78 protein-coding genes (1 of these 78 cut by a window edge) are annotated in these 82,919 nt (G+C 65.0%); 29 read left to right on the plus strand and 49 right to left on the minus strand.

The window, feature by feature from the left end:
* The 14 genes from lpdA to eno form a co-directional block, all read right to left on the minus strand.
* Positions 1-1,267, minus strand: partial view of a dihydrolipoyl dehydrogenase gene (gene lpdA, locus XI03_RS16650; protein ID WP_271592706.1) — the 5' portion only. It extends 155 nt beyond the left edge of the window; the window shows 1,267 of its 1,422 coding nt (coding positions 1-1,267); it begins with the start codon at positions 1,265-1,267; the stop codon falls past the left edge of the window.
* 17 nt (positions 1,268-1,284) lie between these two features.
* Positions 1,285-1,518: a hypothetical protein gene (locus XI03_RS16655; RefSeq protein WP_018320294.1), complete on the minus strand. Its 234-nt coding sequence runs from the start codon at positions 1,516-1,518 to the stop codon at positions 1,285-1,287.
* Between the two features lie 22 nt (positions 1,519-1,540).
* Positions 1,541-2,896 carry a pyruvate dehydrogenase complex dihydrolipoamide acetyltransferase gene (locus XI03_RS16660; RefSeq protein ID WP_271592707.1) on the minus strand — a complete coding sequence of 452 codons (1,356 nt, stop codon included), beginning with the start codon at positions 2,894-2,896 and terminating at the stop codon, positions 1,541-1,543.
* 62 nt (positions 2,897-2,958) lie between these two features.
* Positions 2,959-3,411, minus strand: a complete 453-nt coding sequence (locus tag XI03_RS16665) for a nucleoside deaminase (RefSeq protein ID WP_028141599.1) — start codon at positions 3,409-3,411, stop codon at positions 2,959-2,961.
* Positions 3,412-3,413: 2 nt separating this feature from the next.
* Positions 3,414-3,716: a DUF5076 domain-containing protein gene (locus XI03_RS16670; RefSeq protein WP_018320291.1), complete on the minus strand. Its 303-nt coding sequence runs from the start codon at positions 3,714-3,716 to the stop codon at positions 3,414-3,416.
* Between the two features lie 3 nt (positions 3,717-3,719).
* Positions 3,720-5,105 carry a pyruvate dehydrogenase complex E1 component subunit beta gene (locus XI03_RS16675; RefSeq protein WP_271592708.1) on the minus strand — a complete coding sequence of 462 codons (1,386 nt, stop codon included), beginning with the start codon at positions 5,103-5,105 and terminating at the stop codon, positions 3,720-3,722.
* Between the two features lie 29 nt (positions 5,106-5,134).
* Positions 5,135-6,157, minus strand: coding sequence for a pyruvate dehydrogenase (acetyl-transferring) E1 component subunit alpha (gene pdhA / locus XI03_RS16680; protein WP_028141597.1), 1,023 nt, complete (start codon positions 6,155-6,157; stop codon positions 5,135-5,137).
* 268 nt (positions 6,158-6,425) lie between these two features.
* Entirely contained in the window at positions 6,426-7,943 is a 1,518-nt protein-coding gene (gene adh, locus XI03_RS16685; RefSeq protein WP_028141596.1) for an aldehyde dehydrogenase, read from the minus strand.
* Positions 7,944-8,287: 344 nt separating this feature from the next.
* Positions 8,288-9,247: a helix-turn-helix domain-containing protein gene (locus XI03_RS16690; protein ID WP_271592709.1), complete on the minus strand. Its 960-nt coding sequence runs from the start codon at positions 9,245-9,247 to the stop codon at positions 8,288-8,290.
* A gap of 216 nt (positions 9,248-9,463) precedes the next feature.
* Complete coding sequence (locus XI03_RS16695; RefSeq protein ID WP_028141594.1) at positions 9,464-9,781, minus strand: FtsB family cell division protein; 318 nt, start codon at positions 9,779-9,781, stop codon at positions 9,464-9,466.
* Positions 9,782-10,018: 237 nt separating this feature from the next.
* The gene (locus tag XI03_RS16700; protein WP_271592710.1) at positions 10,019-10,570 is read right to left on the minus strand and encodes an NADPH-dependent FMN reductase; all 552 of its coding nucleotides are present in this window, start codon (positions 10,568-10,570) and stop codon (positions 10,019-10,021) included.
* 296 nt (positions 10,571-10,866) lie between these two features.
* A complete protein-coding gene (locus XI03_RS16705) occupies positions 10,867-11,865 on the minus strand; it encodes an MBL fold metallo-hydrolase (RefSeq protein ID WP_095424095.1) in 999 nt (332 codons plus the stop codon).
* 112 nt (positions 11,866-11,977) lie between these two features.
* The gene (locus XI03_RS16710; RefSeq protein ID WP_028141591.1) at positions 11,978-13,111 is read right to left on the minus strand and encodes a zinc-binding dehydrogenase; all 1,134 of its coding nucleotides are present in this window, start codon (positions 13,109-13,111) and stop codon (positions 11,978-11,980) included.
* 44 nt (positions 13,112-13,155) lie between these two features.
* The gene (gene eno, locus XI03_RS16715; protein ID WP_038949813.1) at positions 13,156-14,439 is read right to left on the minus strand and encodes a phosphopyruvate hydratase; all 1,284 of its coding nucleotides are present in this window, start codon (positions 14,437-14,439) and stop codon (positions 13,156-13,158) included.
* A gap of 176 nt (positions 14,440-14,615) precedes the next feature.
* Here eno and XI03_RS16720 point away from each other — a divergent pair, with 176 nt between their 5' ends.
* The gene (locus tag XI03_RS16720; RefSeq protein WP_271592711.1) at positions 14,616-15,593 is read left to right on the plus strand and encodes a Vgb family protein; all 978 of its coding nucleotides are present in this window, start codon (positions 14,616-14,618) and stop codon (positions 15,591-15,593) included.
* A 154-nt stretch (positions 15,594-15,747) separates the two neighbouring features.
* Positions 15,748-16,200, plus strand: a complete 453-nt coding sequence (gene queF / locus XI03_RS16725) for a preQ(1) synthase (protein ID WP_038949812.1) — start codon at positions 15,748-15,750, stop codon at positions 16,198-16,200.
* Positions 16,201-16,268: 68 nt separating this feature from the next.
* Here the strand turns inward: queF and XI03_RS16730 are convergent, their stop codons facing one another.
* From XI03_RS16730 to XI03_RS16745, 4 genes are all read right to left on the minus strand, one after another.
* Positions 16,269-16,760: a GNAT family N-acetyltransferase gene (locus XI03_RS16730; protein ID WP_271592712.1), complete on the minus strand. Its 492-nt coding sequence runs from the start codon at positions 16,758-16,760 to the stop codon at positions 16,269-16,271.
* 112 nt (positions 16,761-16,872) lie between these two features.
* Positions 16,873-18,081 carry an MFS transporter gene (locus tag XI03_RS16735; RefSeq protein WP_038949810.1) on the minus strand — a complete coding sequence of 403 codons (1,209 nt, stop codon included), beginning with the start codon at positions 18,079-18,081 and terminating at the stop codon, positions 16,873-16,875.
* Positions 18,081-18,929, minus strand: coding sequence for a 3-deoxy-8-phosphooctulonate synthase (gene kdsA, locus XI03_RS16740; protein ID WP_038971480.1), 849 nt, complete (start codon positions 18,927-18,929; stop codon positions 18,081-18,083). Before kdsA ends, XI03_RS16735 begins: the two co-directional genes overlap by 1 nt.
* 126 nt (positions 18,930-19,055) lie before the next feature.
* Positions 19,056-19,382, minus strand: coding sequence for an NIPSNAP family protein (locus XI03_RS16745; RefSeq protein WP_028141584.1), 327 nt, complete (start codon positions 19,380-19,382; stop codon positions 19,056-19,058).
* Positions 19,383-19,579: 197 nt separating this feature from the next.
* Here XI03_RS16745 and XI03_RS16750 point away from each other — a divergent pair, with 197 nt between their 5' ends.
* The 3 genes from XI03_RS16750 to XI03_RS16760 all read left to right on the plus strand — a co-directional run bounded on the left by XI03_RS16750 (position 19,580) and on the right by XI03_RS16760 (position 22,396).
* Positions 19,580-20,254 carry a response regulator gene (locus XI03_RS16750; RefSeq protein WP_271592713.1) on the plus strand — a complete coding sequence of 225 codons (675 nt, stop codon included), beginning with the start codon at positions 19,580-19,582 and terminating at the stop codon, positions 20,252-20,254.
* Positions 20,251-21,627: a sensor histidine kinase gene (locus XI03_RS16755; protein WP_271592714.1), complete on the plus strand. Its 1,377-nt coding sequence runs from the start codon at positions 20,251-20,253 to the stop codon at positions 21,625-21,627. Before XI03_RS16750 ends, XI03_RS16755 begins: the two co-directional genes overlap by 4 nt.
* 106 nt (positions 21,628-21,733) lie before the next feature.
* Positions 21,734-22,396: a class I SAM-dependent methyltransferase gene (locus XI03_RS16760; protein WP_271592715.1), complete on the plus strand. Its 663-nt coding sequence runs from the start codon at positions 21,734-21,736 to the stop codon at positions 22,394-22,396.
* 4 nt (positions 22,397-22,400) lie between these two features.
* On the opposite strand, the gene XI03_RS16765 is transcribed toward XI03_RS16760, so the two are convergent.
* The 3 genes from XI03_RS16765 to tpiA all read right to left on the minus strand — a co-directional run bounded on the left by XI03_RS16765 (position 22,401) and on the right by tpiA (position 25,481).
* A complete protein-coding gene (locus tag XI03_RS16765) occupies positions 22,401-24,032 on the minus strand; it encodes a CTP synthase (protein WP_028141581.1) in 1,632 nt (543 codons plus the stop codon).
* Positions 24,033-24,198: 166 nt separating this feature from the next.
* Complete coding sequence (gene secG / locus XI03_RS16770; RefSeq protein WP_018320274.1) at positions 24,199-24,585, minus strand: preprotein translocase subunit SecG; 387 nt, start codon at positions 24,583-24,585, stop codon at positions 24,199-24,201.
* 140 nt (positions 24,586-24,725) lie between these two features.
* Positions 24,726-25,481, minus strand: coding sequence for a triose-phosphate isomerase (gene tpiA, locus XI03_RS16775; RefSeq protein WP_028141580.1), 756 nt, complete (start codon positions 25,479-25,481; stop codon positions 24,726-24,728).
* Between the two features lie 223 nt (positions 25,482-25,704).
* Here tpiA and XI03_RS16780 point away from each other — a divergent pair, with 223 nt between their 5' ends.
* From XI03_RS16780 to moaC, 4 genes are read left to right on the plus strand one after another with little or no spacing between them, the layout of a single operon-like run.
* Positions 25,705-27,606 (plus strand): SurA N-terminal domain-containing protein, encoded by a 1,902-nt coding sequence (locus XI03_RS16780; RefSeq protein WP_212428626.1) that lies wholly within the window; start codon positions 25,705-25,707, stop codon positions 27,604-27,606.
* Between the two features lie 14 nt (positions 27,607-27,620).
* On the plus strand, positions 27,621-28,634 hold the full coding sequence (trpD, locus tag XI03_RS16785; RefSeq protein WP_038949803.1) for an anthranilate phosphoribosyltransferase: 1,014 nt from the start codon (positions 27,621-27,623) through the stop codon (positions 28,632-28,634).
* Between the two features lie 7 nt (positions 28,635-28,641).
* Entirely contained in the window at positions 28,642-29,463 is an 822-nt protein-coding gene (gene trpC, locus XI03_RS16790; RefSeq protein WP_271592716.1) for an indole-3-glycerol phosphate synthase TrpC, read from the plus strand.
* Position 29,464: 1 nt separating this feature from the next.
* Positions 29,465-29,965 carry a cyclic pyranopterin monophosphate synthase MoaC gene (gene moaC / locus XI03_RS16795; RefSeq protein ID WP_028141576.1) on the plus strand — a complete coding sequence of 167 codons (501 nt, stop codon included), beginning with the start codon at positions 29,465-29,467 and terminating at the stop codon, positions 29,963-29,965.
* 14 nt (positions 29,966-29,979) lie between these two features.
* Here moaC and XI03_RS16800 read toward each other — a convergent pair whose 3' ends face one another.
* The gene (locus XI03_RS16800; protein WP_271592717.1) at positions 29,980-30,573 is read right to left on the minus strand and encodes a CGNR zinc finger domain-containing protein; all 594 of its coding nucleotides are present in this window, start codon (positions 30,571-30,573) and stop codon (positions 29,980-29,982) included.
* Positions 30,574-30,711: 138 nt separating this feature from the next.
* On the opposite strand from XI03_RS16800, the gene XI03_RS16805 reads away from it, so the two are divergent.
* Both XI03_RS16805 and XI03_RS16810 read left to right on the plus strand, forming a co-directional pair.
* Entirely contained in the window at positions 30,712-32,127 is a 1,416-nt protein-coding gene (locus XI03_RS16805; RefSeq protein WP_271592718.1) for an amidase, read from the plus strand.
* On the plus strand, positions 32,124-33,380 hold the full coding sequence (locus XI03_RS16810; RefSeq protein ID WP_038949799.1) for an MFS transporter: 1,257 nt from the start codon (positions 32,124-32,126) through the stop codon (positions 33,378-33,380). The genes XI03_RS16805 and XI03_RS16810 overlap by 4 nt, the downstream gene beginning before the upstream one ends.
* Here XI03_RS16810 and XI03_RS16815 read toward each other — a convergent pair.
* Positions 33,361-33,525 (minus strand): Flp family type IVb pilin, encoded by a 165-nt coding sequence (locus tag XI03_RS16815; RefSeq protein WP_038949798.1) that lies wholly within the window; start codon positions 33,523-33,525, stop codon positions 33,361-33,363. The two genes, XI03_RS16810 and XI03_RS16815, sit on opposite strands and share 20 nt — an antisense overlap.
* A 310-nt stretch (positions 33,526-33,835) precedes the next feature.
* Here XI03_RS16815 and XI03_RS16820 point away from each other — a divergent pair, with 310 nt between their 5' ends.
* A complete protein-coding gene (locus XI03_RS16820; protein ID WP_271592719.1) occupies positions 33,836-36,568 on the plus strand; it encodes a bifunctional diguanylate cyclase/phosphodiesterase in 2,733 nt (910 codons plus the stop codon).
* Here XI03_RS16820 and XI03_RS16825 read toward each other — a convergent pair.
* The 7 genes from XI03_RS16825 to XI03_RS16855 all read right to left on the minus strand — a co-directional run bounded on the left by XI03_RS16825 (position 36,565) and on the right by XI03_RS16855 (position 43,692).
* On the minus strand, positions 36,565-37,176 hold the full coding sequence (locus XI03_RS16825; protein WP_271592720.1) for an RNA polymerase sigma factor: 612 nt from the start codon (positions 37,174-37,176) through the stop codon (positions 36,565-36,567). The genes XI03_RS16820 and XI03_RS16825 overlap by 4 nt on opposite strands.
* Before the next feature lie 356 nt (positions 37,177-37,532).
* The gene (locus XI03_RS16830) at positions 37,533-38,006 is read right to left on the minus strand and encodes a hypothetical protein (RefSeq protein ID WP_271592721.1); all 474 of its coding nucleotides are present in this window, start codon (positions 38,004-38,006) and stop codon (positions 37,533-37,535) included.
* A gap of 166 nt (positions 38,007-38,172) precedes the next feature.
* Positions 38,173-38,937 carry a class III cytochrome C family protein gene (locus XI03_RS16835; RefSeq protein WP_333935922.1) on the minus strand — a complete coding sequence of 255 codons (765 nt, stop codon included), beginning with the start codon at positions 38,935-38,937 and terminating at the stop codon, positions 38,173-38,175.
* Positions 38,938-38,948: 11 nt separating this feature from the next.
* Positions 38,949-39,656, minus strand: coding sequence for an iron reductase (locus XI03_RS16840; protein WP_271592722.1), 708 nt, complete (start codon positions 39,654-39,656; stop codon positions 38,949-38,951).
* A gap of 1 nt (position 39,657) precedes the next feature.
* Entirely contained in the window at positions 39,658-41,607 is a 1,950-nt protein-coding gene (locus XI03_RS16845; protein ID WP_271592723.1) for an FAD-binding oxidoreductase, read from the minus strand.
* Between the two features lie 21 nt (positions 41,608-41,628).
* Complete coding sequence (locus XI03_RS16850) at positions 41,629-42,309, minus strand: Spy/CpxP family protein refolding chaperone (protein ID WP_271592724.1); 681 nt, start codon at positions 42,307-42,309, stop codon at positions 41,629-41,631.
* Positions 42,310-42,462: 153 nt separating this feature from the next.
* Positions 42,463-43,692, minus strand: a complete 1,230-nt coding sequence (locus tag XI03_RS16855) for an OpgC domain-containing protein (protein ID WP_271592725.1) — start codon at positions 43,690-43,692, stop codon at positions 42,463-42,465.
* Positions 43,693-44,160: 468 nt separating this feature from the next.
* On the opposite strand from XI03_RS16855, the gene XI03_RS16860 reads away from it, so the two are divergent.
* Positions 44,161-44,415 carry a hypothetical protein gene (locus XI03_RS16860; RefSeq protein WP_271592726.1) on the plus strand — a complete coding sequence of 85 codons (255 nt, stop codon included), beginning with the start codon at positions 44,161-44,163 and terminating at the stop codon, positions 44,413-44,415.
* Positions 44,416-44,516: 101 nt separating this feature from the next.
* Here XI03_RS16860 and XI03_RS16865 read toward each other — a convergent pair whose 3' ends face one another.
* Positions 44,517-45,854, minus strand: a complete 1,338-nt coding sequence (locus XI03_RS16865; protein ID WP_271592727.1) for a S41 family peptidase — start codon at positions 45,852-45,854, stop codon at positions 44,517-44,519.
* Between the two features lie 354 nt (positions 45,855-46,208).
* Here XI03_RS16865 and XI03_RS16870 point away from each other — a divergent pair, with 354 nt between their 5' ends.
* The 7 genes from XI03_RS16870 to XI03_RS16900 all read left to right on the plus strand — a co-directional run bounded on the left by XI03_RS16870 (position 46,209) and on the right by XI03_RS16900 (position 52,841).
* Positions 46,209-47,342: an alpha-hydroxy acid oxidase gene (locus XI03_RS16870; protein ID WP_271592728.1), complete on the plus strand. Its 1,134-nt coding sequence runs from the start codon at positions 46,209-46,211 to the stop codon at positions 47,340-47,342.
* 14 nt (positions 47,343-47,356) lie between these two features.
* Positions 47,357-47,980 (plus strand): HAD-IA family hydrolase, encoded by a 624-nt coding sequence (locus XI03_RS16875; RefSeq protein WP_028141560.1) that lies wholly within the window; start codon positions 47,357-47,359, stop codon positions 47,978-47,980.
* A gap of 169 nt (positions 47,981-48,149) precedes the next feature.
* Entirely contained in the window at positions 48,150-48,356 is a 207-nt protein-coding gene (locus XI03_RS16880; protein ID WP_091965798.1) for a hypothetical protein, read from the plus strand.
* Positions 48,357-48,584: 228 nt separating this feature from the next.
* Entirely contained in the window at positions 48,585-49,796 is a 1,212-nt protein-coding gene (locus tag XI03_RS16885) for a molybdopterin molybdotransferase MoeA (RefSeq protein WP_271592729.1), read from the plus strand.
* A 176-nt stretch (positions 49,797-49,972) separates the two neighbouring features.
* Positions 49,973-50,674, plus strand: a complete 702-nt coding sequence (lexA, locus tag XI03_RS16890; RefSeq protein WP_026202323.1) for a transcriptional repressor LexA — start codon at positions 49,973-49,975, stop codon at positions 50,672-50,674.
* A 574-nt stretch (positions 50,675-51,248) separates the two neighbouring features.
* On the plus strand, positions 51,249-51,683 hold the full coding sequence (locus tag XI03_RS16895) for a hypothetical protein (RefSeq protein ID WP_028141557.1): 435 nt from the start codon (positions 51,249-51,251) through the stop codon (positions 51,681-51,683).
* Positions 51,684-51,899: 216 nt separating this feature from the next.
* On the plus strand, positions 51,900-52,841 hold the full coding sequence (locus XI03_RS16900) for a GAF domain-containing protein (protein WP_212476773.1): 942 nt from the start codon (positions 51,900-51,902) through the stop codon (positions 52,839-52,841).
* Between the two features lie 9 nt (positions 52,842-52,850).
* On the opposite strand, the gene XI03_RS16905 is transcribed toward XI03_RS16900, so the two are convergent.
* From XI03_RS16905 to XI03_RS16920, 4 genes are all read right to left on the minus strand, one after another.
* Complete coding sequence (locus XI03_RS16905) at positions 52,851-55,127, minus strand: ComEC/Rec2 family competence protein (protein WP_271592730.1); 2,277 nt, start codon at positions 55,125-55,127, stop codon at positions 52,851-52,853.
* Between the two features lie 96 nt (positions 55,128-55,223).
* Complete coding sequence (locus XI03_RS16910) at positions 55,224-55,457, minus strand: DUF2171 domain-containing protein (RefSeq protein ID WP_271592731.1); 234 nt, start codon at positions 55,455-55,457, stop codon at positions 55,224-55,226.
* A gap of 201 nt (positions 55,458-55,658) precedes the next feature.
* The gene (locus XI03_RS16915) at positions 55,659-56,045 is read right to left on the minus strand and encodes an SgcJ/EcaC family oxidoreductase (protein WP_271592732.1); all 387 of its coding nucleotides are present in this window, start codon (positions 56,043-56,045) and stop codon (positions 55,659-55,661) included.
* A 7-nt stretch (positions 56,046-56,052) separates the two neighbouring features.
* Positions 56,053-57,729 carry a glutamine--tRNA ligase/YqeY domain fusion protein gene (locus XI03_RS16920; protein ID WP_271592733.1) on the minus strand — a complete coding sequence of 559 codons (1,677 nt, stop codon included), beginning with the start codon at positions 57,727-57,729 and terminating at the stop codon, positions 56,053-56,055.
* 166 nt (positions 57,730-57,895) lie between these two features.
* Here XI03_RS16920 and gltX point away from each other — a divergent pair, with 166 nt between their 5' ends.
* The 8 genes from gltX to XI03_RS16960 all read left to right on the plus strand — a co-directional run bounded on the left by gltX (position 57,896) and on the right by XI03_RS16960 (position 67,246).
* Complete coding sequence (gene gltX, locus XI03_RS16925; protein ID WP_271592734.1) at positions 57,896-59,335, plus strand: glutamate--tRNA ligase; 1,440 nt, start codon at positions 57,896-57,898, stop codon at positions 59,333-59,335.
* 146 nt (positions 59,336-59,481) lie between these two features.
* Positions 59,482-60,786: a citrate synthase gene (gltA, locus tag XI03_RS16930; RefSeq protein ID WP_028141533.1), complete on the plus strand. Its 1,305-nt coding sequence runs from the start codon at positions 59,482-59,484 to the stop codon at positions 60,784-60,786.
* 283 nt (positions 60,787-61,069) lie between these two features.
* A complete protein-coding gene (locus tag XI03_RS16935) occupies positions 61,070-62,248 on the plus strand; it encodes an ROK family transcriptional regulator (RefSeq protein ID WP_271592735.1) in 1,179 nt (392 codons plus the stop codon).
* Between the two features lie 57 nt (positions 62,249-62,305).
* The gene (locus XI03_RS16940; RefSeq protein WP_212476776.1) at positions 62,306-63,592 is read left to right on the plus strand and encodes an ABC transporter substrate-binding protein; all 1,287 of its coding nucleotides are present in this window, start codon (positions 62,306-62,308) and stop codon (positions 63,590-63,592) included.
* Positions 63,589-64,512: a carbohydrate ABC transporter permease gene (locus XI03_RS16945; protein WP_028141530.1), complete on the plus strand. Its 924-nt coding sequence runs from the start codon at positions 63,589-63,591 to the stop codon at positions 64,510-64,512. The genes XI03_RS16940 and XI03_RS16945 overlap by 4 nt, the downstream gene beginning before the upstream one ends.
* Positions 64,505-65,362 (plus strand): carbohydrate ABC transporter permease, encoded by an 858-nt coding sequence (locus XI03_RS16950; protein WP_028141529.1) that lies wholly within the window; start codon positions 64,505-64,507, stop codon positions 65,360-65,362. The genes XI03_RS16945 and XI03_RS16950 overlap by 8 nt, the downstream gene beginning before the upstream one ends.
* 10 nt (positions 65,363-65,372) lie before the next feature.
* On the plus strand, positions 65,373-66,482 hold the full coding sequence (locus XI03_RS16955; protein ID WP_271592736.1) for an ABC transporter ATP-binding protein: 1,110 nt from the start codon (positions 65,373-65,375) through the stop codon (positions 66,480-66,482).
* Positions 66,479-67,246, plus strand: coding sequence for an SDR family NAD(P)-dependent oxidoreductase (locus tag XI03_RS16960; RefSeq protein WP_028141527.1), 768 nt, complete (start codon positions 66,479-66,481; stop codon positions 67,244-67,246). Before XI03_RS16955 ends, XI03_RS16960 begins: the two co-directional genes overlap by 4 nt.
* Positions 67,247-67,383: 137 nt before the next feature.
* Here XI03_RS16960 and lpxB read toward each other — a convergent pair whose 3' ends face one another.
* Genes lpxB through lpxA form a run of 3 tightly spaced genes read right to left on the minus strand, consistent with a single transcriptional unit; the run spans position 67,384 to position 70,227 of the window.
* The gene (gene lpxB, locus XI03_RS16965) at positions 67,384-68,562 is read right to left on the minus strand and encodes a lipid-A-disaccharide synthase (RefSeq protein WP_271592737.1); all 1,179 of its coding nucleotides are present in this window, start codon (positions 68,560-68,562) and stop codon (positions 67,384-67,386) included.
* Complete coding sequence (locus XI03_RS16970; protein ID WP_271592743.1) at positions 68,559-69,416, minus strand: LpxI family protein; 858 nt, start codon at positions 69,414-69,416, stop codon at positions 68,559-68,561. Before XI03_RS16970 ends, lpxB begins: the two co-directional genes overlap by 4 nt.
* Positions 69,417-69,435: 19 nt before the next feature.
* The gene (gene lpxA / locus XI03_RS16975) at positions 69,436-70,227 is read right to left on the minus strand and encodes an acyl-ACP--UDP-N-acetylglucosamine O-acyltransferase (protein ID WP_271592738.1); all 792 of its coding nucleotides are present in this window, start codon (positions 70,225-70,227) and stop codon (positions 69,436-69,438) included.
* 175 nt (positions 70,228-70,402) lie between these two features.
* On the opposite strand from lpxA, the gene XI03_RS16980 reads away from it, so the two are divergent.
* On the plus strand, positions 70,403-70,726 hold the full coding sequence (locus tag XI03_RS16980; protein ID WP_271592739.1) for a KTSC domain-containing protein: 324 nt from the start codon (positions 70,403-70,405) through the stop codon (positions 70,724-70,726).
* Positions 70,727-70,751: 25 nt separating this feature from the next.
* On the opposite strand, the gene fabZ is transcribed toward XI03_RS16980, so the two are convergent.
* The 11 genes from fabZ to XI03_RS17035 form a co-directional block, all read right to left on the minus strand.
* Positions 70,752-71,213 (minus strand): 3-hydroxyacyl-ACP dehydratase FabZ, encoded by a 462-nt coding sequence (fabZ, locus tag XI03_RS16985; RefSeq protein WP_035702330.1) that lies wholly within the window; start codon positions 71,211-71,213, stop codon positions 70,752-70,754.
* Positions 71,210-72,277 (minus strand): UDP-3-O-(3-hydroxymyristoyl)glucosamine N-acyltransferase, encoded by a 1,068-nt coding sequence (gene lpxD, locus XI03_RS16990; RefSeq protein ID WP_271592740.1) that lies wholly within the window; start codon positions 72,275-72,277, stop codon positions 71,210-71,212. Before lpxD ends, fabZ begins: the two co-directional genes overlap by 4 nt.
* 125 nt (positions 72,278-72,402) lie before the next feature.
* Complete coding sequence (gene bamA, locus XI03_RS16995; RefSeq protein ID WP_028141520.1) at positions 72,403-74,931, minus strand: outer membrane protein assembly factor BamA; 2,529 nt, start codon at positions 74,929-74,931, stop codon at positions 72,403-72,405.
* 177 nt (positions 74,932-75,108) lie between these two features.
* On the minus strand, positions 75,109-76,260 hold the full coding sequence (rseP, locus tag XI03_RS17000) for an RIP metalloprotease RseP (RefSeq protein WP_038949774.1): 1,152 nt from the start codon (positions 76,258-76,260) through the stop codon (positions 75,109-75,111).
* A 44-nt stretch (positions 76,261-76,304) separates the two neighbouring features.
* Positions 76,305-77,528 (minus strand): 1-deoxy-D-xylulose-5-phosphate reductoisomerase, encoded by a 1,224-nt coding sequence (gene dxr / locus XI03_RS17005; RefSeq protein ID WP_271592741.1) that lies wholly within the window; start codon positions 77,526-77,528, stop codon positions 76,305-76,307.
* A 4-nt stretch (positions 77,529-77,532) separates the two neighbouring features.
* The gene (locus XI03_RS17010; RefSeq protein ID WP_038949772.1) at positions 77,533-78,375 is read right to left on the minus strand and encodes a phosphatidate cytidylyltransferase; all 843 of its coding nucleotides are present in this window, start codon (positions 78,373-78,375) and stop codon (positions 77,533-77,535) included.
* Positions 78,372-79,130, minus strand: a complete 759-nt coding sequence (locus XI03_RS17015; RefSeq protein WP_095424070.1) for an isoprenyl transferase — start codon at positions 79,128-79,130, stop codon at positions 78,372-78,374. The genes XI03_RS17010 and XI03_RS17015 overlap by 4 nt, the downstream gene beginning before the upstream one ends.
* 11 nt (positions 79,131-79,141) lie before the next feature.
* The gene (frr, locus tag XI03_RS17020) at positions 79,142-79,705 is read right to left on the minus strand and encodes a ribosome recycling factor (protein WP_028141515.1); all 564 of its coding nucleotides are present in this window, start codon (positions 79,703-79,705) and stop codon (positions 79,142-79,144) included.
* Between the two features lie 70 nt (positions 79,706-79,775).
* The gene (gene pyrH, locus XI03_RS17025; protein WP_028141514.1) at positions 79,776-80,492 is read right to left on the minus strand and encodes a UMP kinase; all 717 of its coding nucleotides are present in this window, start codon (positions 80,490-80,492) and stop codon (positions 79,776-79,778) included.
* 61 nt (positions 80,493-80,553) lie between these two features.
* Complete coding sequence (gene tsf, locus XI03_RS17030) at positions 80,554-81,477, minus strand: translation elongation factor Ts (protein WP_028141513.1); 924 nt, start codon at positions 81,475-81,477, stop codon at positions 80,554-80,556.
* A 132-nt stretch (positions 81,478-81,609) separates the two neighbouring features.
* Positions 81,610-82,605, minus strand: coding sequence for a 30S ribosomal protein S2 (locus XI03_RS17035; RefSeq protein ID WP_028141512.1), 996 nt, complete (start codon positions 82,603-82,605; stop codon positions 81,610-81,612).
* Positions 82,606-82,919: the final 314 nt, after the last annotated feature.

An 82,919-nucleotide genomic window follows, 5' to 3' on the forward strand; every position in this document is an offset into this window, starting at 1 on the left:
CGCCGACCATGTGGGCGCCGAGCAGCTGGCCGGTCTTCTTGTCGAAGATCACCTTGACGAGGCCCTGGTCCTCGCCGAGCGCGATCGCCTTGCCGTTGCCGACGAAGGGGAAACGGCCCACGCGGATCTCGCGGCCGTTCTCCTTCGCCTTGGCTTCGGTGAGGCCAACGGAGGCGACCTGCGGCTGGCAATAGGTGCAGCCCGGGATCATGTTCTTGTCCATGGGATGCGGATGCAGTCCCTTGATCGCCTCGACGCAGATCACGCCCTCATGCTCGGCCTTGTGTGCGAGCATCGGGGGCCCCGCGACGTCGCCGATGGCATAGATGCCGGGGACGTTGGTCTTGCCGTAGCCGTCGATCACGATGCAGCCGCGGTCGGTCTTCACGCCGAGCTTTTCCAGGCCGAGATTCTCGATATTGCCGACAACGCCGACTGCGGAGATCACGCGCTCGAACTCTGATGTGACGGGCTTGCCCTTGCCGTCGTCGATGGTGGCGACGACGCTGTCGGACTTCTTCTCCAGCTTCGTGACCTTGGTCGAGGACATGATCTTGATGCCCTGCTTCTCCAGGCGCTTGCGGGCGAGCCCCGCGATCTCGGCGTCCTCGACGGGCAGGATCTGCGGCAGCACCTCGACGACGGTGACTTCGGAACCCATGGTGTGGAAGAACGAGGCGAACTCGATGCCGATCGCGCCGGAGCCGACGACCAGCAGCGACTTCGGCATCCGCTCCGGCACCATCGCCTCGAAATAGGTCCAGACCAGCTTCTTGTCGGGCTCGAGCCCCGGCAGCACGCGCGGCCGCGCGCCGGTCGCGACGATGATGTGCTTGGCCTGATAGGTCCCCTCGCCCAGCGCACCCTTCGGGCCCTCGACGTCGGACTTCTTCACCGTGACCTTGCCGGGCGCGTCGATCGAGGCCGCGCCCCAGATCACGCTGACCTTGTTCTTCTTCATCAGGAAGCCGACGCCGTCGTTGAGCCGCTTGGAGACGCCGCGCGAGCGCTGCACCACCGCCTTCGGATCGAACGAGACCTTCTCCGCCGACAGGCCGTAATCCCCGGCATGCTGCATGTAGTGATAGATCTCGGCCGAGCGCAGCAGCGCCTTGGTCGGGATGCACCCCCAGTTCAGGCAGATGCCGCCGAGATAAGACTTCTCGACGATCGCGACCTTGAAGCCGAGCTGAGCGGCGCGGATCGCGGTGACATAGCCGCCGGGACCGGAGCCGATGATGATGATGTCGAAGGATGTGTCGGCCATGGCGGCTCCCGTTCAACTCAAGAGGCGCCGCGGGCGCGGCGCTTGACCAGAAAAGACCTCACCAGCCATTCGAGCATCAGCGCCAGGACCATGACGGCCAGAGCGATGAGCACGATGGGCTGGGCGATGTTCCGTGCCAGTTGCTCACCGGCAAAGAACGCAGAGTGCAGAAAATCGAGCCCGATCGGGTTGAGCGCGACGACGGCTCCGAGCAGCAGCGATATCCACGGCCAGCGGGTACGGACATGCAAAATTGCGCCCTCTGCCGCCGCGTCAGACCATCATCATGACGGGGTTTTCGATCAGCTGCTTGAAGGCGCCGATCAGCTCGGCGCCGAGCGCACCGTCGATGGCGCGGTGATCGCAGGACAAGGTCACGCTCATCATGTGCGCGATCTCGATCTTGCCGCCGCGTACCACAGGGCGTTCCTCGCTGGTGCCGACCGCGAGGATGGTCGCATGCGGCGGGTTGATCACGGCGGTGAAGTGGCTGATGCCGTACATGCCGAGGTTGGAAACTGCGGTGGTGCCGCCTTGGTATTCCTCGGGCTTGAGCTTGCGCGAGCGGGCGCGCGCGGCGAAATCCTTCATCTCGTTGGAGATGGTCGAAAGCGTCTTGGTCTCGGCCTTGCGGATGATCGGGGTGATCAGGCCACCCGGCATTGCGACCGCAACGCCGACGTCGGAATGATGGTGCTTGACCATGCCGCTTTCGGTCCAGCTGACGTTGCAGTTCGGGATCTTCTGCAGCGCCACTGCCATCGCCTTGATGACGAAGTCGTTGACCGAGATCTTGTAGAGCGGCTTCTTCTCCTTGTCCTTCGGCGCGGCAGCGTTGATTTCCTCGCGGGCAGCGAGGAGCTTGCCGATGTCGCAGTCGATGGTCAGGTAGAAGTGCGGGACGTTCTGGATCGATGCAGTCAGGCGCTGCGCAATGGTACGGCGCATGCCGTCATGCGGAATGATGTCGTAGGAGCCGGGCTCGAACAGCGACAGGATTTGCTTGTCCGACATGGTGGGCGCGATCGAGGGCGCACCTGATGGTGCCGCGGCGGGCGCCTTGAGGCCTTTGCCCGACTTGGCCTGCTCGACGTCGCGGGCGACCACGCGGCCGTGCGGGCCGGTGCCTGTTACCATCGACACGTCGATGCCGGCGTCCTTGGCGAGACGCCGCGCCAGCGGCGAGGAGAACACGCGACCACCTTGGCCGTTGCTCTGCGCGGCCGGAGTAGCGGCCTGCGGCGCAGGTGCAGCAGCCGGCGACGGCGCGGCTTTGGGCGCGGCAGGCGCAGCTGCGGGAGCCGGCGCCGCAGCAGGAGCCTCGGTCGCCTTCGGAGGTGCGGCCGAAGCGCTGGGCTTGGCGGCACCCGCCGCCTTCACGTCCTCGCCTTCGCCGGCGAGCACCGCGATCACGTCGTTGACCGGGACGTCCTGCGTGCCCTCGGGCACCAGGATCCTGGCGATCGTGCCCTCGTCGATGGCCTCGACCTCCATGGTCGCCTTGTCGGTCTCGATCTCGGCGATGACGTCGCCGGATTTGACCTTGTCGCCTTCCTTCTTCAGCCACTTGGCGAGGTTGCCCTTCTCCATCGTCGGCGAGAGAGCGGGCATCAGGATGTTGATTGGCATGCTGACCTCAAGAAGAACTTTGCAAAAATTCGCCTCCGACAGCGGAGACGAACAGACCAGGTTTAGTTGCCGATGTCGCCCTGCCACAGGCGCTCATTGGCAGGGATGGAACGCCAATTCTTCATCATGGTGATCGAGCGGTCGTCGGCAAGATCGATCCAGGGGATGCCGAACTTGTCGAGGATGTCCTTGGATCCCTCGAAGGTGACGGATTCCCCGATCACCACGAGCTTGACCTTGAACAGCCCCAGCGCGCCGGCGCACATCGAGCATGGCGACAGCGTGGTGTACATGACGGTGTCGTGGAACGAGATCGCGCCGGCCTCGCGCAGGCAGCTCATCTCGCCGTGCAGGATCGGATTGTTCTCCTGCACGCGGTTGTTGTGGCCGCGGGCGATGATTTTGTTGTCGCGCGTCAGCACGGCGCCGATCGGCAGGCCGCCCTGCGCGATCGAGGCCTCCGCCTCGCGGATCGCCTCCAGCATGAAATCGAAATGATGAGCTTCGATCGCCACGGTCAGTGTCCCTTGCCGCGCGGCGTCGTGGTGCCGGTGTCGGTGGGACGCTCGATCTCGGCCTGGAACATCTCCAGGATCCGGTTCAGCGCGTCCTCTTCGGTATATTCGCTCTCGCGCGCATAGGCGCGCGCGGCGTGGCGGGCGAGATCGACGAGCAGCAGGCCCCACATGTCGGGCTCCTCGAAGGCGCGCTGGAACGCCATCGACAGCCCGCCGTCCAGCACGAACACGCGCAGGATCTCGACCGCGTCGTCGCGGGTCATGACGTCGGGCGGAAGTGGCTGCTCCTTCGGGCCCGCCATGGTCTACCTGTAGCAGACGGCTTTGGCGGCCTCGACGACTTCTGCCGCCGACGGCAGCGCGAGCTTCTCCAGGTTCGCGGCATAGGGCATCGGCACGTCCTTGCCGGAGACGCGCGTCACAGGCGCGTCCAGATAGTCGAAGGCGTTCTCCATGATGCGCGCGGCGATCTCGGCGCCGACGCCGCTCTGGGCCCAACCCTCTTCCACCGTGACGGCACGGCCAGTCTTCTTCACCGAGTTGATGATGGTCTCGGTGTCCATCGGACGCAGCGTGCGCAGGTCGATCACCTCGGCCTCGATGCCCTCTTTGGCAAGTTCATCGGCCGCCTTCAGCGCATAGGTCATGCCGTTCGACCAGGAGATGATCGAGACATGGCTGCCTGAGCGCACGATGCGGGCCTTGCCGATCGGGATCACGAAATCGTCGAGCTTCGGCACCTCTCCGGTGTGGCCGTAGAGCACCTCGTTCTCGAGGAAGATCACCGGATTGGGATCGCGAATCGCAGCCTTCAGAAGCCCCTTGTAATCGGCGGCCGAGAACGGCGCGACGACCTTCAGGCCCGGGACGTTCGAGTACCAGGCCGAATAATCCTGGCTGTGCTGGGCGGCGACGCGCGCAGCGGCGCCGTTGGGCCCGCGGAACACGATCGAGCAGCCCATCTGGCCGCCGGACATATAGAGCGTCTTGGCCGCGGAGTTGATGATCTGGTCGATCGCCTGCATGGCGAAGTTGAAGGTCATGAACTCGACGATGGGCTTGAGGCCCGTCATCGCGGCGCCGACGCCGACGCCGGCGAAGCCGTGCTCGGTGATCGGAGTGTCGATGACGCGCTTGGCGCCGAACTCCTGGAGCAGGCCCTGGGTGACCTTGTAGGCGCCCTGATATTCGGCGACCTCTTCGCCCATCACGAAGACGTCGGCGTCGCGGCGCATCTCTTCGGCCATGGCATCGCGCAAGGCTTCGCGGATGGTCTGCGTGATCATCTCGGTGCCGGCAGGCACCTCCGGATCCGGCTCGGCGACAGCCTGCGGGGCCGGCGCAACCTTGGGCGCGGGCACCTCGGCCTTTGCGGAGGCAGGCGGAGCGGACTCGGCAGCCTTCTGCGCGGCTGGTGCAGGCGCTTTGGCAAGATCGGCCGCGCTTTCGCCGTCGGCGAGGATGGTCGCGATCGGCGTATTCACCGCGACGTCGGCGGTCCCCTCGGGGATCAGGATCTTGCCGAGCGTCCCCTCGTCGGTCGCTTCGACCTCCATGGTCGCCTTATCGGTCTCGATCTCGGCGATGACATCGCCGGACTTGATCGTCTCGCCCTCTTTCTTCAGCCATTTGGCGAGGTTGCCCTTCTCCATCGTGGGCGACAACGCGGGCATCAGCACTTGAATTGGCATATCGACTCCAAAAGAAAGCTTGCGCGCGTTCAGCGGTAAACATCGGTCCAGAGCTCGGCGGCATCCGGCTCGGGATCATGCTGGGCGAAATCGGCTGACGCGTTGACGATGTCGCGCACCTCGGCGTCGATCGCCTTGAGATCGGCCTCGCTGACCTTGGCAGCCAAGAGGCGGTTACGCACCTGCTCGATCGGGTCCTGGTCGTGGCGGACCTTCTCGACCTCCTCGCGCGTGCGATATTTTGCAGGGTCGGACATCGAGTGGCCGCGATAGCGGTAGGTCTGCATCTCCAGGATGAAGGGACCCTTGCCGGCGCGGCACCAGGCGGCGGCTTCGTCGCCGGCGGCCTTGACGGCGCGGACGTCCATGCCGTCGACCTGCTTGCCGGGGATGTTGAAGGACGCACCGCGCTTGGAGAAATCCTGCTGCGCCGAGGCGCGCGAGACCGAGGTGCCCATGGCATAGCGGTTGTTCTCGATGACGTAGATCACCGGCAGCTTCCAGAGCTCCGCCATGTTGAAGCTCTCATAGACCTGGCCCTGGTTGGCCGCACCGTCGCCGAAATAGGTGACGCTGACATTGTCGTTGCCGCGGTAGTTATTGGCGAATGCCAGACCCGTGCCGAGCGATACCTGGGCGCCGACGATGCCGTGGCCGCCGTAAAAGTGCTTCTCCTTGCTGAACATGTGCATGGAGCCGCCCTTGCCCTTGGAATAGCCGCCGCGGCGGCCCGTGAGCTCGGCCATGACGCCGTTGGCATCCATCCCGGTGGCAAGCATGTGGCCGTGATCGCGGTAGCCGGTGATGACCTGATCGCCCTGCTTCAGGGCCATCTGCATGCCGACCACCACGGCCTCCTGGCCGATATAGAGGTGACAGAAGCCGCCGATCGCGCCCATGCCATAGAGCTGGCCGGCCTTTTCCTCGAACCGCCGGATCAGGAGCATGTCGCGGAGCGCCTTGAGCTCCTGCTCCCTCGTGAATTCCGGGGGCGAACCGCCGTCGGTCTTGTCCTGTGGAGTGCTTGCGGCGGCTTTCTTGGGTGCGGCCATGGGAATTCCGGGTCAGAGAAAACTTTCGTCCTCTCTAACCCAACTCAAACGCCCTTGGAAAGCACCGCAGCGGCATGGCACGACTTTCATTATGCCGCAGTGCAACGTGGCCGAAATATTGGAAAATCTTTGGCGCTGATCGGGCAACAAATCTATGCGCGCCATGTGCGCCTGCGGATTCGTGACCGGATCAAGAATTATGGACCATGCCGATCCGGGCCTTCGGAGCGGACGGCGCCAGGATGGCGCCGCCCTCTCCGCACCTCGATCAGAAGAAGCCGAGCTTCTTCGGGCTGTAGCTGACCAGGAGATTCTTGGTCTGCTGATAATGATCGAGCATCATCTTGTGGGTCTCGCGACCGACGCCCGACTGCTTGTAGCCGCCGAAGGCGGCATGGGCGGGATAGGCGTGGTAGCAGTTGGTCCAGACCCGGCCGGCCTGGATCGCCCGGCCGAAGCGGTAGCAGCGGTTGGCATCGCGGCTCCAGACGCCGGCCCCGAGGCCGTAGAGCGTGTCGTTGGCGATCTCGAGCGCCTCGTCGTCGTTCTTGAAGGTCGTGACCGAGACCACGGGGCCGAAGATCTCCTCCTGGAAGATTCGCATCTTGTTGTGGCCCTCGAACACGGTCGGCTTGACATAGAAGCCGCCGGCGAGATCGCCGCCGAGCTCGGCACGTCCGCCGCCGGCGAGCACCTTGGCCCCCTCCTGCTTGCCGATGTCGATGTAGGACAGGATTTTTGCGAGCTGCTCGCCGGATGCCTGGGCGCCGATCATGGTGGCGGCATCGCGCGGGTCGCCCTGCTTGATCGCCGCGACGCGCTTCAGCGCCCGCTCCATGAAGCGGTCATAGATGTCCGCATGGACCAGCGCGCGGCTCGGACAGGTGCAGACCTCGCCCTGATTCAGCGCGAACATGACGAAGCCTTCGATCGCCTTGTCGAAGTAATCGTCGTCCTCGGCGGTGACGTCGTTGAAGAAGATGTTCGGCGACTTGCCACCGAGCTCCAGCGTGACCGGAATGAGGTTCTGGCTGGCATATTGCATGATCAGCCGGCCCGTCGAGGTCTCGCCGGTGAACGCGATCTTGGCGATGCGCGGGCTCGAGGCCAGCGGCTTGCCGGCTTCCAGACCAAAGCCGTTGACGATGTTGAGGACGCCGGGCGGCAGCAGGTCGCCGATGATCTCGGCCCAGACCATGATCGAGGCCGGGGTCTGCTCGGCAGGCTTCAGCACGACGCAATTTCCGGCGGCGAGCGCGGGGGCGAGCTTCCAGCAGGCCATCAGCAGCGGGAAGTTCCAGGGGATGATCTGGCCGACCACGCCGAGCGGCTCGTGGAAATGATAGGCGATGGTGTCGTGGTCGATCTCGCCGATCGAGCCTTCCTGGGCGCGCACGACGCCGGCGAAGTAGCGGAAGTGATCGATGGCGAGCGGGATGTCGGCGGCGCGGGTCTCACGGATCGGCTTGCCGTTGTCCCAGGTCTCGGCAATGGCGAGACGCTCGAGATTTTCTTCCATGCGGTCGGCGATCCGGTTCAGGACCGCGGCGCGCTCGGCGACGCTGGTACGGCCCCAGGCGCCCTTGGCAGCATGCGCCGCGTCGAGGGCCGCCTCGACGTCCTGCGCGTCCGAGCGCGCGATCTTGCAGACGATCTGGCCGTTCACCGGCGAGGCATTGTCGAAATATTTGCCGGAGATCGGCGCGACGAACTTGCCGCCGATGAAGTTGTCATAGCGTTCGGCAAAGGGAACTTTGGTCACATTGAGGAATTCCACCTTGTTCATTGATCACTCCCGATGTTTGCTGTTTGCGCAATTCGTCGCGTGGTCGCGACTTGCGCCGACGATGTCGCGGGAGATGTTTTCTGTCAGCCCCGATGGGAGCGATGGCGGGGCCGACCTGTCGCAGTTCTGCGACACACACTCGTGTCCCGGCTCATTCTCGTGTCCCGGACGCGCTGCAACGCTCTTCGCGTTGCTGCGCAGAGCCGGGACCCAGGCGAACGGGAGAATGCTGAGACATGGGCCCCGGCTCTGCAGCGCACCACGTCGCAAGGGCGACGCGCTGCGCTGCGTCCGAGGCACGAGACCGGAATTTCGAGCGCACGGTTTCAGGGAAATAGCGCGGCCTAGTGGTTCAGCTCGAACCGCTTGAGCTTCCTGTGCAGCGTGGCGCGGCTGACGCCGAGGGCCTTGGCGGCCGCCGAGACATTGCCGCCGGCGCGGAGCAGCGCCCGCTGCACCACCGCGCGCTGGCCGCCGGCAAGATGATCGCGTGCGGGTTCGCCGCCGAGCAGATCGGCTGCGGGCACCGGCTGCAACGCCCGGCCGGGAGCAATTCCCAGCGCCGCCCGGGCGGAGCGGGTCGCGCCGATCACGAGATCGTCCGCATCGACCGCAATGAGGCCGCCGCATTGGCCGTCCGCAGCTTGCGTCAGCACGATGCGGGCATGGGCGAAGGCCCTGCGGAACAGATCGGCCTCGATACGTTTGGCCGCCTCGCCCGTCGCAAGCGCGATCAGACTGGAAAACGCGTCGGTGCGGTCGGCGCGGCAGGAGGAGACGTCGAGCACGCCCGCAAGCGCCGCCTCATGGTCGTAGATCGGAACGGCGGTGCAGCTCAGAAGCGTGTTGCGGGTGAAGAAATGTTGGTCGCGGTCGATCGTCAGCGGACGCTGCTCGACGAGGCAGGTGCCGATGCCGTTGGTGCCCTCGTGCTCCTCGCTCCAGAGCGCACCGGTCCACAGCCCCCAGGATTGAAACGTGGCATCGTCCGCCGCCGTGCCGCGACGATCGACCGGCACGCCCTCGCCGTCGGCGAGCAGCACGCAGCAACCGCTCGCGCCGACCGCCTGATAGAGCCGGTCCATCGCGCCTTGCGCCGCGGCCAGCAGCGGCGCGATGCGCTCGCGCGCCTCGTGCAGCTCGGCTTCGGTCAGCCGCATCGGCGAGGTGCGGCCGCCGGGATCGAGATGATGCAATCTGGACGAACGGCGCCACGAGGCCACGAGCGCGGATCGTGCCGCCTGGCCTGACGCGATGGCGGCCTCGACGCGAGCCGCGTGATGCCGGGGCATTGACCCATTCATCACTGTTTCCTCCGGATGACAGACTAGATCGTGCCGGCGCCACCCGTTTGATCTGCGTCAACTTCGGCGAGCGCCACAGAAGCCATGACCCCGCCGCGGCACTGCCGTCAAGGCGGTCGCCCGGTTCCGGACTTACGACCTTCGCAGGAGGAAAGGCACGGTGGTCGGATTTCGGCGGCGGCTTTCGCTGTCGGTTTCGAAAGCTTGCGGAAAACGCTACTTCGCCGGGATCATCCGAACGAGATCACGCGGATTGACGTAATCGAGCTGGAAGCGCGCCCGCTCGTCCAGCATGTCGGGGTCGATCCGCTCGGACCGCAGCAGCGACACCCGCTGCTCGCTCCTGGCGCGCTCACGCTTGAGCTGGGCCAGTTCGCTGGTCAGCGCGATGATCTCCTGGTCGAGCTCCTGGCGGGCGTTGAGGCCGTATTTGCCGGTATAGGCGTTGACGCCGAAATAGCCGACGATGGCGGCCGCCATCGCGTAGAGGGCAAGACCGGTCAGGATCGATTTCAGGCGCGCGCGGGAGACCATCTTGGGAAGATGAGACAGGTTGGTTAAGGGAGTGCTAATCAGCCCCTGCCCGTCGTCATGCCCGGGCTTGTCCCGCCTGCGCGGCCGAAGCCGCTTCGGCGCGGCGAAGGCCCGGGCATCCACGTTCTTCGTCGCTCGGGGCCAAGACGTGGATGGCCGGGACATCCAGCGCGAAGAGACGCTTCGCGCTTTTGCCCGGCCATGACGGAGAGTTGGGCAAGCTTCGGCGGAAAAGCCTCAGCCGTGGTGCTTGGCGACGTGCGCGGCGAAGGCGTCGATATAGGCCTGGAGCACGGGCTTCAGCGAGTCCTTGGTGAGGTTGCCTTCGGCGTCGAAGGCGTCGCCGACCGCATTCAGATAGAACTCCGGCTGCTGCATGATCGGGCCCGCAATGCCCGGCAGGATGTTCTGAAGCGTCTTTGCGGCGCTGACGCCGCCGAGCGGACCCGGCGAGTTCGAGACGATGCCGACCGGCTTGCCGTTGAACGAGCTCTTGCCGTAGGGCCGCGAGGCGACGTCGATGGCGTTCTTCAGGACGCCGGGGATCGCGCGGTTGTATTCCGGCGTGACGAAAATGACGCCGTCCGACTTCTGAAGCTTGTCGCGGAAGGCCAGCCAGTCCGCGGGCGGCGCGCCCTCGAGGTCCTGGTTGAAGAACGAGATGCCCGCCGGCGTGACGACCTCGAGCTTGAGCGTATCCGGCGCAAGCTTGGCCAGCGCATTGGCGATCTTCAGCGAAAAGCTGTCCTTGCGCAGGCTGCCGGCGATCGTGACGATGTTGTAGGCCATGGATTGTCCTTGAGGGCTTGAGCTGGAGTGCCGCGACGGCACTTAAGCGATCTCGTGTGGTGGATGCAAGTGCATGAACCCGCCCGATTTGGAAACGCTGTGTTTCGCGAAAGCAGACGTTTGGGCCGTCGCCGGGATGGAGCGCCGGCGTAACCCAGGGCCCTACCCCAAGCTACGCCGGTCCCGGATGATGCTGCGCTCCATCAGGGCTACAATTCAGTGCTCGTGGATGCGATCCAAAACAATCGGGCCGCCAAGTGGCGGCCCGAACGTACGCGCAAAGCTGCAGGTCCCGATCAGATCGTCGGATTCCACGCCGACGGGATCAGGCGATATTTGGCGCCGTCCTTCTCGACATGGCCGACCGCCGGGAACGTGAAGTGGAAGCCGATGACGGTCGCCTTCTCCGCCGCCGCCATGTCGTAGAATTTGTGGCGGGTCTCCTGCGCCAGCGCGGCATCGTTGTCGAACATCACGTGCCAGTCGGGATTGCGCAGGAAGAATTCCGGGATGTTGGTGACGTCGGACTGGATCAGCACCTTGGCATCGCCGGACGCGACAGCGAACGAGGTGTGGCCCGGCGTGTGGCCCGGGGTTGCGATCGAGGTGATACCCGGCGCGACCTCCTTGCCCCACTCGTATTTGGTCACCTTGGATTCGAGGCCGGCGAAGGTCTTCTTCACGTTGGCGAAGTAATTCTTCATCATCGGATTGGACTCGGCCTTGGCGGCGTTGCCCTCGCTGGTCCAGAACTCCCAGTCCTTGCCCGGCACCATGATCTCCGCATTGGGGAATGCGAGCGCGCCGTCGGCGAGACGAATGCCATTGGTGTGATCGGGGTGCAGATGTGAGAGCAGCACCACGTCAATGTTCTTCGCCTCGACGCCGGCAGCCTGGAGATTTTGCAGGGTGCGGCCGACGGCGCCCTTGCTGGCTTCGAAATTCGCAATGCCGTTGCCGGTGTCGATCAAGACGAGCTTGGAGCCGGTGTTGATGAGCTGCGGGTTGAACGGCACCGTGACCATGCCCTTCGGCATGTAGGCCGCCTCGCCGGCGGCCAGCGCCTCGTCCTTCTGCAGGTTCGCGACGAACTTGTCCGGCATCGGGAAGGTGCGCGCACCGTCATTGATCGACGTGCACTCGAAAGCGCCGACCTTGTAGCGATAGAAGCCCGGCGCCTGCGTCCCGGCCTGCGGCACCGCGGCATTGACGGCGGCCGGTCGGAGGCCGGTTACTGCAGCCGCGCCGACGGCAGCGGCGCCAGCGAGCAAATGACGACGATTGAGATCGGTCATGGAGTCCCCTTCTGAGCCTTGCGGTTTTCCGCATTCAATGGCGGCGGAATAATCCCCCGCTTCGCTCAGAAGGCAAGACCTTCCTTCGATGACCTGCCGTCGCAGATCACGATTATTTATTTGGGTTGATGAGGAATTTTTCGCCAGTGGCACGTTTGGCGTACACGGCGATGTTGGCGGGATCAAGCACCTCGGTCAGCGACACCACCTTGGTGTAGTGGCTGGCGAAGGTGGTCTTGAGCTCGGACGCGACGCGCTGGCGCAACCGTCCGATCTCGGCCGGGCCGATGTTCTGGAGGAACGGCGTCAGCAGCCAGCCACCGACGCCCCAGGTCAGTCCGAACGACCGGCTCAATTCGGTCGGACGGTTGTCCAGGCTGCCGTAAATGTAGATCTGCTTGTACACGTTGGAGCCGTAGCGGCTGTATTCCTTCGCCGTCTTGTTGGCGGCAACTTCCATGGCGGTCAGAATCTGGCTGGCCAGCTTGCCGCCGCCGATGGCATCGAAGGCGATCGTGGCGCCGGTCTCGACCAGCGCATTGGTGAGATCGTCTGTGAAGCTCGGCGCGCTGGAATCCACGACGTGCTTGGCGCCGATCTTGTGCAGGATATCGGCCTGCTCCTTGCTCCGGACGATGTTGACGAGGCCGATGCCGTCCTTGATGCAGATCTTGTTGAGCATCTGGCCGAGATTGGACGCAGCCGCCGTGTGCACGAGCGCCTTGTGGCCCTCCCGCCGCATCGTCTCGGTCATGCCGAGCGCGGTCAGCGGATTGACGAACCAGGACGCGCCGTCGGCGGCCGTGGTGCCCGCCGGCAGCTCCATGACGTCGCGGACCTTCAGCACGCGGTACTGCGTGTACATCGCGCCGCCGATCATCGACACCGTCTTGCCGATCAGCGCCTTCGCAGCGTCCGACGATCCGGCCGCGATCACCGTGCCGGCGCCCTCGTTGCCGACCGGCAGCGACTGATCGAGCCGGGCTCCCATCATCCGCATCGCAGCCTCCGGCATTGTCGCGGTGATGACCGGCATCTCCTTCGTGCCGGACGCCTTGGCGGCGGACATGTCGGCCGGCCCGATCAGGAGGCCGAGATCGGACGGGTTGATCGGCGTGGCCTCGACGCGAACCACGACCTCATCGTCGGCCGGCTCCGGCGTCGGGACATTCACGAGCGACAATTCCAGCTCGCCGCTCTTCTTCAGCAGCGAACGCAGTTGCAGTCCGGTCTTGCCGTCGCTCATGTCGATCCTCCCCTGTCCGTCTTTTCTCGAGTCGAAGCGCTGGCTTATGCCAGCGCCTTCAGTGCCGCCTTGCCGCCGTACAGCGCCTGCTTGCCGAGCTGCTGCTCGATGCGCAGGAGCTGATTGTATTTGGCGGTGCGGTCGGAACGTGCAAGGGAGCCGGTCTTGATCTGACCGCAATTGGTGGCGACCGCGAGGTCGGCGATGGTGGAATCCTCGGTTTCGCCGGAGCGGTGCGACATCACCGAGGTGTAGCCGGCCTTGTGGGCCATCTCGACGGCGGCGAGTGTCTCGGTCAGGGTGCCGATCTGGTTGACCTTGATCAGGATCGAGTTGGCGCGGCCGGTCTTGATGCCGTCGGCGAGGCGCTTGACGTTGGTGACGAAGAGGTCGTCGCCGACGAGCTGGCACTTCTTGCCGATGAGATCGGTGAGCTCCTTCCAGCCGTCCATGTCGTCTTCCGACATGCCGTCCTCGATGGTCACGATGGGATAACGGCCGACAAGGTCCGCAAGGTACTTGGCCTGCTCCGAGATCGAGCGGGTCTTGCCCTCGCCTTCATAGACGTACTTGCCCCCCTTGAAGAACTCGGTCGAGGCGCAGTCGAGCCCGAGCACGATGTCGCTGCCCGCCTTGAATCCGGCCTTACCGATCGCGTTCATCACGAATTCCAGCGCGGCGTCGGCCGACGGCAGGTTCGGGGCGAAGCCGCCCTCGTCGCCGACATTGGTGTTGTGGCCGGCCTTCTTCAGCTCCGACTTCAGGGTGTGGAAGACTTCAGCGCCATAGCGCAGGCCTTCAGCGAAGGAGGACGCGCCGACCGGCAGGATCATGAACTCCTGGAAGTCGATCGGGTTGTCGGCGTGCACGCCGCCATTGATGATGTTCATCATCGGCACCGGCAACAAGCGCGCCGACGTGCCGCCGACATACCGATAGAGCGGCATGTCGAGCGAATTCGCGGCCGCCTTGGCGCAGGCGAGCGAGACGCCAAGGATGGCGTTGGCCCCGAGCCGGCTCTTGTTCGGCGTGCCGTCGAGGTCGATCATGATCTGGTCGATCTGGGCCTGCTGCTCGGCATCGAGACCACTGAGGGCCTCGAAGATCTCGCCGTTGACGGCACCAACCGCCTTGGAGACGCCCTTGCCGAGATAGCGAGCCTTGTCGCCGTCGCGCAGCTCCACCGCCTCATGGGCACCGGTGGAGGCGCCCGACGGCACCGCGGCCCGGCCGAGCGCGCCATCCTCCAGAACGACATCGACCTCGACGGTGGGATTGCCCCGGCTATCGAGGATTTCGCGGCCGATGATGTCAATGATGGCGGTCATGATGTGCACTTCCGTTCGTTGGAGCTGATCGGTTCGCCGCGGGTCTTACACGGGCCGCAAGCAAATGTGAACGCTTGAGGGGGGCACTTCGACTGACGCGTGAAGTCGCCAGGATTAAGGTCGCGGGCATCGGGTCTGTGCGTGCATCCTCAATCCCAAGCAGTCGGGGTAACGCCATGAATCGCCGCCAGTTTCTTGCTTCCAGCACCGCCCTGTTCGTGGCTCGCCCAAGTTTTGCCCAAGAGGGCCCGTTCCGGACAAAATACTTCCCGATCAGTGCCGGTATCGGCCTGCACGATCTCACGCCCGCCCCTGACGGTTCGGTCTGGTTCACGGCGCAGGGCAAGGGCTTGCTCGGCAGGCTCGATCCCCGGGATGGCAGTTTCAAGACCGTCGGCCTCGGTCAGGGCGCCGCTCCGCATGGCGTGACCATCGGCCCCGATGGCGCGCCCTGGATCACCGAGGGCGGCCAGAACGCGATCGCACGGGTCGATCCCGGCGATCTCAAGGTCACGCTGTTCCGCCTGCCGGAAAAGTTCGCCTCGGCCAATCTCAACACCGGCGTGTTCGACAAGGAAGGCACTTACTGGTTCACCGGCCAGTCCGGCTATTACGGCCGGCTCGCGCCGAAGTCCGGCGACATGAATGTGTTCAGGGCGCCCAAGGGCGTCGGCCCCTATGGCATCACCGTGACGCCCAAGGGCGAGGTCTGGTACGCCTCGCTTGCCGGCAGCTATATCGCCAGGATCGATCTGGCGACCGGCCATGCCAGCGTTGTCGAGCCGCCAACGCCAAGCCAGGGATCGCGGCGCGTCTGGTCGGATTCGAAGAGCCGGATCTGGGTCAGCGAGTGGAACAGCGGCCATGTCTCGGTCCACGATCCCGCCGATGGGTCGTGGAAGAGCTGGAAGCTGCCGGGCGAACGTCCCCGCGCCTACGCCGTCTTCGTCGACGACAAGGACAAGGTCTGGCTGACCGACTTCTCCGCCAACGCGATTGTCCGCTTCGATCCCGCCACCGAGCGGTTCAACGTGTTCGCGAGCGACAAGGCCAACGCCAATGTGCGCCAGCTCGACGGCCGACCGGGCGAACTCTGGGGCTGCGAGTCCGGCAACGATCGCATCGTGCTGATCCAGACAATTGCCGCCGGTTGACGGCAGCGGCATTTGCGTCCATCCCGGCATCCTCTGGAGCGCGATCTTGTCGCGCTCCGATTTCTGTTGAGCATGATCTTTCGGAAAACCGGTGCCCACTTTGCGCTAACGCGGCCCTTCGGGTCCGGATCATGCTCCAAAGGATGTGACGACGATGGCGAAGAAATCCCTCCAGCTCGGCCGCGCGGTCGAATGGCCGCACACACCGGAAGATGCCCAGCTCGACCGCGTGCCCAATCCGCAAAAGGGCACCGACTATCTGGTGCGCTTCACCGTGCCGGAATTCACCTCGCTCTGCCCGGTCACGGGCCAGCCGGATTTCGCGCATCTGATGATCGACTACGCGCCGGGTGCGTGGCTGCTGGAATCGAAATCGCTCAAACTCTACATCGCGAGCTTCCGCAATCACGGCGCGTTCCACGAGGACTGCACCGTCATGATCGGCAAGCGCATTGCGAGCGAGATCAAGCCGAAATGGCTGCGGATCGGCGGCTACTGGTATCCGCGCGGTGGCATCCCGATCGACGTGTTCTGGCAGACCGGCCGCGTGCCCAAGGGCCTGTGGGTGCCCGAGCAAGGCGTTGCGCCCTATCGCGGGCGGGGTTAGCGGCCAACCGGTCGCATTTTCCGCGGCTTTGGAACGCGACAAAGTTGGCGCTGGCAACCATACTCGTCCTACAAATTGGCGGCGAGATAGCGCACGGTCTTCGCGCCGTTTTCGATGGTTGCCCTTCCAACCTCGACAAAGCCCAGGGCTGCATGGAATCTGTCGGAGACAGGGTTGGGCGGATCGAGGTTCACCTCGCAAACGACGCGGATATGGCCGAACTCCCCCGCGCGCTCCAGCAGATGGGCGTAGAGCAAGCGTCCGATACCGTGGCGCCGGTACGCCTCGGCAACGATAACCCGGTCGACATAGAGAAATCTGTCGAACCGACCGCGAAACCAAAGAAAGTGTCCGCCGTCGTAGTCGTCGGATTGTTCGAACGCCAGCAGAAGCGCTGCGCCGGGTTGAACGAACAGCGCCAGTCGTGCCGATCCGATCAATCGGTCGAACCGCTCCGGCGTGAGCAACGAAGTCTCGCGCGCGCTCGCATTGTTCAGGTGGAGCAGCGCGTCCCTTTTCGGCTCGCGGTGAAGGTCTTCGATCTCAAATTGCGTTGACATGGCGCAGGACACACAGGTGATGATCTGGACAATAGACCAGGCGCCTCTCGCCCGACAGCCCTCGCGGCAGGGGCGACAGATGGCTGCCGGGTTAGTCCCCACACCACAGCTCTCAAACGCGCGCATCCGCCGGCGCACGCTGCTTGAGCAGCCGAGCGCAGACGAAGCCCAGCACGACCATGATCGCGGCGCTCGCGAACAGGGTCGGCATCTTGCCGGCATGCTGGAGCCCGAAGCCATAGGCGAGCGGCCCGACCGTCTGTCCCATGAAGAAGAAGAACGAATGCAGCGACAGCGCGGTGGCGCGCGCCTCGACCGAGAGCTCACTGGCGAACACCTGGAGACAGCCATGGGCGATGTAGAAGCCCCAGCCCATGACGATGAGATTGAGCGCCTGGACCTCCCAGCGCGGCCCGAAGGCCACGGCGACGAGTTGTGAGGCGACCAGCGTCATGCCCGCGATCATCATGCCCTTCATGCCCAGCCAGGGCAGCAGGCGCGACACCGTCAGCGTGTAGAACAAACCGCCGACCGCAAAGCCCGCGATGACGATGCCGGCGATCGACAGCGACGTCTGCCCGAGCTCGAACAGGAACGAGGCGATATAGGGAAACAGGCCGAGCACGCAGCAGCCTTCGACGAACACCGCCGAATAGCAGACATAGGCATTGGGGTTGGTGAAGATGGTGCGATAGCCGGCCTTCAGCGCCGACAGGCTGGTCTTCGGCGGATGCTTGACCTTGGCGCCGTGAAAGCCGGCGGCGACCGCGATCGACGCCACGATCACGAGCCCGCCGAGCACCGCAAGCACGCCGCGCCAGCCGAGAAAATCGCCGATCAGGCCGGAAGCCGAGGCGCCGAGCAGATTGCCGGTCATGGCGCCGGCAAGCGTGCGGCTGATCGCGACCTGGCGTTTCTCGGGCCCGACGAGATCGCTGGTCAGGCTCAGCGCCACCGGAAACACGCCGCCGGAACCGATGCCGGCGAGGATGCGGGTCGCAAACAGAACCGAGAACGAGGACGAGAGCGCGCCGAGGATGTTGGCAAGGCCGAGCAGCGCGAGGCAGCCGATCATCAGCCGCGTCTTGCCGAACAGATCGGCGGCAGCGCCGACAATGGGTTGGATGATCGAGAAGGTGAAGGCGAACACCGCGGCAAAGCCTGCGGCGGTGGCAATGCTGACGCCAAAATCCTCGGCGACGTGCGGCAACACCGGGTCGAGTGCGCGCGCCGAAAGCGCCGCGGCGAAGCTAGCTCCTGATATGACGTAGAGCGCTGTCGGCAGGCCGTGATCGTGCGACCGCGCCTCGCCTTGCTGCATCAGCGCAGGTTCTTTGCCAGCGCGTCGAACGCCTTCAGCCTGGCGATCAGCCCCTCGAACTCGCGCAGCGGCACCATGTTGGGCCCATCGGACGGCGCGCGATCGGGATCGGGATGGGTCTCGATGAAGACACCGGCGACGCCGACCGCCACGGCGGCGCGTGCGAGCACCGGCACGAATTCGCGCTCGCCGCCCGACGAGGTCCCCTTCCCGCCCGGCTGCTGCACCGAATGAGTGGCGTCGAAGATGACAGGCGCGCCGGTGGTCCGCGCCATGATCGGCAGCGCACGCATGTCGGAGACCAGCGTGTTGTAGCCGAAAGACGCCCCGCGCTCGGTGACGAGCACGTTGGGATTATCAGCGCTGGTAATCTTCGTGACGACATTGGCCATGTCCCAGGGCGCCAGGAACTGCCCCTTCTTGACGTTGACGACCTTGCCGGTTGCGGCGGCAGCCAGCAGCAGATCGGTCTGCCGGCAGAGGAAGGCGGGGATCTGCAGGATGTCCACGGCCTGCGCCACCTCGGCGCATTGCGCGGCATCGTGCACGTCGGTCAGGACAGGCAGGCCGAGCGAGGAGCGGATTTCGGCGAAGATCGGCAGCGACTGCGCGAGGCCCAGCCCGCGCGCCGCCGACGCGCTGGTGCGGTTGGCCTTGTCGAACGAGGTCTTGTAGACGAGGCCGATGTTCAGCCGTGCCGCGATCTCCTTGAGCGCGGAGGCGACCTCCAGCGCATGCTGGCGGCTTTCGAGCTGGCAGGGTCCTGCAATGATCGAGATCGGCAGATCATTGCCGAACTTGACCGTGCCAATGGTGACGACCGGCGCCGCTGAATGCGAAGAGCTCAAGACAAATCCCTCGTTTCGGCGCGACCATAGCCGCCATGAGGGTCGGATCAACCCTATTCGGCCAGGGCCGGTCGAATATCAGGGTTGCGCCGGGGTCCCCGGCGCCGCCCTTGCATCGGCAGGTTCCTACTTCACCGCCGAGAAGGCAGTCGGCGTCAGGAGCTGGCTGACGATATTGCCGACGATCTGGCCGTCCGCTTCGCTCTCGGCGCGTGCTTTCATCCAATCCGGATCGGTCATGAACGCGCCCCACTTCTTCTCGCGCTCGGCGAGTGAGTCCCAGGCCAGGAAATAGGTCAGCTCCTGATTGGAGTCACCGATCAGCGTCGTGAAGAATCCGGCCTGCTTGATGCCGTGCTTCTCCCAGATCTTCAGCGTCGCGGTCTCGAATCGCTTGAGCAGCGCCGGCAGTCGGCCCGGCACGCAACGATAGATGCGCATTTCGTAGATCATTCTTGTTCCTCCCTGACCAAGTCGGGCGGTTATAACGACTGGCCCTGACGGTGTCTTGAGCCCCGCCCGACCGCCCCTGTCGCGTTCCGCGCATGGCTGGGGCCCGCTCAAGGCCACTCTGTCGCGGCCGGTTCCCGCAATGCTGCCGCAATGGTACGGCCGCTAGAATGGCACGGGTGAGGTTGAGGTGCCGGATCATGCGGATTTTGCTCGTCGAGGACGAGGCCGAAATGGCCGACGCGCTGGCGTCGGCGCTGAAGCGCTACGACATGGTGGTGGACCATGCCCCTACGCTCGCCGAGGCGGAGGAGGCCATTTCTGCCGACGTCCACGCCGCCGTCCTGCTCGATCGCCAGCTTCCCGATGGCGACGGTCTCGCCTTGATCCCGAAGCTGAGGGCCCGCGCCGACGGGGTGCCGATCATCGTGTTGACGGCGCGCGGCGAGGTCGCCGACCGCGTCGCCGGGCTCGATCGCGGCGCCGACGACTATCTGGCCAAACCGTTTGCCGTCGAGGAGCTGCTGGCGCGGCTGCGCGCGGTGCTGCGGCGGCCGGCCGGCCTCTCCCCTGATGTGATCCGCGCCGGCCGCCTCGCCTTCGACCTCAGTCACCGCGAGGCCAGCATCGACGGTGTGCCGCTCGAGCTGCCGCGCCGGGAGCTGCTGGTGCTCGAGGCCCTGGTCCGCCGCATGGGCCGGACCGTGCTGCGCTCGGCGCTCGAAGAGGCGGTCTACAATTTCGACGACGAGATCCAGTCGAACGCGCTCGACACGCACGTGTCGCGGCTCCGGCGAAAGCTCGCGGAAGCCGATGCGGGCATCGAGATCCACGCAATCCGTGGCGTCGGCTATCTTCTCAAGAAGCTGATATGAGCAAGCACGACGATCCCTATTGCCTGCGCTCGCGGCTGAGCTGGCGCCTGCTCTCGCTTCAGGCCGCGATCCTGGTCGCGCTGGTTGCGGTCGTCCTCGCCGGGCTCTGTGCCTCCGGCTTCGTGCTGGCCGAGCGCGACGAGGATCGCGTCATCGACGTCGTCCAGCACGCGCTCACACGCGAGGCGCAAGGCGGATTGGCCTTGCAGCCGACCGCAGAGCTGAAGCAGTTGCGCAGTGAAACACCTGACCTCTGGTTTCTGGTGCGCGACCGGCAAGGCCACTCGCTCAGCGAAGGCACCGTGCCGGCCGAATTCGCTGCGATCGGCAACGGCCTCGACCAGATCAGCCAGGCGCGGCTCGGCTGGCAGATGTTCGAGGACAATCCGCACAAGCCGGCGGCACGGCTGAAGCGGGTCGACACCGATGCGGGCAACGTGCAGGTCATCACGGCGACACAAGGACGTCTGACCGGCGCCAGGGCGCTGTACATGACATCCCTTGCGTTCCTCGGCATCGCCCTGCCCGGCCTGCTGCTGATGGGAACGGCGACGTTCATCGCCACGCCGATGATCGTGCGGCGCGCGTTCAGGGGGCTCGATAGCGCAGCGGACGAGGCGCGGCGCATCGACATCCATCAGCGCGGCGCGCGGCTGCCGGTGGAGCGCATCCCGCTGGAGGTCATGCCGCTCGTGAGCGCGATCAACGACGCGCTGGCGCGGCTCGACCAGGGTTATGCCCGCCACAAACGCTTCGTCGCCGACGCCGCGCACGAGCTTCGTACGCCGATCGCGATCCTGAACACCCGGCTGGAGTCACTGGCCCCTGGGCCGGACAAGACCCGTCTGCTGGAGGATTCCGCGCGGCTGGCGACGCTCGCCGAACAATTGCTCGATATCCAGCGGATCGACCGCTGCGGCCATCCCTTCACGCGCGTCAATCTCGTCACCGTTGCGCAAAGCGTCGCCGCCGATCTCGCGCCGCTGGCGATTGCCGCCGGCTACGAGCTGGCCCTCGACGCGCCGGCGACACCGATCGAGACCATCGGCGATGCGGCGGCGCTGGAGCGCGCGCTGACCAATCTCGTGCAGAATGCAATCCAGCACGGCCCGCGCCGCGGCACGATCGGGATTCGCGTCAGCAGGCCTGCGAGCATCGAGGTCGCGGACGAAGGCGCCGGCATTCCCGCCGGTCAGCGCGAGCAGATCTTCGAGCCGTTCTACCGGCTGACGCCGCTCGATCGCGGTGCCGGCCTCGGCCTCAACATGGTGCGCGAGATCGTGCAGCTGCATGGCGGCCACGTTTCGGTCGCGGACGGACCGGAGGGCGGCGCCTGTTTCCGGATGACGCTGCTGGAAATGCGGCAGAGCTGATTCAATTCGCATTCGCACAGGTCAGCGCAATGCTGTCGCAATGCGCTCCCGCGACACTGCATGCGTCGCACCTCATTGAGGTGCAAAGCAAGATTCCGGAGTGCGCATGCCCAACGATTTTCTTTCCTTCTTCCTGTCCTGGATGTCGTCCCCGCGTCGGGTTGGCGCGGTCGCACCGTCGGGTGCGGCGCTCGCCGATCTCATCACGCGCGAGATCAGCGCAACGACGGGTCCGATCCTCGAGCTCGGTCCCGGCACCGGCGCGTTCACCTACAAGCTGCTCAAGCGCGGCGTCCGTCCGCAGGACCTCACGCTGATCGAATACGGCTCCGACTTCATGAAGCTCCTGCAGATGCGCTTTCCCGGGGCGCGCGTGCTGTGGATGGACGCAGGCCGGCTTGCGACCGAGCGCCTCTATGATGGCGCTCCCGTCGGCGCCGTCGTGAGCGGCCTGCCGCTGCTCAACATGTCAACGCGCAAGGTCGTCTCGATCATCGGTGGCGCTTTCAGCTATGTCCGCCCTGGCGGCGCCTTCTACCAGTTCACCTACGGCATGAGCTGCCCGGTGCCGCGGCCCGTGCTCGATCGGCTCGGCCTGCGCGCCAAGCTCGTCGATCGCGCCTTGCTGAACGTGCCACCTGCCGCCGTCTACAGGCTGACGCGGCGGCCGCAGATGAAGATCGTCGCGGGATCGGTTGCGCCTGAATCATCCGCACGGGCCGCGCCGGAGCCGATGCAGCGCACGCGCGACTACTCCGCCGCGCGCTGAGCCGTCAGACCAGCCGGCTCTGCACCATCGCCGCCTGAATGAACGAGGCGAACAGCGGATGCGGCTCGAACGGCCGCGACTTCAGCTCGGGGTGGAACTGGACGCCGATGAACCAGGGATGGTCCTCGTACTCGACGATCTCAGGCAGCACGCCGTCGGGCGACAGGCCTGAGAATTTCAAACCGTGCTGCTCGAGGCGGGCCTTGTAGGCGGTGTTGACCTCGTAGCGATGGCGGTGGCGCTCGGAAATCTCGGTCGCGCCGCCATAGACCTGCGAGACGCGGCTGCCGCGGTTGAGCGCAGCGGGATAAGCGCCGAGTCGCATGGTGCCGCCGAGATCGCCGGCCTGCGAGCGCTTCTCGAGCTCGTTGCCGCGCAGCCACTCCGTCATCAGGCCGACCAGCGGCTCCTTGGTCGGGCCGAACTCGGTGGAATTGGCGTCCTCGATGCCGACGAGATTTCGTGCGGCCTCGATCACCGCCATCTGCATGCCGAAGCAGATGCCGAAATACGGCACGTCGCGTTCGCGCGCGAACTGCGCCGCGCGGATCTTGCCTTCCGCACCGCGCTGACCGAAGCCGCCGGGCACCAGGATGCCGTTGACGTGCTCGAGGAACGGCGCGGGATCTTCCTTCTCGAAGATCTCGCTCTCGATCCAGTCGAGGTTGACCTTGACCTTGTTGGCGATGCCGCCATGCGAGAGCGCCTCGATCAGCGACTTATACGCATCCTTCATGCCGGTATATTTGCCGACGATGGCGATGGTCACGTCGCCCTCGGGATTGCGGATGCGTTCGTTGATCTGGTGCCAGCTCTTGAGCACCGGCGGGATGCGCGCTTCGATACCGAAGGCGGCAAGCACTTCGTCGTCGAGGCCTGCCGCGTGATAGGCTTCGGGCACGGCGTAGATGCTGTCGGCGTCGCGCGCCTCGATCACGGCGCTTTCGCGCACGTTACAAAACAGACCCAGCTTGCGCCGCTCTTCCTTCGGAATCTCGCGGTCGGTGCGGCAGAGCAGGATGTCCGGCTGAATGCCGATCGAGCGCAGCTCCTTCACGGAGTGCTGCGTCGGCTTGGTCTTCAACTCACCGGCGCTCGGAATGTAAGGCAGGAGCGTGAGGTGAATGTAGATGGCGTGATCGCGCGGCAATTCGTTCTTGAGCTGGCGGATCGCCTCGAAGAACGGCAGGCCCTCGATGTCGCCGACGGTGCCGCCGATCTCGACCAGCACGAAGTCGTAATCGTCGTTGCCGGAGAGGACGAATTCCTTGATGGCGTTGGTGACGTGCGGAACCACCTGGATGGTCGCGCCGAGATAATCGCCGCGGCGCTCCTTGGAGATGATGTCCTGGTAGATGCGTCCCGTGGTGATGTTGTCCTGCTTGGTCGCAGGTCGGCCGGTGAAGCGCTCGTAGTGACCGAGATCGAGATCGGTCTCCGCGCCGTCATCGGTCACGAACACTTCGCCGTGCTGATACGGCGACATCGTTCCGGGATCGAGGTTGAGATAGGGGTCGAGCTTGCGGAGGCGGACCTTGTAGCCCCGGGCTTGCAACAGCGCACCGAGTGCCGCTGAAGCCAGACCCTTGCCGAGCGAAGAAACCACGCCGCCGGTGATGAAGATGTACCGCGCCATGGGACTTAACCTCTAATCCCTCGAATTCGATTCGCCAAAGCGATTCGTATTCCGCCCCAAAGATTCTGCGGGCCTGTGGGTGAGCCAAAACTAAGAGTGGTGACAGTGCCTTGATGGGGATTGTTGATGCAGGACGGTAGCCACCGCCCTGCATGGCCCCCCTGCTTTATTGCGAACGAGGCACCTGCGGGCCGCTCGGAGCTGGCGCCTGCTGCTGCTCGTCGGCCTTCTTCAGCGAATCCAGGATGCCGCCCGAGGTCGGCGGCGCGATCGGCGATCCGCCGGCCGGCTGGCCCTGCGACGCCGGCGTGCCGATGATCGACGACGGCGCGCGGCTGTAGCCCGCATGCCAGGACAGGAACATGCTGGTGAGGAAGAAGCCAGCGGCGAGGATCGCTGTGGTCCGCGTCAAGAGGTTCGCGGTGCCGCGGCTCGACATGAAGCCTGCGCCGCCGCCCATGCCGAGGCCGCCGCCTTCCGACTTCTGGAGCAGGACGGCGCCGATCATGACGGCGACGATCATGAGGTGGATGACGATGACAACGGTCTGCATAGTGTCCTTCCGTCACAAGCGGGCGGCGCCTGACGGCGGCCGATCGCGCTTCGCGGGTTTCCTGAAGTTGCGCGGTGTTACACGATCAGAGGGGGCATTGCCACCCCCGATCAGGTCCGGATCAGCCGCTTTGAGGTTAGCTAGGGGCAGCCCTTGGCGATCGCAAGGAAATCAGCCGCCTTCAGGCTGGCGCCGCCGACCAGGGCGCCGTTGACGTTCTTGACCGCCATCAGCTCGGCCGCATTCGAGGGCTTGACCGAGCCGCCATAGAGGATGCGCATCTTCGCCCCGTCGGTTTTGAACCGGGAGGTCAGGACCTCCCGGATAAACCCATGAATCTGCTCGACATCCTTGGCTGTGGGGGTGAGCCCGGTGCCGATCGCCCAGACCGGCTCATAGGCCACGATGAGATTCGCGGCCGTCGAGCCCTCAGGCAGCGAGCCGGCGAGCTGCCCGCGCAGGATGTCCAGGGTCTGGCCGGCGTCGCGCTGGGCCTGAGTCTCGCCGATGCAGACAATCGCCGTCGCACCGGCGCGCCAGACGGCCTCGGCCTTCTGCCGGATCAGGGCATCGCCCTCGCCGTGGTCGGCGCGGCGCTCGGAATGGCCAACGATGATGGCCGTTGCCCCGGCATCAGCCAGCATTTCGGCGGCGATATCGCCGGTATGGGCACCGGAGGCCTTGGGGTGGCAATCCTGGGCGCCGACCCCGACTTTCTTGCCGCGCGCCTTGTCGGCGAAGGTGGCAATCAGGGTCGCAGGCGGGCAGACCAGCAGATCGGCCTTGCCGCTCACCCCGGCCGCACCGTCGAGCATGGCGTCGAACTCGGCAGCCTGGGCCTTCAGGCCGTTCATTTTCCAATTGCCGGCGATCAGGGGGCGGATGGCGTCGGTCATGTCAATTTCCAGCAAAATGAGGTTTGTGCATGCGCTAGCAGAGGACCTGCTGCAGTTCCAGAGACCAGAGGCTTTTAACCGCAGCCGCAAACGGTCGCCGGACCCGAGGTTGCGGGGGGAAAGCCACCACTTTATGATGATTGATCAATTTGGTGACGCGCTTTTGCTGAATCTGCATTAAGACGCGCTCCCGTTCCCCTCCTGCTCAAACAAGTTGGACCAAATGCTTCGAGGAATGCGCAAGGCCTCATCAAACTGGCTCGGCAAGACCATTATGGCCGTGGTGATGGGCGTGTTGATCGTCAGTTTCGGCATTTGGGGCATCGCCGACATCTTCAAGGGCTTCGGGCAGTCCACGGTGGCCAAGATCGGCAGCACCGAGATTTCGTTGAACGAGTTCCGCCAGATCTACACGGACCGCCTGCAACAGATCAGCCGCCAGTTCGGCCGTCCGCTGACGCCCGACCAGGCGCGTGCCTTCGGCCTCGACCGCCAGGTGCTGCAGCAGACGATCGCCGAAGCCGCCCTCGACGAAGAGGCGCGCCGGCTCGGGCTCGGCCAGTCCGACGACCAGATCCGCCAGGTCATCATGAACGACCCCAACTTCAAGGGCGTCGGCGGCAGCTTCGATGCGAACCGGTTCCAGGCCGTGATCCGCAATTTCGGCTATACCGAGCAGCGCTACGTCGCCGAGCAGCGCAAGGTGTCGCTGCGCCGGCAGATCACCGGCACGATCGGCGCCGGCCTCGAGCCGCCGAAGGCCATGATCGACGTGCTGACGCGCTTCCAGAACGAGCAGCGCGCCATCGAATTCGTCAGGCTCGACGCCGCCCAGGCCGGCCAGATCGACGCGCCCTCGCCCGAGACGCTCGCCGCCTATTTCGAGGATCATAAGGTCCAGTTCCGCGCGCCCGAATACCGCAAGATCTCCTTCGTCGTGGTCTCGCCGGAAGACATCGGGAAGTGGAGCGAGGTCTCCGACGAGGACGCCAAGAAGGTGTTCGAGCAGCGCAAGGACCGGCTCGGCACGCCGGAGAAGCGCCAAATCCAGCAGATCGTGTTTCCCAACGTGACCGACGCGCAGGCCGCACGCGAGCGCCTCGTCGGCGGAATGTCGTTCGAGGATCTCGGCAAGGAGCGCGGGCTGAGCGCCTCCGACGTCGACCTCGGCCTCGTGACCAAGTCTTCGCTCGCTGCCGCCGTCGGCGATGCCGCCTTCGCGCTTCCCGCCGGCGAGATCAGCCAGCCGATCCAGGGCGGGCTTGGCGTCGCAATCGTCAGGGTCGACAAGATCGAGCCGGGCAAAGAGGCGGACTACGCCAGCCTTGCCGGCGACATCAAGCGCGAGATCGCCACCGAGCGCGCGCGCGTCAAGGTCGCCGATCTCCGCGACAAGATGGAAGACGAGCGCGGCGGCGGCGCCAGCGTGATCGACGCGGCGCAGAAGCTCGGCCTCACCGCCGTGACCATCGACGCGGTCGACCGCTCCGGCCGCGCCCCCAATGGCCAGCCGGTCGCCAACATTCCGCAGGGCCTCGACGTGGTGTCGCAAGCCTTCAACACCGATGTGGGCGTCGACAACGACTCGATTTCGTTCAAGGGCGGCTATGTCTGGTACGACGTGCTCGCCATCACGCCGTCGCGCGACCGTAATCTGGACGAGGTCCGCGACCAGGTCGAGGCGCGCTGGCGCCAGGACCAGATCGCCACCAAGCTCAAGGCCAAGGCGACCGAGATGGTGCAGAAGCTCGAAGCAGGCGGCAAGCTTGCCGATGTAGCCGCAGCGATCGGCGCCAAGGTCGAGACAGCAACCGGCTTCAAGCGCGACGATACGCCCGCCAGCGTGCCCGCAGCCGTCGTGGCGGCTGCCTTCCGCACCGCCAAGGACGGCGTCGGACAGACGCCGGTGACGGGGGGCACCGAGGTGATCGTGTTCCGCGTCACCGACATCGTCGAACCCGCGGTTGACGCCGCCTCCGACGCGGTCAAGAAGCTGAAGGAAAGCCTCGACCGTGCCCAGACCGAGGAGCAGGTCGCTTCCTACGTCAACAAGCTTGAAACCGACATCGGGACCACCATTAATCAGGCCGCCTTCGCGCAGGTGACCGGCGCGAACCAGCAGTAAGTTGAAAGCACGCGATGGACGACCTGAAATCGATCATTGGAAAAGTGGCGACCGGCGCCAGCCTGTCGCGCGAGGAAGCGGCTTCCGCCTTCGACGCCATGATGTCGGGCGAGGCCACGCCCTCGCAGATGGGGGGCCTGTTGATGGCGCTGCGGGTGCGCGGCGAAACCGTGGACGAGATCACCGGCGCCGTTACGGCGATGCGTTCCAAGATGCTGAGCGTGACGGCACCGCCTGAAGCCGTCGACATCGTCGGCACCGGCGGCGACGGCTCCGGCTCGGTCAATGTCTCGACCTGCGCCTCCTTCATCGTCTCGGGCGCCGGCGTGCCGGTGGCCAAGCACGGCAACCGCGCGCTGTCGTCGCGCTCGGGCGCCGCCGACGTGCTGGCCTCGCTCGGGGTGAAAATCGACCTCAGGCCCGATCAGGTCGGCCACTGCGTGCGCGAATGCGGCATCGGCTTCATGTTCGCTCCCGCCCATCACCCGGCCATGAAGAACGTCGGCCCGACCCGGGTCGAGCTTGCGACACGCACGATCTTCAATCTGCTCGGCCCCCTGTCCAACCCGGCCGGCGTGAAGCGGCAGATGGTCGGCGTGTTCTCGCGGCAATGGGTGCAGCCGCTGGCGCAGGTGCTGAAGAACCTCGGCTCCGAATCCGCCTGGGTGGTGCACGGCTCCGATGGTCTCGACGAGATCACCCTCACCGGCCCGACCTTCGTCTCCGCGCTCAACAATGGCGAAATCCGCAATTTCGAGGTGACGCCGGAGGACGCGGGCCTGCCGCGCTGCGAGGCAGGCGCGCTCAAAGGCGGTGATGCCGACGCCAATGCAATCGCCCTGCAGAGCGTGCTCGACGGCAAGCCGAGCGCCTACCGCGACGTCGCGCTGATGAACGCCGCCGCCGCGCTGGTCGTGGCCGGCCGCGCCAAGGACCTCAAGGAGGGCGTCGCGATCGGCATGAAATCGATCGACAGTGGTGCCGCCAACGCGAAGCTGAAGCACCTGATCGCGATCTCGAACGGCTGAGCCTGACATGTCGGACATCCTGACCAAGATCGAAGCCTACAAGCGCGAAGAGATCGCCGCCGCCAAGCGCGCGCAGCCGCTGTCGGCGGTCGAGGTGAAGGCCAAGGCGCAAGCCGCACCGCGCGGCTTCGTGCGCGCGATCAAGGCCAAGCACGCCAATGGCGACTACGCGCTGATCGCGGAGGTGAAAAAGGCCTCGCCGTCGAAGGGGCTGATCCGCGCCGATTTCGATCCGCCCCAGCTCGCCAAGGCCTATGAGGCCGGCGGCGCGGCCTGCCTGTCGGTGCTGACCGACACGCCCTCGTTCCAGGGCCATCTCGACTTCATGGTGGCGGCGCGTGCAGCGACGGCACTGCCGGTGCTGCGCAAGGATTTCATGTTCGACACCTATCAGGTGACTGAGGCGCGCGCGCACGGCGCCGATTGCATCCTGATCATCATGGCCGCGCTCGATGATGCCACGGCAAAAGACCTCGAGGATGCCGCGCTCGCCTACGGCATGGATGTGCTGATCGAGATCCACGACCGCGCCGAGCTCGACCGCGCGCTCAAGCTCCGCTCGCCCATGATCGGGGTCAACAACCGCAATCTTCGCACCTTCGAGACCACGCTCGCGACCAGCGAAGCACTGGCGCCGCTGATCCCCGGGGATCGGCTGATGGTCGGCGAAAGCGGCATCTTCACGCCCGCCGATCTCGCCCGGCTCGAGCGCGTCGGCATGTCGACCTTCCTGGTCGGCGAGAGCCTGATGCGGCAGGCCGACGTCACCGCCGCGACGCGCACGCTGCTCGCGCGCGAGACGACGGCGCGCGCGGCGGGCACGCGCTGATATGGCGCGCAATCCGGCCAAGAAGGCCGTCCCGGCCCTCACCCATATCGGCGCCTCCGGCGAGGCGCGCATGGTCGACGTGTCGGACAAGCCGGCGACCGAGCGGCTTGCGGTCGCGGAAGGCCGGGTCGTCATGACCAAGGCGACGCTCGATCTGATCGTGTCCGGCAATGCCAAGAAGGGCGACGTGCTCGGCACCGCCCGCATCGCCGGCATCATGGCCGCCAAGCGAACCTCGGAGCTGATTCCGCTCTGCCATCCGCTGGCGCTGTCGAAGGTGACGCTCGACATCGAGCCCGACGCAAAACTGCCGGGCTGCCTCGTCCGCGCCAGCGTCAAGGTAACGGGTCCGACCGGCGTCGAGATGGAGGCCCTCACGGCCGTCTCGGTCGCCTGCCTCACCATCTACGACATGATCAAGGCGGTGGAGCGCGGCGTGCGCATCGAGGGCATCCATCTGGTCGAGAAGCTCGGCGGCAAGTCCGGCCACTACCGCGCCTGACTGCGCAATCCGCTCTATTTCGCCTCGCGCTGCCGCTCGCGATAAGCGCGCGTCTTCATCCGGTTGCCGCATAGCGTCGACATGCACCACCGCCGCGTCGATGGTTTCGACCGGTCGAAAAACACCCGGCGGCATTCCTCCGACGCGCACATCTTCAGCCGGTCCAGCGTTCCCACGAGGGTTGCGTCATGAAGCTCGATCGCGATGGCCGACAGGCCGGCGAGCGCATCCTCGCGCGCTGCTGACAGCGTCGCGCCACGGCCTGCGTGCGCCTCCACCCGCAACGGAAACGGCGCCAGAGCGTCATTGAGCCTGCCGAGAACGCTCTTGTTCCGGAGCCGCTCGCTCGGCTCACACTGCAGATAGGCACGCAAGGCCTCGCGCATCCTCAGCGCAGTCTCGAACATTGCGGGCGTGACATGGCCGCCCTTGGCGCCAAGGCCGCGTTCCCGCATCCAGTCCGCCAGGTCCTTCGGGCCGCCAAGCGCATCGCTCTCCGGGTGCTCCACGCCGAAATGCGTGAAGTGGCGGACATCGAGCGTGTTGGCGAAATCGTAGAGGTTCGCCAACGCGTCCGGAACCTGGAATTTGCGCGACTCTTTCGACATCGGAACTCCAAAGATTTTGAACACCAGTAAAACAGATTTACCGGTTGACAGCAAGCAACACCTGTATCTTATCTATACTGGTGTCGAACGATCCTTCGGGGTCGAGCGCCTCCAATCATCGGAATGGAGAATCGAGCCGTGGCCGACGCCCTGCACTATCTCGAACTCACCGCGCTCGCGGCACGCCTCAAGGCGCGCGAAATCTCGGCGCTGGAGGTGACGCGCGCGCAACTTGACCGGATCGATTCCATCGACTGCGATCTCGACAGCTACGTTCACGTATTGGCGGAAACGGCCATGGCCGAGGCGGAAACCGCGGACGCCGACATCGCGCAGGGCCGGTATCGGGGGCCCCTGCATGGCGTGCCGATTGCGCTCAAGGACCTGTTCTGGACCGAGGGCGTTCCGACGGCGGCAGGCACCACGCTTCATCGCGACTTTCGTCCCAGTGAAGACGCAACCGTCGTGCGCCGGCTCAAGAGCGCGGGCGCCGTGATCCTCGGCAAGGCGCAACTCACCGAGGGTGCCTATGCCGATCACCATCCGCTGGTGAAACCGCCGAAGAATCCGTGGAATGCAAGCTACTGGCCGGGCATCTCGTCCAGCGGCTCGGCGGTCGCAACGGCTGCCGGACTTTGCTTCGGCTCGCTCGGCTCCGACACCGGCGGTTCGATCCGCTGGCCCTGCGCCGCCAACGGCCTGACCGGAGTGAAACCGAGCTGGGGCCGCGTCAGCCGCCACGGCACCTTCGAGCTTGCCGCGACGCTCGACCATGTCGGACCGATCGGCCGTAGCGCCGCCGACGCCGGCGCACTGCTCGGCGTCATCGCCGGACACGATCCGAACGACCCGACGTCGCTGGTCGATCCGGTCCCCGACTATCTGGCCGCCGCCGCACAGGACGTGCGGGGCTTGCGGATCGGCGTCGATCCCGCCTGGAACAGCGACGACGTGGACGTTGCGACCCAGCGCATGCTGGCGGATACCATCGATGCTTTCCGCGCGCTTGGCGCCGACACCGTCAATGTCCGATTTCCCGACGTCACGCAGGCGATCGCCGACTGGACGCCGAACTGTGCGGTGGAAGCTGCGGTCGCTCACGAGGCGACCTATCCCGCCCGCAAGGATGAGTATGGTCCGATCCTCGCCTCCGTGCTCGAGACCGGCCGCGCTCTCTCTGCTCTCGACTATCAGAGGATCCTGCTGCGACGGCTGGCGCTACGCGGCCGGGTGACTGCGCTGTTCGAGACCATCGACCTGCTGCTGATCCCGGTGCACCCGTTCCCGCCAGTGACGCTTGCCATGATCCAGACGCTCGGCGAACAGCCGGATCTGATCGCGAAGCTGCAGCGCTACACCTGCCCGTTCGACATGACCGGTCATCCCACCATCACGCTGCCAGGTGGTGCGTCCGCGGACGGACTGCCGATCGCGTTCCAACTCGTCGCCGCCCATCTGGGCGAGGCCACGCTCGTGCGCGCCGGCGCGGCCTTCCAGCGGGTCACGTCCTGGCATCGCCGCCATCCTTCCCTCACCTCGCGGAGGCAGCATTGACCACTCGATCCACGCTCGCTCAGCGAAACATTTTCCATGGCTGGTTCGTCGTCGCGGCGGCATTTGCCGTCATGTTCGTCGGCTTCGGCTCCGCCTACACGTTCAGCGCATTCCTCGAGCCGCTCCAGCGCGATTTCGGCGCCTCGCGCGGTTCGATCTCGCTGGTGTTCTCGATCGCGGGCTTTCTGTACTTCGCGCTCGGCCTCGTCAGCGGTCCACTCGCCGACCGGTTTGGCTCGCGTCCGCTGGCCGTCGCCGGCATGATCCTGGTCGCGGTCGGACTTGCCGCCGCGAGCGCTGCCCGGTCCGTCGTCGAGGTCTATCTCGCCTACGGGCTCGGCGTCGGTCTCGGCGTCGGCTGCGCCTATGTCCCAGCCATCGGCGCGGTGCAACGCTGGTTCGTCAGACGCCGCGGCTTTGCCTCCGGGCTCGCGGTGAGCGGCATCGGGCTCGGCACGCTGGCGATGCCGCCGCTCGCCTCATTGCTGATCGCCTCGGTGGGCTGGCGCGGCGCTTATCTGGTGCTGGGCGCGATTGCGCTGGTGCTGGGCGGCGGGATGTCCTTGCTCATCGAGAACGATCCGAAGCACCGCGGGCTCGGACCCGACGGTGATCCGCCTCGCGATGCCGCGGGCGCCAACAACGCCGGCGGCGCATCCGTGCGCGAGGCCATCCGGTCGACGCGGTTTGTCGCTCTCTACCTATCGTGCCTGGTCTGCTCGTTCGGAGCCTTCGTCCCGTTCGTCCACCTCGCGCCCTATGCCCGCGACCACGGGGTCGCGGCATCCTCCGCTGTGCTGCTGCTCGGCGTGATCGGGGCCGGCAGCACCGCAGGCCGCTTCTTTCTCGGCGCACTCGCCGACCGGATGGGCCGCGACCGCGCGCTGATCATGGTCCTGACCGGAATGGCGCTCGCGATGGCGATCTGGGCCATTGCCGCTGATGTCTGGACCCTCGCCGCTTTTGCCTTCATCTACGGCGTGTTCTACGGCGGCTGGGTCGCGGTGCTGCCCTCTGTGGTCATGGACTATTTTGGCGGACGCAATGTCGGCGGAATCATCGGCATTCTCTATACCAGCGTGGCGTTCGGCACGCTGATTGGCCCGAGTGCGGCCGGCTTCGCCTACGACGTCAACCACAGCTACACGATGCCGATCCTGATCAGTGCCGCCGCGAACATCGTCGCGGCGCTGATCGTGGTGGCGATACTGGCGCGCAGCGGCACCCGCGCGATCAGCGCAGCGACGCGCTGATCGCGGTGAATTTGCTGTTGAGCTTGGCGCCCATGCCGTTCACGACGGTGATGATGGCCAGCGCGATGCCGGCCGCGATCAGGCCGTACTCGATCGCGGTTGCCCCACGCTCGTCGGCAAGGAAGTTCTTCAGGGTGCTTTTCATCGTTGCGTCCTCTCTGTGTCGTCAGCGGGCATCTCGCAAATCACGTGCCAATGCCGAGGCGAGGATCCTCAACACGTTAGATGGTTAGGCCTTGGTTGATTGTGGGATAGCCGGCAGGAACTGACCGGCACCTTCGAACGCCTTCGGCAATTCCTGCCCGCTGTATCGCGGACCTCGGTTGCATTTGCGCGCGGCCGTTCACACAGCGTTAACCGCGCTTCCTAACTTCGCCTCCACACCGTTCCCGTAAACCAACGGGTGTCTTCGGGGCCAAGAATTGATCCTGACGTGTGCACGGCAATGATCCAGCATGATGACGAGATTCGGCAGTCGCCTCTTTGACCACGCCTTCGTGCGCAGCGGACCGATCCGCTGGCTGGTGGTGGGCGGCGCCCTGCTGATCGCGGCCATCGCCATTGGCTCGGTCCTGATGGCGCAGAATTTCCGCGAGCGGGCGCTGCGCAACTCCAGCCGCGAGCTGGAAAACACCGTGCTGCTGCTCGCCCATCATTTCGATCAGCAATTGCAGGATTTCGCGGTCATCCAGAAGGACTTCGTCGATCACGTCCGCACGACCGGAATCAGGACCGTGGAGGACTATCGCAAGCGCCTCGCCGGCGAGGACGTCCACCGGATGTTGCGCTCGAAGATCGAGGCGCTGCCCTACATCGGCGGCGTCAACATCATCGATGCCGAAGGCAATCTGATCAATTCATCGACGGCATGGCCGGCTCCGAAAGTGAACGTTGCCGACCGCGCCTATTTTCGCACCTTCAAATACGATCCCTATTCGCCGGATGTCCTGATCGAGCCGTTGCACAGTCGCATCTCCGGCGCCTGGACCGTCCTGATCGTGCGCAGGATCGTCGGGCCGAACGGCGAGTTCCTGGGTGTCGTCGGGCGCGGGATCGAGCCCGCCAATTTCGAGAAGTTCTTCGCCTCCGTCGTGCTCGGCGAAGGCGCGACGATCTCGATGCTGCATCGGGACGGCACGCTGCTCGCCCGCTATCCCCATTCCAGCGAATTGATGGGGCGGAATTTCAAGAACGGGACGTCCGCACAGCAGAGAGTCTTCGGCCTCGATCACTTCGCCGGACGATTCATGAGCCCCGTCGACGGCGAAGACAGGCTGATCTCCTCGCGCGCCCTGCCCCACTTCCCGATCCTGATGATGGCCACCACGACGCGCGCCTCCGCATTGACGGACTGGCGCGAGCAGATCGGCATCCTGATCTCGGTGGCCGCCTCTTCCGCACTCGCCATCGCAGGCGTGCTGATCGCGGTCGTGCGCAAGCTTCTGGAGCAGCACCGCCTCTCGCGGGAACGGCTGACGCTGGAAAAGCAGCGGCTCGATCGTGCCGTCAACAACATGACGCAGGGCCTCTTGCTGTTCGACGCCGAGCAGCGGCTGGTGGTCTGCAATCAGCGCTATCTCGAAATGTACGGATTGTCGGCCGAGATCGTGAAGCCCGGCTCGAGCTTCCACGACATCATCGCCCATCGCAAGGCGACCGGCTCGTTCACGGGCGACATCGACGACTATGTCGTGCGCGTGCTGAAGGGCGTCCATACGCGCAATTCCATGGTGGTCGACACCTCCGACGGCCGCTCGATCCACATCCTCAACGAGCCGCTCACGGACGGCGGCTGGGTGGCGACCCATGAGGACATCACCGAGCGCCGCCGGATCGAGGAGCGCATCACCCACCTCGCCCATTACGACGCGCTGACCGACCTGCCGAACCGCACCATGTTCCACGAGCATCTGCGCGAAGAGCTGGCCGCAGTCGGCAGCGACGAACAGATCGCGGTGCATTACATCGACATCGACGAGTTCAAGGGCGTCAACGATGCGCTCGGCCATCTCGTCGGCGACGAGCTGTTGAAATCGATTGCCGCAAGCCTGCGCCGTTGTGCCGGCCCGGCGGATTTCGTGGCGCGACTCGGCGGCGACGAGTTCGCCATCGTCCAGAGCGCGGTGACGTCGCTCGACCAGGTCAACGAGCTCGTCGCGCGGGTCTTCGCGGCCATCCGCGCGCCGTTCGACTGCATGGGCCATCATCTCACCACCGACGCCAGCATCGGCATTGCGCTTGCGCCGGAACACGGCACGGCGCTCGACCAGGTCCTCAAGAACGCGGACATGGCGATGTACGCCGCCAAGTCGGCCGGACGCCGCAACTATCGATTCTTCGAGCCGGAGATGGACGCCAAGATCCGCGAGCGCCGGCAGCTCGAGAGCGACCTGCGCCACGCCATCGCCCAAGGGCGGCGCGATGGCGGCCTCGAGGTCTATTACCAGCCCTGCCTCAGCCTGAAGGATGATCGCATCACGGGCTGCGAGGCATTGGTGCGCTGGCGTCATCCCGCGCGCGGCATGGTCTCGCCGGCGGAGTTCATCCCGATCGCCGAAGATACCGGCCTGATCAACGAGATCGGCGAATGGGTGCTGGCGACCGCCTGCCGGGACGCTGCGAACTGGCCCGACGACATCCGCCTCGCCGTCAACGTCTCGCCGGTGCAGTTCAAGAGCGGCACGCTGGCGCTGAAGATCATGGCGGCGCTGGCTGCTTCCAACCTGCCGGCGAGCCGGCTCGAGCTCGAGATTACAGAGGCGGTGCTGATCCGCGACGACGACACGGCGCTGGCGATCCTGCACCAGCTCCGCGCCATCGGCGTGCGCATCGCGCTCGACGATTTCGGCACCGGCTACTCGTCGCTGAGCTATTTGCACCGCTTCCCGTTCGACAAGATCAAGATCGACCGCTGCTTCGTCGACGACATCGGCGGCCCCGACGGCTCGGCCAGCATCGTCCAGGCCGTCGTCAACCTGGCGGCCGCGCGCCGCATGACCACCACGGCCGAGGGCGTCGAGACCGAGGAGCAACAGCGTCTGCTCCGCGCGCTCGGCTGTTCCGAGATGCAGGGCTATCTGTTCAGCGCCGCGAAGCCCGCCGACAAGGTGCTGGAGCTGTTCGCGCTGCATCGCAGCCGGCTCGCCCAGCGCGGCGGCGCGAAAGCCCGCCGCCGCGAGGCGAGCTAGGTCGGACCTCGGTTGTCGGCACAGCGGCATTCCCAGAAGCTTTCCTCGAGACATACAACGCATGTCTGCTCGAGACGCTCCTTCAGGGCGTGTCGCGCGCGATGAAGGCGAACGGTCAGGTTGTTGACGGTCACGCCCAGATCGGCTGCGACGAGCTCCCGCGACTCACCACCGAGGTCCAACCTTCTGATCACTTCGGCATGCTCCGGCTTCAGCAGGGATAGATGGGTATGAAGGCACTCGCAGACCGCGGCGTTCGCCGCGGCCTCCGGATCGGCTGCGAGACGTTCGTTCAGCTCATGCGGGAACGGTATCTCCCGCGTTCTGCTCTTTGACATCTGACGGTGAAAGTCGGCGATGGTGGTCGCCAGGACCCTGCTCAACCAGCCTCGGACCGAATCCGCGTCGCGAATGTCGCCGGACCGCTCCAGCGCGCGCAGCATGAACGCCTGGAGCACCTCCTCCGCTTCCGCCTTCCCGCCAAAGCGTCGCTGCAGATAGCTGCGGAGGCGATCGTAACTGCCGACGAGGGCGGCACGAACGACGCCGTCCTGCGCATCCGGGGAACCGGCTGTCCGCACTGGAAGACTCTCGTTCGGCGATTTCATGACGCATCGTCCTTGCGTGACATTCGGCAGATTGCTTCGTTGGAGCGGGAACGCGTCAAATCGGTCACGGCGGCGATCCGCGGATGCGGCAGCCCCCGAACAAGAGTCGCGAAGATCACCGCTCGAACGTCGCTCACGCGGTCACCTCGCCTTCCGCAAGCCGATGATCGCGACGTCGGCGTTCTTCCGCTCAACACGCAGCGCACGCGATCAACGACCGAGACCGGTCCTGTCGCATCGCGGTGTGCGAAGTCTGGGTACGCATCGCCGTCATCCGCCGGGGCATGGCGCCCCTCGCAGACGTGCCGATCCGCGCTCAAACCTGGAGCGACGCAGTTCGATCTTCGGGAGCTATCTCAGGCGATGGGGGGCCGGTAGTGACGGCGGAACGCACCCGCGTCGCCGATCACATCAGGCTGCGCTTCACAGCGCGCATGGGGCACGACGAACTCCGCAATCGCGGGAGCTTGAGGCGACACGGCGCTGAAGCACAGCACCGAGCCGCAGCAGGTGGCATGCCGGTCGCCAGGCCGGCCCTGATCGTCGTCGCAATCCCCGGCCATCGCAACGTCATGCGAATGCACAGTGGCACCTTCATCGTGCGCGTGCTCATGCGCGGGCTGATCGGCCGGATGCTCGCATTGAATCGATGCATCCAGAGCGGTCGAGATCGCAAGCGACGGTGTCATCGAGGCAAGCAGATATGCGATGGCGACAAGCCATCCCCACCACCTTCGCCTTGGCTTTCTCAAGCCAATCATCTGTGCACCTAATGCCTCGACCCGGAACATATAGCTCTGGTTGCAGGGACGGCCAACAGAAAACGACACGCGCGGCATCGTCAATGCAAGAGCGACGATGAGCGTCGTGCTCTGCGCAGGATTTCAAGGTTCGGCGCCTCTATCCGGCCGCGCGATTCATCGCGAAATGAGCCTCATATTTTTTTGCCGAATTCTGTAATGTGTAGCACCCATCTCCGTCGCACGCTCGAACCGGTCAATGATGCTTCATCCAGCCGACGCCCTTGATGTCATTGAACGAGTCGGTCCTGTGGCACAGAAAGCATTGATTGACCGATGCGTGCTCCTGCCCCGTGATCATCCGGTCCATCATGACGAAGTGGCCCATATAGTGGCTCGGCGGCGCCTGATGGCATTGGGCGCAGTCCCTCGACGTTGGCGAGGGGTGCAGGAAGCCTGCGATTTTCCAGGACGCGAGCCCATGGCATTCCGCGCAGTCCCGTCCAAACAATTCGCGGTGCGGCTCCCGGTTGCTGTGGCAGCCGGCGCAATCGAGCTCCGCCCTTTCCCGCCGGTCGGACTTTGGCAGGCCGAGAAATGTCTTCAGGTCCGCCGTCAATTGATCGGAAGCGGCCCGGCCGGACAATGCCCCGCCGGGTGGAGGCCTTGCGATTTGCAACAGCGAGGCGTGATCCATCCTGATCGGCCGCCGCTCGCCGATGTGCTCAAGATGGCAGCCGGAACATTGACCGCCCGCCGCGGCGTGAAACGCCGTCGATTGCTTGGCGAGATCCCCGGCGGAAGGCGCATGACAGGAAATACAGGCCACCGGATCGACGCCTCTGACCGGCGTGTGGCAGCTCTCGCATTTGTCGGACAGAAATGCATGCTTCTCGGAAAGCGGCCCTGGCGTCACAAGCCTCGTCCACCCCGGAACGACCTCGGAGCTGCCCCGATAGAGAGCGATCAACACAACCGCCGCGCTCGCGACGACCAGTGTCGCGACCACGGCATAGAGCACGCCCCTGATCGTCACGCGAGCCACCGCAGCCCGTAGTAGACCTCGGCCGCCACATGCACCACGAGCAACGCATACATGACGATCGCCGCCATGACATGCAGCCCGATCCACTGCAGGAAGATTCTCTTGATTGCTTCGCTCGATCCGATCGCCGATTCGAGGTCGGAAATGCCATCGACGAGCTGCAGCACGGGCACATTCTGCAACGCCGATGCAGGCACGGCGGCCCCGTCACGCACCCCCCGATCGGGCAACGACATAGCCGACGCCATGTGCTCATAGGCCGACCTCAAGGTCGCCAGATGCGACTGCTGCTGACGGAGTTCCATCGCGGTCTGCGGCAGGTAGTAGCGCCCGACAAATCCGGTGGCGACTACGACCAGCATGCTGGCCACCAGCGCGATCCCGAGCGGACTTTGAAATTTGTGGCCCGTGTGCAGAAGCGCGAAAAATGCCGCGACGATTCCTGCATAGGCGTGAAATGCCAGGAGCGTCGGCATCGACACGCATCGCGTGACCAGGGCCTTCAAACCCACGCTGTATTTCGTCATCGGATAGACGAGAAGAAGAATGATCAGCACGGCCGCACCGGCGCCGAGGACAAAGCCGGCGAGGCTTCCTGCGAACCTGATATCGGAGTGCAGCAGGAACGCCGGCACCAGCAACAACAGGGCCGCCAGAGTGACGTCGGCGATCAGGCGCCCTCTCCGATCCATCATGTCAGGCCTCGACGACCAGATCGCCGACCGATCTCGCCTGGCAGGCCAGGATCAGACCGTTCCCCTTGTCGTCCGCGGTCAGGGCGTCCTGGACTTCCATCGTGACGTTTCCTTGCAACAGATGTGTCTTGCAGACGCCGCAGACCCCGACCCGACAGGAATAATCGATCGAAACGCCCGCACCTTCGGCCACCTCCAGGACGCTTTTGTCCGGAGGCAGCGCCACAACCCTGTCGGATGTCGCAAAGCGAATGGTCGCCGTTGCAGGACCGACTGTTGCAGCCCCTTGATTGCTCGCCTCAGTCGCCGGCATTTGCGCTTCGGCCGCGACTTTGCCGGGAGGTGGAACGGCGCCGCGGGCCGGCCCAAAGGCCTCCGTCTTGATCTGCTCGCGCGGCACGCCGAGCCCGATCAAGGTTTTCCTGAGCGCGTCCATCATGCCGGGCGGACCGCACAAATTAACGCGTCGTCTGGTGAGATCGGGCACAGCCTGCGTCAGGAACTCGGCCGTGATTTGCCCCTCGCTTCCCATCCACGACGTGCCCGCGGCCCGCACCATCGTGGCCGCGACGTGCAGATTGTTCATCCTGCGCTGGAGATATTCCAGCTCGTCCCGGAAGATGAATTGCTCGGTCGTCTGCGCGCCATAGACAAGGTAGATCTGGCCGGGCCACGCGATGTCCGAGAGATACCGGATCGCCGCCATCAGCGGCGTGATGCCGACCCCGCCGCCGATCAGGACGACGCTGCCGGCTTCCGTGCCGGTGAACGTGAAGGCGCCGGAGGGGCCCGCAACCTCGATGAGATCTCCCGCCTTCAGCTGGTCATGCATGTAGTCCGACAGAAGCCCGCCGTCTTCGCGCTTGATCGTGGTCTCGACATAGGCGGTCTGGGCCGCGGACGACGCGATCGTGTAGGAGCGCCTGACGATCTGTCCGTCGATCTCGATGGCGTAGGTCAGGAACTGTCCTGGCAGGAACGCAAACGGAATCGCGCCGCCGTCCGGTGCCTGCAGACGGAAGGTCTTCACGTTCGGCGTCTCCTGATAGATCGCGCAGATCTTCAGTCTGCCCTTCCAGGAGCGGCCCGGTTCGACTCGTGCAGTGTCGCGATTTGTCTGTTGCGCAGGTGTCACCACGGCCTTCTCGTCCGGCGAGCTGACGGCCGTCGCGGATGGGACGGCCACGGCAACAGCCGGAACGGCCGCAGCGCGCGTCAGCCGATCGACCAGCGCGTTCGCCCGGCGCATGCGCGCGACATAGACGGCAATCAGCGTGAGCGAGAACAGCACCAGCAGCGCCATGGTCGTGACGTGAAACCAGGAGATTCCGTGCGTGCCGTCATCCGCAGCCATGGCACCGCGTTGGGGCAGCAGGTTCATCTGCGACTTGAACCACGCCTGCGCGATCTGCTGCGGCGGCTTGCCCTCGTGCAACGAACGCAGCGCGACCACGCCGCTCTGAACCGCGTTCAGGGACTCGCGAAGCCGCCGCGACGCCTGATCCGCCGCGACGCTATCGCCCCCGGCGATAGCGTGCCGCAGATCCATTTCGGCAGTCGCCAGCCGATCGGCCTCCGCGCTGATCCGCTCGCGCGCCTGAACCTCAAGCCTGCCCCGCTGCTCGGCGGACAGCGCCGGCATGTCCATCAATGCCGGATAGAACTCCTTGCGCGGCCGGCCCATCATGCCGTCCATTCCACCCATCATCCCCGGCGTGGCGCCGCCGGGCGGCACATCGGCCGCACCGCCTGCGGAGCCGGACGCCGCGGGATGATGTGCGGCGTGGTCGTCCTCTGCCTGCGCCAGCTCCCAACGCTGAGCGACCTGCCCCGTCGGATGCGCGCGGCCGAGGCCGAAGTCTGATTCGGGCGCGGCATTCGCCACAAGCTGGCTCGTCAGGACGACGAGCGCAGACAGGCCGACTCGACAACGAAGGGGCAGACCGAACATATCTCGCGCTCACCTCGACGATCAGAACGACGCAATCAAGGGCAGCAGGATCGTGTCGGCCGTCTGCTTCTGGCTCTCGTTCAATGACGCGTAGAGCCGCGTGAAGGCCTGGCGGGCCGACTTGATGGCCTCCAGACGCTCGGACAAATGCCGTTCGTAGTGCTCCAGACGATCGGCGCTTCCCGACCTGTCATCCATCGCGAGCATCTTGCGCGCTTCCAGCAGGTGCTGCCGGCTCGAACGCAAGGCGTCGGCGACACCGTTCCAGTCGGCGGCCTGCTTATCGCTGATCTGCAGCTCGGCCTTCAGGAAGGCGATCCGCCCCTCGATCCGCTCTGTCACATCCACGGGGCCGCTCATCGCACCGCTGCTGCCGGACGAACCCATCTGGCCGCGCATCATTTTCTCCATCATTTGCATCATCTGCATCATGCCGGAATTGTCCTGGCCTTGCGGCGGCATCTTCATCTTGTTGTCGTCGTTCATCCGACCGCCGCTCATGTTCTGCGTCTGCCCCGCTGGCTGGCCCATGTTCATCTTGTCGCTGGAATCCGACGGGGCCGGCATCTTCGACATCTTGTCGTCATCCATCATCGCGGACTGCGTATGGCCAGCGGCGATCGCGGACGACAGCCCAACCGGCCCCAGGGCAAGGACGGCAAAGGCGGCTGCGCTCAAGGCGAATTTTCTCGAAAGGTCCATGGTCTTTCTCCAGGGGTTTGATTCGGATGGTTCTCTGCTCATCGAGATCTGCGATGAGGACAGCGTGGGGCGGGTCAGGCCATATAGACGCGAAGCGCCGGCAACTCTTACGCACGGAGGTGTCAAAGGCCGCTGCGACCAACTCGGAGGTCGTCATTCGCCAGCCTCCCCGCGCTGCTCGGACGATTGGCTTCTGTCCACGCCCTTCGACCACGTCCGGTAGTAAGCGACGATCGTCATGATCCACAGGCCGGCGGCACCGACCAGCAGCTGGGCCCACAACCCCTCGGATCCGGACTCGAGCACGAAATGCGCGACGAACGACAGAAAGAGGCCGACACAGAACACGGACAGCGACTGCTGACCGCATCTGATCAAGGGTTGGAGCACCGGTGACCTCAGACCGGGCCAGTCGATCGGAATGAGCGAGACGACGATGAACACCAGGCTCGCCAGATGGATGACGCGATAAGGCCCCAGATTGGTCTTGTCGTTTGGAATGAAGACGGCGGCGAGCCCCTCGGGAATGTAGTCCCGCAGTCCCGGAATTCGTTCCGCCAGCGTCATCGCGAGCGCAAGGATCAGGAAGCCGCTACTGAGGACGAGCAGCGTGCGGGACGACAGCAGCCAGCGGCTTGCCGCCGCCCCTCCCAACGCCAGCCAGGCTCCGAATACGAAAAGCAGTTGCCAGGCGAACGGATTGAAATACCAGACTCCTGCCGGATAGGACGGCAGATTCAATTCGTAATGTCGGGCGGCCAGATAAAGACCGAGCGAGCCGATCATCACTGCATTGCGCCATCGCAGCATGAACCAGAGCACGACGGGAAACGCGGCCATCAGCACGATGTAGAGCGGCAGAACGTCGAGATTGAGCGGCTTGAACTTGAGTATCAGGCCCTGCGAGAGCGTCTCGACGGGAAAATTCATGAGCGGCGCGACGTTGAACTGATCCATCAGATGAAGATCGTCAAAGCTGTGCGCGATGTAGTGCACGGCCGTGAGATAGACCAGGAACAACAGCAGGTGAGCGACATAGAGCTGCCACACCCGCCGCAGCAGCCGGGTTGCGCCGATGACGAAGCCACGCTCCATCATCATCGAGCCGAATACGAACGTCGCGGTGTAGCCGGAGATCAGCACGAACAGATCGGCGCCATCGCTGAAGCCGTAGTTTCGCGTCGTGAACCAGGCGAGCGCAGAATCTGGAATGTGCCCGAGAAAGATCAACCAGTTCGCCAGGCCGCGAAACAGATCCAGTCGCACATCGCGCCGTTGCTTGACCAGCACCGACCTGATCGTGATCGTTTCCCACAACCGGCGACGCAAGAGAAACGCAACTTGCAAGGGCCGACCGGGGGCGTGAATGGTCTCGTCAGTCAACGGTGCGTTCTCCATCTCTATCTCTGCGGTCAACTTTTGTCGGATCGCAACCGTGTCGCCGCTCATTCGCGCGGCACGCTAGGTTGCGTCATCGACGCAGGTTTGACGGACATCAAACCCGATCGGCGCACCAGCCAAATCTTTTTGTGATTCAATCGCGTAATGAATCGAGGCGCCCGTCGTCCTCCACCGGAAGAGTCATCGGCCACGACATCTCTCGGCATGCTCGAGGGCTTTGCGCGCGACCTGCGATTTCTCGCAGCGGCGAGAATTTTTCTCTGTAAGAAGATCGACGTTTCTCGTCGCCTGCGGCAACACGGCGATCCGCGCAACGACGCTCGCGAGTGCGCGCGTCGACATTTGATCTTGCTCAACCTACACAATCAAGCTCCGGGTTTGGTTGCTGCTCGATCGAGCCACCGGGACTTGATTGACACCAACTCGACGAGATCAACAGGAGAAACCAGAATGAGTCACCGCAAGCTGATCGTCGCCGCCGCGATCATGTCGTTCGTTGCGTTGCCCGCCATGGCACAGAAGAGCACGGCCGATGAGAAGAACGGCCATCACTACTCGGGCGGACCGAAGACCGAGGTCCCTCACCATATGGGCAAGAAAGAGAGCGACGGCGGGACGACCAGCGGATCTGGCGGCAGCCACCATTACGGCGGCGGACCCAAGACCGAAGTCCCGCATCACACGGGTCCGAAGAAGCAGCAATGACGATCGCGCAGTGATTCCGCCGCTCGCGAACGCCCAAAACGAATTCGCCCGGGAGCGGACATCCACTCCCGGGCGATATCGATCTCTGAAAGTCGAAGACCTTAGTTCGGCACCGCCGCCTTCGACGCGGGCTTGGCGGCCACCGCGTTGGCGGTGACGCCGTGCAGGAAGTCGTACGCGGCATGCAGGGCCTTGTCGTCCTCCTCCTTCGGCGGAACATAGGACTGCGATCCGGTCTGCTCGCCGCCCTCGCCGGCTGAGAGATGCCCGCGCATCTGGGACTCCGCCATGGTGTCCATGCGGCCCTTCAGCTCCGGCGGCACGTCCTGCAGGATCTCGATGTCGGGGGCGATGCCCTGGGCCTGGATCGAGCGGCCGGACGGCGTGTAGTAGCGCGCGGTGGTCAGCGCCAGCGCGCCATTGCCGGCACCGAGCGGAATGACCGTCTGCACCGAACCCTTGCCGAACGAGCGCGTGCCGATGATGGTCGCACGCTTGTGATCGTGCAGTGCGCCGGCCACGATCTCGGAAGCCGAGGCCGAGCCGCCATTGACCAGGACCACCAGCGGCTTGCCCTTGGTGAGGTCGCCGCCATGCGCGGTGAAGCGCTGGGTCTCTTCCGGACTGCGGCCGCGGGTCGAAACGACCTCGCCGCGCTGGAGGAAGGCGCTCGACACCGACACGGCCTGGTCGAGCAGACCGCCCGGATTGTTGCGCAGGTCCATCACATAGCCGGTGAGCTTCTCCTGCGGCACCTGCTTGGCGATCGCGGCGATCGCCTTCTTCAGGCCGTCGGTGGTCTGCTCGTTGAACGAGGTGACGCGGATATAACCGATGTCGCCGTTCTCGACGTGGAAGCGCACCGGGCGCACATGGATGATCTCGCGCGTGATCGCGACGTCGAGCGGCGCGTCAGCGCCCTTGCGCACGATGGTGAGCTTGGTCTTGGTATCGACCGGGCCCTTCATCTTGTTGACGGCCTGCTCGAGCGTCATGCCCTGCACGGCCTCGCCGTCGATCTTGCTGATGAGGTCGCCGGACATCAGGCCGGCCTTCGAGGCGGGCGTATCGTCGATCGGGGAAACGACCTTGACGAGGTCGTCTTCCATCGTGACCTCGATGCCGAGGCCGCCGAACTCGCCGGAAGTGGTCTCCTGCATCTCGGTCCAGGCCTTCGCGTTCATGTAGCGCGAATGCGGATCGAGCGAGGTCACCATGCCCGTGATCGCGCCTTCGATCATCTTGGCGTTGTCGGGCTTCTCGACATAGCTCGCCTTGACGCGCTCGAAGACCGTACCGAACAGGTTGAGCTGGGAATAGGCATCGTCCGCGCTCGCTGCCGCCCGTGCCGCCCATACACCACCGTGCGGGCTGGCGACCAGAAGGGTGAGACACGCTCCGGTGAGCGCGCCCAGAGGGAACAGCAGGGTTTTCCGCATGGATGGGCTTGCCTTTTTGCTTGGCGGTTCGCTTGAGCTTGCTTGGGCTCGTCTCTCGAGACCTGGGAAGCACACTTGGGAGGCGCCATGCAATTGGCGATCCAGTCCACTTCTCACAATACCATTCTGGTTTCTTCAAGGCCGGGATGCACCGCCGACCGGTACACCGCAAAAATCGCTTCGTTCGGGCCTAAACTTTTGGCAACGTTGCAGGACTGGCCCGCCCCCAAAGGGACCTAAAGGGGGAATCGGTGCGCCCGTCCACGCCGCGCAGCCATGCCATTTTAGGATGGTTTTGGAACGCTGGACGGGTTAGGCGATGACACAAGGCTTCAAATTCTCGGGAGGATAACAATGAACGAAGCACCCCGGATCCGGCCGGAACGGAACGTCGAGCTCGGCGCCAGCAACGAGCCGTTCCAAAACCTGCACGAATTCATTCGGAAAGCGCGGGCCAACCTCAACCAGAACGCCTGGGACTACATCGTCGGAGCCGCCGAGACCGAAACAACGATGCGCCGCAACCGCATGGCGCTGGACGAGATCGCCTTCCGGCCGCGGGTGCTGCGCGACGTCCGAAAGGTCGACGGCTCGATTCAGCAGTTCGGCCGCAAAATGCGCCTGCCGGTGGTGCTCGCCCCCGTCGGCGCGCTCGAGATCTTCGACCCGGATGGCGCGGCGAGCGTCGCGCGGGCTGCCGGCACCTTCGGCGCGGCGCACATGCTGAGCTCGGTGTCCGAGCCAGGCCTGGAGCAGACCGCCGAAGCCGCGCCGGATGCGCTGCGGCTCTATCAGCTCTATGTCCGCGGCGACGATGCCTTTGTCGCGGATGTCGTCAGCCGGGCCGAGAAGAACGCCTATGCCGGCTTCTGCCTGACCGTCGACACCGCCCATTACAGCCGTCGTGAGCGTGACATCGCCAAGCGCTACGTTCGCGAGAGCCGCCTGCGTGCCACCGGCGGCGATTTCCAGAAGGGCCTGGAGTGGCGGACCGTGAAGATGATCAAGGACAAGTTCAGGATTCCGCTGATCCTGAAGGGCATCGCCACCGCCGAGGACGCCCAGATCGCGGTCGATCACGGCGTCGAATGGATCTACGTCTCCAACCATGGCGGCCGCCAGCTCGACCATGGCCGCGGCGCCATGCATGTGCTGCCCGAGATCGTCGAGGCCGTGAAGGGCCGCGCCAAGATCATGGTCGATGGCGGCATCTGTCGCGGCACCGACATCGTCAAGGCGATCGCGGCGGGCGCGGACATGGTCGGGATCGGCCGGCTGCAATGCTGGGCGCTGGCGGCGGCTGGCGAGGCCGGCGTCGCGCGGATGCTGGAGCTGCTGGAGGACGAGGTGCTGCGCTGCCTCGGCCTTTTGGGCGCCACGTCATTTGCCGAGGTCGACAAATCCTGCCTGCATCCGGCGACCGCCACCAACGCACCGAGCGTGTTCAGCGCATTCCCGCTGTTCGACCACGATCCGTATCGATACTGAGTGAAAAGGACGCAATGACATCGCTCTCTCCCGGCAGCGCGGATGCGCTGCTGTTCGATCTCGGGCGCGTGGTGCTCGACATCGACTTCTCCAAGGCGATCGCCTGCTGGGCGGGACATGCCGGCTGCCAGCCCGAGGCCATCGTCGCGCGCTATGTGCGTGACGAGGCTTACCGGCTGCACGAGGTCGGCAAGATCAGCGACGAGGACTATTTCGCTTCGCTGCGTGCTTCGCTCGGCATCGGCATTTCGGACGCCCAGTTCCTGGAAGGCTGGAACGCGATCTTCGCCGGCGAGATGCCTGATATCGCCGAGCTGCTGCCGCGCGCGGCGAAACAGATGCCGCTCTATGCCTTCTCCAACACCAACCGGCCGCATGTTGACTATTTCTCGAAGGAATATGGCGAACTGCTCGGCCATTTCCGCGCGCTGTATCTGTCGTCCAGCATCGGCCTGCGCAAACCCGACGCGGAAGCCTTCGACCATGTCGTCGCCGCGATCGGCGTGCCCGCAGCACGTATCGTGTTCTTCGACGACCTCGCCGAGAACATCGAAGGCGCGCGGTCGCGCGGGCTGACGGCGGTGCATGTGACGTCGCCGCGCGACGTCGAGAACGCCTTGAAGGCATTGGGCATCTGACGATCTCCGCTCATCGGGAGGCGCCAACGTCGGGCAGCCCTCCCGGAGCCAATTTTGCCCAAAATGAGGAACCAGAGCGCTTTGTGCATTTTTGTACGGAGTTCCGGGAACGGAATGGCCCCTTCCGGACTCTTGAGTCCGTTGGGACTTCTACACCGGACTTATGGACGTGCTGGGCAAAACCTATCTCACCAAGCAAGCCTCTCTCCTGCTTGAATTCGCAAGAACCACCTCGGATTCTGACCTTTCCGCCAAGCTGATCAGCAAGGCCGCCGACCTGAAATCCCAGGCCGATCCGCTACCCGACAAGGATCAAGGGCCGAAGGCTCCCGACGTCGCGCTGGACGACGGGCCGGACCGGCCGAGCGGGAGTTGAGCGATGCCGGCCGTGGCACTCATCATTCTCGTCCTCGCCATGGCCACCCTCCTGCCGATCGGCCTCATTCTCTGGATCATGCCACGCCAAGCCTGAGCCTGCCTTCGATCCAGGGCCGGAAAGCGGCAAGATAAATCGTGCCCGCTCCGCATTTTTGCCTCTGCCCCCGCGCTCGGCTAGAAGACTGTCGGAACATTTCGTCCGAACGTGCCGAGCAGGAGTTTCGCCGTGGCCTTGATGCCGGTTTCCGACGCCCTTGCTGCGGTGCTGGCGGGTGCAGAGCCGCTGCCTGCAGAGATGGTTTCACTCGACGAAGCCTACCATCGCGTGCTCGCGCAGGACGTCGCTGCGCGGCGCACCCAACCGCCCCAGGCGATGTCGGCGATGGACGGCTACGCCGTGCGCGCGGCCGATGCGGCAACGATCGATTCCAGGCTGACGATGATCGGTGAGGTCGCAGCGGGCCGTCCGTTCACGGAAAGGGTCGGCGCCGGCGAAGCCGTGCGGATCTTCACCGGCGGCGTCGTTCCCGACGGCGCCGACGCAGTCGTGATCCAGGAGGACACGATCGCCGAGGGCAAGCACGTAACGATCAAGGAAGCCGCGATCGTGGGTCGGCACATCCGCCCCGCCGGCGTTGATTTCCGCGAGGGTGACGTCCTCCTGCGCAAGGGAACCCGTCTGACAGAGCGCGATCTCGCCCTCGCCGCTGGAATGAATCACCCGCAACTCGCCGTCTGCCGTCGTCCGAAGGTCGCGATCCTCGCCACCGGCGATGAACTGGTGATGCCGGGCGCGACGCCCGGGCACGGCCAGATCGTCTATTCCAACGGCTATGCCCTGCACGCGCTCGCCCGCAGCGAGGGCGCCGAGACCATCGACCTCGGTGTTGCCGCCGATACGCTGGAGGCCACCACCGCCGGCATCCGCCGCGCGCGCGAAAGCGGCGCCGACGTCCTGGTCACGACCGGGGGCGCATCGGTCGGCGACCACGATCTGGTCCAGCAGGCGCTGAAGGACGAAGGCATCGCGTTGGCGTTCTGGAAGATCGCGATGCGGCCCGGCAAGCCGATGATGCACGGACGCTTAGGGACGATGGGCGTCATTGGCCTGCCCGGCAATCCCGTGTCGTCCTACGTGTGCGCCTTCCTGTTCATGGTGCCGCTGATTCGCGCGCTGGCAGGCCGTTCGGTGATTCATCACCATCGCGAGCGCGCCGTGCTGGGCCGCGATCTCGGCGCCAATGACCAGCGCCAGGATTATCTGCGCGCGCGCCTGGAGCTGCGCGACGACGGCACGCTCGTCGCCCTTCCCGTCAGCCATCAAGACTCCTCTCTGCTTGCGAATCTTGCTGCAGCACAGGTACTTCTCGTGCGCGCACCGCTTGCGCCAAAGGCCGAGGCCGGCAGCCCCTGCGAAGTGCTGCGGCTCCCCGTCTGAACTGCGCGGCCACACGCATTCCGCGAGTTTCGCTCTGTTCACGGTAAATTAAGCAGTTGCGGAACATGTATCGAACATATAGTGTCCGTTCATGATTTGTTTCGAGGATGTAGCGGCTTATCGCTGAACTCATCGTCTCGGAATCGAACGACATCAACCGGGGGACTTTGGTCGAGATGTTAACGCGCAAACAATACGAGCTTCTGCGGTTCATCAGCGAACGCTTGAAGGAAAGCGGCGTGCCGCCGTCCTTCGACGAGATGAAGGATGCGCTCGACCTGCGCTCGAAGTCAGGCATCCACCGCCTGATCACCGCACTCGAGGAGCGCGGCTTCATCCGCCGCCTGCCCAACCGCGCCCGGGCCATCGAAGTGATCAAACTGCCGGAGCTCCAGGCTGCCGCCGGCAACCGACGCGGCTTCACGCCAAGCGTCATCGAGGGCAATCTCGGCAAGCTACGCGCGAGCTCCAGCCCGTCCGCGGACGAGGGCGAGCGGCCCGTTGCGGTGCCCGTGATGGGTCGCATCGCGGCCGGCACCCCGATCGAGGCGTTGCAGACCCGCAGCCACACCATCAGCGTGCCTCCGGACATGCTCGGCTCCGGCGAGCATTACGCGCTCGAAGTGCGCGGCGATTCCATGGTCGAGGCCGGCATCCTCGACGGCGACATGGCGCTGATCCAGCGCAACGAGAGCGCCGATACCGGCGACATCGTGGTGGCGCTGATCGACGACGAAGAAGCCACGCTCAAGCGCTTCCGCCGCCGCGGCGCCTCGATCGCGCTGGAGCCCGCCAATGCCGCTTACGAGGTGCGCATCCTGCCGCCGAACCGCGTGAAGATTCAGGGCAAGCTGATCGGGCTTTACCGCAAGTACTGATACCGGAAGTCTTCAGCGCCTCGCGCGCGCCTTCGGTCGGCATCGCCGATCAGAGATTGGAGCGGATTGATGGTCCGCTCCGGCTGGATAGTCTTTCTGGTTCTGCACAGATTGTCCGGCCCCTCCCCCTTTCGCGACATCCTCGGCAGGCCGCGCGAAGCAACATCGCTTCGCGGGCCTTGCGAGTTCGAGGGGGACAGCCCAACTGCGCCAGATCGTTTGAGCGCAGCCGCAGCAACGCTGGTCGCATCATGTCGCATCATCATGTCGGCTAGGACACGGCCGTGATCCAGAAAATCCGCAACGACCGCAATGCAGCGCGCACGCAGCCGAGCTGACGATACTCGGGCTGGCTGGTTTCGCCGGTCGTTGACGCGCGCCTGCCAAATGCACGGAAGCCGACTTTGTTCCTATCGAATTCGGAAAAGATGGAAAAGATAATGTGATCGGGGCTCGCGGATCCCAGCCGCAGATTTGCCTACAACCAAGCAGACCGTCACGTGCTTCCACTCTGGTAGGGGCCTGCGCCTCCGAAAGGGGTGCGGGTCGCTATCTCTGCATAGAGGAGCACCCGATGTGTGACTACAGCCTGCATGCCGTCGCGACGCGCCCCGCAGAAGTCGGCGAGACGATCGTCACGACAACATTCCGCGGCACCTCGACGCGCGGCTTCGCCTCCGAAGCCGATCTCTCCGTCGCGGTCTGCCTGCTGCCGGGAACGGAGCTCGCCTTCGCCGATAACGTCCGTTACGACAACCGCTGGATCTGGACGCGCACCGTCAACTCCCGCGTCGGCAAGTTCGGCAAGATCGATCCGCATATTCCCGATCGCCATCATGATGCGATCGAATTCCCGGACGGCAAATCCGTGCTGGTGACGCAGCTCGTCGAGGGCCAGCGCGCAACCGTGCTGCAACTGCCGGTGACTCAACCGATCGGCGAGCGCGAGCACAAGCCGCAGATCATCGCCGACAGTCGCCCGACGGTCACGCGACTGCCGATCGGCTGACGCCCTCCGGCCCGGCGGGTCCGGGGCCAGGATTGAAATGCCGTCGCCGGCCGATGCCGGCGAGCCCGGTGGGTTTGTGTTTCACGAAATTCGATCGGCGAGCGCCGCCGCACCTCGTCGCCGCACGAAGTTTGGGCCGTCCTGCCTGAATTTTGAACCTCCGCTCCGCAGCCAAATGACCGATGCTGTCGTGGTTTGAGGCGGCGGACACGCTCGATGAAAACCTTTATTCGCGTTGTTGAACTCTGGGTGCCTGACCGGACGCGCATGCGGCTGGAATTCGGCGGCGGCCTTTACGATGAAGGGCTGTCCGCGTTCAAGGCCGTCAGCGAAGAGCTGCACTTCGGATATGACGAGGGGCTTCCGGGCAAGGCCTGGGCCTGCGGCCATCCCGTCATCCTCACGAAATTCGCCAACTCCTATTTCAAGCGGACCGATCAGGCCGTCGCCGCCGGCCTCACCTGCGGCGTGGCGGTGCCGGTGTTTGCAGGCGAATTTCTGCAAGCCGTGATGGTGCTGTTCTGCGGCGACGACGAGGCGCATGTCGGCGCGATCGAACTCTGGCACAACGATCCTGATCTCTCCCACGAGATGGGCCTCGTCGACGGCTATTACGGCGCGGCGGACATGTTCGAATTCAACTCGCGCCACACTAAATTTCCTCGCGGCTTCGGACTTCCCGGACGCACCTGGAAGGCGGGCCTGCCGCTGATCATCAAGGACCTGCACGACGCCAAGAGCTTCCTGCGCTGGGAGGACGCAGCCAAGGTCGGGATCAATCTGGGTGTCGGCGTGCCCTACCGAACCGGCACCGACCAAACCTGGGTCCTGACTTTCCTCTCCGCGCAGGCAACGCCGATTGCGCGACGCTTCGAGATCTGGGTCCCGAACGAGGCCCGTTCGGCGCTGGTCTTTCGCGCCGGCGATTGCAGCGCGCAGACCGACCTTGCCGCCCGCTATGCCGCCAATTCCATTGCCAGGGGCGAAGGCAGCATCGGCGGCGCCTGGGCCGCCGGCATGCCCGCGCTCAACGACGATCTCACTCATGACGGCTCGATCGCGGGCTCTGAGGCCTGCGCAGCCGGGCTGAGCCGAATGGTGGCCCTGCCGGTCATCGGCAAGGCAAAGCTCGAAGCCGTGCTGGCCTGGTATCTGTAATCGATGGCGTCAATCGTCGGCCTGCAAGTCGGTCTCCGATGGCGTTGCGTCGCGGCTGCGGGGAGCCGCCTTCTGCGCAAGGCTGCCGTCGAAGTCACCTTCGCCCGCACCGGCCGGTAACCACGGGCGGTTCGTGCCTCTTGCCCTCACCGCCTGAACCGAAAAGCCGTCGCCACGCTGGGTCAATGCCAGCGCGCCCTGGCGAGCGAGCCGCTGCCGATCCACCACCATCGCCGCACAATCGCGCGGCGCGGGCCTCGACGTCACCACCAGTGCAGCCCGGTTGCAATCGTCCGCCAACGCGTCGATGCGCGAGGCCAGCGCGACCAGCCGTCCGTCTGCGAGCGGCGTTACGCAGCCCGACTCGTCGCACGATATGCCGCTCGCCAGCGCGCTACTGCCGGCATCGCGCGGATCGGCGTCGGCAGCCAACCACTCCCTCAGCACGAAATTGTCCTTGCCTGCCCTGATCAGATGCAAACGCCCGTCGCCGCCCCGCACCGCGACGCTCGCGCCGTCCCCGGCAATCAGGATATCGGGCTGGCGCACCGACAGCCCCCAGCCGATGGAAACCAGCAGCACGACGGCACCGCCCCAGCGCAACGGCGTACGCAGCAGGCCCATCACGATGACTCCCAGGCTCGCTGCGATCAGCGGCGCGATGCCGAACGCCGGGATGCGACCGACCGCGCCCGGCAATGCCGCCACCCAGCGCGAGACCGCGACCATCCAGTCGATGCCGATCCCCATCAGCCACCAGAACACGCCGTCGAGCCCGAACGGCGCTGCGAGCAATCCCAGCAGCCCCGCCGGCATCACCAGCGCCGAGACCACCGGCATCGCACCGAGATTGGCGAGCACGCCGTAGGGCGTGACGCGGTGGAAGTGGAAGGCGGCGTAGGGCGTGGTCGCAAGCCCGGCGATCAGCGAGGCCAGGAACAGCATCGCGATCTCGCGGCCGCCCCACATCGCGACGCGCGCGGTCGCCGAATGATCGGGTGAGGCAAACAGGTTCGGCATGCCGATCTGTACCAGCGCGACGAGACCCAGCGTCGCGGCAAAGGACATCTGGAAACTCGGATGCACAAGCGCTTCCGGCGCGACCGCGAGCACGATCAGCGCCGCCACCGCGAGCGTACGGAAGGTGATGGCGCGGCGATCGACCATCACTGCGATCAGCACCACCGCCGTCATGAAGAACGATCTTTGCGTGGCGACCTCCGCGCCAGACAACAGCAGATAGAACGCAGCCGCCACCAGCGCTGCGGCCGCCGACCATTTCTTGATGGCAAAGCCGGCCGCCAGTCCCGGGATCAAGGCCAGCAGTGCGCGCACCGCGAAGAAGACGACGCCGGCGACGACCGCCATGTGATAGCCGGAGATCGAGAGCACATGGCCGAGCCCCGAGATGAACATCGCGTCATTGACGGGCGTGGAAATCGCATCGCGCCGCCCGGTGAGCAGCGCTGTCGCGATCGCGCGGTTGTCACCTTCGAGCGTGGCACGGATGCGGGCATCGATCGCATCGCGCAGGCCCTGCATGAAGGCGGCATAACGCAGCCGCAGGCCGCCGGCATCGGGCGGGACTGAAGCCGTGATCGCGCCCATCACGAAGCCGGAGGCGCCGATGCCCTGAAAGAACATGTCGCGCGAAAAATCGTAGCTGCCGGGGCGCACCGGCGAGAGCGGCGGCATCAGCCGCGCCTTGAGCTGCACGAAGCTGCCGACCTCGGGCGCAGTGCCCTTGCGCACCGACAGGCGGACGCGTTCCAGCTTGACCTCGCTGCGCTGCGCCTCCATGGCCGTGACGCGCAGCACGAAACGATCGGTTCGCTCGCGGATATCGCGGGCCTCGACGAAACCCGACAGCGACACTGAATAGAGCGGCTTGGCCAGCACGGGGTGGGCGATGCGCGCCGTCTTCCAGGTTGCCACGGCAAAGCCGGAAGCGACCGCCGCAATCATGATCGCAGGCGCAAACAGCCGGCTCCGCCGCAACAGCACCGCGCCAAACGTGAGCGCGATAGCCGTCGCGGCAACGACCCACAGCACCGGCTCATGATCGGCGGCAAAATAGAGTGCGATGCCACCGCCAAAGGCGACAGGCACCCACGGCAACAGTCGCCCGGCGCCGGCCTCCGCGCGGGCCCATTCACGCAGCGTCTCGACGATTGCCGGCCAGGCGCCAAAGCCCGCGGGGGCAAAGCCGCCAGCCGGTGCAGCACGGCCGACCGGCCACGTCCCGGCAACTCCCTGGGAGCGTATTGGCCGGCCCGGCTCCGCCATATCCCTGCACCCTACGCGACGCGATTGCCGCCAAGGCTACCGGAACGTGCGGCCGCGCGAATAGCGGTACAAATCGAGAACGAAGGGAGCCTCCCCCTACTTTTCCTCTTCCATCGTCACGGCGACATCCGCCTTGGCCGACAGCCGCACCTTGTTCCCCTCGACACCGGCGACGAGCCCCTTGTCGATGAAATGATGATGACCCTTGTGGCTGCCCTCGCCACTGTCCTTCTTGGTCAGCTTGATGCGGTTGCCCTCGACCTTGTCGACGGTGCCGACATGGACGCCGTCGGCGCCGATCACTTCCATGTGCTCTGCGATAGTTTGCATGGTGGGTTCCTTGTTGGAGCCACCTCAACGCGCGGAGAGAGCTTCGGTTCGTATTCTGCTGTCATTCCGGGGCGCGCCACTTGGCGCGAGCTATGATGCGCAATTGCGCATCGGAGAATCCATAACCACAAGCTGGGGTTATGGATTCCGGGCCTGGCCCTTCGGGCCATCCCGGAATGACAAACTGATGAAGAGTGCCAATCAGATCAGCGGCGCCTTCGCCGAAGCGTGGTGATTGACGATCTTCCAGTCGCCGTCCTCGCGGACGATGACCCAGCTCATCTTGACGACGAGATCAGGGCGCTCGCCGGCGAGGTCGAACGAGATGGTCGCGGCCATGTTGATCAGATCGGGGCCGGCCTGCGCTGCGTTCACGTCGGAGAATACGGCGCTCGGCTTGCGCCAGCGCGGCAGGCCGTTGAAGTAATCGGCAACACCGTCCCTGCCCCGATAGAGTCTCGGGTTCGAACCGAAGAAGAACGCGTTTTTCGCATAGAGCGACGAGAGCGCGGCGGCGTCGAGCGTCGCGAAGCCGGCGCACCATTTCGCGATGATGGCGGAAACGATGGCGTCGGCTTCGTTGCTCATATGCGCATCACCCCTTTGCGACTTCCTTCGCGAAGGTGTCGCGCAGGCCGATGGTGCGGGAGAACACCGGCTTGCCCGGCGTCGAGTCCTTGTCGCGGACGAAATAGCCCTGCCGCTCGAACTGCATCGGCTCGGTCGAATTGCTCGCTGCGACCGATGCCTCGATCCGCGCGTCGCTGAGGATCTCCAGCGAGTTCGGATTGAGATCGGCCGCGAAGTTTTGGGCGTCCGGGCTCGGATTGGCGAACAGCTGGTTGTAGATGCGGATCTCCGCGGGCACCGACGCCGCCGCCGGCAGCCAATGCATCGTCGCCTTGACCTTGCGGCCGTCGGGCGCGTTGCCGCCCTTGGTCGCGGGATCATAGGTGCAGCGCAGCTCCACCACCTCGCCCTTGTCGTTCTTGATCACGCCGGTGCACTTGACGAAATAGGCGTAGCGCAGTCGCACCTCGTTGCCCGGCGACAGGCGGAAGAACTTCTTCGGCGGGTTCTCCATGAAGTCGTCCTGCTCGATATAGAGTTCGCGGCCGAACGTGATCTTGCGCGTGCCGGCGGACGGGTCATCCGGATGGTTGATCGCCTCGAGCTCCTCGGTCTGCCCTTCCGGATAGTTCTCGATCACCACCTTGAGCGGGCGCAGCACGCCCATGCGTCGCTGCGACGTGCGGTTCAGCTCCTCGCGGATGCAGAACTCGAGCATGCCGACGTCGACCACGCTGTTGGCCTTGGCAACGCCGATGCGCTTGACGAATTCACGCAGCGCGGCCGGCGGCACGCCGCGGCGGCGCATCCCCGCCATGGTCGGCATCCGCGGATCGTCCCAGCCCGCGACATGGCCGTCGCGGACGAGCTGGGTCAGCACGCGCTTGGACAGCAGCGTATAGGTCAGGTTGAGCCGCGCGAATTCATACTGGTGCGGCTGCGACGGCACCGGCAGTTTTTCGATGAACCAGTCGTAGAGCGGCCGGTGGTCCTCGAACTCCAGCGTGCAGATCGAATGCGTGATGCCCTCGATCGCGTCCGACTGGCCGTGGGCATAATCGTAGCTCGGATAGATGTGCCACTTGGTGCCGGTGCGCGGATGATGCGCATGCAGGATGCGGTACAGCACGGGGTCGCGCAGATTGATATTGCCGGCTGCCATATCGATCTTGGCCCGCAGCACCCGCGTGCCGTTCGGGAATTCACCGGCCTTCATGCGGCGGAACAGGCCGAGGTTTTCGTCCACACTGCGGTCGCGGAACGGCGAATTCTTGCCGGGCTCGGTCAGCGTGCCGCGCGAGAGGCGGATCTCCTCCTGGGTCTGGTCGTCGACATAAGCGAGGCCGTCGCGGATCAGCTGCTCCGCCCATTCGTACAGGCGGTCAAAATAGTCGGAGGCAAAGAACAGGTTCTTGCCCCAGTCGAAGCCGAGCCAGCGTACGTCGGCCTGGATGGAATCGATATATTCCTGCTCTTCCTTGACCGGGTTGGTGTCGTCGAAACGCAGATGGCAGCGGCCCGGAAACTCCTGGGCGATGCCGAAATTCAGCGCGATCGACTTGGCATGGCCGATATGCAGATAGCCGTTCGGCTCCGGCGGGAACCGGGTCACGATCTCCCTGTATTTGCCCTGGTCGAGGTCGGCCTGGATGATGTCACGAATGAAATCGCGCCCAACCTCAGCTGCCACCGGTTCTGTCATTACGAAAATCCTGTCGGGAAATCAGCGGTTCTTCTGCCAAATTCGGGAGGCTGAGCCAAGAGCTTAAGCAGGCCTCAAGCGGGGCCTGGCAGGTCCGCCGACGGGCTTTGTTTATGTCCCGTTCCTGCTATACACCACCGCCTCCAAAGCATAGGCCCTGCCAAGAATGACCAATTCCGTCGTCACGCGCTTCGCTCCCTCGCCGACCGGCTTCCTCCATATCGGGGGCGCCCGCACCGCGCTGTTCAACTGGCTGTATGCGAAGAAGCACGGCGGCAAGATGCTGCTCCGGATCGAGGACACCGACCGGGAGCGCTCCACGGAGGCGGCGATCGGCGCCATTCTCGACGGTCTGAAATGGCTGGAGCTCGGCTGGGACGGCGAGGTCATCTACCAGTTCAGCCGTGCCGCACGCCACCGCGAGGTCGCCGAGCAGCTGCTCGCCGACGGCAAGGCCTATCGCTGCTACGCGACCGCCGAGGAACTCGCCGCCATGCGCGAGAAGGCGCGCGCGGAAGGGCGCACCCGCCTCTATGACGGGATGTGGCGCGATCGCGATCCCGCGACAGCCCCGTCCAACGTCAAGCCGACGATCCGCCTGCGCGCGCCGCAGACCGGCGAGACCGTGATCGAGGACCAGGTCCAGGGCCGCGTGGTCTGGCAGAACGAGAACCTCGACGACCTCGTGCTCTTGCGCGGCGATGGCAACCCGACCTACATGCTCGCCGTGGTGGTCGACGACCACGACATGGGCGTCACCCATGTGATCCGCGGCGACGATCATCTGATCAACGCCGCGCGCCAGAAGCAGATCTACGATGCGATGGGATGGGCTCTGCCGAGCATGTCCCACATTCCGCTGATCCACGGCCCGGACGGCTCGAAGCTCTCCAAGCGTCACGGCGCGCTCGGCGTCGATGCCTACCGCGCCATGGGATATTTGCCGGCCGCGCTACGCAATTACCTCGTCCGGCTCGGCTGGAGCCATGGCGACCAGGAGATCTTCTCGACCGAGGAGATGATCGCGGCGTTCGACCTCGCCAGCGTCGGCCGCGCCGCTGCCCGCTTCGATTTCGCCAAGCTGGAAAATCTCAACGGCCACTACATCCGCCACGCCGACGATCAATCACTCGTGAAGATGTTCGAGGACGTGCTCGACCATCTCGTGCCCGCACGCGACGAGATTAAGGCCAAATTAAACGACACTACGCGCGCCCAGCTTCTCAAGGCCATGCCGGCCCTGAAGGAGCGCGCCAAGACGCTGATCGAGCTGATCGACAGCGCTTATTTCATCTTCGCCGACCGGCCGCTGGAGCTCGATCCCAAGGCACAAGCGCTGCTGACGCAAGAGAACCGCAAGCTGATCGGCCAGCTTCATTCCGCGCTGGAGAAAGTCGAGACATGGAGCGGCGCCACCACCGAAGCCGCGCTACGCGCTTTTGCCGAGGAAAATAGTCTCAAGCTCGGCGCGGTCGCCCAACCCTTGCGGGCCGCGCTGACCGGGCGGACGACGTCGCCTGGTATATTTGAGGTTTTGGACGTCCTGGGACGCCAGGAAAGCCTCGGCCGGCTTGAGGATCAGTCCAAGGACCAGACTAAGACGTAAGTCGAGCATGCGTGCGGTGATCTTGCAGCGCACACAGCAATAATATACCCATCTCCCCCGTACCTTCTGGAACATCCGGCCTGCCCCATCATCTCGCAAGGGGGCCTCCGGCTCCGGCCCGCTTCACATTTCATCGGGGACCTACGATGGACGCAAAACCGAGCAATAAGACCGCTACGCTGACGGTCGGAAACAAGAACTACGATCTCCCGATCCACAGCGGCAGCGTCGGGCCTGATGTCGTCGATATCGGCAAGCTCTACGGCCAGTCCGGCCTGTTCACCTACGATCCCGGCTTCACCTCCACCGCGAGCTGCCAGTCGAAGATCACCTATATCGACGGCGACGCGGGCGTGCTGGAATACCGCGGCTACCCGATCGAGCAGCTCGCCGAGAACGGCGACTTCCTCGAGACCTGCTATCTCCTGCTGTTCGGGGATCTGCCGACCGCCGCGCAGAAGAAGGATTTCGACGACCGCGTGACCCATCACACGATGGTGCACGAGCAGATGGCCCGCTTCTTCCAGGGCTTCCGCCGCGACGCGCATCCGATGGCGATCATGGTGGCTGCGGTCGGCGCGCTCGCCGCGTTTTATCACGACTCCACCGACATCAACGATCCGAAGCAGCGCATGATCGCTTCCATGCGCATGATCGCCAAGATCCCGACGCTGGCGGCGATGGCCTACAAGTACACGGTCGGCCAGCCCTTCGTGTACCCGAAGAACTCGCTCAAGTTCGCCGAGAACTTCCTGCACATGTGCTTCGCCGTGCCGTGCGAGGACTACAAGATCAACCCGGTGCTCGCTGACGCGCTGGACAAGATCTTCATCCTGCATGCCGACCACGAGCAGAACGCCTCGACCTCGACGGTGCGCATCGCCGGCTCCTCCGGCGCCAACCCGTTCGCCTGCATCGCCGCCGGCATCGCCTGCCTGTGGGGTCCGGCGCATGGCGGCGCAAACGAAGCAGCCCTCGCGATGCTCGCCGAGATCGGCTCCGTGGACAAGATTCCCGAATTCATCGCCAAGGTGAAGGACAAGAACTCCGAAGTCCGCCTGATGGGCTTTGGTCATCGCGTCTACAAGAACTACGATCCGCGCGCCAAGATCATGCAGAAGATGTGTCACGCCGTGCTCAAGGAGACCGGCCATGGCGACGATCCGATGCTGAAGGTGGCGCTCGAGCTCGAGAAGATCGCGCTCAGCGACCAGTACTTCATCGACCGCAAGCTCTACCCGAACGTCGACTTCTATTCGGGCATCACGCTGAAGGCGATGGGCTTCCCGGTCTCGATGTTCACCGTGCTGTTCGCGGTCGCCCGCACCGTCGGCTGGATCAGCCAGTGGAGCGAGATGATCGAGGACCCGCAGCAGAAGATCGGCCGTCCGCGCCAGCTCTACACCGGCGTCACCCGCCGCGACTACGTCACGATCAAGGATCGCAAGTAAGCTCCAAGCCGATACGGCTTTCGAAGCGGCGCCATCGCAAGATGGCGCCGTTTTTGTTTATGGAGGTGCCGTAGGGTGCGCAAGCGCAGCGTGCCCACCACCTCTCCGCAACAGATACGACGTCGTGGGCACGCTTCGCTTTGCCCACCCTACGAGACCAATCGGGCCGTGACACGCTTGCTGCCGCGCACAACAACAAAGTCCACGCCTGCGGCCGCAAACGCCTTGACAGTCAGAGCGCTCCGCGCGCAAATTCTTACACTAAGTAAGAATGACGACAGGGATGGAAATGCCGGAGCAGCCGAGAAGTCGGCGGCAGACGCGCGCTGCCATTTTGACTCACCTGCTTCAGTCGGGTGGCTCGTTTCGCCCGCCGCTGGCCAAGGCCGTGCGCCTGTCCGAAGCGAGCCTGTCGCGCATCCTGCTTGACCTGAAGACCGAGGGCCTGATCGAGGAAGTGCGGCGCCCTGCCCCCTACGTCGGCGGCCCGACCGGACTCGTGTCGCTCGACGGCTCGGTTGCCCTCGCAGCCTTCGAGCTGACCGCTCAGCACCTCAGCCTCGGCGTCGGCGGCCTGTCGGGCGAGCTGCACTACACCGAGCGCGTGCCGCTGCCGAAGGCGCCGACCGTCGAGACCGTCGACCGGGCGTTTCGCGAAGCGATGACATTGCTGCGCGACTGGACGCGCCGCCGCCGCGTCGTCCTCTCTCAGGTCGGCGTCTCCATTCCGGGCCTCGGCCGGCTCAGCGCCGCGGGCAACCCCATCATTCCCTGTGACGTCGGGCGCATCAGCGACATGTTCGGCGAGATGTTCGCCGACGTGCCCGTCGAATTTACCAATTCGGTCGTGGCGCACGCCACATTCCATCGCTGTCGCACCGAAAACTATCCATTCAATGACACACACCTGTTCGTCTTTGTCAGCCATGGCGTTGCGGGCGCCTGGATGGATGATCCCGTCGAGACCGACGCGCTCCAGCCAATCGAGCTCGGTCACATGGTGTTTGGCGAAGGCGGGCCGCGCTGTCGCTGCGGCCACCTCGGCTGTGTCGAGGCCTATACTTCGCTTCCGGCGCTGGCCGAGCTTCTCGGCGTACCCGAGCCGGAGTTGCTCCAGCTCGGCAGCGATTGGGTCAGCGCGATCCCGATCTCCTCGCGCGTGCGTCAGGAGCTGCGGCATCGCCTGTATCGCCTTGGGCTCGCGATCGGCAACACGCTGAACGTCAAGCCCTGTCACGGCGTCGCCATCTCCGGCTGGCCTTCGCTCCTTGCGGAAGGCGATCGGAAAGCGCTGGTCGACGGCGTCGATGCCTGCCTGCTCGGCGGCCGCAAGCATGCGCAGGTGTCGCTGGCTTTCGTGCCGCCGTCGAACGGCAATGATCCCAGGGCCGCGCTGGCCTTCGCCGCGTTCTGCCTCGCCTGCCGCGGCGGCATGCCGGCCGCGTCGACGGAGGCCGCCTGAGACGGCCTGAAGCTGCGCGGCTCGCGCGCAAGAGAGTTCACACCGGGAGGAACTGCCATGCCGATCACGACAACAAGGCGCCGTCTGCTCGCTGGATCCGCTGCCGCGCTCGCACTGCCGGCCTTTGCCCGCGCGCAAGGCGCGGTCAAGCCGCGCCTGACCGCAATCTCGCAATGGTCCGCGGGCAGCGATGGGGCAGCCATCACCGCGCTCGGCAAGAAGTTCGAGGAGAAGGGCGGCGTCTGGCAGCACTCGCCCGTCCCCGGGTTCACCACCGAGATGATGAACAAGCTGCGCGCCCAGATCATGGCCGGCGATCCGCCGGCCTGCTCGCAGCTCAAGGGTCCCGAGATCGCAGCCTGGTCGAAGATTGCCCCGACCGTCGATCTCGACGCCGTCGTCGCTGCCGCCGGCTATGAGAGGGTGGTCGCGCCGGACCTTGCGAAATTGCACAAGCCGGGCGGCAAATGGATCGCACTGCCGTTGCAGATCTACAGCACCAACATGCTGTTTCTCTCCAAACGCGCGATGGACAAGGCCAAGGCCGACAAGATCCCCGTCACCTGGGCAGACTTCAACGAGCTCGCCGACAAGATGAAAGCGGGCGGCGTCCCCTATCCCATCGCCAACGGCGGCACCCGCCCCGACGACGGGCAAAAATTCGAAGCCGCTCTGGCCGGCATCAGTCCCCTCGCATACCGCGCCGCCATGATGAATCTCGAGAAGAAGGCCCTGGAGGGCTCCGAGATCAAGGCTGCGTTCGCACAGGTGCGCAAGATCGCCGACTGGATGGACCCCAACGTCGGCGCCCAGCACTTCTCGACCAATTTGAAGCGCTTCATCGACGGCGACATGGGCATGATGATCATGGGCGGCTGGGCGCAGGGCGTGTTGCGCAATGCCGGTTTCAAGTTCGAGGACTTCATGATCGCGCCAGGTCCGAGCGACAATAGCAAGCCGGTGTTCCTGTTGAACGCCGATGCCTTCATCTTCTGGCAGCGCAAGGAGCCTGACCTGCAGGCCGGCCAGACGCTGATGGCCCAGCTCGTCATGGATCCGGCGATCCAGACCATGTATTCGCAGATCACGGGATCGATCCCCGTGCGTACCGACGTCGATCTGTCCGGCGAAGGCTGGTCGGACGGTCAGCGGCGGACCGCGGCAGCTCTGAAGGACGCAATCGCCAGCAACCAGGCGGTCCTGAGCCTCGCGCACAACATGGCGCAGGAAAACGGCATGACCGCCGCGATGATCGACGTGATCACGGAGTACGTAAAGAACAAGACGATCAAGCCGGAGCAGGCAGCCACTCGTCTGGCCGAGGCCGTCGAGGGCGCACGTTGAGCAATGCCGCCGCGATAAGACCGGGCCGGCCGGCGCTTCCGGAATGGGTGCGCCGGCTGCCGGAATATCTGATGATCTGGGTGCCGCTGCTGCTGTCCGCCGCGCACCTCGTGTCGTTCTCGCTGTGGACGATCTGGATCTCGTTCACGCCATCCACGCTGGTCCCTGTTACGGGATGGGTGGGCTTGCGCAACTACTCGGCGGTGGCGGCATCGCGGAATTGGCAGATCGCCTTCGACAATCTGCTGTTGTTCGGCAGCGCTTTCGTGCTGCTGAGTTTGGTGACCGGCCTCGCCCTTGCGATCCTGCTCGACCAGCGCATTCGCGGCGAGAACCTGCTGCGATCCGTCTTCCTCTATCCGCTTGCGGTGTCGTTCGTGGTCACCGGCACGGTCTGGAGTTGGCTGCTCAATCCCGGCCTCGGAATCCAGAAGCTCGTCCACGACCTCGGCTGGACCTCCTTCAAGTTCGACTGGCTGATCGATCGCGACATGGCGATCTGGACCATCGTGATCGCCGCGATCTGGCAATCCTCGGGCTTCGCCATGGCGCTGTTCCTTGCCGGCCTTCGCTCCGTCGACACCGACATCATCAAGGCCGCGCAGATCGACGGCGCCGGGCCATTTCGAATCTACCGGCGCATCATTCTGCCGTCGCTCTGGCCGATCACCATCACCGTCGTCGTGATCCAGTTGCAGTTCGCGATTTCGACGTTCGACCTCGTGCGCGCGCTCACCAACGGCGGACCGGGAATCGCGACCCAGCTGCCAGCACTGGTCGTCTACGACCTGATGTTCCAGCGCAGCCTGCTCGGCCGGGGAGCGGCGGCGGCGGTGCTCATGCTGCTCATTCTTCTCGCGGTGCTGCTGCCGTATGCGGCGTGGCGATATGTCCAGCGACGGCGGGCCGCCCATGCGTGAGCGGACTTTCGCACCAAGCCGGATCTTGATCTACCTCATCGTCCTGCTGATCGCTGCAGCATGGCTCGCGCCATTGGCTGTTGTGGTGCTGAATTCGCTCCGCAGCAACGAGGAGATCGCGCAGGGCTCGATGATCGGCTGGCCGCAGCACTGGGCCTGGAGCAACTACCTGGCTGCCTGGAGCGGCTTCTGCGTTGCCGAGACCTGCGCCGGCATCCGGCCGTACATGCTGAACTCCGCCCTCGTCACGATTCCTGCGACGATCTTCTCGACCCTGCTCGGTGCCATTGCCGGCTACGCCGTGTCGCTCTGGCGTTTTCGCGGCGACACCTGGATCTACGGCATCGTGACCCTCGGCCTGTTCCTGCCCCAGCAGATGCGCCTGCTTCCCTGGACCATCGTGCTGCGCGACATCGGTCTCATCAACACGCTGGCGGGCCTCGTGCTGATTCACACGATCCAGGGGCTCTCCTTCACCACGCTGTTCTGCCGCAACTATTATGTCGCCATCCCCCATGAATTGATCAGGGCCGCGCGCATCGACGGCGCCGGGTTCTTCCGTATCTTCTGGCGCATCATCCTGCCGCTCTCGCCGCCGATCCTGATCGTCACCGTGATCTGGCAGTTCACGCATATCTGGAACGAGTTCCTCTATGGCGTGACATTCACGAGCGGCCAGCAGCAACCCGTCACCGCCGCTCTCATCGCGCTGTCCGCTGCAGTCGCAGACATCCCGCAGCACGGCGTGCAGAGCGCCGCGGTGATCATCGCGGCGCTACCGACGCTGTTGATCTATCTCCTCGGCGGCAAATACTTCGTCCGCGGCCTGACTGCCGGGGCCGTGAAATGATGGAGTTGTCATGGCAGCACTGAGCATTCGAACCCTGTCGAAGCGCTACGCCAATCTGGAGGTGCTGAAGGGCGTCGATCTCGACATCGAAAGCGGCGAGTTCACGGTGCTGGTCGGGCCATCCGGCTGCGGCAAGTCCACGCTGCTCAACATCGTCGCCGGGCTCGATCATCCGAGCGCCGGGACCGTCGAGATCGGCGGACGCGTGGTCAATGACGTCCCGCCCAAGGATCGCGACATCGCCATGGTGTTCCAGTCCTATGCGCTCTACCCGTCGATGACGGTACGCCAGAACATCACCTTCGGCATGGAATGCCGTCACGTACCCAAAGCGGAGCAAGACGCTGCGGTTGCCAATGTCGCGAAACTGCTCCAGATCGAGGCACTGCTCGGCCGCAAGCCATCGCAGCTCTCCGGCGGCCAACGCCAGCGCGTGGCGATGGGCCGTGCGCTGGTGCGCGATCCCCTGCTCTTCCTGTTCGACGAGCCGCTGTCCAATCTCGACGCAAAACTGCGCGTCGAGATGCGGATGGAGATCAAGCGGCTGCACCAGCGCATCGGCGCAACCATCATCTATGTCACCCACGACCAGATCGAGGCGATGACGATGGCGACGCGGATCGCCGTGATGCATCGCGGCGTGGTGCAGCAGTTTGCCGATCCCGATACCGTGTACCGCTATCCCGCCAATCTGTTCGTCGCACGCTTCATGGGCTCCCCGCCGATGAACACCATGCCGGCGCGGCTCGAGGCCGACGCCGGCGGCCCCGTGGTCGTGATCGGCGCGGGGCGGCCGGACGAAGTTCGCCTCCGCCTGCAGGGATACGATTCGGCGGCACCCTATCTTGGCCGCGAGGTGGTGTTCGGGATCAGGCCGGAATGCATCGCGGAGGGCAACCGCGTGTTCTCCGGCGGTGCACCCATCGTCGTCCACGCGCCGGTGGAGATGGTCGAGCCCACCGGCGCCGAAACCATCGTGCTGCTGCGGCTCGGCGGCGAGTCCGCGCTGGCGCGCATCACGCCGGACATCCGCCCCCCGCCGGGGACGGCAGCCCCCTTCGCGCTCGACACGCGCCGCATTTGCCTGTTCGACCCCGAGACGGAGCGACTGATCGCATGACAAAGACGAGCTATGCCGGACTTGCGGACCGCGTCGTACTGATCACCGGCGGCGCCAGCGGCATCGGGGCCGCCTTCGTGCGCGCCTTCGCGGCCCAGGGAGCGCGCGTCGCGTTCCTCGATGTGGATGAAGAAGCCGGCGGGGCGCTGGTCGCGGAGGTGAGCGCTGCGTCCGAAGCCGCGCCCTTGTTCGTGCCATGCGACCTCCTGGACATCGAGGCCTTGCGGGCCGCAATGGCGCAGGTGCAGCGATCGCTCGGCGATGCCGCGGTCCTCGTCAACAATGCCGCCAATGATCAACGCCAGGTGCTGGCCGAGGTGACGCCGGCAGAGTTCGATTGGATGATCGGCCTCAATCTCAAGCACGTCTTCTTTGCGGCGCAAGCGGTGGTGCCGCAGATGCAGGCGCGCGGCGGCGGCTCGATCATCAACATGTCGTCGATCGCCTGGATGCGCGGTGCACCGGCGCTGCCGGTCTACGCCGGGGCAAAGGCGGCGATCGTCGGTTTCACCAACTCGCTGGCCCGGCTGGTCGGCCCCGACCGCATCCGCGTCAACGCGATTGCGCCAGGCATGGTCATCACCGAACGTCAACGCCGGCTGTGGTATCCGGACGAGCAGGTCATCACCGAAATGCGCTCCCGTCAGGCCGTTCCGGATGCAGTGACGCCCGAGGACATCGCCAACATGGCGCTATTCCTCGCCTCCGACGAAAGCCAGCGCATCACCAGCCAGTGTTTTCGGGTGGATGCAGGACTTGCGTAGAACTTGATCCGGCCACAATGGCGCAACGTTCACGGTCTCGTAGGGTGGGCAAAGCGAAGCGTGCCCACGAATTCTTCTCATCGCGACGAATCGTGGGCACGGCGCGACGCGCCTTTGCCCACCCTACGAGACCTCCGTTACCGCCGTCCCTTGCGCATCGTCTCGAGCACGATGTCGGCGGCGAGCACGCTTGGCGATTTGTTGCCGGTCGACATGACCTGGTCGAGCCGGGCAAAGGCCTCGACCTGCTGCTTGCGCAGCGGCGAATCCGTCAGCACCTCGGCGAGTGCCGGCGCCAGTTTCTCCGGCGTGCACTCCTCCTGCAGGTACTCCGGAATGACATCCTTGCCGATCACGAGATTGGCAAGGATCACCGAGGAGACGCGGATCGCGCGGCGCAGGATGAAGGCCTCGATCGCACCGACGCGATAGGCCGTCACCATTGGAATACCCGACAGTGCGAGCTCCAGCGTCACCGTACCGGATTTGGCCAGCGCCGCACGCGCGATGCGGAACACGGCGCGCTTCTCGTTCTCGCCGGTCACGACCCTTGGCTTGACCGGCCAGCTCGCGATACCCTCGCGGATGGTGGCCTCGAGATGCGGCATGGTCGGCAGTATCAGTTCGAAGGCGTGGCCTTCCGCCTGCAAGCGGCCGAGCACTCCGCCGAAGACATCGAGATGGTGCCTGACCTCGCTACGGCGGCTGCCGGGCAGCACCAAAAGCACCGGCGGCTCGCCGTCGCGACGTGCCTGCTCCTCCGCGTTCGGCCGCAGCGAGGGCAATTGCTCGACTAAGGGATGGCCGACATAGCTGCATGGCGGTCCGCCGAGCTTGCGGTATTCCTCCGGCTCGAACGGCAGCAGACCGAGCACATGGTCGACATAACCGAGCATGGTCCGCGCCCGCCCCGGCCGCCACGCCCAGAGCTGCGGCGAGACGTAATCGACGACCGGGATCGCAGGATTCTTCGCGCGCACGCGGCGGGCGACGCGATGGGTGAAATCGGGGCTGTCGATGATGACGAGCGCGTCCGGCGCGGCGTCGGCCACGGCGTCGGCCGTCTCGCGGATCAGCCGCAGAATTTTCGGCAATTGCTGCACCACCGCGGCAAATCCGACGATTGACAGCTCCTCGATCGGAAACAGCGATTCCAGCCCTTCGCGCGCCATGGTACGTCCGCCGACGCCGACGAACTGCACGCCGTCGCCGAGACGCTGGCGCAGGACCTTCATCAAGGCACTGCCGAGCCGGTCGCCGGATTCCTCCGTGGCGATCAGGAAGATCTTGCGCTTGGGATCGCGCGACTGCATCACGCCGGCAGACCGATGACGAAGAGGTATTTGGCGTCCGCGAGAGCGATCATCGCCTGCGGCTCTGCGGCGATGGTGTTGCCGGCGATGACGGCGAGGCCCGCAAGGCCGGCCGCCGCGACGCCCTCGATGGTGCGCGGGCCGATCGTCGGCAGGTCGAAACGCAGATCCTGGCCGCTCTTCGGCGCCTTCACGATCACGCCGCGGCCGGCGGCCGCGCGAATGCGCCCCTCCTCGCGCAGCCGCGCGACGCGCGCGAGCAGCGCATCGGTGCCCTCGATGTCCTCGACCGCGACCACATGGCCGTCGATCACCACCGCAGCCTGGCCGATGTCGAACGGACCGAGCGCAGTCAGCACCGCACGGCCGCGCGCGATGTCGGTCTTGCTGGTATCGCTGGGCCAGGCGCGACTGATGCAGCCCTCGGGCATCAGGAGATCGGGGGCGAGGTCCTTGATGCCGACCATGCGAAAGCCGTCCTGCTCGAGGATGCGGCCGACGCCGGACAAGAGATGATCGTCGCCGCCGCGAAAGGCGCGGATGACATTGCCGAGCAGCCGCATCGTCTTGACGTCGAACCGGATCTCGGAGAGCGAGGGCCGCACCAAGGTGCCGATGAAGATCAGGTCGCGGCAGCCCTCCTCGCGGAACAGTCGCATCGCGCGGCCGAGCTGGCCGACCGAGATCCAGCGATGGCGGAATTTCTGCACCCGCGCGGGATCGCAGGCCCCGCGCAGCGGAAACAGCACCGGCGTGATGCCGCGCGCGGCAAGCGAGTCGGCGACTGCGAACGGCATCGCGCCGCCGCCGGCGACGATGCCGACCGGCGATGAGATGTCCGACGCCGCCGATGTCATGTCCGCGGCCATCCCAAAATCACTTCGCAATGGCAGGAAGACAGAGCGGGCGCTTGCCCTTGCCGATGAAGTCGAGGATTTCGGCGATCGCCGGATCTTCGCCCGCAAGCGGCCTGGACGCCTCTAACCGCTCGGCGAATGTGCCGGGCCCATGGAAGAGCTTTTGGTAGAATCCGCGCACCGTCGCAAGCCGCTGCCTGGTGAACTTGCGCCGCTTCATGCCGATCAGGTTGAGGCTCTCGAGCACCGCATACTGGCCGTTAACGAGCCCATACGGGATGACATCGTCGCGTACGCCGCAGACCCCGCCGACCATCACGTAGGGGCCGATGCGCGTGAACTGGTGCACTGCGGAGAGGCCGCCGATATAGACGGCGTCGCCGATCTCGCAGTGGCCGCCGAGCGTCGCCGAGGTCGCAAAGATCACGTTGTTGCCGACCATGCAGTCATGGCCTACATGGCTGTTGTTCATGAAGTAGCCGCCGTTGCCGACGCGCGTCAGACCGCCGCCCTTGATGGTGCCGACATTCATCGTCGCGCCTTCGCGGATGACGCAGCCAGAGCCGATCTCGAGCTTCGTCGGCTCGCCCTTGTAGCTGAGATCCTGGGGCGCGCCGCCGAGCACCACGAACGGCGAGATCACGCCGCCGTCCCCGATCGACGTATGGCCGATGACGGTAACATGCCCAATCAGCTTGCAGTTCGCGCCGATCACGACATTCGGGCCGATGATGCAATAGGGCCCGATCTCGGTGCCCTCGCCGATCACGGCGCCGTCCGCGACCCGTGCGGTGGGATCAATCTTGCTCATCAAGCAATCTTACTCTTCAAGAAGGTCTGGTTATGCGTTGAAGTCGCTCAGATTTCCGGTGGTTAGCGCGACTATGCCCGATCTGTCCAGTGACGTATCATCTCTGCCGGTTTCAAGTGCCGGATGAGGCGGTCGTCCCGGCTCCTCAACAACTTCATGCGGAGCTTCAGCTTTCATGGTCAGGGCCCTGGCACTTCTGCTCGCACAGCTCGCGGCCGCACCGATCGTGTCCGAGACGGTCGAGACCGGCGAACGCCGCCGCATCGACCTCGCGACATTCGAATGCCGCGACATCAGCCGCAGCACTGTGCTTCAGCGGGTCTGCTACGACCGCGCGCATCACGACCTCGTCGTCGCGACTGGCGGCGGCTATGCGCGCTATTGCGGCGTCGCGGCCGAGACCGCCGACCGTCTCCTGAGCGCGCCATCCATGGGTCAGTTCTTCAACCAAAACATTAAGCGCGAGGCTCCTGGCGGCCGCTACGATTGCGGCGCGTGAGCCCGTCGCGAGGGCCGCGTGCCGCTCAGTCCGTCAGCATGGCGCCGACGTCGGCCTCCGCGACCACCTGCCCGTTGACCTTGGCATCGCCGTGAAACCACCACATGGCCTTGCGGCGGCCGAGCGAGCGCATGTGATACTCGATGGTATCGCCCGGCAGCACGGGCTTGCGGAATTTGCACTTGTCGATGGTGAGGAAATAGACCGCCCGCGGCTTCTCGGTGCCTTCGACCGACTTGATGCCGATCACGCCCGCGGTCTGCGCCATCGCCTCGATCATCATGACGCCGGGATAGACCGGTCGCTCCGGGAAATGCCCCTGGAAGGCCGGCTCGTTGAAGGTGACGTTCTTGATGCCGATGCCGCTGTAGTCGGCCCGGATGTTGATCACGCGGTCGATCAGCAGCATCGGGAAACGGTGCGGCAGCGTCTGGAGGATGGCATTGATGTCCACCAGCTCGAACTTAACAGGTGATTCCTCCGTCATTCCCGTCCCTCATCCTTCGGATCAGCCCTGCTGTCGCGTACCAAGCGCTCCACCGCGATGATCTCCTTGAACCATTGTTTGGTCGGCTTGGCGAAAAAACCACCCCAGCGTCCGCCCGGCGGGATGTCGTCCTTGACGCCGCTCATCGCGGTCACCTGGGCCCCGTCCCCGATCTTGAGGTGGTTGTTGATGCCAACCTTCGCTCCGAGTGCCACGTTGTCGCCAATGGACAGGCTGCCGGCGAGCCCGATCTGGGCGGCCAGCAGGCAATGCCGGCCGATCGTGACATTGTGACCGATCTGGACCTGATTGTCGATTTTCGTGCCTTCGCCGATCACGGTGTCGCGCAAGCTGCCGCGGTCGATCGTGGTCCCGGCGCCGACCTCGACATCGTTCTGGATCAGCACCCGCCCGGTCTGAGGCACCTTCAGATGGCCCTCGGGGCCGAAAAAAATGAAGCCGTAGCCGTCCTGGCCGATCGAGCAGCCGGGATGGATCAGCACATTGTTGCCGATCAGGGCGCACTGGATCGCGGTGCGCGCGCCGACATTGCAGTCCCGGCCGATCTTGACGCCGGGCCCGATCACCGCCCCGACGCCGACCACCGTGCCGCTCCCGATCTCCACATCCGGGCCGATCACGGCCAGGGGATCGACGATCACGCCGTCCTCGAGCCGGGCCGAGGGATCGATGATCGCCGACGGCGCGATGCCGTCATTGCCGACCCAGGATTGGGGCCTCAGCGCTTCGCCGTGCCATTCCCGCGCGATCCTGACAAAGGCCCGGAACGGCTGCGCCACCCGCAGCACGGCCACGTGCGCGGGCACCTGGGGCTCGAAGCGCGTGCTCACCAGGCAAGCGCCGGCCTTGGTCGCCTTGATCTCGTCGGCGTATTTGAGGTTGTCGAAGAACGCCAGATGCATCGGGCCCGCTTCGTCAAGCGAAGCAAGGCCCGTGATGATGTGGCCGCCCCTGGCGGGATCGACCAGCTGCGCCTTGGTCAGCGTGGCAATGTCAGCCAACGTTGAGGCAGGCGGCTTTGTGAAGAAGGTCGGCTGCGCCATTCCACCCCGTCGCGGTCCGGCTTCGGCATGAAGCGGTCGAGCCGCATCATGCTCCATCTCTTGGATCGGCACGATCCCTTTCGGAAACCGGTTCCAGTGATCCGGATCGTGCCGTGCTGATCGAATTAGAACGTGGTGCCGCCGCCGAACCGGAACTCCTGCGTGCGATCGTACTTGCCCTTGCTGAGCGGCACGGCGTAGTCGAAGCGCAGCGGACCGAACGGCGACTGCCAGATCAGGCCGACACCAACCGACGAGCGGACGACCTTGCTGTCGTCGTAGACGAGGCCGGTACAGGTGCCCGCAGACGACGGATTGATGCTCGAGGGGATGCAGCCCGGTACATTGACTTCGTTGGTCGTCGTCCAGCCGGTCGGTCCCTTATAGTCGTAGAGGCCGCCGGCATCGGCATAGACCGCGCCCTTCAGACCCACTTCCTTCGGCAGGAACCAGAACGGCATCTGCAGTTCGAGCGAAGCGCCCCAGTACTTGGTGCCGCCGAGGGCGTCCTGCGTACCGAAGGGGTTCAAATCGCGCGGGCCGATGCCGTTCGGGGCAAAGCCGCGGACGAGGTTCGAACCCATCTGGAAGTGATCGAGCATGCGCAGATCGCTGCCCATCTTGTTCAGCATGCCGCTCTGCACGCGGACGAGGCCGACGATGTCAGACACCAGCGGAGTATAGTACTTCGCATCGATGACGGACTTCAGGTAGGAGACGTCGCCGCCGACGCCGGCGAAATCCTGACGGAAGTCGACGAGCAGACCGTCGGTGGGGTTCTTGTTGTTGTCCAGCGTGTTGTAGGTCAGCGTATAGCCAAGCGCCGAGGTCAGGGTCTTGCCGTTGGCGAGCTCCCTGCGCACCGGCAGCGAAGCTTCGCCGTCGCTGTAGCAGCCGAGACCGTTGGTCGAGCTGAGATCCGGAACGCCGCCATTGGCATTGACGAAGGCCGGGCTCGGATTGAAGGCCGACGTACCCAGATTGTTGTTACAGTTCGCCAGGTAGTACGGCAGCGTGATTTCCTGCTGGTAGATCGAGTAGCGCAGCTGCAGCGCCAGATCTTCACGCAAGGAGAAGCCGAGGCGCGGCGAGAAGCCGAGCGTCTTGGTGCCGTAGGAGATGTAGCTGTTGGACAGCTGCTGGCGCTGATAGAGGTCGAGGCCAAGCGCGACGCGGTAGTCGAGCAGATACGGCTCGACGAACGACAGCGAGTAACCGCGTGCATATTGGCCGTAGGTCACCGACGCCTTGGCGAACAGACCGCGGCCAAGCAGGTTGCGCTCGGAGATCGAGACTTCGGCCAGCGCGCCGTCGGTGGTGGAGTAACCGCCCGAGATCGAGAAGTCGCCGGTCGATTTCTCTTCCATGTCGACGATCAGGACCACGCGATCGCTCGACGAGCCCGGCTCCGTCGTGATCTTCACGCTCTTGAAGTAGTCGAGGTTCTTCAGGCGCCGCTCGGCACGGTCGACCAGGGCGCGGTTGTAGGCGTCGCCCTCGGAGATGTCGAACTCGCGGCGGATCACGTAATCGCGGGTACGCGTGTTGCCGCGCAGGTTGATGCGCTCGATATAGGTGCGCGGACCTTCGTCGATGTTGAACACGACGGAGACGGTGTGCGCCTCGAAATTGCGGTCGCCGCCGGGCCGGACCACGGCGAAGGCGTAGCCGCGGCGCGAGGCCTCGATCTGCATCTCCTCGACCGACTTCTCGACCGATTCGACGTTGTAGAGCGAGCCGACATTGACGCGCGAATAGGCGCGCATCGACGAGGGATCGAAGTTCGGAATGCTGGAGCGGAAGTCGAGCGCGCCGACGCGGTACTGCGATCCTTCCTCGATCTTGAAGGTGACGTTGAAGCCCTTCTTCTCCGGATCGTATTCGGTGAGCGCGGCCACCACCTGGACGTCGGCGAAACCGTTCTTGAGATAGAAGCGGCGGATCAGGTCGCGGTCGGCTTCGACGCGGTCGGGATCATAGATGTCACCGCTGGCCAGGAAGCTCAGCAGGTTCGATTCGCGGGTCTTGATGACGTCCCTGAGGCGATAGGACGAGAATGCGACATTGCCGACGAACTCGATCGACTTGACGCCGGTCTTGGCGCCCTCCTCGATCGTAAAGATGAGGTCGACGCGGTTGTTCGGCTGCTCGATGACCTCGGGCGTGACGCGCACGTCGTAGCGGCCGGACCGGCGATAGATTTCAGCGATTCGCAGCGTGTCGGACTGCACCATGGCGCGGGAGAAGGTGCCGCGCGCCTTGGACTGGACTTCAGTGGTGAGCTGCTCGTCCTTGATCTTCTTGTTGCCCTCGAAGGCGATCCGGCCGATCACCGGGTTTTCCACCACGGAGACGACGATCTGGCCGCCGCCGCCGCGGTTGATTCTCACGTCCTGGAACAGGCCGGTCTCGATCAAGGCCTTGAGGCCGTCGTCGATGGCGCCTTGATCCAGGCGCCCGCCCGGACCCGGCTTGAAATAGGAGCGGATCGTCTCCACCTCGACCCGGCGATTTCCTTCGACGGAAATCGACTGCACGGTCTGAGCGAGCGCAGACGAAGACACAAAAACAGCCCCGACCGGGGCAATCACCGGCGCGCCGAACATGATCAGGGTTGCGAGCAAGCCCCCCCGGAGTCGCAGTCCAAACTTCATCGCGCAACGCGCCCTTATCATTCCGAGCCAGACCCAACCCCAACGCCGGTCTGGAAGATTCCCCAAGTTCAGGCCGCTTGTAGCCAATTTCACCGACGCCGCAAACGGCCGAAAGCGCCGTAATTTCAATTTCATTCCAAGACGTTGCTCATCAGCAACGCCACAAAAAAGCCTCCATCAAGATGCCGCCATCCGCAGGATGTCGTTATAGGTCGCAAACACCATCAACATCAGCACTAAACCGAGCCCGATTCGGAACCCCATCTCCTGAGTCCGCTCGGACAGGGGTCGGCCGCGGACGACCTCCGCCGCATAGAACATCAGGTGGCCGCCATCGAGCAGCGGGATCGGGAACAGGTTCAGCAGGCCGATCGACACCGACAGCACCGCGCACAAATTGATCACGAACTGGAACCCGGCGCTGGCCGCCTGCCCCGACATCTTCGCGATGCCCAGAACCCCGCTGACCTCGTTCGGATTGCCGTTTCCGACGAACAGAGAGCCCAGGAACTTGAAGGTGCTGGTGATGATGAACCAGACCTGCTCAACCCCGATCTTGAGCGCCTCGCCGATGCCCACCGGGGCGGTCGAGGCCTCGCCGGCCTGAGATTTATGCTCCACACCGAGCACACCGAGACGGTGGCTGTTGCCGAACGGATCCTTGCGCTCGAGCAGCGCCGGCGTTGCGGTCAGCGAGACGATGGCGCCGTCCCGCTTCACCTGGAAGGCAAGCGCCGAACCCGCATTCATCGCAACGATTCGCTGCATGTCGGCAAAGCTCTCGATCGGCTTGCCGTCGATCTGGACGACGACGTCCCCGATCTTGAAGCCGGCCGCAGCCGCGGCGCCATCGGCGACGACGCCATCGACCCGCGCGATCGTGCTCGGCTTGCCGTAATACAGCGCCATGCCCGCGAAGATCAGCGCGCCCAGGATGAAATTGGCGATCGGTCCGGCCGCGACGATGGCGGCGCGCGGGCCGACCTTCTTGTGGTGGAAGCTGCCGGCGCGCTCCTCGGTCGTCATGGCCGCGAGCGTCTGGGCCGAGGGGGTCGAGGCCTCGCTCTCGTCGCCGAAGAACTTGACGTAGCCGCCGAGCGGGATGGCCGAGATTTTCCAGCGGGTGCCGTGGCGGTCATTGAAACCGACCAGCTCAGGTCCGAAACCGAGCGAGAAGGTCAACACGCGAACGCCCGCCCAGCGCGCGACCAGGAAATGGCCGAGTTCGTGGAAGAACACGACGATCGTCAGGACGAACAGGAAGGGAACCGCGTAGCCGAGGAGCCCATGGCTCAACGTATTGAAACTATGGACAAAAAAGTCGATCATCGAATTCCCTCATCCAGCGCCGCAAGGCCCTGGCCCCGAACCATCTAGGATGCCTTTAAGGCAATTTGAGGCAATAGGGCGGCAGCTCTATTTCGAGCAACATGGTCAACAGAGATTGCATCATCGGCCGACGTCAGGGGCGCCTGGTTCCCGCTGCGGATCCAGTCATCCAATGTTGCCTCCACCAGCCGGGCGATCGCGCCGAACCGGATCTTGCCGGCAATGAAGGCGGCGACCGCGACCTCATTGGCCGCGTTGTAGACGGTGGTCGCCCCCTTCCCGGTCCGGAGCGAATCGAAAGCCAGCCGTAATCCGGGGAAGCGCTCGAAGTCCGGTGCCTCGAAGGTCAGCTGGCCAATCTTGGCGAGGTCCAGCTTGGCCGCCGGCCCCTTGATCCGGTCGGGCCAGCCGAGGCAATGCGCAATCGGCGTGCGCATATCGGGCGCGCCGAGCTGGGCCATCACCGAACGGTCGGAGAACTCGACCATGCCGTGGATGATCGACTGCGGATGCACCAGGACGTCGATCTCGTCGGGCGCGAGCGCGAACAGATAGGACGCCTCGATCACCTCGAGCCCCTTGTTCATCATCGACGCCGAATCGATCGTGATCTTCTGGCCCATGCTCCAGTTCGGGTGCTTCAGAGCCTGCTCGAGCGTGGCCTGCTCGATGTCGGCCGGCTTCCAGGTGCGGAACGGGCCACCCGACGCCGTGATGATGACGCGGACCAATTCATCGCGATTCCCGGACGCCAAGGCCTGAAATAGCGCATTGTGCTCGGAATCGGCCGGCAGGATGCAGGCGCCGGCCTTGGCCGCACGCTGCATGAAAAAATCGCCGGCGCAGACCAGACATTCCTTGTTGGCCAACGCCACATGCGCGCCGCGATCGACCGCCGCCAGCGCCGGTTTCAATCCGGCAGCGCCGCTCACGGCCGCCATCACCCAATCGGCCGGACGCGCGCCGGCCTCGATCACCGCGCTCTCGCCGGCGCCGCATTCGGTGCTGGTCCCGGCGAGCGCGGCCTTGAGCTCGGCGAGCTTGGAGGTGTCGGCGATCGCGACGAAGCGCGCGGAAAATTCCTTCGCGAGCTTTGCCAGCGCTTCGACATTGCCGTTCGCCGTCAGCGCCTCGACGCGATAGCGCTCGGGCGAAGCGCGCAGCAGATCCATCGTGCTGTCGCCGATCGAGCCGGTAGCGCCGAGAACTGTGACGCTGCGGACGCTGGACGCCGCAGCCTTGTTATTACGCAATGGGACCGCGCTCATATCCTCACCAAACCATAAGACCGCTTCCGGCGCTATGCACACCATGGCGGAGAAAGCCGATAATCCATGCCGCCAGGATGGCGGCGACAAAACCGTCCAGGCGGTCCATAAGCCCGCCATGGCCGGGAATTAAGTGACTGGAATCCTTGACACCGAAGCGCCGCTTGACCGCGGATTCGAACAGATCGCCCAATGCCGACACCACCGAAAGGATGGCGCTGACCAGCAGCAATGGCCCCATCTTTCCGAACCCGCAAGCCGCAAAGCCCACCGCAACCAGAAGGCTTGCGACGAAGCCGCCCAGCGCCCCGGACCAGGTCTTTTTCGGGCTCACGCGCGGCCAGAGCTTCGGCCCGCCGATGCTGCGACCGGCAAAATAGCCGCCGATGTCGGTCGCCCACACCACCAGCAGCACGAACATCAGCGCGGAGAAGCCGTTGACGAGATCCTTTCGCACCAGGATCGAGGCCAGCAGCGCTGCCGCTGCATAAGCAAAGCCCGTCGCAGCCCAGATGAACTTGCCGCGCGCGATCAGCGTCACGATCGCGCCGCCGACGAGGCCGACGATGACGGAGGTCTTGAGCCCGCCAAAAGCGACCGCAGCCCCCATCATCGCGATGACGATCGTCCCTGCCCCGGTCAGCGCCGCCGAGCCCGCGCCCACCACCGTCAGCCATTCCGCGAACAGCCCGATCGACACCAGGGTGACGAGCAGCGCCCACAACCAGCCGCCGGCATAAGCGACCGCGATGGTCAGCGGCGCCAGCACCAGCGCTGCGAGGACCCGCATCACCAGATTGCTCGGGGCAGGCTTGGCGCCCGCCGGTGCGGCGTCTTGTTCGCTCACGAGGCGGTTTTCGCGACCAGGCCGCCGAAACGGCGCTCGCGCCTGGCGAATTCGGCGATCGCGCTTTCCAGCGCCGCCTTGTCGAAATCGGGCCAGTGGATCGGCACGAACACGAGCTCGCTATAGGCCGCCTGCCACATCAGGAAATTGGACAGGCGCTGCTCGCCGCTGGTGCGGATGATGAGATCGGGATCGGGAATGTCGGGCGCATCGAGATGCGCTCCCAGCGTCTCGGCGTCGATCGTATCGGGATTGCGCTTGCCCTCGGCGACCTCGCGCGCGAGCTTCTGCGCCGCCTTCGCGATCTCCTGCCGCGAGCCGTAATTGAAGGCGACGACGAGCGTGAGGCGCGTGTTGTCACGCGTCAGCTCCTCGGCCTCGTTGAGCAGCGCGCAGATGTCGCTCTCGAGCCCATCGCGTTCGCCGATGATGCGGACCTTGACGCCGTCGCGATGCAGGCTGGCAAGATCATTGCGGATGAAGCGGCGGAGCAGGCCGAAGAGATCGCCGATCTCGCTCGCCGGCCGCGACCAGTTCTCCGACGAGAACGAGAAGATGGTGAGGTAGCGGATGCCGAGCTCGTGCGAGGCACGCACGACGCGGCGCAGAGCCTCGACGCCGCGGCGATGCCCCTCCGCACGCGGCAAACCGCGCGCGGCCGCCCAGCGCCCATTGCCATCCATGATGATAGCGACGTGCGCGGGCGCCTCGGACCGGTCGGGTCCTTCCGTTGCGGGCGCGGCGGCGTTGGACATTGAAGGTGGCCTTAAACGGTGAGGATTTCTTTTTCCTTGGCGGCCAGCAACTGGTCGATTTCCGTGATCGTACCGTCGGTCGCCTTCTGCACCTCGTCGGCGTGGCGCTTCTGGTCGTCCTCGGACATCTCGTGGTTCTTCTCGAGCTTCTTGAGAACGTCGAGGCCATCGCGGCGGACGTGGCGCGCGGCAACCTTGGCGGCCTCCGCATATTTATGCGCGACCTTCACCAGTTCCTTGCGCCGTTCCTCGTTCAGCTCGGGGATGCGCAGGCGCAGCACCTGGCCTTCGGTCGCGGGCGACAGGCCGAGGTTGGAATCGACGATCGCCTTCTCCACCGCCTTGACCATCGACTTGTCCCAGACCTGCACCGAGATCAGGCGTGGCTCCGGCACGCTGACGGTGGCGAGCTGGTTGAGCGGCATGTGGCTGCCATAGGCGTCGACCTGCACCGGATCGAGCATCGAGGCGGAAGCGCGCCCCGTCCGCAGGCCGCCGAGCTCGTGCTTGAGGGACTGGACGGCGCCCTGCATGCGGCGCTTCACTTCGTTGAGGTCGAAAGTACCCGTGGACATCACGTTTCTCCTTCAAGATCCCGGCGACCGCTCCCGCGACCTTCCCTGAAGGCGCGCGACAGATGAGCGGTCAGCCGGCGACAATGGTTCCGTGGCCGACGCCACGTAGAATCGCGCCGATCGAACCCGGCTCCGCGATCGAGAATACGATGATAGGCAGAGACGTCTCGCGGGCAAGCGCGAAGGCGGTCGCATCCATCACCTTGTAGCCGCCCTCGATCGCCTGCGAATGGGTCAGCCGGTCAAACCGCGTGGCTGCCGGATCCTTCTTCGGATCGGCCGAGTAGACGCCGTCGACATTGGTGGCCTTCAGAACCGCCTGGGCGCCGATCTCGGCGGCGCGCAGCACCGCGGTCGTATCGGTGGTGAAGAACGGATTGCCGGTCCCGCCGCCAAGCAGCACGATCCGGCCCTCGGCGAGATATTTGTGCGCCGCAGTGCGGGTGAACAGCTCGGAAATCTCGGGCATGACGAAGGCCGACAGCGTGCGCGCCGGCGTGCCCTTGCGCTCGATCGCCGCTTCCAGCGCGAGGCAGTTCATCATGGTGGCGAGCATGCCCATGGTGTCGCCGGTCGGGCGCGACACACCGCGGGCGGAGACCTCGACGCCGCGCACGATATTGCCACCGCCGATCACGACCGCGACCTCGGTGCCGAGCTTGCGGGCCGCAATCAGGTCGTCCGCAACCCGGTCGACGGTCGGCTGATCGATGCCAAAGCCTTGCTGTCCCGCGAGATATTCGCCGGACAGCTTGATCACGACGCGACGATAGACCGGATCAGACATGAGCACTTTCCTTGTCCGGGCGCCGCTTCCGGCGGCACGCCGGAAGGAGGTGTTCCGGCGCTTACTTCTTGCCGCTGGCCGCAGCGACCTCGGCCGCGAAGTCGCTTTCCTGCTTCTCGATTCCCTCACCAAGAGCATAGCGCACAAAGCCGGCGATCTTCAGGGCCCCGCCGACCTTGCCCTCGGCTTCCTTCAACGCCTGCGCCACCGACTTGCCGGTGTCGTGGATGAAGGCCTGTTCGAGCAGGCAGACTTCCTTGTAGTAGGTCTTGAGGCCGGACTCGACGATCTTCTCGATCACGTTCTCGGGCTTGCCCTGCTGGCGATATTTGTCGGCGAGCACGTCCTTCTCGCGCTTGACGACCGCCGGATCGAGGCCGGACGGATCGAGCGCCAGCGGGTTCGCGGCGGCAATGTGCATCGCGATCTGGCGGCCGAGCGTTGCGAGCTCGTCGGCCTTGCCGGGCGATTCCAGCGCTACGATCACGCCCATCTTGCCGGCGCCCTCGACGACCGCGCCGTGGACGTAGTTCGACACCACGCCCTGGCTCACTTCGAGCGAAGCTGCGCGGCGCAGCGTCATGTTCTCGCCGATGGTGGCGATCGCGTCATTGATGGCGGCTTCGACCGTGACGTCGCCGACCTTGGCGGCCTTGATCTTCTCGACATCGGAGCCGGCGTCGAATGCGACCTGGGCGACCATCTTGACCAGGCCCTGGAACTGGCCGTTACGCGCGACGAAGTCGGTTTCGGAGTTGACCTCGACCACGACACCCTTGGTGCCCTTGGTCAGGGCGCCGATCAGGCCCTCGGCCGCGACGCGGCCCGACTTCTTGGCAGCCTTGGACAGGCCCTTCTTGCGCAGCCAATCCTGCGCCGCTTCCATGTTACCGTCGTTTTCGGTCAGCGCGGCCTTGCAGTCCATCATGCCCGCGCCGGTCGACTCGCGCAGGTCCTTGACCATCGCAGCTGTGATCGTTGCCATCGTTGAAAATCCTTTGTGCCTGCTGGTTCGCCGCGGCGTGGCATCGAAGCGCCCCGCCGCGGTCCATCTCAGGGATTCGCGTCAACTGAAATGGTGGCCGGATCTTGTCCGGCCAACCCATCGCTCTCTTGACTATTCCGCTTCCGCGGTCAGCGCCTTGGCCTTGGCCACCCAGGCGTCCGCACGGCTCGGCAGACCGACTTCTTCGCCGATCGTGTGCGCGGTGTCGTGATCGAGCTCGGCGAGCTGCCAGAAGTGGAAGATGCCGAGGTCGTTGAACTTCTTCTCGATCGCACCCGACACGCCCGGGAGCTTCTTGAGGTCGTCGGCGGTGCCGCGCGGACCTGCGAGGCCCTGGAAGCCGCTCGACGAAGCCGCCGGCAGCTCTTCAGCGAGCGGACGGGCCGAGGCGCCGACGTCGATGCCCGAATCGCCCTGAGCGCGGGAGATGCCGTCGATGGCAGCGCGCGCGATCAGGTCGCAATAAAGCGCGATCGCACGGCCGGCGTCGTCATTGCCCGGCACCACATAGGTGATGCCCTTCGGGTCCGAATTGGTGTCGACGATCGCGGCGACCGGGATGTTGAGCCGCTGGGCTTCCTGGATCGCGATGTCTTCCTTGTTGGTGTCGATCACGAAGATCAGGTCGGGCAGACCGCCCATGTCCTTGATGCCGCCGAGCGAGCGGTCGAGCTTGTCGCGCTCGCGCTGAAGCGTCAGACGCTCCTTCTTGGTGTAGGAGCTGGCATCGCCGCCCGACAGCACGTCGTCGAGGTGACGCAGGCGCTTGATCGAGGCCGAGATCGTCTTCCAGTTGGTCAGCGTGCCGCCGAGCCAGCGCGAATTGACGAAATACTGCGCGCAGCGCTTGGCAGCGTCCGCGACGCCGTCCTGCGCCTGGCGCTTGGTGCCGACGAACAGGATGCGGCCGCCCTTGGCGACGGTGTCGCTGACCGCCTGCAAGGCCGTGTGCAGCATCGGCACGGTCTGCGCGAGGTCGACGATGTGAATGTTGTTGCGAGCGCCGAAAATGAACGGAGCCATTTTCGGATTCCAGCGGTGAGACTGGTGACCAAAGTGCACGCCAGCTTCAAGCAGCTGACGCATGGTGAAATCGGGTAGCGCCATCGTTCTAGTTCTCCGGTTGGTTCCTCCGGAAGCGTGTGAGCAAAACGGAGCGTTGTCGCCCCGGCTGCCACCGGACGGCCTTGTGAGCCATGCTTCCGTGTGAGATGCGGCGCTGTATAGCGCCATTTCGGCCAGAAGCAAGGAAATAAGGGCCTTTCGGGGGCGGATTTCGCCCGCGAGAGGCCCTTTCCCTGGAGACCGGGCCGCTCCCTAACGCCCGACTAGCACTTGATTAGCACGTGACTAACACTTGACTAGCACCTGGGCTGGTTCGGCGGGCACTTCTTGGCCGCCGGCGGTGGGGGTGCGGGGCG

It is taken from the genome of Bradyrhizobium sp. CCBAU 65884 (assembly GCF_028128835.1).
GTDB classification, from domain to species: domain Bacteria; phylum Pseudomonadota; class Alphaproteobacteria; order Rhizobiales; family Xanthobacteraceae; genus Bradyrhizobium; species Bradyrhizobium ottawaense.

Coding starts and splice junctions, on each gene's coding strand:
- XI03_RS16660 (WP_271592707.1), bottom strand. CDS start 2,896: ATGCCAATCAACATCCTGATGCCCGCTCTCTCGCCGACGATGGAGAAG.
- XI03_RS16670 (WP_018320291.1), bottom strand. CDS start 3,716: ATGGCGGGCCCGAAGGAGCAGCCACTTCCGCCCGACGTCATGACCCGC.
- XI03_RS16675 (WP_271592708.1), bottom strand. CDS start 5,105: ATGCCAATTCAAGTGCTGATGCCCGCGTTGTCGCCCACGATGGAGAAG.
- pdhA (WP_028141597.1), bottom strand. CDS start 6,157: ATGGCCGCACCCAAGAAAGCCGCCGCAAGCACTCCACAGGACAAGACC.
- adh (WP_028141596.1), bottom strand. CDS start 7,943: ATGAACAAGGTGGAATTCCTCAATGTGACCAAAGTTCCCTTTGCCGAA.
- XI03_RS16690 (WP_271592709.1), bottom strand. CDS start 9,247: ATGAATGGGTCAATGCCCCGGCATCACGCGGCTCGCGTCGAGGCCGCC.
- XI03_RS16695 (WP_028141594.1), bottom strand. CDS start 9,781: ATGGTCTCCCGCGCGCGCCTGAAATCGATCCTGACCGGTCTTGCCCTC.
- XI03_RS16700 (WP_271592710.1), bottom strand. CDS start 10,570: ATGGCCTACAACATCGTCACGATCGCCGGCAGCCTGCGCAAGGACAGC.
- XI03_RS16705 (WP_095424095.1), bottom strand. CDS start 11,865: ATGACCGATCTCAATCGTCGTCATTTGCTCGCTGGCGCCGCTGCCGTC.
- XI03_RS16710 (WP_028141591.1), bottom strand. CDS start 13,111: ATGAGCGACGGCAAGACCGGACTGCAACTGCGTTCGCTGCTGAAGAAG.
- eno (WP_038949813.1), bottom strand. CDS start 14,439: ATGACCGCCATCATTGACATCATCGGCCGCGAAATCCTCGATAGCCGG.
- XI03_RS16720 (WP_271592711.1), top strand. CDS start 14,616: ATGAATCGCCGCCAGTTTCTTGCTTCCAGCACCGCCCTGTTCGTGGCT.
- queF (WP_038949812.1), top strand. CDS start 15,748: ATGGCGAAGAAATCCCTCCAGCTCGGCCGCGCGGTCGAATGGCCGCAC.
- XI03_RS16730 (WP_271592712.1), bottom strand. CDS start 16,760: ATGTCAACGCAATTTGAGATCGAAGACCTTCACCGCGAGCCGAAAAGG.
- XI03_RS16735 (WP_038949810.1), bottom strand. CDS start 18,081: ATGCAGCAAGGCGAGGCGCGGTCGCACGATCACGGCCTGCCGACAGCG.
- XI03_RS16745 (WP_028141584.1), bottom strand. CDS start 19,382: ATGATCTACGAAATGCGCATCTATCGTTGCGTGCCGGGCCGACTGCCG.
- XI03_RS16750 (WP_271592713.1), top strand. CDS start 19,580: ATGCGGATTTTGCTCGTCGAGGACGAGGCCGAAATGGCCGACGCGCTG.
- XI03_RS16755 (WP_271592714.1), top strand. CDS start 20,251: ATGAGCAAGCACGACGATCCCTATTGCCTGCGCTCGCGGCTGAGCTGG.
- XI03_RS16760 (WP_271592715.1), top strand. CDS start 21,734: ATGCCCAACGATTTTCTTTCCTTCTTCCTGTCCTGGATGTCGTCCCCG.
- XI03_RS16765 (WP_028141581.1), bottom strand. CDS start 24,032: ATGGCGCGGTACATCTTCATCACCGGCGGCGTGGTTTCTTCGCTCGGC.
- secG (WP_018320274.1), bottom strand. CDS start 24,585: ATGCAGACCGTTGTCATCGTCATCCACCTCATGATCGTCGCCGTCATG.
- tpiA (WP_028141580.1), bottom strand. CDS start 25,481: ATGACCGACGCCATCCGCCCCCTGATCGCCGGCAATTGGAAAATGAAC.
- XI03_RS16780 (WP_212428626.1), top strand. CDS start 25,705: ATGCTTCGAGGAATGCGCAAGGCCTCATCAAACTGGCTCGGCAAGACC.
- trpD (WP_038949803.1), top strand. CDS start 27,621: ATGGACGACCTGAAATCGATCATTGGAAAAGTGGCGACCGGCGCCAGC.
- trpC (WP_271592716.1), top strand. CDS start 28,642: ATGTCGGACATCCTGACCAAGATCGAAGCCTACAAGCGCGAAGAGATC.
- moaC (WP_028141576.1), top strand. CDS start 29,465: ATGGCGCGCAATCCGGCCAAGAAGGCCGTCCCGGCCCTCACCCATATC.
- XI03_RS16800 (WP_271592717.1), bottom strand. CDS start 30,573: ATGTCGAAAGAGTCGCGCAAATTCCAGGTTCCGGACGCGTTGGCGAAC.
- XI03_RS16815 (WP_038949798.1), bottom strand. CDS start 33,525: ATGAAAAGCACCCTGAAGAACTTCCTTGCCGACGAGCGTGGGGCAACC.
- XI03_RS16820 (WP_271592719.1), top strand. CDS start 33,836: ATGATGACGAGATTCGGCAGTCGCCTCTTTGACCACGCCTTCGTGCGC.
- XI03_RS16825 (WP_271592720.1), bottom strand. CDS start 37,176: ATGAAATCGCCGAACGAGAGTCTTCCAGTGCGGACAGCCGGTTCCCCG.
- XI03_RS16840 (WP_271592722.1), bottom strand. CDS start 39,656: ATGATGGATCGGAGAGGGCGCCTGATCGCCGACGTCACTCTGGCGGCC.
- XI03_RS16845 (WP_271592723.1), bottom strand. CDS start 41,607: ATGTTCGGTCTGCCCCTTCGTTGTCGAGTCGGCCTGTCTGCGCTCGTC.
- XI03_RS16850 (WP_271592724.1), bottom strand. CDS start 42,309: ATGGACCTTTCGAGAAAATTCGCCTTGAGCGCAGCCGCCTTTGCCGTC.
- XI03_RS16860 (WP_271592726.1), top strand. CDS start 44,161: ATGAGTCACCGCAAGCTGATCGTCGCCGCCGCGATCATGTCGTTCGTT.
- XI03_RS16865 (WP_271592727.1), bottom strand. CDS start 45,854: ATGCGGAAAACCCTGCTGTTCCCTCTGGGCGCGCTCACCGGAGCGTGT.
- XI03_RS16870 (WP_271592728.1), top strand. CDS start 46,209: ATGAACGAAGCACCCCGGATCCGGCCGGAACGGAACGTCGAGCTCGGC.
- XI03_RS16875 (WP_028141560.1), top strand. CDS start 47,357: ATGACATCGCTCTCTCCCGGCAGCGCGGATGCGCTGCTGTTCGATCTC.
- lexA (WP_026202323.1), top strand. CDS start 49,973: ATGTTAACGCGCAAACAATACGAGCTTCTGCGGTTCATCAGCGAACGC.
- XI03_RS16895 (WP_028141557.1), top strand. CDS start 51,249: ATGTGTGACTACAGCCTGCATGCCGTCGCGACGCGCCCCGCAGAAGTC.
- XI03_RS16900 (WP_212476773.1), top strand. CDS start 51,900: ATGAAAACCTTTATTCGCGTTGTTGAACTCTGGGTGCCTGACCGGACG.
- XI03_RS16905 (WP_271592730.1), bottom strand. CDS start 55,127: ATGGCGGAGCCGGGCCGGCCAATACGCTCCCAGGGAGTTGCCGGGACG.
- XI03_RS16910 (WP_271592731.1), bottom strand. CDS start 55,457: ATGCAAACTATCGCAGAGCACATGGAAGTGATCGGCGCCGACGGCGTC.
- XI03_RS16915 (WP_271592732.1), bottom strand. CDS start 56,045: ATGAGCAACGAAGCCGACGCCATCGTTTCCGCCATCATCGCGAAATGG.
- XI03_RS16920 (WP_271592733.1), bottom strand. CDS start 57,729: ATGACAGAACCGGTGGCAGCTGAGGTTGGGCGCGATTTCATTCGTGAC.
- gltX (WP_271592734.1), top strand. CDS start 57,896: ATGACCAATTCCGTCGTCACGCGCTTCGCTCCCTCGCCGACCGGCTTC.
- gltA (WP_028141533.1), top strand. CDS start 59,482: ATGGACGCAAAACCGAGCAATAAGACCGCTACGCTGACGGTCGGAAAC.
- XI03_RS16935 (WP_271592735.1), top strand. CDS start 61,070: ATGGAAATGCCGGAGCAGCCGAGAAGTCGGCGGCAGACGCGCGCTGCC.
- XI03_RS16940 (WP_212476776.1), top strand. CDS start 62,306: ATGCCGATCACGACAACAAGGCGCCGTCTGCTCGCTGGATCCGCTGCC.
- XI03_RS16950 (WP_028141529.1), top strand. CDS start 64,505: ATGCGTGAGCGGACTTTCGCACCAAGCCGGATCTTGATCTACCTCATC.
- XI03_RS16955 (WP_271592736.1), top strand. CDS start 65,373: ATGGCAGCACTGAGCATTCGAACCCTGTCGAAGCGCTACGCCAATCTG.
- XI03_RS16960 (WP_028141527.1), top strand. CDS start 66,479: ATGACAAAGACGAGCTATGCCGGACTTGCGGACCGCGTCGTACTGATC.
- XI03_RS16970 (WP_271592743.1), bottom strand. CDS start 69,416: ATGACATCGGCGGCGTCGGACATCTCATCGCCGGTCGGCATCGTCGCC.
- lpxA (WP_271592738.1), bottom strand. CDS start 70,227: ATGAGCAAGATTGATCCCACCGCACGGGTCGCGGACGGCGCCGTGATC.
- XI03_RS16980 (WP_271592739.1), top strand. CDS start 70,403: ATGGTCAGGGCCCTGGCACTTCTGCTCGCACAGCTCGCGGCCGCACCG.
- fabZ (WP_035702330.1), bottom strand. CDS start 71,213: ATGACGGAGGAATCACCTGTTAAGTTCGAGCTGGTGGACATCAATGCC.
- lpxD (WP_271592740.1), bottom strand. CDS start 72,277: ATGGCGCAGCCGACCTTCTTCACAAAGCCGCCTGCCTCAACGTTGGCT.
- bamA (WP_028141520.1), bottom strand. CDS start 74,931: ATGAAGTTTGGACTGCGACTCCGGGGGGGCTTGCTCGCAACCCTGATC.
- rseP (WP_038949774.1), bottom strand. CDS start 76,260: ATGATCGACTTTTTTGTCCATAGTTTCAATACGTTGAGCCATGGGCTC.
- dxr (WP_271592741.1), bottom strand. CDS start 77,528: ATGAGCGCGGTCCCATTGCGTAATAACAAGGCTGCGGCGTCCAGCGTC.
- XI03_RS17015 (WP_095424070.1), bottom strand. CDS start 79,130: ATGTCCAACGCCGCCGCGCCCGCAACGGAAGGACCCGACCGGTCCGAG.
- frr (WP_028141515.1), bottom strand. CDS start 79,705: ATGTCCACGGGTACTTTCGACCTCAACGAAGTGAAGCGCCGCATGCAG.
- pyrH (WP_028141514.1), bottom strand. CDS start 80,492: ATGTCTGATCCGGTCTATCGTCGCGTCGTGATCAAGCTGTCCGGCGAA.
- tsf (WP_028141513.1), bottom strand. CDS start 81,477: ATGGCAACGATCACAGCTGCGATGGTCAAGGACCTGCGCGAGTCGACC.
- XI03_RS17035 (WP_028141512.1), bottom strand. CDS start 82,605: ATGGCGCTACCCGATTTCACCATGCGTCAGCTGCTTGAAGCTGGCGTG.